Annotated in this window: 100 protein-coding genes and 5 pseudogenes (2 of these 105 cut by a window edge); 10 read left to right on the forward strand and 95 right to left on the reverse strand. The window is 46.6% G+C overall.

Features of this window, described 5'->3' with window-relative positions; translation table 11 throughout:
* The 13 genes from IEW11_RS09060 to IEW11_RS09120 all read right to left on the reverse strand — a co-directional run.
* Positions 1 to 887, reverse strand: partial view of an ABC transporter permease gene (locus IEW11_RS09060; RefSeq protein ID WP_188530743.1) — the 5' portion only. Its footprint begins 79 nt before the window's first position; only the first 887 of its 966 coding nucleotides appear in the window; it begins with the start codon at positions 885 to 887; its stop codon lies beyond the left edge, outside the window.
* A complete protein-coding gene (locus IEW11_RS09065; protein WP_188530744.1) occupies positions 884 to 2410 on the reverse strand; it encodes a sugar ABC transporter ATP-binding protein in 1527 nt (508 codons plus the stop codon). The genes IEW11_RS09060 and IEW11_RS09065 overlap by 4 nt, the downstream gene beginning before the upstream one ends.
* 136 nt (positions 2411 to 2546) lie before the next feature.
* Positions 2547 to 3785: a M24 family metallopeptidase gene (locus IEW11_RS09070; protein ID WP_188530745.1), complete on the reverse strand. Its 1239-nt coding sequence runs from the start codon at positions 3783 to 3785 to the stop codon at positions 2547 to 2549.
* Between the two features lie 306 nt (positions 3786 to 4091).
* Positions 4092 to 5747: a response regulator transcription factor gene (locus IEW11_RS09075; RefSeq protein WP_188530746.1), complete on the reverse strand. Its 1656-nt coding sequence runs from the start codon at positions 5745 to 5747 to the stop codon at positions 4092 to 4094.
* Positions 5740 to 7563 carry a cache domain-containing sensor histidine kinase gene (locus IEW11_RS09080; RefSeq protein ID WP_188530747.1) on the reverse strand — a complete coding sequence of 608 codons (1824 nt, stop codon included), beginning with the start codon at positions 7561 to 7563 and terminating at the stop codon, positions 5740 to 5742. Before IEW11_RS09080 ends, IEW11_RS09075 begins: the two co-directional genes overlap by 8 nt.
* Positions 7553 to 8638 carry an autoinducer 2 ABC transporter substrate-binding protein gene (locus tag IEW11_RS09085; protein ID WP_188530906.1) on the reverse strand — a complete coding sequence of 362 codons (1086 nt, stop codon included), beginning with the start codon at positions 8636 to 8638 and terminating at the stop codon, positions 7553 to 7555. The genes IEW11_RS09080 and IEW11_RS09085 overlap by 11 nt, the downstream gene beginning before the upstream one ends.
* 194 nt (positions 8639 to 8832) lie before the next feature.
* On the reverse strand, positions 8833 to 9783 hold the full coding sequence (locus IEW11_RS09090) for a helix-turn-helix transcriptional regulator (RefSeq protein ID WP_188530748.1): 951 nt from the start codon (positions 9781 to 9783) through the stop codon (positions 8833 to 8835).
* A 488-nt stretch (positions 9784 to 10271) separates the two neighbouring features.
* On the reverse strand, positions 10272 to 11699 hold the full coding sequence (locus IEW11_RS09095; RefSeq protein WP_229725124.1) for a GntP family permease: 1428 nt from the start codon (positions 11697 to 11699) through the stop codon (positions 10272 to 10274).
* 41 nt (positions 11700 to 11740) lie between these two features.
* Complete coding sequence (locus IEW11_RS09100; RefSeq protein ID WP_188530750.1) at positions 11741 to 12883, reverse strand: glycerate kinase; 1143 nt, start codon at positions 12881 to 12883, stop codon at positions 11741 to 11743.
* Positions 12884 to 13072: 189 nt separating this feature from the next.
* Positions 13073 to 14233: a CdaR family transcriptional regulator gene (locus tag IEW11_RS09105; RefSeq protein ID WP_188530751.1), complete on the reverse strand. Its 1161-nt coding sequence runs from the start codon at positions 14231 to 14233 to the stop codon at positions 13073 to 13075.
* A gap of 25 nt (positions 14234 to 14258) precedes the next feature.
* Complete coding sequence (locus IEW11_RS09110) at positions 14259 to 14813, reverse strand: 3-dehydroquinate synthase II domain-containing protein (RefSeq protein WP_188530752.1); 555 nt, start codon at positions 14811 to 14813, stop codon at positions 14259 to 14261.
* Positions 14814 to 14951: 138 nt separating this feature from the next.
* Positions 14952 to 15716 carry an alpha/beta fold hydrolase gene (locus tag IEW11_RS09115; RefSeq protein WP_188530753.1) on the reverse strand — a complete coding sequence of 255 codons (765 nt, stop codon included), beginning with the start codon at positions 15714 to 15716 and terminating at the stop codon, positions 14952 to 14954.
* 208 nt (positions 15717 to 15924) lie between these two features.
* Positions 15925 to 16761, reverse strand: coding sequence for a Gfo/Idh/MocA family oxidoreductase (locus tag IEW11_RS09120; RefSeq protein ID WP_188530754.1), 837 nt, complete (start codon positions 16759 to 16761; stop codon positions 15925 to 15927).
* Positions 16762 to 17028: 267 nt separating this feature from the next.
* Here IEW11_RS09120 and IEW11_RS25215 point away from each other — a divergent pair, with 267 nt between their 5' ends.
* Entirely contained in the window at positions 17029 to 17943 is a 915-nt protein-coding gene (locus IEW11_RS25215; protein WP_188530755.1) for a methyl-accepting chemotaxis protein, read from the forward strand.
* A 121-nt stretch (positions 17944 to 18064) separates the two neighbouring features.
* On the opposite strand, the gene htpG is transcribed toward IEW11_RS25215, so the two are convergent.
* The 21 genes and pseudogenes from htpG to IEW11_RS09230 form a co-directional block, all read right to left on the reverse strand.
* Complete coding sequence (gene htpG, locus IEW11_RS09130) at positions 18065 to 19945, reverse strand: molecular chaperone HtpG (RefSeq protein ID WP_188530756.1); 1881 nt, start codon at positions 19943 to 19945, stop codon at positions 18065 to 18067.
* Positions 19946 to 20315: 370 nt separating this feature from the next.
* Entirely contained in the window at positions 20316 to 21824 is a 1509-nt protein-coding gene (locus IEW11_RS09135) for a PAS domain-containing protein (RefSeq protein WP_188530757.1), read from the reverse strand.
* A gap of 266 nt (positions 21825 to 22090) precedes the next feature.
* The gene (locus tag IEW11_RS09140) at positions 22091 to 22690 is read right to left on the reverse strand and encodes a response regulator transcription factor (protein WP_188530758.1); all 600 of its coding nucleotides are present in this window, start codon (positions 22688 to 22690) and stop codon (positions 22091 to 22093) included.
* On the reverse strand, positions 22687 to 23823 hold the full coding sequence (locus IEW11_RS09145) for a sensor histidine kinase (RefSeq protein WP_188530759.1): 1137 nt from the start codon (positions 23821 to 23823) through the stop codon (positions 22687 to 22689). The genes IEW11_RS09140 and IEW11_RS09145 overlap by 4 nt, the downstream gene beginning before the upstream one ends.
* A 54-nt stretch (positions 23824 to 23877) precedes the next feature.
* Positions 23878 to 24948, reverse strand: coding sequence for a Delta(5) desaturase DesA (desA, locus tag IEW11_RS09150; protein WP_188530760.1), 1071 nt, complete (start codon positions 24946 to 24948; stop codon positions 23878 to 23880).
* Between the two features lie 178 nt (positions 24949 to 25126).
* Positions 25127 to 25306 carry a DUF3934 family protein gene (locus IEW11_RS09155; RefSeq protein ID WP_188530761.1) on the reverse strand — a complete coding sequence of 60 codons (180 nt, stop codon included), beginning with the start codon at positions 25304 to 25306 and terminating at the stop codon, positions 25127 to 25129.
* On the reverse strand, positions 25303 to 25755 hold the full coding sequence (locus IEW11_RS09160; protein WP_188530762.1) for a HEAT repeat domain-containing protein: 453 nt from the start codon (positions 25753 to 25755) through the stop codon (positions 25303 to 25305). The genes IEW11_RS09155 and IEW11_RS09160 overlap by 4 nt, the downstream gene beginning before the upstream one ends.
* A 27-nt stretch (positions 25756 to 25782) precedes the next feature.
* Positions 25783 to 27048, reverse strand: a complete 1266-nt coding sequence (locus IEW11_RS09165) for a DEAD/DEAH box helicase (protein WP_188530763.1) — start codon at positions 27046 to 27048, stop codon at positions 25783 to 25785.
* Positions 27049 to 27253: 205 nt separating this feature from the next.
* The gene (locus tag IEW11_RS09170; RefSeq protein ID WP_188530907.1) at positions 27254 to 27676 is read right to left on the reverse strand and encodes a DUF1801 domain-containing protein; all 423 of its coding nucleotides are present in this window, start codon (positions 27674 to 27676) and stop codon (positions 27254 to 27256) included.
* A 408-nt stretch (positions 27677 to 28084) separates the two neighbouring features.
* Positions 28085 to 28207: pseudogene (locus IEW11_RS09175) on the reverse strand (GntR family transcriptional regulator); the annotation flags it as partial.
* 22 nt (positions 28208 to 28229) lie between these two features.
* Entirely contained in the window at positions 28230 to 28973 is a 744-nt protein-coding gene (locus tag IEW11_RS09180; RefSeq protein WP_188530764.1) for a sulfite exporter TauE/SafE family protein, read from the reverse strand.
* 180 nt (positions 28974 to 29153) lie between these two features.
* Positions 29154 to 29882 (reverse strand): glucosamine-6-phosphate deaminase, encoded by a 729-nt coding sequence (gene nagB / locus IEW11_RS09185; protein ID WP_188530765.1) that lies wholly within the window; start codon positions 29880 to 29882, stop codon positions 29154 to 29156.
* Between the two features lie 94 nt (positions 29883 to 29976).
* On the reverse strand, positions 29977 to 30852 hold the full coding sequence (locus tag IEW11_RS09190) for a sugar phosphate isomerase/epimerase family protein (RefSeq protein ID WP_188530766.1): 876 nt from the start codon (positions 30850 to 30852) through the stop codon (positions 29977 to 29979).
* A 24-nt stretch (positions 30853 to 30876) separates the two neighbouring features.
* On the reverse strand, positions 30877 to 31935 hold the full coding sequence (locus IEW11_RS09195; RefSeq protein WP_188530767.1) for a Gfo/Idh/MocA family protein: 1059 nt from the start codon (positions 31933 to 31935) through the stop codon (positions 30877 to 30879).
* A gap of 114 nt (positions 31936 to 32049) precedes the next feature.
* Positions 32050 to 33111: a sugar ABC transporter substrate-binding protein gene (locus IEW11_RS09200; protein ID WP_188530768.1), complete on the reverse strand. Its 1062-nt coding sequence runs from the start codon at positions 33109 to 33111 to the stop codon at positions 32050 to 32052.
* A gap of 55 nt (positions 33112 to 33166) precedes the next feature.
* Positions 33167 to 34213: an ABC transporter permease gene (locus IEW11_RS09205; RefSeq protein WP_188530769.1), complete on the reverse strand. Its 1047-nt coding sequence runs from the start codon at positions 34211 to 34213 to the stop codon at positions 33167 to 33169.
* Positions 34210 to 35700, reverse strand: a complete 1491-nt coding sequence (locus IEW11_RS09210) for a sugar ABC transporter ATP-binding protein (protein WP_188530770.1) — start codon at positions 35698 to 35700, stop codon at positions 34210 to 34212. The genes IEW11_RS09205 and IEW11_RS09210 overlap by 4 nt, the downstream gene beginning before the upstream one ends.
* A gap of 588 nt (positions 35701 to 36288) precedes the next feature.
* Entirely contained in the window at positions 36289 to 36870 is a 582-nt protein-coding gene (locus IEW11_RS09215; RefSeq protein WP_188530771.1) for a glucose-6-phosphate isomerase, read from the reverse strand.
* Positions 36871 to 36891: 21 nt separating this feature from the next.
* Positions 36892 to 37845, reverse strand: a complete 954-nt coding sequence (locus IEW11_RS09220) for a shikimate dehydrogenase family protein (protein ID WP_188530772.1) — start codon at positions 37843 to 37845, stop codon at positions 36892 to 36894.
* 31 nt (positions 37846 to 37876) lie between these two features.
* Positions 37877 to 38905 (reverse strand): Gfo/Idh/MocA family oxidoreductase, encoded by a 1029-nt coding sequence (locus IEW11_RS09225; protein WP_188530773.1) that lies wholly within the window; start codon positions 38903 to 38905, stop codon positions 37877 to 37879.
* Positions 38906 to 39102: 197 nt separating this feature from the next.
* A complete protein-coding gene (locus tag IEW11_RS09230; RefSeq protein ID WP_188530774.1) occupies positions 39103 to 39765 on the reverse strand; it encodes a bifunctional 2-keto-4-hydroxyglutarate aldolase/2-keto-3-deoxy-6-phosphogluconate aldolase in 663 nt (220 codons plus the stop codon).
* 94 nt (positions 39766 to 39859) lie between these two features.
* On the opposite strand from IEW11_RS09230, the gene IEW11_RS09235 reads away from it, so the two are divergent.
* Entirely contained in the window at positions 39860 to 40660 is an 801-nt protein-coding gene (locus tag IEW11_RS09235; protein WP_229725079.1) for a DeoR/GlpR family DNA-binding transcription regulator, read from the forward strand.
* Positions 40661 to 40725: 65 nt separating this feature from the next.
* Here the strand turns inward: IEW11_RS09235 and IEW11_RS09240 are convergent, their stop codons facing one another.
* From IEW11_RS09240 to IEW11_RS09315, 16 genes are all read right to left on the reverse strand, one after another.
* Positions 40726 to 41523, reverse strand: a complete 798-nt coding sequence (locus IEW11_RS09240; RefSeq protein ID WP_229725081.1) for a DeoR/GlpR family DNA-binding transcription regulator — start codon at positions 41521 to 41523, stop codon at positions 40726 to 40728.
* Between the two features lie 77 nt (positions 41524 to 41600).
* Positions 41601 to 42554 (reverse strand): phosphoglycerate dehydrogenase, encoded by a 954-nt coding sequence (locus IEW11_RS09245; protein WP_188530775.1) that lies wholly within the window; start codon positions 42552 to 42554, stop codon positions 41601 to 41603.
* A gap of 5 nt (positions 42555 to 42559) precedes the next feature.
* On the reverse strand, positions 42560 to 43522 hold the full coding sequence (locus IEW11_RS09250; RefSeq protein WP_188530776.1) for a phosphotriesterase family protein: 963 nt from the start codon (positions 43520 to 43522) through the stop codon (positions 42560 to 42562).
* 33 nt (positions 43523 to 43555) lie between these two features.
* Positions 43556 to 45073, reverse strand: coding sequence for a xylulokinase (locus IEW11_RS09255; protein WP_188530777.1), 1518 nt, complete (start codon positions 45071 to 45073; stop codon positions 43556 to 43558).
* 106 nt (positions 45074 to 45179) lie between these two features.
* Positions 45180 to 46223, reverse strand: a complete 1044-nt coding sequence (locus IEW11_RS09260) for a zinc-dependent alcohol dehydrogenase family protein (protein ID WP_229725083.1) — start codon at positions 46221 to 46223, stop codon at positions 45180 to 45182.
* A 73-nt stretch (positions 46224 to 46296) separates the two neighbouring features.
* Positions 46297 to 47127 (reverse strand): carbohydrate ABC transporter permease, encoded by an 831-nt coding sequence (locus IEW11_RS09265; RefSeq protein WP_188530778.1) that lies wholly within the window; start codon positions 47125 to 47127, stop codon positions 46297 to 46299.
* Entirely contained in the window at positions 47124 to 48008 is an 885-nt protein-coding gene (locus IEW11_RS09270) for a carbohydrate ABC transporter permease (protein ID WP_188530779.1), read from the reverse strand. Before IEW11_RS09270 ends, IEW11_RS09265 begins: the two co-directional genes overlap by 4 nt.
* Before the next feature lie 70 nt (positions 48009 to 48078).
* A complete protein-coding gene (locus tag IEW11_RS09275; RefSeq protein WP_188530780.1) occupies positions 48079 to 49470 on the reverse strand; it encodes an ABC transporter substrate-binding protein in 1392 nt (463 codons plus the stop codon).
* A gap of 122 nt (positions 49471 to 49592) precedes the next feature.
* A complete protein-coding gene (locus IEW11_RS09280) occupies positions 49593 to 50753 on the reverse strand; it encodes a Gfo/Idh/MocA family protein (protein ID WP_188530781.1) in 1161 nt (386 codons plus the stop codon).
* 88 nt (positions 50754 to 50841) lie between these two features.
* A complete protein-coding gene (locus IEW11_RS09285; protein ID WP_188530782.1) occupies positions 50842 to 51258 on the reverse strand; it encodes a cupin domain-containing protein in 417 nt (138 codons plus the stop codon).
* A gap of 65 nt (positions 51259 to 51323) precedes the next feature.
* On the reverse strand, positions 51324 to 52370 hold the full coding sequence (locus tag IEW11_RS09290; protein WP_188530783.1) for a zinc-dependent dehydrogenase: 1047 nt from the start codon (positions 52368 to 52370) through the stop codon (positions 51324 to 51326).
* 141 nt (positions 52371 to 52511) lie between these two features.
* Positions 52512 to 53828 carry a hypothetical protein gene (locus tag IEW11_RS09295; protein ID WP_188530784.1) on the reverse strand — a complete coding sequence of 439 codons (1317 nt, stop codon included), beginning with the start codon at positions 53826 to 53828 and terminating at the stop codon, positions 52512 to 52514.
* A gap of 127 nt (positions 53829 to 53955) precedes the next feature.
* A complete protein-coding gene (locus tag IEW11_RS09300) occupies positions 53956 to 54924 on the reverse strand; it encodes a sugar ABC transporter substrate-binding protein (protein WP_188530785.1) in 969 nt (322 codons plus the stop codon).
* A 10-nt stretch (positions 54925 to 54934) separates the two neighbouring features.
* A complete protein-coding gene (locus IEW11_RS09305; RefSeq protein WP_188530786.1) occupies positions 54935 to 55933 on the reverse strand; it encodes an ABC transporter permease in 999 nt (332 codons plus the stop codon).
* 36 nt (positions 55934 to 55969) lie between these two features.
* Positions 55970 to 56815, reverse strand: coding sequence for a sugar phosphate isomerase/epimerase family protein (locus IEW11_RS09310; RefSeq protein ID WP_188530787.1), 846 nt, complete (start codon positions 56813 to 56815; stop codon positions 55970 to 55972).
* A gap of 135 nt (positions 56816 to 56950) precedes the next feature.
* Complete coding sequence (locus IEW11_RS09315; RefSeq protein ID WP_188530788.1) at positions 56951 to 58432, reverse strand: sugar ABC transporter ATP-binding protein; 1482 nt, start codon at positions 58430 to 58432, stop codon at positions 56951 to 56953.
* Between the two features lie 208 nt (positions 58433 to 58640).
* Here IEW11_RS09315 and IEW11_RS09320 point away from each other — a divergent pair, with 208 nt between their 5' ends.
* Positions 58641 to 59465, forward strand: coding sequence for a helix-turn-helix transcriptional regulator (locus IEW11_RS09320; RefSeq protein WP_188530789.1), 825 nt, complete (start codon positions 58641 to 58643; stop codon positions 59463 to 59465).
* Positions 59466 to 59706: 241 nt separating this feature from the next.
* Here IEW11_RS09320 and IEW11_RS09325 read toward each other — a convergent pair whose 3' ends face one another.
* The 35 genes from IEW11_RS09325 to IEW11_RS09495 form a co-directional block, all read right to left on the reverse strand.
* Positions 59707 to 60825 carry a sugar ABC transporter substrate-binding protein gene (locus IEW11_RS09325; RefSeq protein ID WP_188530790.1) on the reverse strand — a complete coding sequence of 373 codons (1119 nt, stop codon included), beginning with the start codon at positions 60823 to 60825 and terminating at the stop codon, positions 59707 to 59709.
* A gap of 225 nt (positions 60826 to 61050) precedes the next feature.
* Complete coding sequence (locus tag IEW11_RS09330) at positions 61051 to 62052, reverse strand: ABC transporter permease (RefSeq protein ID WP_188530791.1); 1002 nt, start codon at positions 62050 to 62052, stop codon at positions 61051 to 61053.
* Between the two features lie 48 nt (positions 62053 to 62100).
* Complete coding sequence (locus IEW11_RS09335) at positions 62101 to 63096, reverse strand: ABC transporter permease (protein ID WP_188530792.1); 996 nt, start codon at positions 63094 to 63096, stop codon at positions 62101 to 62103.
* A complete protein-coding gene (locus IEW11_RS09340; protein ID WP_188530793.1) occupies positions 63093 to 64619 on the reverse strand; it encodes a sugar ABC transporter ATP-binding protein in 1527 nt (508 codons plus the stop codon). Before IEW11_RS09340 ends, IEW11_RS09335 begins: the two co-directional genes overlap by 4 nt.
* Before the next feature lie 184 nt (positions 64620 to 64803).
* Positions 64804 to 65232 carry a GlcG/HbpS family heme-binding protein gene (locus tag IEW11_RS09345; protein WP_188530794.1) on the reverse strand — a complete coding sequence of 143 codons (429 nt, stop codon included), beginning with the start codon at positions 65230 to 65232 and terminating at the stop codon, positions 64804 to 64806.
* Between the two features lie 229 nt (positions 65233 to 65461).
* On the reverse strand, positions 65462 to 66004 hold the full coding sequence (locus IEW11_RS09350; protein ID WP_188530795.1) for a type 1 glutamine amidotransferase domain-containing protein: 543 nt from the start codon (positions 66002 to 66004) through the stop codon (positions 65462 to 65464).
* 92 nt (positions 66005 to 66096) lie between these two features.
* On the reverse strand, positions 66097 to 66840 hold the full coding sequence (locus IEW11_RS09355) for a cysteine hydrolase family protein (protein WP_188530796.1): 744 nt from the start codon (positions 66838 to 66840) through the stop codon (positions 66097 to 66099).
* 269 nt (positions 66841 to 67109) lie between these two features.
* Positions 67110 to 67865 (reverse strand): N-acyl homoserine lactonase family protein, encoded by a 756-nt coding sequence (locus tag IEW11_RS09360; RefSeq protein WP_188530797.1) that lies wholly within the window; start codon positions 67863 to 67865, stop codon positions 67110 to 67112.
* Positions 67866 to 67879: 14 nt separating this feature from the next.
* Positions 67880 to 69055 (reverse strand): mandelate racemase/muconate lactonizing enzyme family protein, encoded by a 1176-nt coding sequence (locus IEW11_RS09365; protein WP_188530798.1) that lies wholly within the window; start codon positions 69053 to 69055, stop codon positions 67880 to 67882.
* A gap of 51 nt (positions 69056 to 69106) precedes the next feature.
* Entirely contained in the window at positions 69107 to 69790 is a 684-nt protein-coding gene (locus IEW11_RS09370; protein WP_188530799.1) for a GntR family transcriptional regulator, read from the reverse strand.
* Between the two features lie 598 nt (positions 69791 to 70388).
* Entirely contained in the window at positions 70389 to 71009 is a 621-nt protein-coding gene (locus IEW11_RS09375; RefSeq protein WP_188530800.1) for a GGDEF domain-containing protein, read from the reverse strand.
* Between the two features lie 211 nt (positions 71010 to 71220).
* Positions 71221 to 71523, reverse strand: a complete 303-nt coding sequence (locus IEW11_RS09380; protein WP_188530801.1) for a hypothetical protein — start codon at positions 71521 to 71523, stop codon at positions 71221 to 71223.
* A gap of 81 nt (positions 71524 to 71604) precedes the next feature.
* Positions 71605 to 72180: a non-oxidative hydroxyarylic acid decarboxylases subunit B gene (locus IEW11_RS09385; protein ID WP_188530802.1), complete on the reverse strand. Its 576-nt coding sequence runs from the start codon at positions 72178 to 72180 to the stop codon at positions 71605 to 71607.
* Positions 72181 to 72253: 73 nt separating this feature from the next.
* Positions 72254 to 73531, reverse strand: a complete 1278-nt coding sequence (locus IEW11_RS09390; protein ID WP_229725085.1) for an MFS transporter — start codon at positions 73529 to 73531, stop codon at positions 72254 to 72256.
* A 26-nt stretch (positions 73532 to 73557) separates the two neighbouring features.
* Entirely contained in the window at positions 73558 to 75285 is a 1728-nt protein-coding gene (locus IEW11_RS09395; RefSeq protein WP_188530803.1) for an ABC transporter permease, read from the reverse strand.
* A complete protein-coding gene (locus IEW11_RS09400) occupies positions 75270 to 76439 on the reverse strand; it encodes an ABC transporter ATP-binding protein (protein ID WP_188530913.1) in 1170 nt (389 codons plus the stop codon). Before IEW11_RS09400 ends, IEW11_RS09395 begins: the two co-directional genes overlap by 16 nt.
* Before the next feature lie 76 nt (positions 76440 to 76515).
* Positions 76516 to 77973 carry a UbiD family decarboxylase gene (locus IEW11_RS09405; RefSeq protein ID WP_188530804.1) on the reverse strand — a complete coding sequence of 486 codons (1458 nt, stop codon included), beginning with the start codon at positions 77971 to 77973 and terminating at the stop codon, positions 76516 to 76518.
* A gap of 17 nt (positions 77974 to 77990) precedes the next feature.
* Positions 77991 to 79448, reverse strand: coding sequence for a UbiD family decarboxylase (locus IEW11_RS09410; RefSeq protein WP_188530805.1), 1458 nt, complete (start codon positions 79446 to 79448; stop codon positions 77991 to 77993).
* A 41-nt stretch (positions 79449 to 79489) separates the two neighbouring features.
* Positions 79490 to 80647: an ABC transporter substrate-binding protein gene (locus tag IEW11_RS09415; RefSeq protein WP_188530806.1), complete on the reverse strand. Its 1158-nt coding sequence runs from the start codon at positions 80645 to 80647 to the stop codon at positions 79490 to 79492.
* A 143-nt stretch (positions 80648 to 80790) separates the two neighbouring features.
* A complete protein-coding gene (locus IEW11_RS09420) occupies positions 80791 to 81702 on the reverse strand; it encodes a DMT family transporter (RefSeq protein WP_188530807.1) in 912 nt (303 codons plus the stop codon).
* 19 nt (positions 81703 to 81721) lie between these two features.
* Positions 81722 to 83218 (reverse strand): aldehyde dehydrogenase family protein, encoded by a 1497-nt coding sequence (locus IEW11_RS09425; RefSeq protein WP_188530808.1) that lies wholly within the window; start codon positions 83216 to 83218, stop codon positions 81722 to 81724.
* A gap of 48 nt (positions 83219 to 83266) precedes the next feature.
* Complete coding sequence (locus tag IEW11_RS09430; protein WP_188530809.1) at positions 83267 to 84340, reverse strand: ABC transporter substrate-binding protein; 1074 nt, start codon at positions 84338 to 84340, stop codon at positions 83267 to 83269.
* Between the two features lie 46 nt (positions 84341 to 84386).
* On the reverse strand, positions 84387 to 85418 hold the full coding sequence (locus tag IEW11_RS09435; protein ID WP_188530810.1) for an ABC transporter substrate-binding protein: 1032 nt from the start codon (positions 85416 to 85418) through the stop codon (positions 84387 to 84389).
* A 29-nt stretch (positions 85419 to 85447) separates the two neighbouring features.
* Positions 85448 to 86275: an ABC transporter ATP-binding protein gene (locus tag IEW11_RS09440; protein WP_188530811.1), complete on the reverse strand. Its 828-nt coding sequence runs from the start codon at positions 86273 to 86275 to the stop codon at positions 85448 to 85450.
* Positions 86276 to 86319: 44 nt separating this feature from the next.
* Positions 86320 to 87165: an ABC transporter permease gene (locus IEW11_RS09445; protein ID WP_188530812.1), complete on the reverse strand. Its 846-nt coding sequence runs from the start codon at positions 87163 to 87165 to the stop codon at positions 86320 to 86322.
* Between the two features lie 17 nt (positions 87166 to 87182).
* The gene (locus IEW11_RS09450) at positions 87183 to 89450 is read right to left on the reverse strand and encodes an AAA family ATPase (protein WP_188530813.1); all 2268 of its coding nucleotides are present in this window, start codon (positions 89448 to 89450) and stop codon (positions 87183 to 87185) included.
* A 35-nt stretch (positions 89451 to 89485) separates the two neighbouring features.
* Positions 89486 to 89989 carry a cupin domain-containing protein gene (locus IEW11_RS09455; protein WP_188530814.1) on the reverse strand — a complete coding sequence of 168 codons (504 nt, stop codon included), beginning with the start codon at positions 89987 to 89989 and terminating at the stop codon, positions 89486 to 89488.
* Between the two features lie 15 nt (positions 89990 to 90004).
* Complete coding sequence (locus tag IEW11_RS09460; protein WP_188530815.1) at positions 90005 to 90532, reverse strand: cupin domain-containing protein; 528 nt, start codon at positions 90530 to 90532, stop codon at positions 90005 to 90007.
* Positions 90533 to 90549: 17 nt separating this feature from the next.
* Positions 90550 to 91458: a dihydrodipicolinate synthase family protein gene (locus tag IEW11_RS09465; RefSeq protein WP_188530816.1), complete on the reverse strand. Its 909-nt coding sequence runs from the start codon at positions 91456 to 91458 to the stop codon at positions 90550 to 90552.
* Between the two features lie 28 nt (positions 91459 to 91486).
* Positions 91487 to 92644, reverse strand: a complete 1158-nt coding sequence (locus tag IEW11_RS09470) for an amidohydrolase family protein (RefSeq protein WP_188530817.1) — start codon at positions 92642 to 92644, stop codon at positions 91487 to 91489.
* A gap of 57 nt (positions 92645 to 92701) precedes the next feature.
* Entirely contained in the window at positions 92702 to 93013 is a 312-nt protein-coding gene (locus tag IEW11_RS09475; protein WP_188530818.1) for a Rieske (2Fe-2S) protein, read from the reverse strand.
* A 40-nt stretch (positions 93014 to 93053) separates the two neighbouring features.
* Entirely contained in the window at positions 93054 to 94112 is a 1059-nt protein-coding gene (locus IEW11_RS09480) for a cupin domain-containing protein (protein ID WP_188530819.1), read from the reverse strand.
* A 158-nt stretch (positions 94113 to 94270) separates the two neighbouring features.
* Complete coding sequence (locus IEW11_RS09485; RefSeq protein ID WP_188530820.1) at positions 94271 to 94684, reverse strand: DUF3870 domain-containing protein; 414 nt, start codon at positions 94682 to 94684, stop codon at positions 94271 to 94273.
* Positions 94685 to 94864: 180 nt separating this feature from the next.
* A complete protein-coding gene (locus IEW11_RS09490) occupies positions 94865 to 96451 on the reverse strand; it encodes a UbiD family decarboxylase (protein WP_188530821.1) in 1587 nt (528 codons plus the stop codon).
* Between the two features lie 330 nt (positions 96452 to 96781).
* A complete protein-coding gene (locus IEW11_RS09495) occupies positions 96782 to 97942 on the reverse strand; it encodes an alanine racemase (RefSeq protein WP_188530822.1) in 1161 nt (386 codons plus the stop codon).
* Positions 97943 to 98220: 278 nt separating this feature from the next.
* Between IEW11_RS09495 and IEW11_RS25440 the strand changes: the two are divergent.
* Positions 98221 to 98373 (forward strand): annotated as a pseudogene (locus IEW11_RS25440) (IS4 family transposase); the annotation flags it as partial.
* Between the two features lie 115 nt (positions 98374 to 98488).
* On the opposite strand, the gene IEW11_RS09500 reads toward IEW11_RS25440, so the two are convergent.
* The 8 genes and pseudogenes from IEW11_RS09500 to IEW11_RS09525 form a co-directional block, all read right to left on the reverse strand.
* Positions 98489 to 101641, reverse strand: a complete 3153-nt coding sequence (locus IEW11_RS09500) for a DEAD/DEAH box helicase (RefSeq protein ID WP_188530823.1) — start codon at positions 101639 to 101641, stop codon at positions 98489 to 98491.
* A gap of 62 nt (positions 101642 to 101703) precedes the next feature.
* A pseudogene (locus tag IEW11_RS09505) lies at positions 101704 to 104151 on the reverse strand (DEAD/DEAH box helicase family protein).
* Entirely contained in the window at positions 104132 to 104461 is a 330-nt protein-coding gene (locus tag IEW11_RS09510; protein ID WP_188530824.1) for a nucleoside triphosphate pyrophosphohydrolase, read from the reverse strand. Before IEW11_RS09510 ends, IEW11_RS09505 begins: the two are co-directional and overlap by 20 nt.
* Positions 104462 to 104740: 279 nt before the next feature.
* A pseudogene (locus tag IEW11_RS24855) lies at positions 104741 to 104920 on the reverse strand (hypothetical protein); the annotation flags it as partial.
* An 80-nt stretch (positions 104921 to 105000) separates the two neighbouring features.
* Entirely contained in the window at positions 105001 to 105933 is a 933-nt protein-coding gene (locus IEW11_RS09515; RefSeq protein WP_188530825.1) for an HNH endonuclease, read from the reverse strand.
* Between the two features lie 67 nt (positions 105934 to 106000).
* Positions 106001 to 106678 (reverse strand): nuclease-related domain-containing protein, encoded by a 678-nt coding sequence (locus tag IEW11_RS09520; protein WP_188530826.1) that lies wholly within the window; start codon positions 106676 to 106678, stop codon positions 106001 to 106003.
* Between the two features lie 512 nt (positions 106679 to 107190).
* Positions 107191 to 107289 (reverse strand): annotated as a pseudogene (locus tag IEW11_RS25325) (DUF6904 family protein); the annotation flags it as partial.
* A gap of 163 nt (positions 107290 to 107452) precedes the next feature.
* Positions 107453 to 108427 carry a helix-turn-helix transcriptional regulator gene (locus tag IEW11_RS09525; protein ID WP_188530827.1) on the reverse strand — a complete coding sequence of 325 codons (975 nt, stop codon included), beginning with the start codon at positions 108425 to 108427 and terminating at the stop codon, positions 107453 to 107455.
* Positions 108428 to 108536: 109 nt separating this feature from the next.
* On the opposite strand from IEW11_RS09525, the gene IEW11_RS09530 reads away from it, so the two are divergent.
* Positions 108537 to 109448 carry an SDR family oxidoreductase gene (locus tag IEW11_RS09530; RefSeq protein WP_188530828.1) on the forward strand — a complete coding sequence of 304 codons (912 nt, stop codon included), beginning with the start codon at positions 108537 to 108539 and terminating at the stop codon, positions 109446 to 109448.
* 240 nt (positions 109449 to 109688) lie between these two features.
* On the opposite strand, the gene IEW11_RS09535 is transcribed toward IEW11_RS09530, so the two are convergent.
* Both IEW11_RS09535 and IEW11_RS09540 read right to left on the reverse strand, forming a co-directional pair.
* On the reverse strand, positions 109689 to 110813 hold the full coding sequence (locus tag IEW11_RS09535; RefSeq protein ID WP_188530829.1) for a protein kinase family protein: 1125 nt from the start codon (positions 110811 to 110813) through the stop codon (positions 109689 to 109691).
* 34 nt (positions 110814 to 110847) lie between these two features.
* Positions 110848 to 111609 carry a hypothetical protein gene (locus IEW11_RS09540; protein WP_188530830.1) on the reverse strand — a complete coding sequence of 254 codons (762 nt, stop codon included), beginning with the start codon at positions 111607 to 111609 and terminating at the stop codon, positions 110848 to 110850.
* Between the two features lie 737 nt (positions 111610 to 112346).
* Here IEW11_RS09540 and IEW11_RS09545 point away from each other — a divergent pair.
* The 5 genes from IEW11_RS09545 to IEW11_RS09565 form a co-directional block, all read left to right on the forward strand.
* Complete coding sequence (locus IEW11_RS09545; protein ID WP_188530831.1) at positions 112347 to 112547, forward strand: helix-turn-helix domain-containing protein; 201 nt, start codon at positions 112347 to 112349, stop codon at positions 112545 to 112547.
* Positions 112540 to 112773, forward strand: coding sequence for a hypothetical protein (locus IEW11_RS09550; protein WP_188530832.1), 234 nt, complete (start codon positions 112540 to 112542; stop codon positions 112771 to 112773). The genes IEW11_RS09545 and IEW11_RS09550 overlap by 8 nt, the downstream gene beginning before the upstream one ends.
* A gap of 535 nt (positions 112774 to 113308) precedes the next feature.
* Positions 113309 to 113605 (forward strand): hypothetical protein, encoded by a 297-nt coding sequence (locus tag IEW11_RS09555; protein WP_188530833.1) that lies wholly within the window; start codon positions 113309 to 113311, stop codon positions 113603 to 113605.
* Positions 113606 to 113695: 90 nt separating this feature from the next.
* Positions 113696 to 113851 carry a hypothetical protein gene (locus IEW11_RS09560; RefSeq protein ID WP_188530834.1) on the forward strand — a complete coding sequence of 52 codons (156 nt, stop codon included), beginning with the start codon at positions 113696 to 113698 and terminating at the stop codon, positions 113849 to 113851.
* A protein-coding gene (locus tag IEW11_RS09565; protein ID WP_188530835.1) for a recombinase family protein crosses the window boundary here: on the forward strand, positions 113848 to 115343 show its 5' portion. Its footprint extends 46 nt past the window's final position; only the first 1496 of its 1542 coding nucleotides appear in the window; its start codon is at positions 113848 to 113850; the stop codon falls past the right edge of the window. Before IEW11_RS09560 ends, IEW11_RS09565 begins: the two co-directional genes overlap by 4 nt.

Below are 115343 nucleotides of genomic sequence, written 5' to 3' on the forward strand. Positions count from 1 at the left end.
CGATAGAACTGGTTCACCGCCAGCAGATCCAGCCCATTGGAGATAAGCGCAAGAATGATCGCGCCGATCGCTACGCCAGTCACACTTCCCTTGCCCCCGAACATGCTCGTTCCGCCGATGACAGCCGCAGCGATCGCATCAAGCTCATAGGAGGTACCCATTAACGGCTGAACGGCCGTCAGCCGCGAGGACAACAGAATACCGGCGGATGCAGCCAGCAAGCCCGACAGCGCATAGACTCTAATTTTGATGCTGTTTGTGGAAATACCCGACAGATGCGCCGCTTCCTGGTTCGAGCCGACAGCTACAACAAAACGTCCGAAGCTCGTTGAATTGAACAGAAAATAACAAATCAGAAACACGGCCAAGGCGATCCAGACCGGCATAGGGATTCCCAGCCAATAGCCTTGAGCCAGAAATGCGAATTCCGGCGTGGCAAAATTCCGGATCGGCTCATTAATGGTAAACAGAAGCAGCAGCCCGCGCGCGATATACAGCATGGCAAAAGTGGCCAAAAAAGGGGAAATGCGAAGCCGCGTGATGATCATTCCGTTAAACGCCCCGATCAGCGTACCCAGTAGTAATCCTGCCAGAATCGCCAGCCACATGTTCGTTCCGTTCATCATCAGCCAGCCGGTGACACCGCCGCACAGGCCGAGGACCGAACCGACCGACAGATCGATGCCGCCCGTCGAGAGCACGAACATCACACCAAAGGCGACCAGCATGACGAAGACGGAATGCATAAGCAGATTGGTAATGTTCTCGACCGTCAGGAAGTATTCGGACGATACCGACAGAAACACGAACAGTATGACAAGAATGATCGAAACGCCCAGCCCTTCGCGCGCATTAAGCTTTATTAGTTTTCTAGTGTGCGTATTCATTCATGCCCTCCCGAAGCGTACATCATAATGTTCTCCTCCGTCGCTTCTTCTCGTGAAAACTCACAGACAAATCTCCCTTTGTGCATCACATAGATGCGATCGGACAGCCCCATCAGCTCAGGGAGCTCTGAGGATACCATCAACACAGCGCCTCCATCCCGCACAAATTCCGCGATCAAGTTGTAAACCTCAACCTTGGCGCCTACATCGATGCCCTGCGTCGGTTCATCGAAGATCAGCACCTTGGGCTGCGTGAAGAGCCACTTGGCCAGGATGACCTTCTGCTGGTTTCCTCCGCTCAGGAACCTGACCTTCTGATTCACATGCGGTGTTTTGATCCCCAAGCGCTTTACGTAATCCTCGGCGATCAGCGTCTCTTTTCGCTTCTTTAACACAAACCTCTGTCCAAGAATTCGCTTGATGGAAGCTACCGTGATGTTCTGGCTGACCGTCAGCTCAATTAATGCGCCATGCAGCTTGCGGTTCTCCGGCAGCAGGCCGATCCCCGCCTGAATGGCATCGCGCGGCGAACGAATCCGGCGGGGACGCCCATCCACGACGACCTTGCCCGAATGAATGGGGTCCGCGCCGACGACAGCACGCACCGTCTCCGTCCGCCCCGATCCGGCCAGCCCGGCGATCCCGACGATTTCTCCCTGCTTCACATGGAAATTGATATCCTTCAGCACACCCCTGCGGTTCAGATCGGATACCTCCAAGACCACCTTGCCAAGCGGCACCTTCTCTTTTACGATGTGGTTGGATATTTCCCGGCCCACCATCATGGAGACCAGATGATCGATATTCGTATCCTCTTTATTGACTGTAGCGACATTTTTTCCATCACGCATGACCGTAATCCGGTCGGCAAGCAGAAACAATTCCCGCAGGTGATGCGATACGTAAATAATTGAAACGCCCTGTGCCTTCAAAAGCCGGATAAAATCGAACAAAACCTCGCGCTCGTGCTCGGCAAGCGCGGCAGTGGGCTCATCCATGATCACGACCGAGCAATCAACAGAAAGCGCTTTCACAATCTCGATGACGCGATTTTTGAGCGCATCCAGCTCACCCACAGGCCGATGGAGATCCTCTACCGACGGGAAAAACTTCTGATAGAGCCTGGCCGTCTCCAGATACATTTCCTTCTCGTTCATCGCCCGCACAGCTTTCCCTACGACTGACTTAACGAGTTCCCTTCCCAGGTATACATTCTGTACCGCCGACAGATGAGGGGCCAGCGAAGGCTCTTGAAAAATCGTACTGATGCCGAGTGCCTGAGCTTCCTTGGTGCCGTTGATATCGACTGCCTTTCCCCGAACCCGGATCTCTCCGCTATCTTTGCTGTATAACCCAGAGAGAATTTTAATCAGCGTGGATTTGCCCGCCCCGTTCTCCCCTACTAGCGCCAGCACCTCCCCTTTTCGTACATCCAGTGATACGTTCTCCAGCGCCAGCACACCGGGAAAGCGCTTCGTAATTCCGCTTAGCGACAAAAGGACTTGATCCTCTTCAACTGTCATCTGTTACCCTTCACTCCCATCCAACGGAAACTTGGTTGCTGCGCCTGCCTGGATTGTTATTGCATGAAGCAGGCGCAGCCGATATCCAAATCTGTCTATTATTCAACGTTTGAAGAAACGTAGATCTATTAATCTATTATTCAACGTAGAGGAAACGATTGAAGGTATGGAACGGCTCAAGTCCGTTCTTGCGCACAACGACCTGGTCTTCCGTTCTTACGCCGCCGATGCCGGGAACAATCAGAGACAGCTCGTAAGCGAAGGTCTGACCTTCCTCCAGCACGTTATCGCAAGCCGGCCCGATTTCCGGAATATCCTCCTCCGGATCCATACCGGTCGCATGTGCCCCAGTACGGCCTTCGCTCACCTCGACCAGGTATTGCTCCACCTCATACTTGCTGAAAGCTTCGCGAATGACACGGTCAGCCTCGATACCGGTCATGCCGGCCTTAATCTTCTGCAGGCACTCCTCGTAACCGAGCGAGCACGCCTCCATCAGACGCTTGGCTTCATCGGATACATTGCCGTAACAGATCGTACGGGCGTTGTCGGAAGCATAGTCATTGACGCGGATACCGTAATCCATCATGACAAGGTCGCCACGACGCATTGGACGGGTGGTCGGACGTTTGAAGAGCACATCCGTGTTCTCGCCGGACTGGATCATGATGTCGTATGCGATCGCGTGCCCGCCGTTTGCGAACATGGCCGCGTATACGAGGGACGTTGCTTCCAGCTCGGTAATGCCTTCGCTGTCGCGCAGCAGGTCCATCAGCATTTCGATCCCTGCGTCGCACACTCTGGCCGCACGTCTCATCGAAGCGATCTCCGCCTCGTTCTTCTTCGATTTCAATTGCTCGATGATCATGGAGCGTTTCACCTCGGAGCCTTGGAACGCCTCATTGATCGGGAACCAGAACTCCAGATCCATGAACGTATATCCGCAGATGCCGATTTTCTTCGGTTTGTCTTGAGCCGCTCTTTCCTTCAGGAATGGCCCCCACTCCGAACGGATCTCCCGGATATCGCCGCCCAGTACTTCCATTGCGGAGGAAGTATGCGCCGAAGGAATCTCGCTCATCGGCAGGAAGAACACCGGATCGCGGCCAGGCACCAAGTAGAGCAGCATCGGCTGCGGGTACACACCGTCAATCGTGCGGTAGTTCACCAGCCAGCGGATGTTGGACATCCGGTAACAGTCGCCGAATACGATCAATGCGTCCAGGCCCTCATCGGCGATTTTTTGTTTTGCAATTTCAACCCGTGCTTTGTAGTCCTCATTCGTAATCGTCTCGCCCGGCCCTTGGAACTCACCATAGCGCACCAAATTTTCGAACTTATCAGGAATCCATTTCAACGCTGCATTTGAAATCATATTTGTTAACTCCTCTCACCGTTTTAGTTGTAGTTGATGTCCTCTGCAAGCCGCCTGCCGTCCCGCTGTCCTCCCTTCCGGCTCATAACGTGTGTTGCTTGCTCTTGCTATTGTTAATTTACAACATCCGGGGCGGCGTTCTAAGTAAACAATCTTCTGATAGGGGGGACAATTCTCGGTTCCTGGCATGGCAACAAAAAAGATGCCTCCTGCTTGGAGACATCTTCTGGTGGTGATACAGCCAGCCATACAGCTATCCAGCTGCTTTCACCTTCGCCAATGGCGGCGTATCAGCCATAACAGGACTTAACCGTCCTGCGTTTTAATGTGTTTTTTGTATTCGGAAGGGAGCTGTCCCCATTTCTGCTTGAAAAGCCTGCTAAAGTACTTGGTGTCCTGATAGCCCAGCTGCTGCGATATTTTGCCGATGTTCAGGTCCGTATCCAGCAGCAGCTCGCGCGCTTTCTCCAGCCTGACGTCCGTTATATAATCCAACACCGTCTTACCGGTCTGCTTCTTGAAAAACTCACAAAAATAAGTCGGATTCATATACACATGGTCGGAAATATCTTTAATTGATATTTTCTGGCTGATATGTTCCTTGATCCACGCCTTCGCTTTAACAACCGGGTCATGGGCATGCTCCTGCTGGTAATGCAGCAGCTTCCCATGCAGCTGGACAACATTTTGCTTTATCGCATTTTTTATCCGGTTCAGATTGGATTCCGCCTTGACCGCTTCGAAAAGCTCATCCAGATCACTCCATAACATGCCGGATTCCGTACTCTCCAGACATACTTTATACAGCTGGATCATGAAATACTGGATGGCAAATTGAATGTCGTCCGGGGAACGCAGCTTTGTGATCTCGCCAAAAAAAGCGTTCAGCTGCGCCTCGATCTCCCCCATCTCCGCCCGACCCAGCATGAAGGCTGATTTGCCCGCCATTTCCTTCATTTCCGAAGAGAGACTAGGCTTAACATCCCTCGTTCCCAGCTCATCGGCTAAACGGGAGGAAAACACTTTATTTCCTCCAAAGGCCATTCGAAAACGAATCAGCGAATGGAGCTGTTTCTTCATGATCGGCAGAATCGAAAGATCTTCAAACGGCTGGCTTACCGCGATGGAAACGCTGAATGGAGTATATTGATTAATGCATGATTTCAAATAGTCCGGGAAGCCTTCTCCTTTTACACTGAACTCCTTCACCTCCTGTTCTGAGTTGAACAGGAGCACCCAGAAGTTAAACCCGCCGTCTCTCCACCACCAGCCCGATTGCCTCCCATCCGAAATAAAGCTGTTCACCACTTCATCGATAATGTTCTCAACCGCATAAGACATCGTGCCCCAATCCTTCGGTGAATAATCACGGGTCTTATACGGGAATTCATCCGTGCTGACGTGAAACAGCTGGTATAACCCGTCAGGGAAATCCTTGATCCAGTACATCGCTGAAATGTCTTCGGGAAAAGAGGACGAGGTTTCGCTGAGCAGCTGGGTTTGCTTGGTCTGAGCGAGCTTATCCGCATCCTTCGCCAAGTCCTTCCATTTCCGTTTCTGGCGCCGCTGAAGCTCGATTTTATCTTTTACGCGAAGCTGAATCTCCATAAACTGCGTACGGTCGATCGGCTTTAACACATAATCGGAGGCCCCTTCCCGAATGGCCGTCTGCAAATAGACGACATCATCGTACCCGCTCACGATAATGGAGCAAAAATCATGATCCTGATTCCGCTTCTTAACCTCCTTGATCAGCGTCAGGCCGTCCATCTCCGGCATTTTCACATCGGTAATCAGCAGATCGATCCGTATCGGCTGCTCCTCTAGAAAGTCGATTACTTCAATCCCGTCCGAGAATGTCCCGACAATCTCCCACTGTTCACCTCCGGAGAGAACCAACCGTTCAATCCCTCTGCGAATCCGGCTCTCGTCATCTACAATAATGGTTTTTATTTTATCCACGATAGGACTCGTCCTCAATTCTCTCATATTTTTCGACCGTTTGCAGATCGGTAATGGCAGGGATTCGAATAACAATCTCCGTCCCTTCTACGGGTTCGCTTTCGACGGCAAGCCCGTACTCCACGCCAAACAGCATCGCGATTCGGGCATGCACATTAATCAGGCCATAGCCCGAATCCCGCTTCGCAATCGGGTCTGACCGCAGTAAGCGATGAATCATTTTTAGCGTTTCATGGTCGATTCCCGCCCCGTTATCCCTAATGATAATCGTGATATCCTCGGTTTGCGGGCGGATGCCCTGAACTTTAAATACTTCGACGCTAATGTTAAGACCCTTCCGGGTTTCCAAGCCGTGCTTGATACAATTCTCAATAATCGGCTGTAAAATAAACTTCGGCGAGTAGTAATGCTGCAGTTCAATATCCGAATCGATGGTGAAATGGAGCCGCTGCTCAAACCGGTATTTTTGAATCAATAAATAATTGCGGATATGTTCAACTTCCCGGTCCATCGTGACGATCCGGTTTTTGTTGCTCAATGAAAAACGAAGCATTTTGCCCAGAAGCGTCACCATTTCCACGACCGTTTCCTTTTCGTCCTCTTCAACCGCCATACTGATCGTCTCCAGGGTATTGTACATAAAGTGGGGATTGATCTGCGATTGCAGCGCATATAACTCCGCTTGCTTCTGCCGGATCTCGATATGGTAGTTTAATTGAACAAGCTCTCTGATCCTGGAAACCATCGAATTGAAGCTGCGCGCCAATATGCCGATCTCATCCTTTGATTGAATGTTAAGATCCACTTGAAAATTACCGTTCTCCACCGTTCTCATCAGGCGGCTGAGCTTATAGATCGGCCGGCTTACGCTCCAAGCCATAAACACGGAAATTATAATTGTGGCCAGTACGATGGCAATAAAAATCCCGATGACAAAATCTTTGACCATCTCCGCCTGTTCGGTTAAATATTTAAACGGTATGCGATGAACTGTAATCCATCCCATTCGTTCGGATTCGCTTACGCTGACCAGCATTCTCTCCCCGTTCTTGTAGGATCGAAAGCTGCCATTGGCGAGCGGGAATGCAGACATGTTCTCGACTGTGCCGATCTGTTCCGGGTCGGTGTGATAGATGACTCTGCCCTGCCGGTTCATAATCCAGATCTCCGCTTCATCCTGATCCTTGATGCTCATTAGTACGCTCTCAATAAAGGTTAGCCTGACGGCAAGCATAATCGTACCGATCGTCCGCCGGTTCTCGAAGTCTTGTATGGGCTTTACGATCAAGAAAAAAGGCGGCTTTCCCTTAAATCGAAGATCGGTCTCATGCTGCAAAATCATGCCGTCCCCGCCCCCCCAATCAGGCTCCTTCTCAAAGCCGGTATAGGAAACGGTCGTACTGGAAAATAAGCGCTGCTTCGTCCATACAAACACGCCTAACAGTGAATTTTTCTCTGTGAAGTATGTGCTTGAAAGATAGCTGTTCATCGTAAAGCGGTCATTTAAAAATTCGGACCGGGTGGGATAGGAATCCTTGCGCAGGATGGACAAGACCTGGCTTGAGTTGTATAACAGCTCCGGCGCATAGGTTAATTCTTCCATCTGTTTATCGATATTCTCATTCGCTTGATCTAATATTTTCGGGATATATTCCCCAACCTGCCCTTCGATCGATTTGGTATATTGAGAGTAAGAGATATAACCCAGCAGTGATATAGGCACGACGGTTAGCAAGAGATAGGTGATGATCAGTTTAGAGCGGAGACGGTAATTTCTAAGGTTCAGCATCTGGATAAGTTTGCTGTCAGAAGTCATATTGATCGATATTTTCCTTTGTGAATACGATTGGTACGCCCATAATCACCACATTATCCTTCACCCGTATATTGCCTACTTTAGGGATCTCCTGCTGATCATACGGAAACTCGCCGTCCAATAAATTTTTCGCTAACGCAACGGTTAAATACCCCAGCCGCTGCGGGCTCCAAAGCGTAATATTCGGTGTTACCCCTTCCTTGATATAATCACGCATTGCATTAGGCAGCGATAGCCCTACAACCTTTACCGAGTTGCTTTTCCCGGCAGCCTGGATTGCCTTTGCGGCGGCAGACGGCGCAACGGCGCTCACGCCGATAATACCGGATAGATCCGGGTATTCATTCATGAGATACTTTGCGGCTTCATAGGCATTGTCGTAGCTGTCATTGCTGGATACGATTTCTGTCAGCTTCATTTCGGGGTAATATTCTTTTTGTTGGATTTTAATCCATTTAATCCAATCCGTTGTGTTAGAGGCGGTAAGCGAGCTTGTAATAATCGCGAATTTCCCCTTTTCGTTTAAACTGAGCGCCAGATTGTCCATGAGGTGACGGCCTAAGGTCTGTGGATCTACCATGTTGACAAAAAACTCTCTGCCGATCGGATCCGTATCCCCGTCCCAGGTAATGACCTTGATGTTCTGTTCACGGGCTTTCTTTAACACGGGCAGCAGCTTAAACGGGTCATTAGCCGATACGGCAATGGCATCCACCTTACGTGCGATCAACTCTTCGATCACTTTCATCTGCAGTGTAACGTCACCGACAGGCGGGCCCGTGAATATGACATTAACATTCAAGTCCTCGGCCGCTTCCATGGCCCCTTCTTCGGCGGCTTCATAATATGAAATACCCGTCAATTTAGGCACGACCGCAATGGTGTAGGGCTTGCTTTGAACATCCTGCAGCCTTTGCGCAATTCGCTCTTCCTTGTCTTCATTCACGTACACGACTTCATCTTGATTGGAATTGGCAGCCTCTGTACCGCAACCGCTTACAAAAAGGATGGCAATGAAACATAACGTCAATAGCTTGTATCCGGAGGTGGCGACCACACCCCATCTTACTGTCATCACGTCAACGTCCCCCTCCAATTTATTTGTAAAATAATACTAAAACTAAATTCATAATAGCTTTAATTTTCTGCCAATTCAAGAGTGGACAACGTTGGGCAGTCGACAATAAGAGCAGCCGGCATACCCTTCCAGTATGCCGGCTGCTCCGGGGTGACGCTTTTATAATAGAGCCATTGACTCTACGATTGTACTTACCTGTACATCTCGACCCACTGGCTGAGCTGCTGCTTTAAGCTTTCTCTGACCGACTGCGGCTCAAGTATTTCGGCATTCGGCCCATAATGCAGAATCCAATTGATAAATTCCTTCTCGTTGTTAACCGTCACTTCAAAGATCAGGCTGCCATCCTTCTGATCCTTCATGCGGGGATGCACGAACAATTCTTCTTCTTTTATGTAACGGGCCACTTCGGAGCTGAACCGGACTTTAAAGGTCGTATTTTTATCGCCCCGGTCGATGGACCATGTATTTTTCAAATACTGCTTGATGTTAAAATCGCCTTTATCGTAGGAGTGACCCGTAATATCTACGTTCTGAAAACGGCTAATCCGGAACGTGCGGATCGCTTGTTTCAAATGGCAGTACCCGATCAGATAAAAGCGCTGGTCGCGGGGCACCAAATAATACGGGTTGATTTTTCGATTCGTCGTTTCATTGCGGTACTGTGTGTGATATACCGTATCGATCGTTTTCTGCTCCAAAATGGCCTGAATGATCGGCTGCAGATAGTTCGGGCTTTCCTGGCGATAGGCCGGTGTACCCATCTGGATAATATCCGTAATATTTTCAATCAGGCTGTTTTGCTTTGATTTTTCCTTGAAGTGGGTGGCCATCACCTTATCGTAGGCCGTATCAAACCCTGGAGGGAGCTTATCCTTGTCAACCACGGACGGCAGCAGTGAAAATACGAGCGCCTCTTGCTCGGAGAAATTCAGCGGATATAAAAAGAACTTTCCCATAAAGCGGTAGCCCGTTCCCCGCCCTTCATTGGTAACGGGAGCAATTAAGCTCAATATATCCAGGTCCCTGTATATGGTTCTGATATTCACATCGCATTTAAGCGCAAGGTCGGCTGCCGAGATCCCCGGGTTCGCCTGAATTGCATTCGTAATATTGAAAATGCGGATCACCTTGTCGATCATGATTATCCCCCTTAACGAGTAGTTCTATTTTCCTATATTTACTTATTCGTCTACCACAGGGGACTTCCTTCTTTCATAGATAAAATACTCACTTAACCCTAACTGCGTCACAACCGTTACAATATCGAGTTGAATTTTATCTGATTTTTTCATCGTTATGTCACCCTCCGAAAAAGTGGAATCAAGCCGTTTCCATTAGAGGATAGCATTACCATGTGACATCAGGATGTCTCGAATGAATGTTCGCCCAAAAAAGTTCTCATTCTCATCATTCAGCTTGCATGAACTTCCTCCAGCAGGCTCTGTAATCGGGTTCGAAGCGCTCCAAGCTGCTGTTCAAATTGCGTATCGAGACTGTGTTCATTAATTTTTGAAGATTGCTCAGATCGGAAACCGTCAGAAGCTGATCGATCGCTGGACAGCTGAGGTTTATGGGATAGAAAGTAATTAAGGCACCCTCTCGGATGCCTTCTGCAAAATAAAATTACTTATAGAAAAAATACACCGATAATGGCGACTACAATAATACCGACAAGACCCTGTACCAGCGTTGCCATCGTTTGAGCGCGGTAGGCGGTCTTCAGCGACATGCCGGAAAACTGCGATACGACCCAGAAATACGAATCGTTGACATGGCTGACGACCATCGCGCCGCAGCCGATCGCCATGACCGTGAGCATTTGTCCGATCGGCACTGTGCCTGCCATCGCATCAAGTCCGAGGGACGGCAGCATCGGCATCATGATCGTCGAAGTAATAACAAGCGCTGTCGTCGAGCTTCCTTGAGCGGTTTTCAGCAGCGCTGCAATGAGGAAGGCGACGAATAATGCGCCTACGCCGACAAACGCAGCGTTATCGCTGATCAAGGACTTCACGTAATCGGCGATCGGAGTCGCCCGGATCACGCCGCCGAGCGCGCCGCCCGCTCCGGTAATCATAATAATGATCGCCGCGTCGAGCAGCCCCTGACCCATCAGCTTCGTCAAATTTTCTTCATCGCGCTTAGGCAGCAGCGTGAATAAGGCCAGTAATACCCCGATAAATAAAGCGTTCACAGGCGCGCCAAGGAAGGTGAACAGCGTATTGACGAATCCGCTGGTAAGCAGGATGCGATTGCCTTCGGCATCCGTACCGACCGGAAAATTTGCAAAGGAGCCTAGCGCCAGCAGAATAATCGGGACGAGGATCGGACCGAAGGCCGCCCAAGCGGAAGGCAGCTTGCCGAATTGCTGTTTGTATTCCTCAAACGTTTGCGTCGCTTCTTCCAGCGTAGATGTGTATTTGCTGGCCACGATTCTTGCCCATACATGTCCGGCAAGCGCTACCGGAATCGAGACGATAATTCCGATCACGATGACCCAGAACAGGCCGTCCGGCCCGATGCCCAAATTTGTTGCCGCAGCAATCGGACCCGGTGTCGGCGGAACCAGCGTATGCGTCGCATACAGGCCGGTGGATAAAGCGATGGAAAGCGTAACCACATTGACGCCCGAGCGTTTGGCCAGCGACTTTTTCAGCGAGGACAGAATAACGTATCCCGAATCGCAGAACACCGGAATCGAGACAATCCATCCGATAATCGTCATCGCAATCGCCGGATGCCGGTCGCCGAGCAGACGCAGCACAACCTCCGCCATTTTGACCGCTGCGCCTGTTTTCTCAAGCACTTTGCCGATGATGGTTCCGAAAATAATAACGAGACCGATGCTCGTAACAATTCCGCCGAATCCCCCGTTAATTGCGCCTCCGATATCTTTAATGATCGGGCCTTCCACACCGCTCAAGATGCCGATAAAATTCGTGCCGAGCGCAAGAATGTAGGTTGCGGCGATAATGGAAAGAAACGGATGCAGCTTCCATTTTGCTGTGGCGTACACAATAAAAATAATACAGAAGAGAAGCAGCGCTAGTATAATCGGTCCCAATTGTATAATATCTTGGCTGAAGCCTTCCGGACTCATAGTAATCCCCCTCTGATCGCATAAATTCTCATGATTTGCTCAGCCGCCTGCTCCAGCAGCTCCGCAGTTCGTCCCATCGCTTCATGAAGCGGCATCGGCCGGTTCACGATGCTCAGCACAGCGGATACGCCATGCTCGTAAAGGCTTTCAATTCCGTGTCCGATCGAGCCGGCCAGAACAACGACGGGCACCTCATGCTTTTGCGCGATTTGCGCCACACCGCACGGCGTTTTTCCCCTTGCTGTCTGGAAATCGACCTGGCCTTCGCCGGTGATGACAAGATCCGCATCCTTCACCGCCGCTTCGAGCTCCGTCACTTTCGCGACAATCGACAGTCCTGAATCAAGTTGCGCATCCATAAAGGCCAACAGTCCGCCTGACAGGCCGCCCGCCGCGCCGGTCCCCGGAAGATCATGAACCGCTATCCCTCTGGTTTGCGCAATTAAATCTGCAAAATGCCTTAAATTCAGATCCAGCTGCCGGACCATCTCGGGCGTTGCGCCTTTTTGCGGTCCGAATACGGCGGATGCTCCGCTTGGACCGACGAACGGGTTATCGACATCGCAGGCGATAATGAACCGGCTCTCCGCGATGCGCGGATCCAAGCCGTCCAGGCGAATCTCGGCAAGCTTGTCTAATGCTCCTCCTCCGAAGCCTATCGGATGGCCTTCCTTATCGAGCAGCTTAGCCCCCAATGCCTGCAGCATCCCCGCTCCGCCATCATTGGTAGCGCTTCCTCCCAAACCTAAAATAAAATGGCGGCAGCCCTGGTCCAGGCCCGCCCGTATAAGCTGGCCAAATCCATACGTCGTTGTATGCAGAGGATTTCGTTCCGTTTCCTCGATCAGATACAATCCTGAGGACATCGCCATCTCGATCACACATGTTGTGCCGTCGCCCAAAATACCAAAGCCCGATTTCCTATCCCTACCCAGCGGATCCTTCACGACAGCTTCGATAAACTGTCCGTTGGTTGCATCAACAAGGCATTCCACGGTACCTTCGCCGCCATCTGCCATAGGAATAACAATGGTTACGCTTTCATTAGTGGCGCGATGAATGCCTTTCTCTATAGCAAGTCCAACTTCTTTCGCAGAAAGGCTGCCTTTAAAGGAATCGGGCGCAATGACAATTTTCACTCCTAACCAGCTCCTCTCCTTCAGTATATTCTCATCACGTTCTTGATCAAGACGATTGAGCTGTACGAGGTTATAATGCGATTATACCCAACGCCGCCTCTCCCCTCAATGTGTAAACCACACTATATGAGCTGTTTATTTACAAGTTTTTTTGTGCAATATGCACAAAAAAATCAAATCTGTAATCCCTTACATCTTTAATTTATACAGCAGGATTGCTAACTGTATACGAACTCCTTGCCTGAACTGCCTGGGACTGGCCTTTAAAAAGCTCTCAATACGATCCAGCCTGTACATGAGCGTATTCCGGTGGATTCCCATCGTTCGCGCCGTTAAGCTAAAGTTCATATCACAATCATAAAAGGACTGCAGCGTATCGACCAGCTCCGGGTAATGAATAAGCTCCCCGAGTTCTTCTTCGATGATCCGCTGCCTGGATGTGTGGGAAATTTCAGATAGTACAAGCTCCAGTGTGGCGTCATCAATATGCAGGATCGGCCCTTTGTCCGAATATTTATGAAGCACCTCCAGCAACCGCAGCAGTTCATGAAAGGATATGCCCATCTCATTGATGTCTTTGCAGACTTTGCCCAGTACAATTTGCGCACCGGTCTTTAACCTGTCCGATATCCATTTCATAATGCTCGAAGAAATCGTCAGCAGCTCCTCTTTGGCATGCTGTTCATTCTTATAGGCAGACAGCTCCGTAATGACAACCCACCGGTTCAACCCCAACTGAGCAAGCAGCGTTTGCTTGGGGTTGCGGAACAATCTGGTAAGATCCATCATTCGATAATAGCTTTGGTCCGATTCCTCAAAGATCTTATCGTTCATGTGAATCTGGATAATCATAATCGATCGGGGCAAGGTCAAGTCGATACCGAGCAGTTCCCCTCTTGCATGCAAAATTTCCAATGAGCTATGCTCCGTGCCGGAAATCATCTCTTGAACGAGATAAGCCTTGGCACGTTCCTTCATTTCAATCTGCTCCGATAAATACGATTGCTGCAGCAGCAATTCCGTCATCATTCTCACTGCGCGCCCAAAAGGAATGACCTCTGCCTCCAGGCCCGTAATGCCAATGACACCAATAATCTCATGATGGAAGAAGATCGGCATGTTAATTCCCGGCTTCGTCCCGGCCCATCTGCTCGTCGTATTGGATGAAATAATCATTTCTTCTCCGGTTCGTACGACCTCGATCGCGCCCTCATGAAGGGTACCGATCCGCTCGGGAACGCTGGAGCTGACAATGATCCCTTCCTTGTCCATCACATTCATATTCATCTGTGTCAGCTCTTTTGTCTTCTTAACGATAAGATCTGCAACTTGTCTGGTAAGCCTCATCATCTGTTTCCTCCAACCATCTATGTCATCACAACTCGATGGTCTCGCCTGTGACTTTCATCCCGAGATGTCTGCCCGGTTCATCCATCAAACATAACACTCGATCACCGGACTGCAGCCGTGTAACCGGCTTCGCTTCACCTGCTTCCGTCCAGACATGCACGCTCTCAGAGTTCTGTAAGGATGCGGAGATCAGCTTGTCCTCCACTCGGATTTCAACCCGGACGAAGGAACGTTTTTCAATTTTAATTCTTCCCAAGGCAACCTGCCGCGAGCCTCTCGGACTGTAAACCTCGATCATCGCTCCAGGCACCAGCTCAGACAGATAGCTCGTACGCTCTCCTTGTTTCATGTACTGGTGAACGGCTCCGCAATTGATGCGGAAAGGCCGTGAGGGATACGTTTCCGTAGCACGGGTCTCAGCCAGCACCAGCACGTAACCGTGGCCGGTATTTCCGACTAAAACACCCTCGTCCGATTGTAAAAAATCAATCATATCCACACAAACACGCATGCCCTCGCCGAGCGGTTCAACAGAATGAATTGTACCGTAGACACTGTGTTCCGATTCCAACGTTTCCATCCAAATGCCACCTTACCTTCTCAACTATCCTTTTGACCGAAATGATGTCTGTCTTCTTTGACTTGTAATATTAATATAACATGATCTCTGCTTATCCAGTAAGTTCGTCATGCAGCGGTTCGGGAGCCATGTTATCCTTCAAAAGGGCCTTAAAGCCGGATGAATCCTTCCCTGTATCCACTGGTCGATGACATCTGCGAACAGCTTTGGTTCTTGATAACTCCATACATGCCCGACACCCGGGACCAATCGTCCGTGACTGTGCGGGACCTGCTGTATGATCTGTTTGCCAGCGGATTTGGCAGGCCGGGTCTCTTTATCTCCTACAAGGGCAAGCAGAGGCGTTTTATTCTCGGACGGCAGCTCAATCTCGGTAAGCATTTGCGTCATGGCTCGTATAGTGGAGGCTGTCATGACCTGTGCTTCCTGTGGTAATTCCGTTATGTATTGATTCGGGATCTGAAATCCCTTCGCCATCAACTTGGCTAATGTCATAGCCGGCATGATGTTATATAAAGGCGCATTCAGATTATTAATCATCGCCAGCAGTTTGTTTAACCTCGTGGAGGTGCCGCTTAGCAGTGCCGATTTCACCATGCCGGGTTTGTGCCTCAGCAGACCCAATGCTATCGCACCGCCCAGCGAGAGTCCGACAATATGGGCTGTCCCTTGATGTGTATTCCCCTTAATAAGGGATTCGATCTGTTCGATACAATGAGCAAGGGTGAGCGGTCCTGTATCTCTACTGCGACCATGTAGAGGAAGATCCGGCACAATGCAATAATAATCCGACAAATGTGAAGCCACTCCCTCCCACATCCTGCCGCTTAACCCGCCGCCATGCAGAAACAATATCGTTTCTCTATCTTTTGTTCCATACGTTTGATAGTTAATGCTGGACATGTTATAGCTCTCCTCTACTGTTAAGGCTTGTTTACTCCGAAGAAAGCAGCGTTGCTCTAAGTATTATCCCAAAAGTTATATCCGTTGTATATCATTGCCGGTACCACTTAACAGGTAATGGACATGGACGCAGCTTAGAGGGCAGGGTACAGCCTTAAGCACCGCAGACTGATGATCGGTGACAAGAGAACGGCATGAAGCTGTCCCTTTAAGGCAGTTCAATCCATTGATATGGCGTCCGCGCCGCTTTTAGGCCATATTCAATGATTGTGATAATCGCGACCGTTTCCTTCGCATCGACGGCAGGCTCTCCCGTTTCGAAAAAAGAGACCAGGTTGCGGATAAAAGCATCGAAAAAGTCCGACTTCGGCTGTGCCACCTTCGCACTGCCCGACTCATAGTTGATCGTCAGCGTGAACGGACATTCCCAGCCGAAATGATTAATGGTCGCTTGGCGTCCATCTGCAAATCCGATCAGCAAGGCGGGAGACTTCTCTGTTCCGATGAACATTACCCGCCTGGCTTCACAGCCCATCAGGGAAATAATCGGCTCGATCTGATGGATCGAGTAATGCTCGAAGCTACCCGGTCCCACGCTGCAGACCATTTCGATGCCCTGCGCATCAAGCTCCCGATACTCGCTTGCAAACCGCAGCGCGGAGCTCGAATACACCGGCGTGCCGTATGTACCCGCCGTCTCGAACAGCTGCAGTGCTGTTCTTCGATCCGGAGCGAACGTCTTGTCTATATAAGTAGGCTTTCCTGACCGCAGCGGAAGCTCGGACAATTCCGCATGGAGCTCGGGATTATCCGGCGACAGCACGATCAAATAGTCACTGCGCTCTACCACTTCTTCTATAGAAGACAACAATTTAATGCCCTTTCCGGCGCACCACTCGCTATTGCTCAGACCGCTTTCCGAGTCCTTCTTGCCATAGGCATACGTTACCTGCATCTTACCTTCTGACGCGCTGCTGATCCACTCCGGATACTTGTTGGCATGCCACTCATCAAGAAAGTAGTCAATAAATCCAATCTTTTTCATATCCTCACCCCCGCTGACTCAAACCTGATTTCCCTGCCGCTTTCCGAAAAGTCCATATTGAACGTTTCCTCTACGCCGAAAAAGTAACTCTCAAGTATATATTAAACGAATCTATTTTTTATTCAATGGTTCTGCTAACGTCTACTGCCAGTCAAAATAAGGAAATTAATTCCTTACAAATGGAATGAAGCAAACCGATAAATAAAATAGATGTGAAAGACTCACGACTAAAGACGCAGCTAATCAAACCCAAGAGGAGTGTGGTTCATGAATTACGCAGAGGTCAGCAAACAAGTATTAAATCCGGATGCGGTACTTAGTGCCCTTGAGAAGTCTTTAGCCATGATCGAATTCGATCTGGAAGGAACAGTGTTATGGGCAAACGACAACTTTGCGCAAACGATCGGATATCAGACAGAAGAGATGCCCGGTCTCAAACATAGGCAGTTCTGCCTTCCCGAGTTTGCGGCAACCCCGGAATACAAGCATTTCTGGAACAACCTGCGCCAAGGTATTCATCATCAGGGAAAAATCCAGAGGATAACCAAGGACGGGCGTTTGATATGGCTGGAAGCCACCTACATGCCGGTTGTACAGGACGGTCAGGTCAAGGCCGTGCTAAAGATCGCGACGGATATTACGATACGGCAACGGAATGCCGCAGCGAAAGTTACTGAGGATCTGAATGTGATGGCGGAAAATCTCCGCAATCGAGCGATAGAAGGCATTGATCGCAGTCGGGATCTGGTCGAAGCCATGAATAAAATCGTAACCGAGGCGGATGAGAATAAACATCAGGTACAGGCTCTGCAGCTTCAAGCGGCCGCCATCAAAGGAATCGTCGATACGATCCGGGATATTGCGGCACAGACCAACTTGCTTGCGCTCAATGCCGCTATTGAAGCGGCGCACGCCGGCGAGTTCGGGCGCGGCTTCAACATTGTAGCAGCCGAAGTTAGAAATCTGTCCAAACAAGTCCAAGAGGCAACACAGGAAGTCCAGAATAATGTAGAGAAAATTACCGTTCAAGTGGAGAAGATGGGTACAAGCGTGAAACGCTCAGAGCTTGCTATCGCCGATAGCAAGCAGCGGATCGAACAAGCGCTTAACGAGTTCTCAGGCATCGGTGATGCCGCACAGCAACTGGACCAGCAAGCGAAGACATTGGTAGAGCTTGTCTAAGTGCAGCCCGGTTGAAGGAGTCAGGAACTCGAACTTTATTTGTTCTAACTCATAAACATCAATAACCCGCCTTAGTCTGCGCCAGGGACGGGTTATTGTTTTTAATTATTCAGCTGCTTATTTAGACCATGATTTTGCACATATCGTTTGTGAATTCGACCGGATCTTGAAGCGGTAATCCTTCGATCAGCAGCGCTTGGCTGTACAGCAAGTTTGTATACAGATTGAGCTTCTCTTTATCGTTTTGATAAGCATTTTTCAAGGATTGAAATACCTCGTGATTGACGTTAATTTCGAGCACTTTGTCTGCTTTTACATCCTGAGCGTTCGGCATGGCTTTCAGTATTTTTTCCATTTCGATCGTTAATTCGCCCTCCGTAGACAGGCATACAGGATGGGTTTTCAGCCTTTTGGACGCTTTGACGCTTTTGACTTTGTCTGCCAACGCGTTTTTCATATAGTCGAAGAGTTCCTTGTTATCGCTCTCTTCTGTTTCCGTTTGATTCTCGTTTGCATCCGATTCAATACCCAGGTCGCCGCTCGATACCGATTTGAACTCTTTCTCTTTATACGCCATGATCATCTTGATCGCGAACTCATCGATGTCATCGGTGAAATAGAGGATTTCGTAACCCTTATCGGCAACCATCTCCGTCTGCGGCAGCTTCTCGATTCTTTCGATCGAATCTCCTGAAGCGTAGTAAATATACTTCTGATCCTCAGGCATTCTCGATACGTATTCTTCCAGGGTGACCAGCTTCTTCTCTTTGGAGGAGTAGAACAGCAGCAGATCCTGCAGCACATCTTTGTTCATCCCATAATCGCTGTAAACGCCAAATTTCAACTGTCTGCCGAAGGACTTGTAGAATTTCTCATACTTCTCTCTTTCCTCTTTCAGCAGGCTTTGCAATTGGCTCTTGATCTTGCTCTTAATGTTCTTTGCGATGAGCGTTAATTGTCTGTCATGCTGCAGCATCTCTCTGGAAATGTTAAGCGACAGATCTTCTGAATCCACCATGCCTTTGACAAAGCTGAAGTAGTCAGGAAGCAGGTCCGCGCATTTATTCATGATCAACACGCCGTTGGAATAAAGCTCCAGCCCCTTTTCATATTCCTTCGTGTAATAGTCAAACGGCGTATTCTCCGGGATGAACAAAATTGCATTATATACCACAGCGCCATCGGCACTAATGTGGATATGCTTGAGCGGCTTATCGAACCCGTAACGTTTTTCAACATAAAAATTGTCATAATCCTCCGGCGTTAGCTCGCTTTTGTTCTTACGCCAGATCGGGACCATGCTGTTTACGGTTTGCTCTTCCAGAACATCCTCGAATTCATTCTCGCTGCCTTCTTTTGGCCGCTGCTCCTTCATATCCATCTTGATCGGATAGCGGATGAAATCGGAATATTTTTTGATAATCGCCTTTAAACGGTACTCCTCAAGATACTCATCGTACTGATCGTCTTCGGTGTTCTCTTTAATTTTCAGGATAATCTCCGTACCTACCGAGTCCTTCTCGCATGGCTCAATCGTATATCCCTCTGCACCCTCGGATTCCCACTTGTGAGCCTGGTCGCTGCCCAGAGGTTTGCTGATTACAGTAACGACATCCGCCACCATAAACGCCGAATAAAATCCAACCCCGAATTGACCGATAATATTATGTCCGTCTTTCAATTCATTTTCTTTCTTGAATGCCAAGGAGCCGCTTTTCGCGATAACGCCAAGGTTACTTTCAAGATCCTCTTTGGTCATGCCAATCCCTGTATCGGAGATCGTCAATGTCCGGTTCGCCTTATCAACCGCTACCTTGATATAATAATCTTCTTTGTTAAACACCAATTGATCATCGGATAATGCTTTGTAGTATATCTTGTCAATGGCATCGCTGGCATTCGAAATAAGCTCTCTAAGAAAGATCTCTCTCTGCGAGTAAATGGAGTTGATCATCATTTCCAGTAATCGTTTCGATTCTGCTTCAAACTGTTTGATCGCCATGAATAGTTGATCTCCTTTCAGAATGTGGTTAGCACTCAAGCCATCTGAGTGCTAATTCTTTATTTTTATATAACACAACCCTTTTTCAGGTGTCAATATGTATGTAGTTATAATCTCGCTCCAGCTAATGTTTCACATACGTCTGTAAATTTGAAGCCGGTAATGAGCATCGACTTTCTAGCCTTATAGTATCGGTAATTTCGTACTCATTCAATGATTCACGTTTGGACAAGTTGGACAATAGCTTTCATTCGCCGAAATTTTATAATAAAAGCAGCGGTAAAAACCGAAGCGGCCGGTCCCCGGTGGAATACCGGGAAGCGGCCGCTGCACAGCGTGTTCTTTGTTGTCTGCTTCAGCAGGATCGGTTTTATATTGTTTTTGTAAAGTCCACCAATGATCGTGTCATGGTGTTTATCTCATCCATCGACGCGTTTACTTCCTCTGTCAAAGCAGCTTGCGTCTGTGTAAGAGCATTCATATTGCCGATATGATCCAGAATTTGTTCAATAAGCTCCTTCATGTTATCCAGGCTTTGTTCAATATTCACGGTGGCGTCGGCACTATGTATAGCCAGCTTGCGAACCTCGCCGGCAACAACGGCAAATCCGCGGCCTGACTCTCCCGCGCGGGCAGCCTCGATCGAAGCGTTTAACCCCAGAAGGTTCGTTTGATTCGCAATTTCTTTAATGAAATCGGATATATTTTTAGTTTCATCCGCACTGCTTTTCGCTTTATGGGCAGCCTCTGTAGACCGCTCCTGAGCGGCAGTAAGCTCTTGCGCTTGATAGGAGACGGAATTGACGCCTCTTACCATCTCGCCGATGGATTCGGAAAGCTGCTGCATTCTTTCGTTCATTGTTTGTACGATTTGTTCTTTATTCTTTTCATGGGTGATGTCCCGGATCGTTCCGGCTACTCGAAGCGGAACGCCTTTGCTATCGCGAATGGTTTCACCGCTGGCATGATACCAACGGTACTCACCGTTTTTCTTTGCAAGACGATAATCAAGGTCAAAAGGAGTTTGACCGGTGTAGTCATTCATATGGTCGGCAAAAGCCTGCAAGGTCCGCCCTGAATCCTCGGGGTGCAGTCGGCCGGCCCAGCTGCTGAGCACATTCGGAAAATCATTCTCATCCTCGAATCCAAGCTGTTTCCGAAACTGCTGCGAATACCAAATTTCATTGCCCGGATTGACAACATCGCCGGCAATTACGGTCATATCCCAAGGACCTTCCACCAGAGCCCTATTTATTAAATCGTAGCGGACGACCAACGCCTCAAGCTGCTCCGATCTAAGTTTCTCTTCGTGAATATCGAATAAAGCGCCCGCTACCATAAGGGGGATGCCTTCGCTATCCCGGACTGTTTTTCCGGTGCCATGGAACCATCGATAGTCGCCGCTTTTCACACGCAGACGATATTTTTCACTAAAAGGCGTTTTCCCGGTATAGTCAAACACGTGATTTGCAAAAGCCTGAAAAACCCGTTCAGCGTCTTCCTCATGCAGTTTTGATGACCAACTGTCGAGGACATTGGGAAACTCCGCTTCATTATGGTAGCCTAACAAACTGCGAAGGCCCTCGGTCCATACAATCGTGTTGTTAGGATCAAGGGGATCACCGGCCACGATTTTCATATCCCATAAGCCAACTTGGAACGCTTGAGTCAACAGATCAAAGTGGATATCTGATTCATGTATGAAGTTTCTCATCGATTCCAGTGCCTCGTTTACATTGTCGGCAATTTCCTTAGCTTCGGGAGAATTCGTGGATAGATGAAGCGACCCTGACCGATCATTCATTTTAAAGTGTTTTGATAAGATTCGGCTTTGCTCCAACAGTTCAGCGAGCGGGTGGTGAGCTTTTCGAGAAAACATAGTGATATCCCCTTTGTTTAGTAATCTCTTCGATACACTTTAGAAGAATTCAAAACATACATGAAAATCGCTTCTTTTCCTATCTAACTCCCAAGCTCACTCCGATCCCAATAGCAAATATTGGGGACATTATATCATTAAGTCATAGAAACTCAAATGGACATTCTCACTAATTTGTCAGAAACTGTCGAACTTCGCAAAAAATCCCCTCCATTCAACAGCGTGTTAACCTCAGGCACTGTCTATCGTAAGGGGATTTGTACTATTTACTTGAACCAGCCCTTCTCTTTAAATCGGGTAATGGCTTCCACCCGGTTGCTGACGCCGAGCTTATCGAGGATAACGGAGATATAGTTGCGGACGGTTCCATTCGTAAGGTACAGCTCGCTTGCGATATCCTTCGTATTCTTACCGTCGGCAATAAGGAGCAATACTTCCTTCTCCCGTTCGGTCAGCGGATTCTCATTCCCATAAGCGTCATCGACCAGCTCGGTTGCATAGATGCGACGGCCGGTCATGATGCTTCGAATCGAGTCCGCCAGCTCCTCGCTGGGACTGTCTTTCAACAGATAGCCGCTTGCGCCTGACTTGATCGCCCGCTCAAAATACCCGGCTCTGGCAAACGTGGTCAGGATCATCACCTTGCAGCCCGAACCTTTCAACTCCTCGGCCGCCTCGAGCCCGCTCATCCTTGGCATTTCGATGTCCATGATGCAAATATCCGGCTTGTGAAGGTGAACCAGCCGCACGGCATCCTCGCCGTTGCTTGCTTTACCGACGACCTTCATATCTTCTTCCAGGTCGAGCAGGGAAGCTAGAGCGCCAAGCAGCATACGTTGGTCCTCGGCGATCACGATGCGAATCATGTTACCACCTCCTTTTCCGGCTGCTTGAACACGATCGGCACTCTCAAAACGATCATCGTCCCGGCATCCGACACAATCTCCATCACACCGTTTACAAATTCAAGCCGTTCTTTCATTCCGCGAAGTCCGTTTCCTTTAAAATACATGGATTCGCCGGCGATGCCGACCCCATTGTCTTTCACCTTGATAACGAACTCGGTCGGCGAAGGCTCGATGGCGATCAAACATGTTGTGGCGCTGCTGTGTTTCACAATATTCGTCACAGCTTCCTTCAAGCACATGCTGAGCACGTTCTCGGTCATCAGGGAGATGTCGGCCATTCTGGGGTCGCCCTCCAGGAAGAGATCGATTTCGGCAGCCTTCAAAATCTGTGTAACCCGAAACAACTCATCCTCTAACCGGGTACCGCGCATTTCTGTAACCAAATCCCGTACTTCCTTCAATGCCGTTCTTGCCGTTTGGCGTACGTCATTGATTTCAGCCTGCGCCCTGTCTGGGTCTTTGCTTATTAACTTGCCCGCCAAATCGCTCTTCAAACCGATTAACGACAGCTTCTGACCGAGGGTATCATGGAGATCGCGGGCGATTCGTTGACGTTCCTCCAGCTTGACCAGCTCGGAAATTCTCCTGTTCGCATCTTCCAGCTGCCCCTGAAGCTTATCTCTCTTGTTCCGATTATAAGTGGTGACGGGAAGCAGGATAACGCCAATCAGACTGACCAGGACAAACGGCAGCTGGGTAATGAAAATAGGGTTTTGAGTCACGAAGCCAAAGTTGATCGTCACGATTGTGGTCAGAAGATGGACGGCGTAAAGCGTAACAAACCCGATCCAATTCTGGATATTTCCAATAAAAAAGGCCAAGAACAGAGCGAAATATACATACCCGAACAGCATGGTCATTGTGATCGAAATGAGAATTTGGACGCTGGTCCAGAAATAGACCAGCCATCCTTTTGAAATAAAAGAAAGTACGTAGCAAGCAAAGAACACCAGAATCAAAATGATGCCGATTACTACTTCGTACGTAGAGGAAGAACGGAATATGAAATAAAAAGGGAGGATGTAAAAGACGACCCATATATAAGGGCTAAGTCCAGTGTTCTTATGAAAAATATGATGCCACTTCTGCATGGTCACTCACCTTTATTCTATACCTACTGCGTTTATTATACCAAAGTTATGCTTCTAGCTGGCTTGACCCGAGGTTTTCAATTGGCCTGCCACCGTATCGGCTTTATTATTCGCACTCAAAGCTGCCTTCTTGGTCATGAGCTTCAGCTCCTTGAAGCTGATGAACGTTTTGCCGTGCTCATCCCACAGACGGAAACCGAGCGACTTCAGACTGTGACGGATAGTAATTGTCGTAGCCTTCTGGAGCGGAACTGATGAATTATGCGCCTTCTCCAAATTATAATTCGGCACTTTCGGGCTCAGGTGGTGTACATGGTGAAAGCCGATATTTCCGGTAATCCATTGCAAGAGCAGGGGCAGCTTGTAATAAGAACTTCCATCGACGGCCGCTTTCACATAACTCCACTCGTCTTCATTCTCAAAGTAGGAATCCTCGAACTGATGCTGTACATAAAACAGCCAAATTCCAAGACTGCCGGATATGAGGAAGATCGGCCCTTGGATTAACAGAAACGCCTGCCATCCGATTGCCCACACCATCAATGCGTACAAGCCAACAATCAGGGCATTGGTCACGTAATTACCCATCCGTTCCTTTCGCTTCGCGCCTTTACGGTTGAAACGGTATTGAATGAGAAAAACACCGATCGGCCCGATTCCGAACATCACAACCGGGTTCCGATAAATCCGGTAAGCTATGCGGCGCCATAATGGAGAAGCGGTATATTCCTCAACCGTCAGAATCCACATATCGCCGATGCCTCGTTTATCGAGGTTGCCGCTCGTGGAATGATGGATCGAATGCGTATTCTTCCATTGTTGATACGGAACGAGGGTAAGGACACCCAGAATGGTGCCGAGTATATCATTAGCCCTGCGGCTCTTGAAGAACGATTGGTGACAGCAGTCATGAAACAGGATAAAGGTCCTGATCATAAACCCCGAAGCAACGATCACAAACGGAAGAGTAAGCCAGTATGAAACCGAGAGGCTTAGGTATGCGGCATACCACAGCGCCAGTAATGGCACCAATGTGTTGATTAATTGTCTGATACTTGCTTTCGTATCGGTTTTCTCAAACGGGGCAACATGTTTTTTCAGATGGGAGATATTACTCTGGTCCATTGTGATGCTTCCTCCTCGATATGACGCGCGCAGCGTTTTTGCAGCCTGCGGCCCTAGTCTATCCTAAGTATAGATGACTCGGCCGCTATGCAATAGTTATAAACGTCACTTGGGGATATGACATATGTCATATAGACGAATGGGAAATGACCCTTTTATTTACAGTTCTAAGCAGTCGTTACTTTTCGGACTTGTCTGCTTTGCCAGCAGCCGACACTGTACCATCCGCTTTTTTAGTGCCTTTGCTTTTATATGGTTTTGGGGCGTTCTTTGCTCTGTTGGCGCTGGCTTGCCAGCGGTTCCAGCCTTTTTTATCCGTTCCTCTGCCTGTCCCGCCCTTGCCTTTCGCTTTACTCATGGCCTCACCTTGTCCGTTAACGCCGCCCATTTGGTTTCAAGCCACTGATCAAAGTCGGCTCCCTTTTCACCTTCGTACGTATCATACACATCGCTTCTCATCTTTTTTAACTTCTCTTTGAACTCATCATACGTATGTCCGGCTGGCAAGCTTTTCTTAATTCTTAGCAGGATTTTCGTTATACCTTTAAACAATTCGCCCTTTTCCTTTGGCGGTAAGCTCACATCTTCCCCAAATGCGCTCAGCTTACGGTAAGCGGCCTCCTGAATTTTATATACGGGATCGCTTGTCATAAGACGCGTTAGTACATCAATCGTTTGTTTGTGATTCCAATTTCCCAGCTCTTCTACTGCAGCCAGACGTTCTCTCCAATCGGATGTTCGATTGGCAGATTTTTTTAACTCCTCATAGTTTGGAGGCAACTCATTCTTTATTTCGTGATTAGTCAAATGTTCCAATCTCCTTTCTTCTTTATGTTATCTGCTTATTTTTTTCTTTTTAAACCACTCGGACCTGGGCTTGGGCTTCGGGTTTGCCTTGGGTTTAGCAGGCTTCAGGACTGCGGCTGCCGATGATGCTGCCGTATTTAAAGGCTGAGTAGTGCCTAACATCGGATAGGGATGGTCTTTCACTTCGGGAATGGTCTTTCCGATCAATTTCTCAATATCCTTGAGATACGGAATTTCTTCCACTTCGCAAAAGGAGATTGCAATCCCGCTCAATCCTGCTCTGCCTGTACGGCCAATTCGGTGAACGTAGGTTTCTGGAATATTAGGGAGGTTGAAGTTGATCACATGAGAAAGCTCATCGATATCAATTCCTCTTGCTGCGATATCCGTCGCTACCAACACTCGCGTTACACCGCTCTTAAAATTGCTCAGTGCGTTCTGGCGGGCATTTTGAGATTTATTGCCGTGAATGGCCTGAGCGGAAATCTTCACTTTAGTCAGCTCGCGCACAACGCGGTCAGCGCCATGCTTGGTCCGGGTAAACACCAGTGCCGAAGCAATGGATTTATCTTGTAAAAGGTCATTTAACTGATTTTGCTTGTTTGCCTTATCTACCAAATAAACAGACTGCTTTATCCGATCGACCGTAGAAGACACCGGCGTGATTTCCACTTTCACTGGATTGACCAACAGCGATTTGACCAATTTGGATATTTCGGGCGGCATCGTTGCCGAAAAGAAGAGCGTTTGTTTTTTGCTCGGCATTTTTGTGATGATTCTCTTCACATCGTGAATAAAGCCCATATCCAGCATCCTGTCGGCTTCATCAAGCACTAATATGTTGACATATTGTAAATCAATACATTGTTGATTGATGAGATCGATGAGTCTGCCCGGAGTAGCAATCACAATATCCGCACCTTGATTTAGCGACCGCTCCTGCACTTTTTGTGAAACGCCGCCAACGATAGCCGTACAACGCAACGTGGTGTATTGACTATACGACTTAATGTTATCCGCGATCTGAATAGCAAGCTCTCTTGTCGGCGTCAAAATCAATGAGCGAATGCGGCGCTGTGTATGGGGTTTAACTTGCTCTTCACTTAATCGTTGGATAATCGGTAAAGCAAATGCGGCCGTCTTCCCTGTTCCAGTCTGAGCGCAGCCGAATAAATCTTTGCCGGCTAACACAGCTGGAATCGCCTGTTCCTGGATCGGTGTCGGCGCAGTATAGTTTTCTTTCTGTAAAGCTTTTAAAATCGCGGGTGTAATATTCAAGTCATTAAATGTCATTTTGTCTCCTTATCTATAAGCGCATATATTCTTCAATCACGTAACTTCCAACATCTCTTGCAGCGTCTCCACAAACCTGCCTTTAAGTCATAACATATAAGGATAACACAAATGAGCACAAAAAAAGAAGCGGGATTTCACCCACTCCGTTATTGTATTCGCCAAAATGCCCACTTATCAGAGCCAGGTGCAGACTAAAATCGGCTTATTGATTCGGATAGGCTTCTTTCAAAAAGCTTACAGATTGATTAATCAACGCTTTTAAAACATCAATATTAATATCTGCCACTTTATTGATGTACACGCACGCTTTTCCTGTCGTATGTTTTCCAAAGTCCTTTAATAATTCTTCTCGTTTGGTGTCGCCCGTCGCAAAATACAAGCTGATTTTTGCTTTTCGAGGCGAGAATCCAACTAATGGAGCATCACCTTCGTGACCAGATTCATATTTGTAATGATAGGTCCCAAATCCAATAATACTCGGTCCCCACATCTTCGCCGGATAACCCGTCGCCTCCGTAAAAATATCTAATAATTTATAGGCGTCTTCACGCTTTTTAGGACTTTCAACATTTTCGATAAATTCAAAGACACTGCGATCGGTTTCTTTTGTCTTTAATTCATACATCATAGAATCCTCTCCTTATCTTACGTCTATGACACCAAGGGGGGGTTAATTAACTATATAACTTAAGTTTCTCTATTAAAAGTCTTTTTCCTTCCACAATGAAACAAGGGGCGGCAATCCAACTTCGGCTGCAGCCCCCTGAATTAATTGATGAATAGGAATGCCGATCTTCCAGCTCCATTCTACAATGAAGGCTTCACAATCATCAGAATGAACAGGAGGGCGCCTAAAGCGCTTGCTGCATACGTTTCTCCCTACAAGAAAGTACGATTTTGATGTGATTGACGAAAGAATAAACCTGACATAAACCGATACATGAAGGTCAGCAAGCCGACATAAGACGGAAACTTGATGATGCTCCGGTTTTTCTCGACTCCCTGCAGGACAAGCCGGGCAGCATCATCCGCAAAATGTACCATCGCCTTGCTTAGTCTCGAGAAGTCCGACTTGAACAAGCGCTCTTACGGCTTCACTTAACGTATTACGGCTTACCCCAAAAAGATCCATTAAATCGGATTCCTTAAGAATACGAGTTGCTCTTGAAGTTCGCCGGTCAATGGAGGATCAAAAAGATAGCCCCCACGACTGCACACATAAGAATAATCGTCTGGAAAAGCTTCTTCGGAATAAGCGGCAGCACTTTAAAGCCGATAAACGCTCCAACAGCCACGACCGGCACCATCCAGGCGTTCAGCACAAGCGACTGCGGCGTGATCAGTCCCAGGTTAACGGTGAAAGGGACCTTGATCATATTCACGATAAAGAAGAAAAATGCGTTCGTGCCGACGAAAGCCGTTTTTTGCATGCCCTTGGACAACAAGTAGAGCGACATGATGCTTCCGGCCGCGTTGCCGATCATTGTCGTGAAGCCGGCAAGCACACCGAGCGAGCCGTTCATGGTACGGGACTTGGCAAAGGAGAAATTCATCACTTTCTCCACCCGATTCTGGCTTAGAAAAAGAATGATAAGCAGCAGCACCAGCGATCCGATCAGCACGGAAAGCGTCTCATTATCGATTAAATCCAGTAAGCCAAACCCAAGCAGAATACCGAGCAGAACCCAGGGCAGCAGCACAATGATGTATCTCCAGACAACCGCTTTGCGGTAATAAATGATCGCAATAATGTCGCCTGTGATGAGAATGGGAGTCAGGATGCCGACGGATTCGCGTGCAGGAAATACGTTGGCCATTAATGCGACAACAAAAATCCCTAAGGTAGGGACGCCGGTTTTCGAAAACCCGATCAGTACCGAGCAAATGATAAGCATTGCCCATTGTAATGCCGAAATATCCATATACTTCTTATTACCTCCCTGCAGCGCCGATCGTTATTTCCGGAACATCCATACAGATTCTGTGCACATGCATTTCTCCGCGTTTAATAATGCGGCCCTGTCATCTGTCGATCGCGATCAACATCATTGTACCATATGCCGGGAACCCCAATCTTAATCATTTCGTTTATCTTTAACTACCTATCCAATCAATTTCCCGGCCCCTTCATCCAGCAGAACGATTACATCGGGATGCAGCTGCAGAAGCGAAGCCGGGCATTCGGTAGTAATTGGACCGGTTAACGCACGGTGAACGATTTCAGCCTTTTTCTCGCCACGGGCGATAAATAGGATCTTCTTTGCCTTCATGATCGCCCCCACGCCCATTGTAATCGCCTGCTCCGGCACCTCTTCCAATGAATGAAAGAAACTAGAATTTACCCGGCGGGTTTCTTCACTCAGGATGACTGCATGCGTGCCGTAAGAGAGCCTGAAATTCGGTTCATTAAAACCGATATGTCCGTTCAGTCCGATGCCGAGAATTTGCAGATCCAATTGCCTCACGTTGCCAAGCAAAGCGTCATAACGATTACATTCCAAAATCACGTCTTCCGCCTCTCCATCCGGAATGTGGATTTGCTCCTCCGGTAGATCGATGTGCTGAAACAGATGCTGATGCATGAAGGCATAGAAGCTGCGGGGATCTTTCTTACCTACCCCTCTATACTCATCCAAGTTGTATGTATTTACTTTCTTAAAGCTTATATGCCCTTTCCGGTACGCTTTGACCAGCTCTTCATATACACCAACAGGAGTTTGTCCGGTAGCCAGACCCAAGCTGGCGCCCGGCACGCTTCTGAGCAAGCTGATCACTATGCCTGCACCAGCCTCGTCCAATTCGCGGTCTGTTTTGAAGGTATAGATTTGCATTTAACAGTCCCCCTGTCATTCATTCGTTGAAAGATCAAGTCTCTTATAATAGACAACCGCTCCCTGCAGGAGGAAGCGGTTGTCGAAGAAACGATTATTTAACGGAAACATTTCTCCAGCTTGCAAGACGGCCTTGGGTGCCTTCAACGATTGGACGCAAGTATTCGATCGCTTGGCGGGTAATGCCGTCCGGGTTGCGGTCACGACGCGGGAATCCGATTTCCATGGACAGCCACCCGTCATACCCGATCAAAGCGAGTTCATCGATCGCAGGTCTGAAATCTGTATGAACACCAGGCGCATCGCGGTTAATATCGGAGATATGAACATAGATCAGGTTCTCTCCCGCTTCATTAAATTGCTCTCTGACATCGTCGCCTCTATAGAATACATGGATCGTATCCAGCATAACGCCGGCAACGTCTGAGCCTACACCTGCGTCTTTCATCAATTTGAGGGAATCGCCTGCATGCTCGATGACATCCGATACTTCGGAGGTCGGTTCCACGGCCAGCTTAACGCCAAGCGGACGGGCAACCTCCGCACATTTGTGCAGCGCTTCAACCGCATAATCCCATGCTTCCTGGCGAGGTTGCTTGTAACGCTTCCAACCCGGCAGCCAAATGACATTCTCGCATTCCAGATCATGCGCCAATTGCAGACATTCCGAAATATATTGAAAGTTCGCGTCCCGCTCTTCTTTTTCAGGCGAAGCCGGATTGTAGCCTGGACCACCACCTAATGCAGGACACAGAGCGGATACTTCCATGCCACGGCTCTTTACATGCTTCAAAATTTCTTTACGGCGGGCAGTACTCGTATGAGCCGGGAATCCGTGCGGAGCAGCAGCTCCGATTTCAATGCCGTCATAACCGATTTCAGCAAGCGTATCAACCGTGTCCTCCAGTGAGCGGGAAGGCAGCCAACCAAATGCAGAACCATACAACCAGCTGTTAAATGAAATTTTCATCGATAATTCCTCCTTATAATCGCTTTATAATTTAATATGATTGTTGTAAAATGCATTAAAATCAATCCGTTCTCCGCCTTGTTTCGTCGACTCGACTGCAGCCAATACTAATCCCAGACTGCGGAGATTGTCTTTGCCGTGGGTTTCCGGGAGCCGGTCCGCTTGAACGGCCGTCACAAACTCCTTCACTGTTCCCAGTCGCTCCTCTTCCTCCACCGTTTCAAGTGAAACTTCAAGAATATCATCCGAAATTTCTAATGTTCTAGGTCGAAATACGGTTTCTCCGATAACATTGCCATGCGGGTACAGAAGCACACGGTTCTCATCCCACAGAATTGAAGCATGCGTTCCGTGAATTTCCCACGCACCGTCCCATGTCGTGTGCGGACGGCGGGACACCCAGGAGCCTGTGTACGAAATCATCGTTCCATCATTGGTTTCAAACTCGACAAAGGCAGAGGCATTGCCGTTAAACCACGTCCAGCTTGGATTGTAGCTGCGGGCGCGAACCCAGTCAGGCTCCACTCCGAAGATACCGCGAATGTAATCAAAGTGATGGATCGCCATATCCACAATTAAAGGTTCTTCCATTTCAGCGCGGAAGCCCGAAAAAGGAGGGGCTTTTCTGAATCGTCCATAAATGGTTTCAATTTTCCCGACTGCACCTTCTTCAATTAAGCGTTTAACCGTACGTGGCCCTCTCCGGAACCGGAAGCTTTGAGTGATCATGACATATCGTCCGACTTCTTCTGCTTTCTCCACGATTTTATTCGAAGAGGAAAGCGTCGGAGCAAACGGTTTTTCAATCATACAGTGAAGACCTGCCTCCAGCGCTTCAATCGCAACCGCTTCATGAGCTTGCGGCGGTACTACGACAAGTGCGGCATCCGCCTCGACGTTTTTCAAAGCGTCGCTTAAAGAAGTGAATCTCCGATTTTGGGGCACGCCAACCGATTCACCGACTGCGTTCAATGTCTTCTCATCAAAATCAACAAGCGCGACAAGCTCGGTCCATGGAGAATTGGCGATGACACCAGCCCATCCGCCGCCCCAGAATCCAAGGCCTATTTGAATTACCCTCATGCCGTTTCTTTCTCCTTTCTTAGCGTGGTTGGAAGATTAAATATATAGAATCGATTAGGGACATTAGGGATATATGATCAGAGCAATCTCCCTAATCGATTGCTACCCGTATCCTTAATTGGATTGCTGAGCCATGATGTTGCCCCATAGTTCAGGATCATCGACATTGTTAATATCAATAATGGATGGAGGAATCATCGTATCGCGTTCGAATTCCGTTTCCCCTTGGAAATATTTAACTACCCTTTCCATTCCCATTTCACCCATCAATTTTGCGTCCTGATTCAGCGAGGCATCTTGGATTCCTTCACGTATGCGCTCCAATCCGGTAGGCGTGCCGTCCACGCCGACCATCACAATGTGCCCTTCTTCACCGACTTTTTTATCTCTGCCCAAGTTCTGCAATGCGGAGACTACACCGCGCAGCATTTCATCATTCGCGGAAAAGGTAGCTACGATATCGTTATAAGCGGTAAATGCATCAAGCGTATTGGAGAACGCTTTGTCGGCAATCCATTCGTTATTTAATGTCACGACTTTAAAATTCGGATATTTCTTCATCTGCTCATTGAAGCCCTCGCTTCTGAGGTCAGCTCCGGTTCCGCCGACCAGACCGCGTTGTTCAAGTACGGTTCCGCCCGCTTCGCCTACCTTCTCTGCGATATAGTCCGCCGCCATAGCACCGGCTGCGTAATTATCATAACCAACCCAAGTCAAGTAATCTCCGCCGAGAATTTTGGATTCTACGCCAAATACCGGGATATTCTGACTCGTAGCCGAATCGATTGAAGGAACAATCAGAGCGCCATCAACAGAGCTCAGCAATATCGCATCCGGTTTCGTGGCAATGATGCTCTGCATTTGCTCCGCTTGTTTATTTGGATCAACGTTCGCATCAAAGACCTTCACTTCCATCCCGGCGGCTTCGGCAACCGCTTTCGCCGAGTCATTCAGCATGACCATGAATTCAAATCCTAATCCCATCAAAGGAAAGGCCACTGTCTTCCCTTCAGGTGATTGCTCACCGGAAGCTCCTCCTTCGTTCGTACCTGGTGTATTTTCTTGCTGAGGGGTTTGCGGCTGATTGCTTGGTGAATTGTTGTTCGATCCACAACCTGCCAGTACAACGGCGGCCATCAACATCAGGACTGCTAAATTGCTCATTGCTTTTTTCATTTTGTTTCTTCCCCTTTCAAATTGTGTGTCTTAAAAAAATGGTTAACACCATCTATTAAGCCCCTTGCTTGTTTACCGTTTGCTTGTCGGAAAGAACGGAATTGGTTGTAGATCGTTTGGTTAATCGGGTCATGCTTCTCGTATCCTTGCGCTGACGATAAATATCAAGTCCGGCAGCAAGAGCGATAACAAGACCGGTGAATACTTTGTCATAATTAGGCGGGATGGCGAGCAATACGATTGCGTTGGAAGCCATTGTCAGTAAAATAACGCCCAGGAGCGTGCCGACCACATTCCCTTGACCGCCGAATAAGCTCGTACCGCCGATGACGGCTGCCGCGATAACGGTAAGCTCCATGCCTACGCCGATAATCGGGCTTCCCGATTGCAGGCGGACGGTCATCATTAGACCGCCAATGACGGCAGAGAGCGAAGAGATGACAAAAGCGATAATAATGATCCGGTTAGCAGGAATACCTGCGAGACGGGCGGCTGTTTTATTGCCGCCAACAGCATAGATCATTCTTCCGAAGCTGGTCTTGGCAAGTACAAAGTAACTGATTACCGCGATGATAATCGCGAACGGGATAAATACCGGAAGCTTGCCGCCAAACATCTGTGCGTTTGCGATCGCCCGGAAAAACTCCGGCACAGGGATGATATTTTTGCCTCCCGAGTACACGTAAGCCAGACCGCTTGCCAAGCTTAAACTTGCTAAGGTAACGATTAACGGCGGCATGTTTAGTTTCGTTACCGCCAGTCCATGCGCGACACCGAATGCGACGCCAACGAGTAGAGTCAGAACAATGCTCAGTCCGACCGGAAGACCGCCGATCACTACCAGTCCTACGGAAAGAACGGAGGATAATGCGATCATCGAGCCTACGGACAAATCGATTCCTCCGACAAGGATGACAAAGGTTTGGCCGATGGCCACCACAGCTAGTATGGTTGATGAGTATAAAATATTAATCAGATTGGTCGAAGTTAAGAAGGAATCAGACGCAAAACTCATAATGACTCCCAGAACGACGATGGCGACTAATAAACCTTGAACTTGAATTCGCCGGAATGCTTGCATTGTGGACCGTAAAATGTTCATTGGGTGATAACCTCCTCTGTTGTTGCATATCGGATTACTCTCTCCGGCGAAAGCTCTGACCGGTTAAGTTGCGATGTTATCCTTCCTTCCCTCATGACCAGCACGCGGTCACTGAGCAGAAGCACTTCGGGCATCTCGGAAGTCACGAGCAGAACCGCAACCCCTGATTCGGCCAGTTGGCCGATCAGCCGGTGTATTTCCGCCTTAGCGCCCACATCGACGCCTTTGGTCGGTTCGTCCAGAATAAGTAATTTCGGTTTGCGGGCCAGCCATCGGCCAATGATCACTTTTTGCTGATTCCCGCCCGACAGGCTCATGATATTAGACTCAAAAGATGCCGCTTTCACTTTCATTGCTTCGCTCTGTTCTTTGGAAATAAGGATTTCTCGGTCCTTGCGTATCAGACCGCCCGGCGCAACCAGATCGAGAAGGCTAAGTGTAAAATTCTCCCGTACGGTCAACAGCCCTACCAAGCCTTGGCCCTTTCGATCCTCTGGAATAAATCCGATTCCGGCTTTCACGGCAGTGGAAGGAGAATTACGCCGGATTGTCTTACCTTCGATGAGAACCTCGCCGGAGTCGTATTTGTCGGCTCCAAAGATACATCGCACAAGCTCCGTCCTCCCTGCGCCTACCAGACCTGCAAGCGTCAGTATCTCTCCCTCCCGCAGACTGAATGAAATGTTCTCTAGGACGCCTGTCTTGTTCAGGTTGCGAACCGCGAGTATTTCTTTGCCGGGTTTCCTTTCAACCGGCGGCACTTCAGGAACATCCGTATTAACCATCATGCGAACGAGCTGGTTTTCATCGATGTCTTTAATGAATTCTCTTCCCACATATCGACCGTCCCGAAATACGGTCACGCGATCGCATATTTCAAAAATTTCTTCAAGCCAATGCGAGACGAATATGATGCCGATCCCTTGTTTCTTAAGTTCCCGCATGACCTTAAACAACCGTTCCACTTCTCTGGGCGACAACGAAGTTGTCGGTTCATCCATAATCAGCACACGCGCATCTTCGGATAATGCTCTTGCGATTTCAATTAACTGCCCTTCCGCCGGCGTTAACTGATGTCCGAGCAAATTCAGATCCAGTCCGGGCACCACACGAGAAACGGCTTCTTTCGCCTTCCTCCTGCTTTCTTCCACCGATACGACGCCAAAACGTCCGGGCCATCTGCCTAACATCACATTATCGATCACACTCATATGCGGAACCAAATTATGCTCTTGGTGGATCGTTGCAATGCCGGCGGCATGAGATGCAGCCGGGCTGTTGGTGCGCATGCTGTTACCGTTAATCAGAATCTCGCCGCTGTCGGGAGCGTGATATCCGGATATGATCTTGATGAGCGTTGATTTGCCCGCTCCATTCGCGCCAAGCAGCGCATGAACCTCGCCGGCTTCCAACTCAAAATGGACACCTTCCAGAGCGACTGCCCCAAAGAAACGCTTATGTACGTCGATTGCCTGCAATAAAGTCATCTCGCCACCTCCATGTTGACGCTTTCAAGATGAGTTCACTTCGATTACCTAACAAGCCATTTGACATTTAAACAGCAATTATTATCAATTCATATCAATATACACACTTAATTCAAAAAAATTAAATATCATATACTAAATTTTAATATTTTTTATTATAAATTACTATTTTATTCAATCAATATTTTATTCCCTAGAGATTTTATTTGTTTATAAAAACTCTACAATCACATTAAAATCAACTAAACTACCTTAATCAGCAAGGAAATCGCCTATTTGTTTACCATACAACCACTCCCGCCCACATAACATATCAATTATTATCTTATTGTACTTTTTATTGTTGTTTTTTATTATAAATTTTCACCTGGATGCTGTCAACCTTAATTTTTACTTTTTTTATCTCTTAATAAAGCGCTTCCATTTGTCTTTATTATCATAGGCCCTCTGAACAATCGATACAATTGAGTAAAATTGAGATAGAATTATAAATTATTGCTAAATAATAAAAGTTATTATGAAAAACAGTTGATTAACAGGAGTGGGGCTACCCCTAAGCTAAGGCAGCCCCACTCCAAAATTACCTGCTTACTTCCACTTCGGATTATCGGTAATGACCGCTTCTCCGTCTTGTTCAATGATAATTTTCCTAAATCCTTTGCTCTCGATTGTTCCATAATCATGACCTGCATCCGCTCTGAAGACATAAAATGTAATCAATGGCTCGTTACCGGTGTTTATGCTGCGATGAGCATACCTTCCCGGAACGTATACGGCTTTCCCTGGCTGAAATGGCTCGGCAATCCAGTCTCCTTCCGGATTTTCCATCAGCATGAAGCCTTTTCCGCCTATACAATAATAGACTTCAGCCGTGTCCAGAATCGTATGAAAGTGCCCCTTGGTCATGAAATACTCATTACCCACTTTGCCCGGATACACGATACTCGTACCGAATGCGAGGTTTCCAGGCTGCTCAGGTACCCCCAATTCATGAAATTCGTATAAAAGAGGATCGCCTTCATTTAACAGTTGCTGATAGGACTGATCATCCGCGTACATCCCCTTCATTTTCGATAAATTTCTTTTTAAAGACGTTTTCGTATCCGATAAGCCATTATTCAAGCTAAAATACACCGAAAAAGGCGCCATAAATTGTTCCGTTGTGCTCATTGTTATTCCTCCATTCTTTATTTATGATTTGGTCATCCTTAAATCCATTGCGATTTTTTCCAAAGCCGTGAACTTATCACCCTTGATCTCCGTGTGAAATACTTCGGCAATAACTTGTGTCCATCCGTGAATGAAATAGATCCAGCCATCCTCCACGTGAAGCTGCTTTCTCTCCATTTGCCGCTGCGCCTGATGCATGAAGTCCAGAGCGCCCCGATAGTTCAGTTCCCACACCAAGCCGTGTTCCGGGAATTCACAGGCATCGGTCAAAGGTGATCCGGGCCGGTCCTTCCCTAATCCCGTTGCATTAATAACGAGAGAATATGGCGTCAATCCGCTCACCAGTCCGTCATTATCCGACGCATTCGGACAGAGGCGGTATTCGAATTGGACATCCGTATCGATCTTGCTTAACAAGCGCTCCGCCGAAGCCAGTCGCTGCTCGCTGCGATTGCTGATGATGATTTTAGCTGGCACATTACTTCCATGTTTCTTTTCCGTTAAGTAAGAACTTATGGCTAGCGCACTGCCCCCCGCTCCCATGATCAATACTTCCCCGCCGTAGTCGTTCCAATAATTGTCCGGTATAAAGGATTCCATCGCCAAACCGCTGGAAATTGGATCTTTTGCATACCCTTCCAGGTTTCCGGATTTTTTCGATATGGATGATATTTCATCGAACATCGCTGCGTAAGGATCCAGATAGTCGAATATATCTTCGGCAGCGTGATACAGATCGATTTTGTGCGTTGTGACGAGCGCCCCTAATGATAAGGGATCGTCTTTTATAAACTGCACGCAGTCACGGTATTTCTCATTGTCGGCATGAATCTCAATATCGATGCCTTTAATCACAGCGTCCTTTAATCCAAGCTCACGCGCCCATAATGGAAACAACTTCATTATTGAAGATTGCGTCGTCGTTACACCGATGAAATACATCGTCGGCTCACTCGCCTTCGGTGGCAATATCATAGTTGACCTCTCCTTTTGTCAATGAATGAAATTATGATTGCAAGGAAGACAGGAAAATTTCTTTTCTTTCCTTAATCGATAAATTGCCCGCATTCACGACCATTACCGCCTTCTTGCCGTCATGACCTGTCACTTTAGGTTCCTTATCTTCCAGAATACATTCAATGAAATGAGTATCCTCCGCCAAATATGCACTGCTGTACAGCGTTCTCCAGCTGTTCATAACCGGACGGCTCAGCCCTTGTCGATTTGCGGTTACGATCGTCTTCTCATGTACCTGTCCAATAAAAATGACGCCTTCTGTGCCAAGAATCTCCACGCGCGAGTCATAACCGTACTTCACCGATACCGCTCCATCGATCATACCCTGCTGCTGATTCGCAAATCTTGCCGTTAATACAACATTATCGTAGAAATCGGGGAAATCCTGTCTCGCTTCAGGGCATCTGAAATTACCCGCAATCGCATATACGCTCTCCATGTCTGATTCGACGAACCAATTCAATGTATCGATATCATGACTATTCACTTCCGCAAGCGGACCGTTGCTCTTCGCCAGATCGTACATCCATGGCTGCGGTACGCTCGGACCTCTGGTCAACGATCGAACCAATACAACATCACCGATCGCACCGGCTTCGATCTCTTCTTTGGCTTGGATAAAGCTGTCGTTAAACCTGCGCATAAAACCGATTTGCAGTTTGACATTATTTTTACGGGCTGCAGCAATCATCTCATCACATTCGGTGGCGTTCATAGCCATCGGCTTCTCACAAAAGATATGTTTACCGGCCTCTGCCGCTGCTACAACAATATCCCGGTGGTAAATGGTTGGCGTTACGACGATGACAGCATCAATGCTATCGTTTTTTAGCGCTTCCTTGTAATCGGTGTAGTAGGTGTCGACGCCAAGACTTTCCGCTGCCTGCTTGGCGACGGACTCAATCGGATCAACCATCGCGACCAAAGTCGCGTGTGGCACATTTCTTCTAAAATTTACGGCGTGTATCATGCCGGCCCGGCCGGAACCGATGACGCATACTCCAATTTCTTTTTTCACTTTCCTCAACTTCCTTTCGGATTTTCGTCACACATCTTAATGTTATTTAATATCTTTTGTTGTTAGTTAATATTATATTTTATCATTACTTATTATGTCAACGAGTATTTAACAATTAAATCATAAAATAAGAGAACACCAGACGACTTTATCGACCGTTGTTCTCTTCATATCGCATCTTAACCTTATTGCGGCAATTATGATGTGCTGCTCATTAGCTGTCTGGTTTCTTTGATTTTCGCTATGAATTTCCGGCCAAGCTCTGTTATCGATGCGTAATCGCCGGATTGCGCTCCACGCGTCAACGAACTGCCGACGCCTACTGCCACTGCGCCTGCTTTAATCCATTCTCCGATATTATCCAGATCCACTCCGCCGGTTGGCATGATCTGAGCATAAGGAAGCGGACCTTTGATCGTCTTGATCATACCTGGGTTGTACATTTCGCCGGGAAACAGCTTCACAATATCCGCACCTGATTCCATCGCCTCTACGATTTCCTTGATTGTCATAACTCCTGGCATACAAGGGATTGCATACCGGTTGCACAACCGCACGACGTCTTTATTGAAATAAGGCATGACGATATACTGGGCACCTGAAAGAATGGCGATTCTGGCCGTTTCCGCATCCAATACCGTACCGGCGCCCAGAATCATCTCACCAGGCAAATAGTTATGCGCTAGATCACTAATAATTTTATGAGCGCGAGGTACGGTAAATGTAATCTCAATAGAAGGAATCCCGCCTTCAATACATGCATCTGCAATCTGCAGCGCTTTATCGCTCGATTCCGCCCGTACGACACTGACAATGCCGACTTCACAAATTTTATTGATAATGGATTGTTTATTACTCATCAGATCACTCCTATTAGCAAGACACTTTTTAATTTTATTGTTTGATGTTAAAATAAAGTAATACAGTATAAATTAATAAAAAAGGGTGATCCATGTGAAAGAGATCGAAAGCGACTCCAACCCTCTTTTTTCAGAAGAACGGAAGAATGAAATTGTTAAACTTGTGAATACCAGGGGAAAGGTTCTTGTCCCTGAGTTAGTCACACACTTTAACGTATCTCCTGCCACGATTCGCAATGATTTACGTGATCTGGAAACGCTTCGCCTCATTAAAAGAGCACATGGTGGGGCCATAAGCATTGAAACGCCCAAAGTCGGATTTGAACAATTCCATCAAGAAAAAATGGTAGAAAACATTGACCAGAAACGATTAATCGCCAAAGCCGCTTCAAAGTTAATTGAAGAAGGCGACATTATTATCCTCGATACAGGAACAACAACCCTAGAATTAGCTAAAATACTGGACGATATCAATATCACGGTTCTTGTGAACGATATTGATATCGCCAGACATCTGGAAGATTACAAAAACATTCAAGTCGTCTTGATCGGTGGAAATCTAAGAAAAAAATTCCGTTCTACCATAGGTCCGTTCGCGTTAAAAATGTTATCTGATATTAATGTCGATAAAGTATTCTTGGCGGCCAACGGATTTAGCTTCAACCGGGGATGCACCACACCGGATATTAACCAAGCCGAAATCAAAAAGAAATTCGTGGAAATTTCCAATGATGCGATTCTTTTATGCGACAGCAGCAAAATAGGAAAAAATTCGTTTGTCCAATTTGCCGCTCCATCTGAAATCACAACCTTGATCACGGATCAAGGGATCAAGCAAACCGATTTAGAGCAAATATCGGATCTGGGCACCAAGGTTATCGTTACGAAGGGATAGACCATTCCTCCCCCCTGAACAACGAAAAAATAATAATCGTTTCTTCAGGGGGTGAATGATTGGGGTTATCCGCCCGCTACGACGACTTCAAGGCCGGAATCTTGAATATTCCTTAGTATTGCTTCATCAATGTCTTTATCTGTTATTAACATATCGATTTCCGTTAGCGCAGCAAATTGCACGAATGAATTGATACCAATTTTACTGCTGTCACAAAGCACAAACACTTGTGAGGCGATTTTGGCCATCGTTTGCTTAATTTCTGCATGGCTCACATCGGGGGTCGTACAACCTTTCTCAATACTGAAGCTGTTTGTGGACAAAAATGCCTTGTCGACATTCAGCTCATTTAACGTTTTTGTGGCAAATGGACCGATTGTACAATGAAATTTCTTCCTCAGAATGCCTCCGATCACTAACACCTGAATTCCTTCCATGCCTTCAAAACAATCAGCTATATCAAGATCGTTAACCACAACCGTAATATTGCTCTTCTCATGAAAGAGTTTGGCGAGTTCGATGGATGTCGTACCTGCATCCAGAACAATAACATCCCCGTCATCGATTAACTCCATTGCTTTTCGTGCAATGGATTGTTTTTGCGTAAGGAAATTATGGCCTTTGATTTCATTTTCCTTTTCAAAACCGACTGTCGGAATGCCGACAGAAAGAGCACCCCCATGCGTTCTTTTCAATAATCCTAGCTGCTCTAATTCCCTTAAATCATTTCGGATCGTGGCTGGCGATACATTAAAATAACGTACAAGCTCAGGCACTAATATTTTATCCCGCTGATTGATCAACTCAATAATCCCATTTTTTCTTTCATCCGCAAACATGTGTCCACTATTATTATTTATCATAACCCCCCTCACCTCCGTTTTGTTATATATTTTTTATTATTTTTTTATATTATTCTATATTATATATTAATAATTTGTCAATCAGCGTCGATGATTTCTGCTTTTGCAGCCATATGCTCAATTATGTTAGCCGATGCCATCATTCCCATCTCATCAATTGCCCCGTACGTGGAAGCTGCACAATGCGAGCCGATGATAATATTATCAAGTCCCAGAAGTTCTTTATTATGCGGGGGCTCTTGTTCAAAAACATCAATACCGGCCCCCCATATTTGGTTTTCTTTCAACGCGCAGAATAACGCTTCTTCGTCAATCAAGCCGCCACGAGCCGTATTGACAATCACTGCTGTTGGCTTCATGATCTTAAACTGCTGGGAACCTATAATATGGCGGGTCTGTTCGTTTAACGGAAGATGCATACTAATAAAATCGGACTCCTTAAGAAGTGTTTCAAGCGGGACATAATGAATGCCGTTTGCCTCCGCATAAGCCTTATCCTGAAACAAATCATAAGCAAGCACGTTCATATTGAAACCGCCCGCTCTTTTCGCGACACCTTTGCCGATATTGCCCAGACCGATTAAACCCAGCGTTTTCCCCCACATATCAATGGTCGTCATTTTGTTCCAATTGACATTTTTGCATTCTTTGTCGATCTGTGCTAATTTTCTTGCGGTCCCCAGCATTAATGCAAATGCATAATCCGCGACGGCTTCCTTATTGGCTCCAGCGGTCACCGTTACGGGAATACTCATTTGTTTCGCATAATCCGTATCGACATTATCGATGCCTACGCCATACTTGGAAATCACCTTCAGCTTACGCGCGTGCTGCAATACTTCTTTATCCAATGGATCGACGCCAACGATAACGCCGTCCACATCTTGAATGAGCGAGACCATCTCCTCCTTCGTCATAATTCTCCCGTATGGATTAATTACAATTTCATACCCTTTATTTTTCAGCATCTCTAACGGTGCCGGGCTCCCCTTCCCGAAGGAACGGGGAGTGATAAGAACCTTGAGCGTCATCTCATTCACTTCCTCTGTCTTTTGTTATCAAACGCTTGAGCCGGGTTATCGATCATCATTTTATGAATAGCGCTGTCAGAGATACCGAATTTCCGCAATAAAGGCAGAAACCGCACAGACAAATGATCCAATCCGATATCTCCGCCATAACTTCGCAGTCGTTGGCGCGTTGAATCAAGGCCCAGCAGGATCAAGTCTTCGTATCCGCTATCGACCATCTCCTTGATCAGTACCGCCTCTTCCTCGTCGCTGTGATACTTAAAGCGGCCGATTGTATCATATTCAAGATATATGCCCTGCTCTGCCAGCTGTTTATGAATATCCAAACGGTCCAGCTTACGGTCCAAATGACAAATAATGATTTGATTGGCTGGGATGCCTTGATTTCGATAATAGGCTGCCAGTTGTACGCCCTGTTCGCACAATTCCGTATGACACATTAACGGCGCTCCCGTTTCCAAGGCGGCTCTGGCGGCGGCGCGAAACCATCTCTTATCCCGGTCGCCTGCCCGCTCCTCGTCAATAGCCGTCTTAATCAGGCCCGCCTTTTCGTCTATGAAGCTCCCCGGTTCTTCCCGGTCCGTGCCTGTATACATACCGACTGTTAATTCGTGAACAAATATATCAGCCAGTGCCGCTTCGTCATATCGATAGATCCAATGATCCGAGGGGTAGAAGGCCAATTTATGAAATCCGGTCGAGGCCAAGATATGGATGTCTGTCCGGGCGGCCGCCTCGACAAGCTGCATCTCCATTCTTCCGCAGCCAAGAGGCTGCGCATCAACGATACTGCGGCCTCCGACTTGTTTATACATCCGGAGCTCCTGCATCGTTCGTTCAAGGTCGTCAATTCTTAATGCGGGATTCAATAAAGCGGGTATACCGTCTGCAAGGAATAAATGTTCATGACTATGACAAAAGCCCAGTTCTTCTTGCTCAATCGGACCTAATACGGTTTGAATGGCCAAAGTAACACATCCCTATTCATTAACATTCGGAATCTATGAAAGATGATTCCGATAAATCGGCGTCAATGCTTCAAGCGCCCTCTGATACGTTTCCGCCAATGGCGTGTACAGCTTATGATTGTCAGCATTTGGTTCAATCTTCCGTTTGACCTTAACAATGCTGTTCATCGTTTCCGCAATATCGGTATAAAAACCAATGCCATAGCCGGCAATGACTGCACTGGCAACGGTAGCCGTATCGCTATTATTGAGCGTCGTGTAGGGGACATTCAGCACATCGGCTTTAATGGAATTAAATAAATCGCCCTTAGCCCCGCCTCCAACAACATTAACATTGGTAAATCGCGCGTCCGGTATTAATTGCCTGATCACCGCAAGATAGCCATGGTACTCATAAGCAATGGATTCGAGAATCGATCTATACATATGAGCTTGATGATGAGACCAATTCAAGCCAAGCCAACTGCCTCTAAGGAAAGGATTGTTCGGGCATACTCTTCCGGCGAAATGGGGAATAAAGTAGAGTCCTTTGCTGCCTGCGCTTTCCCTTGCCGCCCCCGTATTCAGCTCATCAAAGGTTACCTTCCCTTCCTTCATTGCCATCATGTCTCTAAACCATGCCAAACATTGTCCGCCCCCGTTAATATAAGCTAACGGCGTCCATAAATCCGGAATGACGGAACGGGCATAGATGAAGGTTTTGGTCCTGGTATCCGGTTGATACTCATTCACGCAGCAGCTTAAGACCGATGCGGTTCCCGCTACATCGAGAATGGAACCCGCCTTCGTAATACCGGCCCCCAGAATCGTAGCCGCCGTATCGCCGCAGCCGGCAATGATCGGAGTCCCTTCGGCTAAACCGCACAGCTTTGCATTCTCCTTAGTCAAATGTCCGATAATATCCCACGGATTCACGATACGCGGCAATTTGTCCTTGCTGATGTCGAAAGCATGCAGCAGCTCATCTGACCACCGATTACGAAGCACATCGCCGAACCCGGCAAAATGAAGGTGTGTATAGTCAATAAAAGCCTGCTCCGCCTTAAGCCCCGCCAAACTCCCTGCAACATAAGTCGTTGGAAGAATGAATTTGTCAATCCGCTTATAAACATCCGGCCGTTCATGTTTCCACCATAAAATCTTAGGGCCGTGAGCGTAAGTAACCGGAGAACCCGTCAATTGAATAATCTGCTCTTCCTGCTCCTTCATCATTGGCATATATTTTTCGCAGCGCGTATCCAGCCAGGAGTCATAAGAGGTAACCGCGTTCCAATCCCGATCGATTCCCATGATGCCGGCCATTTGTCCGTCCAGGCCGATCGCGAGAATGTACCGGGGATCGATCCGGGAACGTTCCTTCACTTCTCTAATGCCATCAATGACCGCCAAGAGCATCTCGCTTGGCTGCTGTTCAACAGTTCCCGGCTCCGGACGGATTAGATTCGATGGAATGAATGAATTCGTGACCATTTCACCGGACGCATTCACTAAAGATACTTTTGTTCCTTGTGTTCCGATGTCGATGCCAATAAAATGCGGGCTTCGGTTCACTCCAACCCCTACCTTTCCGTTATAATTCTTGTCTTTTAAAAAATGCACCTTGCATAATTCGCATAGGTGCATTTCAGGAGAATAGGCCGCTACATCTGTTTTTCATTTAGTCCCAGACAAATACGGCTTTATCCGTTATTCTTTCATCAAACATCCGGAAAGCGTCTGCGGCCTGCTCAATTGAAAAGCGGTGAGTAATATAACGATCAACCGGGATTTTATGATCAAGGACAAACTGGGCGATTTCTTCATACATCCAAATTGGGTGAATCCAAATGCCGTATACCTTCAATAATTTCCGGATCATTTGTTCACTAGGATTAATGGTCGTTGAACTAGTTTCACCGATCAATGCAACGGAACCCATCTTGCGCACGCTGTCCAATGCCATGTTTTGAGCGGACGGATTACCCGAGGCATCAATCGCCTTATCGACACCTTCGCCATGGGTCAGATTACTGATCACTTCCAGCACATTTTCCTTCGCACTGTTAATCGTTACATCTGCTCCTAATTCCTTTGCCATTTCAAGCCTTGATTCAAGAACGTCAATAGCGATTACTCTCGCACCTCGTGCCTTGGCAATCAGTACGCCTGCGCTGCCCATCGGTCCGAGACCATAGATAGCTACCGTATCGTTTCCGGATACTTCTAACGTTTTTTGCGCATGATATTGCGTTCCCATATTATCAAGGAGCAGAGCTCCTGTTTCATAAGACATTTCATCCGGAAGCTTCAAGCAGTTTTGTGCAGGGACAACCATATAATCGGCATTTCCTCCGTCCACATCGAACCCGACGCATTTCCACTCCGAACAGAGAGACAAATAACCGCTCAGACAATATCTGCAATGACCGCAGCCGATTGCAAGATATACGGCAACGCGGTCGCCTGGCATAACGCCTCTAACGCCGGGACCGATTTCCACGACATCCCCTGCCGGTTCATGGCCAGGGACGATTCGTCCTGTCTTCGCCGCCTCGCCGCCTACGAGCGGTTTACCTCCGTAATATAAACTCATATCGCTTCGGCAGATGGCGGATGCCCGCATGCGGACTAATACTTGACCATCGCCCGGTACTGGTCTTGGCTTATCGATTACTTGGACCTCTTTGTTGCCGGGTAAAATAACTGCTCTCATCGTCGTCATTGTCAACATCTCCTCGAATGTTCTATTTATTTAACACACTGCATGTATTAAAAGTGTAATCAGCGTGTTCCAGTTAACCTTTAACAGCACCCATCGTGAGACCCCGCACCATCTTACGCTGAAGAATCAAAGTGATAATGGCTACAGGGATAATGATGAGCGTTCCGGCAGCCGCGATCTGTCCCCACAGCATGCTTACAGGAGTCGCATATTCATTCAGTCCTACCGGAGCCGTTCTTACATGCGGACCGGATAAGATGTTAGCAAACAGGAATTCGTTCCACGCAAAGATGAATGATAATAAACCTGCGGATACGAGTCCCGGCCCGATGATCGGGAAGATCACCCGGAAGAATGCCGTAAAGCGGTTGCACCCATCGACCAGCGCGGACTCCTCGATTTCGTGCGGTACATCTTTGAAGAAACCGTACAGCAGCCATACTGCCAAGGGCAGATTCATGAACGTGTACATGAGTACCAGTGAAGTATAGGAATCGAGCATGCCAATCTGTGAAAAAACCAGATAGATCGGCAGTACAGATACGATCGGCGGTACAATACGCAGCGTCAAAATCCACGTCATAACGTTCTTTCCGCCTTTTAAACGGTATCTGGCGAATGGATATGCGATTCCGCTCCCCAGAAAAATCGCCAGCACCGTTGAAAGAAATGATACGTACAAGCTGTTCAGAAGATATAGGGCAAAGTCCCGTTCAAAGAGAATCATTCGATAGTTATCCAGCGTTGCCAAAAAAATCCATTGTGGCGTGGATGCAAACGCATCGATCTGATTTTTCAACGAAGTAAGGAACATCCAGACGATCGGGAAGATAAAGAAGACCATTGCGATAATGACGATAATATACTGTAATACAGTAACGGTGTTGTTTTTGGATGCGCTCATGGTCTGTCCTCCACTTCAAACAAATCTAACTTCTTCAGCACAAACGTCAACAAGCTGACAACAATAATTAATAGGATGATACAGATTGCTGCGCCGTAACCGAATTCCAGAAATTTAAACCCTTTATCATAGACGATCCAGCTGAGCGTGGACGTCACATTGATCGGACCGCCTTTGGTCATCATATAAATCGTATCGTAGATTCTGAGCGAGTCGATCGTTCTGAGCAGTAATGCGATATAAATGATCTTGGATAGTTGAGGAATGGTTACATAACGAAAGGCCTGCCAAGCCGAAGCGCCGTCAATATTCGCGGCCTCATAAGGCTCGTCCGGGATCCCTTTTAAACCCGCCAACAAGATAATCATCATAAACGGCGTCCACTGCCATATATCGGTAAAGATCAAGGCTGGCAATGCCAGGCTTGTATTGGACAGCCATGCGACTCTGGACATGCCGAATAGTTCCATAAAGTAGTTCATAATCCCGTATTGATCATTCATCATAAAGCGGAACATCAATCCGACGACCGTGGGTGCCATTGCAATCGGAAGCAGCAGAATGGACTGGTAGATCCGTTGGCCGACAGTCAGGCGGTTCAATATGATCGCCAGACCTAACCCGATGGCAAACTCCAACACGACGGTGCTTGCCACGAATATCGCCGTTATTCTTAAGGCATTCCAGAAGCTTCTATCCTGGAAGAGATGAACATAATTATCCAATCCGACGAATGGTTTAACGGCACTGATCGGACTATAATCCTGAAAACTAATTTTTAATAAGAAAATTAACGGATAGATTGAAAATAACAGCAGTATAATCATTCCGGGTGCCATCACTAGATAAGGACCACTGTTTTGTAATCTGAATTTTTTCATCGCTACTCTCCTGATTTAATTGGGGTTGGGGTGGAAGGATTCCCCCCCACCAATCAAACTTGCAATGAACTCAATTTAACATTTTGTTGACCGCTTCATCCGCCCGTTTCATTGCCTCTTCTACTGTCATTTGACCGAACTGGACTGCGCTTAAGTATTCAGATACGGTACTTTCCCATTTTTCTTCTTGAGGAAAGAATGGCCGGGCTTTGGTTGTTACCATGGCTTCTGCTAAAGCTTCATAACGGCGGAATTGCTTGACATCGGTTCCTTCGATCAGTTTTTCCGTTAGAGCAGGGTCTGAATAAGATTCTTCCCGAACTGGATCACCGGCTCCCAACAAGGCTTGACGCACGTCATTTTCTTTGTTCTCCAGCCATGCAATGAACTTAAATGCTTCTTCCGCATTTTTCGATGTCTTCGGAATAACCATTGGCCATGCCGAGAAGTTCGGCACTGCTTCCTTCATAGCCGGAACTTGGGCAAAGTCCCATTTGCCAACCGTCTTGGACATGGTGGGCTCATCGACTTCAAAGGCGGACCAGGACCAGTGAATCGCCATCGCCAATTTGCCTTGTGCCGCATCCGAAGCCACTTCTACGAAAGTATAATCATTGATCCCAGGAGGGGAGAACTGCAGCAGATCCGCCCATGTTTTCGTCGCTTCAATCGCCTCCGGCGTAGACAACGAAGAAGTCATCTTATCCCAGTCAAACACATCTCCGCCATTGGAATACAGGAAAGTCAGCCATGTATGAACATTCCCGAATCCTTTGCTCGCTTGTGCGGCCCAGCCGTATATCTGTTGTCCATCCACTTCTTTCCCATTAAAGAATTCGGCCGCATCACGGAACTCTTTCATTGTTTTTGGTGGGGCCAGCTCATAACCATACTGCTCTTGGAACTGCTGTTTGAATTGATCATCATTGAACAAATCAGAGCGGTACCAGAGCAAATGAGGGTGGACGGTTTGCGGCAGACCATATATTGTGCCTCCCTCCCCGAACGATCCGTTCTGGCCATTCCATTGTGCCGAAGCCAATGCTTTAGGTAAAAATGCCGATGTATCAATATTATGTTTCGCTATCAAGTCATCCAGCGGCAGCAAGCTGTCCTGCGAGCCAAACTCCGGAACCCAGTTGTAGTCGACGCTAAAAATGTCGTAATCAGCTTGCCCGGCGATCGATATCGCCAGCTTCTGATAAATGACATCGCGGCCAACCAGCTCGATATTCACTTTAACGCCTGTTTCTTTTTCATAATCTTTCGCCAGTTCTTGTACAGACGTTCCCCAAGTTGAGCCGAGAAATACGCCGTTTAACACAATCTGATCCGATGATTCCCCACTGTCGGATAGTTCGGATGTATTCGTACTCACAGGCGTGGAATTCGAAGAACATGCGCTTAAGATGAATAAGCTGCAAATCAGAACGGTAATCGAAACTTTCAATCTCTTTTTCATTGAGTACCCCCCCTATTTTTATTACTTGATTAATTTGATGGCAACAAACATATATAAAGCGCTTACATCCGTGCTGATGAATCACTTGCATACCTAGTCAATCGCGTTATTGTGTTTATTCGTCAAACCTTTTCCCAAGTCAGAGTTTCAATGGATTTGGTTACTGCATCCAGTACCTTGTTGTTCATCACGCCATCGTAAAAGTTAGGATACACCTGCTCTTTATCCTTGATGGCTTTGAAAAAATCGGCAAATTCATTAACAAAGGTATTCTCGTAACCAATGACATGTCCAGGAGGCCACCATGCGCTAATATAGGGGTGCGTACTTTCGGTAACTAATATCCTTCTGAAGCCCTGTACCTCCACATCATCTTCCTTGGACCAAAACTCCAATTCATTCATCCGTTCGAAATCAAAGGAAATCGATCCTTTGCTGCCATTAATCTCGACCCGTTCATGGTTTTTGCGTCCGCCTGCGAATCGCGTTGCTTCAAAGGTGCCGACAGCTCCATTGCTGAATTTCGCCAGAAAAGATGTTGTATCGTCAACCGTAACCGGGTCATAATCATCCGATGCACCGCTTGCGGTGAGATTGGAGCTTAATTTCTCATCCACCTTCACCCGAGGACGTTTGCCGACAAATGTCTTCTCCATCCCGATAACTTGATCGATCTCTCCAACCAGCAGTCGGGCCAGATCAATAATATGTGCATTTAAGTCGCCATGCGGTCCGGAACCGGCAATTTTCTTATCGAGCTTCCAGCTGGCGGGGAAATTCGGGTCAAGCAGCCAATCTTGCAGATATATGCCGCGAAAGTGATGGATTTTGCCTAATCGGCCGTCCTCGATCAATTTTTTGGCCAGTACAATTGCCGGTACTCTGCGGTAATTATGACCTAGCATATGAACCACTCCGGCCTTTTCCGCCGCCTCATACATTTGTTGCGCTTCACTCGCATTCATCGCTAACGGTTTCTCGCAAAAGATATGCTTCCCTGCTTTGGCCGCTTCAAGCGCAATCTCGACATGTGAAGACGTAGGCGTTGCAATATCGATGGCATGAATGTCTTCCCGATGAATCACTTCTCTCCAATCGGTCGCATATTCTTCCCAACCAAATTTTTCTGCTGCTTCCTTAACAAGATGCTCCGTTCTTCCAACAATCACCTTTTTCACTGGCTTTACGCCATGGTCGAAGAAGAACGACACATTTTCAATGCCATAGCTGTGCGCTTTACCCATAAAGTTATAACCGATCAAAGCTACATTGATTTCCTGCACATTGTTCACCTCTTACCGGATTTAGTGGAAGGAAGCGTTATCAAAGAAAGAGCAAGGACCTCTCTCTTTGATAACGATTGCAGTCATGTTAGTGTTGTTTGCTTTTCTTATCTTTCTTGTCAAAAACAGCTTCGATAACGATAATTCTAAGGTCAGAGTCGCCGATATTTTTGAAGGTATGCTTGCTGCCGCTTTTCGTCAGACAAGCGGTGCCCGGTTCCATAACAAATGCGTTTCCGTCAACCGTCATTTCACCTTTGCCTTCCACCACATAATAAATTTCTTCATTGCCGACATGAGGGTGCAATCCGATTGTCGTTCCGACAGGTAAAGTTGTTTCATGCATAAAATTGATAAGAGAATCAAAATCTTCCGGATTGCCTGGTACAGGAAGCAGCGGTTCATAACCTAGAAGCTGTCTTACGAAGATTGTCCCCTGACCATCATGGCAATCCTCCACCGGGAAATTCTCAACATCTTTTCTACCTCTTACAACATAAGCCATCTGAATCAACTCCTTAGTATTTGTTATATATAAATGGATGGAACCTCAATTCATGGACCGCCATCTTATGAACCGACGGTAATCACGTTTTTCAATCCAATCCCTTTAGTCGCGTTATCGAAAGCAGCATCGATTTGATTCAATGGGAAGCTTGCTGAAATAAGCGATTTCACATCAATGAGTCCGTGCTTGACAAAGTCCAGCGCCTGTCTATACTGTAAAATACTCGATCTTGTGCTTCCGGTAACGATAATTTGCTTATAATGAATCAGGTTTGTATTAATAGGGACAATTTCTTTGTCTTTCGCAAGTCCGCCGAAAAAATTCACTCTGCCGTTAATGGCCACTAATTCAAGGGCATTGGCTTGAACCTGAGGTACAGGACAGGCAGTGATAACAACTTCAACGCCTTCACCGTCGGTAATGTCATGGATATAACTTTTCATGTCTTCGGTTCTTACTGTTGTAATAAAATCATCAATCTGACGGCACATCGCCATTCTCTCTTCCGAGATATCATTCATAATGACCTTGGAAGCTCCCGCCATCTTGGCCAGCTTGGCATGCATTAACCCAATCGGACCTGCGCCAATAATCAGTACATGATCGCCCGGTTTAATATCCACCTTCAGAAATCCGTTGTACACACATGCCAAGGGTTCAACGATCGCCGCCTCTTCGAAGGTTACATGGTCTGCAAGCGGGCTGATATTCCCTTGTCTAACGGCCGACTCAGGAATTTTAACGTATTCGGTGAATCCTCCGTTAATATTGATGCCAAGAGCCTGATAATCATTGCACAAGTGCGTATTTCCGCTAATGCACTGTCTGCACAAACCGCATCCCATGTTGGGAGCAACCGTCACTCTCATTCCCGTTTGATACTTGGTTACATTCTTCCCTACTTCTTTGATGACGCCGGCAAGTTCATGTCCCAAAATTCTAGGTGTCGTACTGCTGATTCCTTTGTACCCGTTGTTATACATCCTTATGTCCGTACCGCATATTGCGGCACGTTTCACTTCAAGCAATACTTCGTTCTCATTGATGACCGGATCCGCAATCTCCTCTAACCGTAAATCTTTGGGTCCATACAACATGGCTGCTAACATAACTTCTCACTTTCCTTTCCAACCATTTGTGTTAGTTATCATTATTTTTATTAAATTCTGTTTTTAATTATCTTTTTATATTTTTTATTATATTTTATTGTTCTTTATTGGTCAATATGATCTTTGAAAAATATAACAAAATTAAATCTCTTCAACGGTTAAGTCCAGAATGCGAAGCATCATATTAAGTTCGACTTTTTTGTGCCCCGGAATCAATATTCCATGATGTGAATAGAGGGTGTTCATTAATTTATGTCCATCATCGATTTTAAGCAGCGCACCATTGCGGCAATCCGAGCCCGGATATTGAACATATTGCTTCAGTGTCCCTTCTACCACGAGCATTTTCCCAAGGGTAGGGTGCAGCTCGGCGATCGTTAGATCGCCCTCGGGAAATCGGGCGTCGATAGCTGTCGCATTCTCATCCACAATCCCAAGCACCTTCGGTCTTAATGTCCATTCCGACGCAAATGCCCGAGGCATACATGCAAAATACCCGCAATGTCCAACAAGAATATGATTCTCAGGCTCTTCGATATCCGGGAATTTATCAATTCTTTCATGTTTAATAGCGGCATCTCCGGCAAGAAACGGATACAAATTACTCATCACAACCGGCGCTTTCAATGACTTGTGAATAATGAATTTGTTCAAAAGCGACAGAATATCTCCTTCGCACGCCCACATAACCCCTGTTTCCTCGTAAAGCATGCTCCAAGTCAGGCACGGTGTCGTATCCGAATAAAACGATTCATTCAGACAATTCATCCCTACGCCTCTAATAGACGGATCGTTCTCGATTTCACGCTTGACCGCAATATACATTTTAACTGCGCTTTTGAACGCTCTGGGGGCAACGCCCTCCGTTTTGTGATCCCATGCCCACAGCACTTGTTCGGCTTCCGAATCGGGGATCTCTTTTGCATTCTGGGCAAGTTTCTTAAAGCTCTTTCGTACGATCGAAATTCCAAATTTCTCTTGAATTCGCCGTATACACTCTTCTTCCCACCAGAAGAAACGTTTGAAGATGCTTGCCTGCATCCCTTCGCCGGGACTGTCCTGGAAGATCAGAAACTTCGTCTGTTTCATCTGATCTTTTAATGCCAGCGTGCGGCAGATTGTTTTCGTCAGATCAAGACTGTAAGGCGCAAACACTTCGATGCCTTCCGCTTTAAAGAACGTAATTATTTCCCAATCCCACATGGCTACCGTACCAAATTCAGATGTAACGATAAGAAATGGCTTATTGATTTGTTTCAACTGTTCAATTTCTCTATACGCTTCTCCCACCAGTTGTGGGAAAATAACAGCATCCGCTTCCGGAACAGGAGAACCCAGAGCGACTGGTTCCATAATCTCAGCTTCCTCGGCGAGCATCTCCCTCAGGCGAACCACCTGTTTATCGAATTCGCTGTTTCGTTCGGATTTGAAATAAACGGGAACAAGACGTGCCTTCATTGATCATCCTCCTTATCATTTTATATTATTTAATGTTTGTTGTTATTATATTTTATCATATATTATTTTGTCAACAGTTGTATTGTAACAATTCTAATATAGAAAGCGCTTACATTTTGTTTCCCAATTATTCCTTCATTCTGTTTCCCCACAGATTCGGTTCATCGACATTGTCTTTGGTGATCAATACCGCCGGAATAACTTTCACTTTCTCCACTTCTCGTCCTTCCAGCACAGCTGCAACGGCTTGCACGGCCGCAGCCCCCATTTCAAGCGGATTCTGCTGTACCGACGCATCCTGTTCACCCCTTCGAATCCGCTCAAGCGCCTCCGGAGTTCCGTCCGTACCCACAATCAGAATATGCCCTTCTTCTCCGGCTTTCTTCAGCTTGTTCATCTGTCTCAATCCCCCAAGAATGCCGCGAATCATGTCATCATTGTGAGAATATACGCCATTAATCCGCTTGTTGGCCGTTATGGAATCAGCCGTAATATGCTGCGCATTCTCTGCTTGCCAGTTGGCATTTTTGGAAACGACCCCGAAAGTCGAAGCTGCGCTCATTCGTTCTTTAAATCCGTAGCTCCGCAATATTGCCTGGTATGTTCCCTGTGCCCCCGACGTTTCCAATACCGCACCTTGCCCAAGCTCCTGAATCATGAATTCCGCGGCGATTCTGCCTGCGCCCTCGTTGTCGAACATGATACTGCTGGCGATCTCTACCCCTTCTGAGATAACGCCCTCGACCGTAATGACAGGTACTCCCGCTTCATTTGCTTTCCTTACACCCGGCACTAATTCGTCCGAATTGACGGGCGCCAAAATAATCGCATCCACTTTCTTAACCAGACTATCTTCGATTTGTCCTAATTGAAGTTGACTGTTTGATTGACCGTCCAGTATGGTCACTTCATATCCGAATTTTTCAACCTCATCTTTGATGCCTTGATCCAGGGCAACCATAAATTCAAAGCCGCGGCTCCACAGCAGAACAGCGATTCGTTTCTTTTCATTGTCTGGCCCAGTATCGCTGCCGCAGCCTGTTAACAGCGCAGCCAGGATGAACAAAAAGACTGACTTTTGAAGATGTTTTTGCATAATTGATCTCTCACTTTATAATAGCGTAGCCCGTTTTGTAATATTTTCTTCTATACACATCCAACAATGCCGCTACCATGATCACAATTCCTTTGACGAGTTGATCCCAAGCCGGAGGAACATCAAGCAAATTAACCGCATTGGAGATCAGAGAAATTAACAGTACTCCCAATAGCGTCCCAACAATGTTGCCTTGTCCGCCGAACAAACTGGTTCCGCCGATCACCACAGCAGCAATCACCGTCAGTTCGATGCCCATCCCTGCATTTGGACCGGCAGATTCCAGCCGTGCAGCCAGCAAAATTCCAGCTATAGCAGCCAGCACACCGGAGATCACATAAGTACCCGTTATCACTCTCTTCGTTCTGATCCCCGCTAGTCTTGCAGCCAACTCACTTCCGCCACTGGCATACACGGCTCTTCCATATACCGTCCGACAAAGGGTCAAATGTGCAATAACCGCCAGCATACCCACGATAAGGAGTAATACGGGAAAATCGAATAGTTGTCCGCTGGCTAAATATTTAATACTGTCGGGAACCGGAGATATATTGGCTCCGTTTGTATAAATTTGGATAATTCCTCTTGCAATGGCCATAGATGCCAAGCTAACAATAAGCGGGGGAATTGCGAACCTAGTGACCATGACTCCGTTAAGCAATCCGAACAGCAGTCCGATCAATAACGAGGTAAGCACCCCAACATAGACCGGTGCACCTTCATTCACGATCATTCCAAGACCGACAGCCGATGACACAGCCATTACCCCGCCTACCGAAAGATCGATTCCCTTTGTCAGGATGACAAAGGTTGTCCCGAGCGCCAGCACCGCCAAGATGGAGGATTGAATAAGCAAATTCATAATATTGGTTACCGTTAAAAATACGGGTGAAAGGATACTAAACAGCACAGAAAAAACAAGGATGACAAGAAACAGGCCAAGGCTCCCTATATTACGGGTTTTGCTTTTTTGATAGATATCACTATTGTTCCTTGGCCCAATGTTCATGCTGTCTCCCTCTTTCCTTTCAGTTCTCTTCCGCCGTTAAGCCAATGCCTTCTTCAGGAACGAGATCCCATCCGCAGCAATTGCATCTTGAGTCGGAGCCAGCTGTCTCCACATTGAAACCGCTTTTGCAATTTCCGTTATTTCAGACGTAAATGCCTCAATGACGATATAGCCGTTATAGTCGATATCCTTTAACGCTTGTGTCACTTCAGCCCATGGCACATGCCCTGTCCCCGGAACGCCCCTGTCATTCTCACAACTGTGGAAATTAAAGATATGTTTGCCTGCTGCGCGAATCGCGTCCCCAATTCCTTTCTCCTCAATGTTCATATGGAAGGTGTCCAAGAGAAAACCAACGTTATCATGTCCAATTCTCTTGAGGAGCTCCATTCCTTGCTCCACCGTATTAATGAGATCGGTTTCAAAACGGTTTAAAGGTTCGACAGCTAGCTTAATACCTCGTTCTCCCGCGTAATCGGCCGCCTTCTTCATGTTTTCCACCGTCCAATTCCACTGCTGCTGCTGCTGTGACGGGGTAAGCAATCTTGTTTTTCCCGTGGCTGAATACATCGGACCGGAGACGAGCGGAGAACCAAGTTCTACCGCAAAATCAACACAGGTTTTGATGTAAGCAAGGCCTTCTTCCCGAACTGCCCGGTCATCAGAACTGATATCGCGATTAGGACCGAACGCTCCGCATACCAGAGCCTCCACTCCGCAATCATCCATATATGCTCTGGTTTCCTTAACCGGAATAGTCTGCGGGTCTTCGATACAGATTTCCAGCACATCAAATCCGAATGCCTTGACTTTGTCGATCAAATAGAATGTCTGCCTGGAAAAAGGCGATGCCCAAATGAACGTGCTTGCACCAAATTTCATAAGCCCCTCCTTGGAATAAGCGGAATTTGTTTCGGATATCATCGTTGATCTTTGCTGTGACACAAGATATCTTGATTTCATTCTAGAGAATAATCCAAATAATTCAATTAACCAATCTTGAGACAAAATTATAAATTATTGCTCTCCGGTCATAAGACTCGTTATGGATTCCTCCGTTGTTTCCCGCTGTGACAGATCACCGGTAATTTTGCCGCGGTGCATCACAAGCGTTCGGGTGCATAAGCCAATAATCTCTTGAATATCCGTTGAAATGAGAATGATCCCTTTCCCCTGTCTCGCCAGCTCTTGAATCCGTATATATAATTCAGCCTTGGAACCGATATCGATTCCTCGCGTCGGTTCATCCAATAAATAAATTTCGCTGTCGGCGGCGAGCCATCGGGCCAATACCACTTTCTGCTGATTCCCGCCGCTTAAATACTTCACTTCCTGGTCAATATGCATCACTTTAATGCCCAAATCGATAATCTGATCCAGCACCAACACCTGTTCTTGATTTTTTTGCAGGAAATTGTAGCGGCTATTCTTCGCCATATTGGATATCGATATGTTATTTGAAACGCTCATATCTTTCATCAATCCCGACTCCAGACGGTCCTCATTGACATAAGCCCAACTGTTGCTGACCGCTTGATGGGGATGCATGATGTTGACAGGTTGATTCTTATAATAAATCGTTCCGATATGTTTTTGAATTTGTCCGAATATCGTAGCCGCAAGCGCTGTTCTACCTGCTCCGACAAGACCGGCCAACCCCAATATTTCTCCTTCCCTAAGCTGAAAGCTAATCGCCTCAAACCATGGTTTCACAGAAAGGTTCTCAACCCTAAGCAGTTCACTTCCCAGGTTCTCATTGATCGGAGGGAACATCCGGCTAATATCATGGCCGATCATCAGTTTAATTGTATCCTGCTCGGAGAGCCCTTCCGGCTTGCGTGTAATGACATGCTTGCCATCACGCAGAATTGTAATCCGATCACAGATACGCGGAATTTCCTGCAGACGGTGAGTGATATACAGAATTGCAATGCCTTGTTTCTTTAAATCCTCAATCAGCTTAAACAACTGTTCGCGTTCATGATCGGTCAGTTTCTCACTCGGCTCATCCATTATGAGTAATTTGGGTTTTCTGGCTATCGCCTGCATGATCGCCACGATGTATCTCTCTGTAGTCGAGAGATACCGGACAAGCGTATTCGGATGAAGCCTGCATCCAATCGATTCTAAGAGCGCTTTCGACTCCCTTTGCATCTTCTTGCCCTTGGGGAATACGCCCAAATAACTTACTTCATTCCCGAGAAATATATTCTCGGTAATCGTCATCTCAGGGAGCAGTTCAGGCTCCTGCTTAATGATGGAGATGCCCAGCCTTCGAGCATGAAACGGCGATTTAACATACACTTTCACCTCATCCAGATAAATCTCTCCGCCATCCATTTGATGTACGCCTGCGATCACATGAGCCAAGGTTGATTTGCCGGCTCCATTCTGTCCCACCAGTGCATGAACCTCCCCTGCTGACAATTCAAAGTGAACCTCATCCAACACCTTCACACCGAAAAATGCCTTGCTTACACTTCTTAATCGCAGAAGCAATCGATCACCCCGCTTCATCCTGTGATTTAATATGCTAAGTGTATACGAACCTTTTCTGCGATTAAAATAATTTAAATTGTTATTTCATTATAAATTATTGCGATTATTATTATATTTTGTTGAATTCAATTTCAGTTCAAATATAATTCGGATATACTTGCTACAGCAAATGAGCATATGTCTATAAACGGTTAAGGGGGTATAACCGATGCAAGGCATTCCTGACATTATCCAGAACCCCAAATTTCTTGCCGCCTATGAATTGATAGGAGGGGCTTCTTGGAAAAATCCGTTGTCAGACGGAAACGACACCTACATTTTTTTTGTGCAAAACGGACGTGGTGAGTGTTTGTACAATGACATGATCATCTCAATTACCGGAGGAGAAATTATTATTCTGCCGACCGGTGCCCGATTTGAAATTAAATCGTCGACCCAATCCCCGATATCAGGTACACTAATTTCATTTGCCGGTTTATCCATTTCCGGCCTGCCGGATGGTTTTTTGGCTGCTCCGAATAAACATCCTGTTATTCAGTTGGATCGTGATTTTAGTTCGGCAAACCGATTCTTTTCCGATATATACAATGAATTTCAATTCAAAACGTATGGATCCGAAGAAATGATTCAATCATTGCTTAATGCCCTCATTGTCCTCATACTCCGAAAACTTTATGACATCTTTCCAGATACATCTTCATCCATTACTACCGATGTGAAAAAATATATCGAAGAGAATTATGATCAGGATTTAACACTCAGTGATTTAGCAAGTGTCGTTTTTGTAAGCCCTTACCACTTGGCTCATGTCTATAAAGAGGAAATGGGCATTTCCCCTATTCAATATTTAATACGCTTCAGGATAGAAGAAGCAAAGCGTTTACTGAAACATTCCAACCTAACCATTCGCGAGATCGCTTCCAAGATTGGCTATCCGAATGGCATCTATTTCAATTTAATTTTCAAGAAAATGACAGGCATGCCGCCGGGTAAATTTCGCAAGTCGGGAGATTGTGAAGTTTCAATGCGTTGAAAAATACATAGAATTCATTTATTAATATCATATTATTGTTGTTTATGTTGATCTCAACGACCGGGCTTCCGTACCATAAATCGCTCGACAACCGATCAAATACAGAAAGTGGTTGGGCAAAATGACACTCTGCCCATCCACTTTTTTGAGTTCAGAATCATTTACTTTTGGAACAGCCCCGTAATTTAAGTCGCGTTAGCGATTTTGTTCTTTAGAAGCTGCCTGCAAATACATATCGTTTTTATTTGCGCTTTGTACCTAGTGCCCAGTCTACATAAGCCTCTCTCGTATCAACATTATCCTTATCAACAATGACAGTTGGAACATTCTGAATCTTATCAATAGAGAATCCTAGAACTTGGTGCATAAAAACAGACTTAATTAATTCCCGGCCCATATCCACCGTACCAACATCAACCGTAGCTGTCAGCTTCCCTTCACGAATGGACTCAAAACCGGACTTAAGACCGTCCGCACCGATCACCATGATGCCTTCATTGCCATCCCATAGCTTTAGACCCCGTCCTTCAACGGCTTGCACGGCACCCAGAGCCATTTCCTCATTTTCTCCATAGATTAAATCGACATCCGGATTGGCTTGCAGCAGGTTTTCCGTAGCCTGCATCCCTTTGTCACGCACGTAATCACCGCGTTGTTCTCCCACAATTCTCATCTCAGGATACTCGGAGATCGCCTCAAGGAATCCATTTTTACGTGAAGTGGCAAAGTAACCGGGCAGCCCCCATACCAATAATATATCGCCTTTGCCGCCCAGCTTCTCCGCTGCATATTGACCTACAAGGTACCCTGCTTGGTAATGGTTGTTATAACTGACTACCGAAACCGCTTTTAATTTGCTTTCATCCAGCATTTCAGCCGGCATATTGAACAAATAGATCATCGTTCCTTGTTCCATAGCCCTCTCATAGACGGCATTCATCGAATCAAAATCACCTGTTGTGCAGACAAATATGGCATCATACCCCAGCGAAGTCCAGTTTTCAATGGTCGCCACTTGCGACTCGACAGACTGAAAATTGCCCGGCGCCGTCATCTGAAACTCGAATTTCACGCCAAACCGGTCACTTAATTCATTCATCATCGTATTGGCAGCGTGTTCAAAAATGTCATAATGCTCAGAAGCAGCCGGCGGTGAAAGTCCAATTTTAAGCGTAGTCCCTTCTACCTTATTCCTCACAAGCTCCTCAAAGTTGCTATCTCCCCATTGATAGACGTTACCCGATAATGGTGTATTCGTCTCTTGAACCGCGGCCGCATCATTATTGCTGCAGCCTGACACTACCATAATCGCGATTAGGGATAATATTAAAATACTCCATTTCATTTTTTTGGAAGACATCGTTTGACCTCCTAATATTATTTTTTAGTTTTTTTGCATGTACAGCTTAACGTGTTACCGTGACCCGCCACCATCATAGAATTACTATGGAATATACTCTTCCTGTCTCCCCCCTTTAAATAAATGTAGCTTTACAGAATTCGCATCTCATTGCAGACGCCGGCTTTTGGCCAGGTCTTTTATTGTCTCCCCCCCATTAGGGGTACGAGCAAACCTTTCTTTTCTTTACGAATTTTTCACTCTGCCTTTGATGTAACCGGCTAAAATGGGTACAGCTACCGCAAGAAGAATAATGAAGCCGATCACTATAGTCTCCCAATACGGATTCACATTTTTAAGATTCATAGCGTTTTTAATCATAAATAAAATAATTGCTCCCAGTGCGGTTCCGACTAAGGTTCCTTTACCACCGGTTAAGGCTGTTCCTCCGATGATCGCTGCAGCAATAGCCTCCAACTCGTAGCCCTTACCCATTTCAGGATTTACTGTGGCAAGACGCGAAGCAAGAAGAACACCTGCTGCAGCAGCGATAAGTCCAGATAGCGCATAGACTTTAATACGCAGCATATCAACTTTGATACCTGATATACGAACCGCTTCTTCACTACTTCCCAGAGCAAGAATATGGCGGCCAAATTTCATTTTTCGATATAATATCAGGAGCACGACAAGCAGAACAATCGCTACAATCACAGGAAATTGCACTCCAAAAATACGTCCTGAACCAAGAAATTGAAAACTGGATGTCATATAAGAACGGAATGGAATTGCCCCAGTCCAAACGTATAAGATACCTCGTAGAATAATCATCATTGCTAGAGTGGCCATAAAAGGAGATAGATTTAATTTCGTAATAGTTAGCCCATTTACAGCCCCTATTATTACACCCAGGAGTAAAGCGGCTGCAATAGCTATGGCAACATTAACATCCTTATTAAGTAACCATGCAGCCATTCCACCACATATACCGCATATAGATCCAACCGATAAATCAATTCCGCCCGTTGAAAGGACAAAAGTCATACCAAAGGCCAGTATCATGACGAAAGAAGCTTGTTGTAACACGTTCAAAAGGTTGGTATGCGTTAAAAAATTAGCCGAGAGAAATGACATAACCACTATAATTGCTCCCAGGACAATGAAGAGGCCCAGGAGGTATCGGTCGATTTTTAGCGAAAACCTGAAATTATTTTCCCTATACACTGTTTCCAAACCTTTATTCTCCAATTCACACCCTCCTCTTGAGTATTTTTACTATTGATGTTATTGATCAAATCAGCTTTTGGCAGCTAAATAACGTTCAATGGCTACTGCAGTAATAATGATTAACCCCGTAATGATTAAGCGATAAAACTGGTTCACTGAAAGGAGATCCAAGCCGTTAGATACAAGTCCAAGTATCAGTGCGCCAATAGCCACCCCAACCACACTTGCCTTACCACCGAACAAACTGGTACCGCCAATGACTGCTGCAGCGATCGCCTCCAGCTCATATTCCGATCCCATGGATGGCTGCACTGACGTTAGACGTGAAGTCAGCAGGATACCAGCTACTGCAGCCAGTAATCCCGATAGCGCATATACACTTATTTTGATTCTATCTGTGGACACACCGGATAAGCGTGCCGCTTCTGTATTGGAGCCTGCAGCAATAATCAAACGTCCATAACTGGTAGATTTGAAAATAAAATACAATAACAGAAAAATGACTAATGTGATCAAAACCGGCATCGGAATTCCCAGCACTTTTCCCTGCGCAAGAAATGCAAACTCCGGCGTGACAAAATTGCGAATGGGTTCATCTTTAGTGAGCAGGTATAACACTCCCCGTGCTATATATAACATGGCAAAGGTCACTAAAAAGGCCGAAACGCCTAATTTCGTAATGATGAGTCCATTGATGGCACCAATGAGTGCACCTACAAATAAACCTGCCAAGATCGCGATCCACATGTTTAAGCCATTCATCATGAGCCACCCGGTAACTCCACCGGCGAGTCCAAGCACCGACCCCACCGATAAATCAATGCCCCCGGTTGAAAGCACGAACATGGTTCCAAAAGCAACAAGCATGACGAATAATGATTGCACTAATAAGTTCGATAAGTTGCCGACCGTTAAGAAGTTTGGTGCCGATACTGCCAGAAACAGAAACATTAAGATGAGGATAAGGGATACACCAACCCCCTCGCGCGTCAAAAGAATAAGAAAAGGATTTTTGGAATTCGCCGTTTTTTTAGAATGGATTGTAATCTTAGGATTCGTTATCATTGATGTCCTCCTGAAGCGTAGTACATAATGTTCTCCTCCGTCGCTTCATCACGTGAAAACTCATGGACAAATTCTCCTTTGTGCATGACATAAATACGGTCGGAGAGTCCCATAAGCTCAGGCAGATCGGAAGAAACCATAAGGATGCCTCCTCCACCCCTCACAAACTCTGCCATTAAATTGTAGACTTCGACCTTTGCGCCTACATCAATACCTATTGTCGGTTCATCAAAAATCAATACTTTGGGCTTCGTGAAGAGCCATTTGGCCAAAATGACTTTTTGTTGATTGCCACCGCTTAAGAACCTGACTTTTTGGTGCACAGTAGGCGTCTTAATCCCTAAACGTTGTACATAATCGGATGCGATATCTAATTCTGCTTTTTTCTTTAACACAAACTTCTTTGAAAGAACCCGTTTAATCGAAGCTAGTGTTATATTATTACTGACCGACATCTCGATTAACGCTCCATGCAATTTTCGATTTTCCGGGAGCAAGCCGATACCGGCGCGAATCGCATCGCGTGGCGATTGAATTCGAAATGGTTTGCCATCTACTTCTACGGCGCCTGAACTGATTCGATCTGCACCTACAACGGCCCGGACGGTTTCCGTTCGTCCAGAACCGGCAAGCCCGGCTATACCTACAATTTCTCCTTTTTTAATATGGAAATTAATATTCTTCAAAACGCCCGGTTGGTTTAAACCTATAACTCGCAAAGACTCTTCGCCAATCGGGACCGTTTCCTTGGCAATGAAATTCGATATCTCACGCCCTACCATCATGGAGACGAGCTGGTCAATATCTGTCTCATCGGCACTAACGGTTGCTATGTGCTTCCCGTCACGCATCACATGAAAACGGTCAGCAAGTAAGAACAGCTCTTTGAGATGATGGGATACATAAATAACCGATACGCCTTGTTCCTTTAGCGCCCGTATGAAGTCAAACAAAACTTCACGTTCGTGTTCCGCAAGAGCAGCCGTTGGTTCATCCATAATGACAACGGACGCCTTAACAGATAGTGCTTTCGCAATCTCAATGACGCGATTTTTCAAAGCACCAAGTTCGATTACCGGCCGTTTAAGATCCTCAACTGTAGAAAAGAAATTCCGGTAAAGCTTTTCCGTTTCTTGGTACATTTCTTTTTCATTTAGAATTTTCACTGTTCCGCCAAAATACGAATGATAAATTTCCCGTCCGAGATATACATTCTCAACTGCGGTTAAATGAGGAGCCAAAGTTGGCTCTTGAAATATGGTACTAATACCAAGTTCTTGAGCATGTCTGGCATCTTGTATTTCTACAGATTTCCCACGGACGCGGATTTCCCCGTTATCCTTGTGATATAAGCCCGATAAAATCTTTATCAACGTAGACTTACCTGCACCATTTTCCCCCACCAGTGCCAGCACTTCCCCTTTTCGCACATCGAGCGAAACGTTCTCAAGCGCCTTCACGCCAGGAAATTCCTTGGTGATTCCGGTTAACGAAATAAGCACGTGATCATCCTCTACTGCCATTTGTTATCCTCCATTCCTGTAAAATTCACTGACACCTTGATAGCAGCAAGCCCGTTTATTTTCATTGACAGACCCCTATGTACAACAAATTGGGTTAGATTTTCAAGTAACGCGGATCACGGATTCAGGGTGGTTTCATCACTTACCTTGTATCGCTATATAGTGGAAATTCCGGTTGCAAACTTTACACAGATACCGGCAAAGCACCCAGTGCAGCCTGCGCGCAGATTCCGTCCTGCTCCGCCGATCCTCCTGAAACACCGATGCCTCCTACTACATGCGAATCGATATAAATCGGCAACCCGCCGCCAAAGATAACCATATTGTCCATTTGCACAAGTCCGTGCAGCAGCTCCGGTTGATCCTTAATGATTCCATACCAATCGGAAGTCGGGATGCCGAAGCCAACCGCGGTGTGGGCTTTTTTTTGCGAAATCTGCAGCCCCATCAAGGGAGCGCCGTCCATGCGAATGAACCCCTTCAGGTTCCCCCCGTCATCCAGCACCGTTACATTGATCGCTATGTTTAATTCTTTAGCCTTCTGCTCACATGATTCCAGAAGCTTCTTCGTCATCTCATGCGTTAAATACGGTTTTTGTCCCTGAGATACCATTGAAATCTACCTCCCCAAGTAGAATAATCATTTCGATTATATTCAGCTGAATCCGTGATCTTCGTTACTTGAAAATAAGAGAAAATATAGACGAAGGGTATTGGGCACCGGCAGTGCGAAGGACATATCCAGTGAATCTGTTCCCGCGAAATGGATGGTTATTGCTGTTAATCCATCGACTTCGCGGGCTGTGTGATTTCCTCTTTCAATCTCCAACTTTCATAGACTCTTAGACGGCGCTGCTCACGGATGACCGTTCCAAGTACTCGACGATCTGCCGAGCGAAGGCAGGCAAATCGTCAGGCGTCCGGGACGTAATCACATTTCCGTCAGCTACAACCTCAGCATCAACCCACTCACCCCCGGCGTTCACCACGTCGTCGCGAATCGGCAGATAGCCGGTCACCTTCCGTCCGCGTACCGCACCAGCAGATACGAGCATCCATCCGCCGTGACAGATAGCCGCCGTCAACTTCCCGGATTCGTACGCTCCGCGGACGAAATCCACCATAGGCCGGGAGAGCCGCATGTGATCCGGAGCGAATCCGCCTGGAATCAGTACCGCGTCGAACTCGTCTGCCTTAACCTCGTCCGCAGACCGGTCAACCTTCATCGGGTAACCGAGCTTGCTCTCAAATGTGGATTTCCTGCCCGATCCGACAATGACGACCGTCGCGCCCTCTTCTTGGAGCCGGAGAACCGGATACCACGCCTCCAGCTCCTGGTAATCATCTTCGATAAGCAGCGCAACGCGCTTGCCCTTTAGTCTCATTTCTATCGCTCCCCTCATAAACTTCCATTAAAAATATGTTAGCGCCTGAGCCGATAATCGCCGGCCTTAGCCATTAATCGTAGGAATGAGTATTACGCCCGCTGGTATTTGTCGGATTTCTTGGCGGCGTCCAGTTTCCCGAAGAGCTCCTCGCTTGTGATAACATCGCCGTAGTTCATTTGGATATTCCGCAGCGCTTCCCAGTGCTGCCCGTACCCCAGGGGCACATCATGCGTATGGGGACTAGGGACCGCAGTCGTGCAGTCCGCAAGCACGATAACTTTGTAAATTCTGTTCCATGCGTCGATCGTGGTGGAATGGACGCAGTTAGCCGAGGTGATGCCGGCGATAACCAGGAACTCCGTCCCAAGCTCCCGTAAGTATTCTTCAAGCTGCGTGCCGAAGAAGACGCTGAAGCGGCTCCTCCGCAAGACAGGTTCCCCTTCAAGGGGTTCGAGTTCGCCCGCAAAATTGTCTGTCTGAGGGTTCCCCCAGCTTGCAGGCGAATCCGGCGTACCCGGGTTTAAGCCCGGCCATTTCAGTGCGCAGATACCCTTATCAAGACCGTCAGGACTTAGCCCCCACTGCGACCATATAACCGGACAACCTTCCTCACGGAACCGCTTGACGACACGTTCGACCGGCTCGACCGTGTCCTTTCCACTCGGTGCGCCTCCCACACTCGGGATAGCCAGCGCACCATTGGCGTCGGTGCATACGGGCTGCATATCCATTACGAGCAGCGCGGTGCGCTTCGGATCGATCTCCGGGGCAACCATTGCACTTCTGTCAATCACCTTATCAATATTTTCCAGCGTAAATTTCAAAGACGACATGCTAATTCCTCCTTTTAAATGTTAGAGTTAGTTTTAGTCTTACCTAACGTGATGGACGTGGTGATTACTAGCGGTTACATGCCTTCCACCCCCTTTAAAAGAATTCATGATTTCACACTCCACTGCACCGAGATGGTCGATAGCTGCACTTAATATGAAAACGCTTTCACAAAATACCTTCTTTTATAAGCCCTTTTAATTTTGCCCCCTGCATAAGTTGTTAGGACTATACAACCATTTTTATGGAATCCGCCATTTTACATATCTTTTTATCCTATGATTAGTGATGGATGTTTTTTGAATATCTTATAATCATGTGCGGGTAAAAGTGTTGCGTTTTGTTTACGCAGCCATTCATATCCGGCTAATACTTCGCGGTAGTCCGTACAATAGCCAATTGGAATATTGTTTTCAATATGCTCGTACAGGTAAAAGGCATCCCCTACAATAATAACAGTACCTTCATTGGTGATAACTTTGACGACCATTCCACCCGGCGAATGACCTCCAATCCAGTGCATGGATATGCCAGGACATACCTCATACTCATCATCAACTAAAGTCAGCCGTCCGAACGCTTCTCCAGCCAAATAGGCTATCGGTTTTCTTGGAAAGCTCTTCATGGGGTTGATTGGCAGATTATGCGGGTCTAAAACATGAAACCATTCTTTGCGATGGACAATAACATTGGCATTTGGAAACTGCTCGATATTCCAGTAGTGGTCAAAATGCAGATGTGTTAATAGAACGGTATCAATTTCCTCACAAGAAGTACCGGCCTCCTTTAACAATTCTTTGGTGTCTTTGCTTGGACCCAAATGATCAAATCGGTCTTTATGCTCCTCCGTATACGTTTGATCAATCCCATCCATCCCTGTATCAACCATAATTTTCCGGCCTTGTCCTTCAATCAAAAAACAAACCAAACAAATTTTTACCGGGTCGTGTACCCCATAGGCGTGATCATATATAACCGTACCAGGGGCAAACCAGTCCGCATTTTTTAAAATGCTGATTTTATACATGCGATAACCCCTTTTTAAAATTCGCTTCCATATTTCGATATCGCATCTAAATTGACTTCAATTCCTAGTCCGGGATGCTGTGGAACAAGTACTTTTCCTTTTTGTAAGGTTATTGGTGTCTTTAAAAGTTCATCTCTGAGCGGATTAGGGTTTCGATCGTACTCGACTATGGGCTCATTTTGCAGCGGAACAGTATTGGCCGTATGCGGGCTTGGCGGGATCGATGCTAATACATGAAGAGCCGCAGACAGGGCAATTCCCGACCCCCATACATGTGGAATGACAGTTACACCGAAACTTGAGGCCAGTGCCTGTATTTTCATCCATTCGGAAAACCCTCCGGAAACGCAAATATCCGGTTGGGCTATATCTACACAGCCTCCTAGAAATAAATCTCTAAAACCAAATCTGGTGAACTCGCACTCTCCTCCCGCAATTGGAATGTTGGTTGAAGATCTAACTTCCCGGTAACCCATTCGGTCTTCCGGAACAACGGGTTCTTCCAGCCACATAACATTGAATTTTTCAAGTTCCTTCGCCATTTTCACTGCCGTAAAAGCATTATAAGCATGGTTACAATCCACTAAGAGGGACGTATTAGGCCCAATGGCCTCTCGGATGGTTTTCACCCTCTCAATATCCTCTTCTATTGATAATAGACCAACTTTCATTTTTAACATCTGAAATCCCGCATCGACGTAAGAACGGGCTTCTTTAGCCAATTTAGGCAATGAAGCTTTGTAATTGAGAACATCCTCGCCTCTGTAGTAACAGCCTGTTGCATAGGCAAATATGCTTTCCCGAAATGAGCCCCCAATTAAACTATGTACCGGTTTATTTAACATCTGGCCGTAGATATCCCATAAAGCGATATCTACTGCGCTTAACGCTTCAATATAGGTCCCTTTTTGTCCGAAATCCCGTGTATCCGCATAATTTTGTTCAAACACTTTAATCGGACTTTGTAACGTTTTATTCATTAATTTTGGTGTTAAGACATGTTTCACAACAGCGGCGACGGGTTCGGGAGGACCGTATTGCCCTCCCTCCCCCCACCCGATGATCCCGTCCTCCGTTTCAATTTTAACGATTAAACTATTTCGCTCAGGGAAAGAGCATTGGGAGGAGTAAAAACGTTCATCTCCTAGTGGGGCTCGTAAAATATACGTTTGAATACTTTTTACTTTCATAACCATTACCTCCTAATAGAGTTGGGAATTAGTGAAGGATTCTCATTTCATTTATATTGTTCTAATGTTGTTTTTCACTGCAAATATGATGGATTCTTTGGTTCCCCTCACATGTTTTCTCATTCTGCGCTCCGCAAGTTCACCATCCCCGGCTTTAATCGCCTCGAATATTTCCCAATGTTCCTTATTCGATAATTCTAATCTTCCAGGAATATGGTAGGAAAAATAATGAAATCTCTGAAGCTGGTTCTTAAAATCGGAAACGATAGTCAAGATCTTATTGTTGCCTGTAACGTCAAGGACAATCTCATGTAATTGATTTCCCAACTCAAAAGAATTCTCCTTGTCTCCGTTTTCAAGCTCATAATCAGCTTTGTTCAGTGCCTCTTGCAGCAAAATGATATTTTGTTCATCAATCACACTTGCCGCAATCCTAGCGCTAATCCCTTCAAGAGCCTCTCTTACAGTAAAAATTTCCTCAATATCTTTGATCGTAATTTCTTTTACTAAAGCCCCCCTTCTTGGAAAAAATTCGACCAATCCATCCTTGACCAGATGCCGGATTGCTTCCCTGATGGGCGTTCTGCTCATCTTATATTCCTTGGCCAGTTTTTCTTCGACTAAGGGAGTATTTGAAGGCAAATCACCCTCCACAATCTTTTTCTTTAAGGTTTCATATACCACACTAAATCTCGAATTGCCCTGATCATTGTTAACCATTTCTTCTTTTTCCACTTTGCACACTCCATTTGAGTTTCAACTCAGATTGATTGTTATAATCATAACATAGTATACAATTATACTAATAATTATTCTTTATGACAATCAAATATCCAGATTGGAATGTAAATTATTTAAATTGTATACTGATTTTTATTATTTTTAGCTTATAACGTTATTTATTGTATACAATTGTGTTAACGCTTTCAATTTAACATGCCTTTCCAAAATAGTCAATAACTTTTTTCGAAAAACTAATGATGTAACCATTAAGGGAATAAAGCTTAGCTCGAATCCAGTAGTATTCTGTCGATAAAAGTTAAACTATGGCAAAATCAGATACAGCAAGGGATTTGAGGCCTTCAAGCGGAAATTACTAAAGAACGCTAAAAAGAGCCTAGCGAAAATCAGGTCAAATGCCTAAAATCCGCTTGGCTCTGCGGTAAACTTATTTTGCTGCAGACTTTTGGGGACGTAGGTTAACTCTTTTGTTTTCTACACCACCTCATAGATCAAGGATGCCACACTCTCCACATGTACTGTATACGGTTAAATCCCGGTTTCCCCCCGCTTTTTAAAATCACTCCCTATGTAAACGACGATCTACCAACCTTCACCGCTTACGTTTCTTTATTCGATACATATTGTTATCCGCAACCTGTAATAACTGGTTTAGCGTTGTTGCCTGTTCCGGATATACCGCAGTGCCAACTGAAACGGAAACCCGCATATTGTTGTCTAAATCAAAATCAATTTGTTGACTCAGAAGACAGTGCGATTCGGAAATCACCAAGAATTCATCTCCACCCACCCGCACAACGATATCTTCTTTGTTAAGAACATAACGAAGCATTGTTAAGACATCCCGCAACACCTCATCCCCTAGGTGATGACCATACGTGTCATTAATCATCTTAAAATCATTCACATCTATAATCGAGAGGCTTAGACTGGCCGGTTTAATTTCACCAAACCTATCCAGTAGATACCGGCGGTTATATGCTCCAGTCAAGTCATCTCTTTCCGTAAGATACTTGGCTTTATCGTACTGCTTTCCCAGCCACCATAAAATAGGGACAATGAGGATGGTATATCCAAAGCTATATTGGAGGAACCCATTGGTAATAGGCAGGTATATACCGGCGTCCGAAACAATTAAAAAATACAATATAGTCCAAACTGCTATAACGGAAATAAATAGGGATATAACCACGACCCTGCCTGTATATTTCAAAATTTGTCCCCCTATAAAAATGCAGCATACATTCTCTTTGTTCTTAATTATGACTGTTTCAATTGACCAGAGTACGTCAGCGAATATTTGTTCGTTTTCAGTAAGTAAAAAAGCAGGAACCCCCACAAATGAGAGGTTCCTGCTTTATTTTTATTGGACTACCTTGCGTTTCTCTGAACAACATTATCCTTCGGTTACCATTCATTGAACCCTATTCCAATGCCTTAAAGGCCCAGATATGCAGCTTGTCTGCCCCTCCTGCGATATGTTCATGATGCTTGCTCCAGAATGGAGAATCGGGATTCAAGCGTTCTGCTTTTATCATTTGATAACGTTCAATGTCCTGGAGGAGGAACTCCTCCACGATGAGATTAGGCTGATCCGTACCCTCATAGATTTTGTATTCCCGTCCGCCATGCTCGGCGGCATTTTGTTTCAGATCGGGCAGAAGCTGCATAAACATATCTCTTTTCTCTGAAATGATTTTGTATTCGATGAACACCTTGATCTCCAAGTCCAGTCCTCCTCTTCATCTCACTCCCGTGTGCAGCTGGTACGGCATTGCATGACGGCATCGGCCGCATTCTATCCTGTATTACAGGTGTTTTTGTTCTACCGGGTCCTGCCAACGGTTGGTTAGCGTATTATCGATGCCGAATTGGTCCAATGTCCGCGCCACGATATGGTTAACCATGTCATCCAGCGTCGCCGGTTTGTTGTAAAATGCGGGCATCGGCGGCAGGATCACCGCACCCATCCGTGAAAGTGCCAGCATATTTTCCAGATGGATATCGCTTAGCGGAGTTTCACGAACAAGTAACACGAGCTTTTTGCGTTCTTTTAAAATGACGTCAGCCGCTCTGCCGAGAAGCCCCTCGGCGAAACCGACACGGATCGACGCCAATGTTTTCATGCTGCAGGGGGCAATTATCATACCGTCCACGCGAAACGAGCCGCTGGATATGGAGGCAGCCTGGTTCATCGGATCGTGAACGACAGCCGCCATATTTTTGACTTGCTGCACCGTATAGCCCGTTTCCAGCCTGATCGTTGTTTCCGCCCATTTGGACATCACCAGATGCGTTTCCACTCCCAATTGCTGAAGAACGTCTAACAGGCGAATCCCGAATACTGCTCCTGTCGCTCCCGAAATACCTACAATGATCCTCATCCGCTATCCCTCGTTTCAATGTTTTTATAAGGCATATACCATTTGGATCTCCCAAATGATCTTACTGACCTACTTATGATTCGCTAGCTGACACATCGGCCGAACGGAGAGGCGGGGGCTGCACGACAAGCCTCACCCAAATCACATTCAGCACATAAATCACACAAACTGCAAGCAGCATGAAACGGATGCCAAAAGCGGCGGAGGCAAGCCCCCCGAAAAGAGGCCCGGCGAAGCTGCCCAGAAATGTCGCGCTTGAGGTGAATCCGAACACCCTCCCGCGCTGACTTTTCGGAGTCATCTGCGCGATGAGGGCGTTCGCAGCCGGAAGAATTCCTCCGATGAACAGACCCAGGCCAAAGCGTGACGCAAGAAGCACCCAAATATTAGGGGCGAGGGCCTGAGGCAGGAAAAAAAGCGCCGTCCCCGTCATGCAAATCGTCAGCATTCGCCGGTAGCCGAGCATGTCCCCGCGTTTGCCGAGGATCGGCGAGGCGACCAGTCCCGCCAGGCCGGTAACCGCGATGGCGAAGCCGGCCAGCGTGCCGAGGTAGGCTGAATCGCCCGATAGCTCCTTCACGAATAAGGGGAGCACCGGCTGGATACTTTTAACAGCGAACTGCGCCAAGAACAGAACAGGAATGATCGTCCAGAGCACTTTCAGCTCCCGAACCGATTGGAACTGCTGGCGGAGCGTAAGCTTCGGCTGGTTAGAGCCGGCGTTCGCCGCGACGGAATCTTTTTTGATAAACAGCGCCGTAATCGAGAATGCCAGCAGGGCGAAGCCGGATGTCAGAAAAAATACGACCCGGTAGTTGTGCACGGCATCGACCAATATACCACCCGCCAGCGGGCCGATCATGGAGCCGACCATGGCGGCTGATGCCAGCCAGCCCAGGGCGAAGCCCAGCCGTTCCTCCGGGATTTTGGTCGCCACGAGTGCAATGGCAGCTCCCGAAAAGCCGCTGAACACACCCTGCAGCATCCGGACGGCAAATAGCTGCCACACGGAGAAAGTAAAACCCATGAGGCAGGTGAATAAAGCAATAGCCAGCGTCGAACGCATCACCATTAATTTACGTCCCTTGCGGTCGGCTACCGATCCCCATAGCGGCGAGACGATCGCCGACATCAGAAAACCCGAGCTGAAAATAACGCCGGACCACACGGTTCTCTCGTGCAGATCATGCACACCGAGCTGTTCGATAAACAGCGGGAGAAAGGTGTCTGAGCTCGTGAAGGCCATCATCATTAAGCCTTGGGCGACCGCCATCACCCAAAGGGTGCGCTTCCAAGCATCATCCGTGTTTTCATCCGGACAAGAGGGACCCGGAGTGGTTGGTTTAATCATCTGAAAACCTCTTCTTCCATTCTACATCAAATGTGAATACCGATTCGCTTGCCGATCCATCTCGCGATAAACGCTACGCCAATGGTCATAATCACGACGAAGACACCTGAAATGGCCGCTGCTTCATAGCTGCCGTCCGCCATATAATCCAGCTGAAGCATCGCGATCGGGCGATTCTCGCCTGTAACGAGCATCGCGATATTGGCTACATTTCTGGAGGCCGCAATAAAGGTCAATGTGCCGACGGAAAGAAGCACGGGCGCGAGAATCGGCAAAATGACACGCCTGAAGGTATACAGCCAGGACCCGCCCGACACCGATGAAGCCTCTTCCAGCTCTTTGCCTAACTGCACCATGTTTGTTTTTATCAGCTGAACGCCTGTCGTCATCGAATTAATTAACACGGCGAGGATCAGAATGAAAATCGTGCCATACAGCGGACGGAAAAATGGAACGCCCAGAAACATCCACAGCATCCCGAGGCCCAGAATGATTCCCGGTATAGCCGCAGGAAGCCAGGTAAGGAAATCGATCATTCCCCGTGCCCTATACCTGGTTCGAACTGAAATATAGGCCAGCAAGGTATAGAGCAGCATGCCGATTAGGGCGGCGCCGCCCGCCATCTTGACGGTGTTCCAAATCGATTTAATCAAGATCGGATCCTGGAGTACACGTTTCCAATGATCCATTGTCCACACGCTCTCAATGTCGAAAAATCCGAACATGCTCATAAACGTCCCCAGGACCATAAACGTAATCGGCACGACGGTAACGAGCATACAGAATCCAAATACGAGAATAAACGCCGGCCACTTCATCGCGCCCAGGCGGACGATATTCCGTTTAAAGTGACTCGTCACGGTCACGAAGCTCCGTTTGGAATTAATGTACTGCTGGAGAAAAATCAAAGGCAGCATGCATACTAAAATGACCAGACTCAATACGGTCGCCATGCCGAACTGCGGGTTGACTTCCGCAATCAGCTGGTAAATTTTCGTGCTGAATACAAAAAAATCGATTGGCGGTCCCAGAACCCTCTCGATTTCAAATGATTCCAGCGTGTGAATAAGCGATATGATCAGAGTAATGAGAATGGCCGGCGTCATTACAGGCACCACAATCCGAAGCAAGGTTCCCAGTGTACTCCTCCCTGAAATCCTCGAAGCTTCTTCCAACGAAGAATCGAGATTACGGAACGCCGGAGCCAGAAAAATGTATTTCGCGGCCACACCGCGGATAACAATGTGCGCCCAAATAATCCCCCAGAAGGAATAGATATCGAACGGTCCCTTCTGCAGACCGAACCAATCTATAAACATCTGATTGACCAAGCCGAAGTCCGGGTCCATAAGCAGAATCCAACCCATTAATACAGGCAAGGTCGGCAGAAAAAACGCAATCCACATAAAAAAGTCCAAATATTCTTTGCCGGGTATATCCGTGCGGGTCAACAGCCAGGCAAATAATATGCCGACGGGAAATACAATCACTGTCGTTACGATGACCATGTTAAACGTATTGTAGATGGATTCGACAAGTCCCGGCTGGGCCCAGGCAATCGTCCAGTTGCCGAATCCGATCTGCTCCGTTCCGTCGGGAAGCGTCACGATAAAGCTGTTAATGACAAGCAGCCCCAAAGGATACACAATAACGACTAACAAGATCGCAAGTATCAACGTGTAAAAGATCGCACCGGCTTCAACCTTGAATCCGCGGCTGGTCAACCGGCTTTGTTCTGCTATGACTTTGGCCATACGGACAATCCCTCCAGAGGAAAGTGTATGCGCACATTGCTGCCTTCCTCTAAATTTTGGTTGCGGGGCACGTATCCCAGAATGGCCTCATCGCCAATCTTGATATGGCATTCATACCGGTCTCCGATAAACAGCAGAGCGTCTATTTCCCCTTCCAGAACATTAGGGTCCGCTTCGCCGTCCGAAGCATGAACCACAATATCCTCGGGACGGATAGAAACGACAACTTTCTGTCCCTTGGAGGGCTGGGTAACGTAATTATGCCTGGCGCATAACACGGTGCCCTGCCCTTTCCCTTTACCCACAATCACCTTTACCGCTCCCCGCTCCACGCTTTCGATCTCTGCCTCCAAGGTGATGTTTTTCCCAATAAAGTCGCGGGCAAATACCGTTTGCGGTCTCTCGTACAGCTGCTTTGGTGTGCCTAATTGTTCGATTTTCCCTTGGTTCATAATGGCGATCCTGTCCGAAAAGCTGAGCGCTTCCATCTGATCATGGGTAACCAGAATGACCGTAACCCCGATTCTTCGCTGCAGCAGCTTCAGCTCAACACGCATCTGCTCGCGCAATTTGACATCCAGGTTACTAAACGGCTCATCAAGCAACAGAATATCCGGTTCGTATACCAGTGCCCTGGCGACGGCTACACGCTGCTGTTGACCTCCGCTTAGCGCAGGCCCTGCGCGATCCTCCTTTCCGCTTAGACCAACCAGTTCCAATATCTCCATGACCCGCCGCTTGACCTCAGCGTTCTTCACATTCCGGGCACGAAGAGGATATGCTACCGTTTCGAATACATTAAGGTGAGGCCAAATGGCGTAAGATTGAAATACCATTCCCATCTTCCGCTTATGAGTGGGCATATTTATTTTTTCCGATGGTGAGACAAGCAGCGTATCGCGAAAATAAATTTTTCCGGAATCCGGCTGTTCAAGTCCGGCAATTTGGCGCAAAGTCGTCGTCTTGCCGCAGCCGCTGGGGCCAAGCAGCGTGAAAATTTCCCCCTCTTGGATATTCAGGCTTAAGGCGTCAACCACTTTGTTGTTTCCAAAATGTTTGGTTATTTGCTCTAATCGGAGAATGTCTTTTTTCTTGGCTTCCGCCTTTATGCGTTCATCATACGGGGTAGATGGCTTGAATATGGCTTCAGACATGTTCAATGTTCTTCCTCCTTTATCACTGGACACACCAGATTTCTCGGAGCTCAGTATAGGAACGAATCCATAACATTTACGAAGACGGAAATGAAAGAACAGACTTATACTTCTCTTTGACTTCCCGCAGCAACGCCTTTTCCGTCCGGCTGGACTTGGGGAATTTGTCCCTCCAGGCAAACGGGCGGACTGCATAAAAGATGGCACGGCTGCTTGTATGATCGCGGGACTCCCGTTTTTCAGGCGGCATAACGGGATCGATCGGTGTGCTTAAACAGCCGTCAACGATCTCGATATCGGTCGCCGGATCTACACGGGTTGTCATCGCCCAGAGCACTTCTTTCATACTCGAGGGATCGATATCTTCGTCCACGATCACAATATATCTGCCATGCCGGGCCGCTTCAGCGCAGCCAAGGGCGGCCAGACCCGCCTGCTTGGCATGGCCGGCGTAGCGCTGGCGGATCGCAATCACGATGAAATAACGGTCATGGTTATAAACCCCGGTGATATCCTGAATGCCCGCGCCCTCCAACTGATCCCACAGCACCCCTGAACCAATCGGCAGTCCATATTTAGGCGCTCCGGGCCATAATGGCGCTTCACTCAAAATAATCGGATGATTGCGGTGATAGATGGCTTTAATCCGAATGACCGGCTGCAATTCTCCCGTGCCCGCCGTCCCCCCGGAATAATAACCGGGCCATTCGCCGAAAGGCCCTTCGGGATGGGATTCGATGCCGGGAGGCGGCACTTCCCCCTCGATGGCAATTTCCGCATATGCCGGTATCGGCAGTCCGGTAATCGGTCCTTTAATCACCTCAAGAGGTCTGCCGCGAAGGCCGCCCACGAATTCCAGTTCGGATGTTCCCCAAGGCCGCCTGCTGTGTGACGCCATAAAGGTTAACGGATCGCCTCCGAACGTAGCGGCAATCGGACAGCTTTTTCCCTGATCCCAGTATTTCTGGCAGATCTGACGTCCCTGCTGGCCGGGACTCATCCATAAGCCAAGCAGATTCCGTTCATGAACCTGAATACGGTAAGTCCCCATATTCACATATCCCGATTCCGGATCGCGATTGATCACAGAATCGCCTGTGCCGATATACCGGCCGCCGTCCAATTTGTGGTAGAGAGGCACCGGAAAACGCAGGATATCCACATCTTCTCCGGTCATCACATTTTCCATGACCGGACCATGCGGCACCTCCATGGGTGGAATCGCTTTCACTTCTTTGATTTTCCTTGCTGCCAGCCGGACAAGCTCCAGCTTGCTTTTATCCAAAGGAAGGCCGAGTGAAAGAGCGGCTCTTTTGGGGGACGCGAGCAGCAGGCTGACCACCCGCATTCCTTCCGGGTAATCCTTGATTTTGTCAAACATAAGCATGGGAGGATCAGGGATAAGCTCTGCCGCCGCTTCGGTAAGAGCGCCGATCTCTTCTTTCCAGTCAGCATCCCGGATCTCTCGCCAATCATCTATCGCTTTGCAAGCGTCAATATATTCCCGCAAGTCGTTATATGAAACCTCGGACATTGCCCTGTCCTCCTCCTTTACACATTCGGAAAAGGTAAAACGGATTGGTATTTCCGCACAATTTCTTCAAGCAGCTCACGCTCAGTACGGCTGGACTTCGGAAACTTATTCCGCCATGCAAAGGGGCGGACGGCATAGAATACCGCACGGCTGTTGGTATAATCGCCTGATTCGCGTTTTTCCGGAGGCATGCGCGGATCTAGAGGTGTACTCCAGGCACCATCGAATGTATCGATGTCCGTGGCCGGATCTACGCGGGTTTTCATCGCCCACAACACTTCCTTCATATTGGTAGGATCTATGTCCTCATCCACAATAACGACATAACGTCCATTGCGCGCAGAGGCTGCACAACCGAGGACAGCCATTGCCGTTTGCTTTGCATGTCCAGCATATCGCTGCTTGATGGACACCACAACCATATAGTCCGTATGGAAGAACACACCGGAAATATCCTGGATACCCGCGCTCTCAAGCTGATCCCATAATAAACCCGCATGGAGCGGAAGCGCGCGTTTGGATGCGCCCGGCCATAATGGGGCTTCGCTTAAAATAATGGGGTTGTCGCGATAATAAACAGCTTTGACACGAATGACGGGCTGAAGCTCACCGGTACCAAGTGTTCCACCGGAATAATAGCCCGGCCATTCCCCAAACGGCCCTTCTTCGCGGGATTCCTCTGTGGGAGGCGGCACTTCGCCTTCAATGGCAATCTCGGCATGGGCGGGTATAGGCAGCCCGGTAATCGGTCCCTTAATGACTTCCAACGGCCTGCCGCGAAGGCCGCCGATAAAATCAAATTCGGAGCTGCCGAATGGCCGTTTGGTGTGTGATGCCATAAAGGATAGCGGATCGATGCCAAAAGTAGCGACAACCGGACAGCTTTTCCCCTGATCCCAGTATTGCTGACAGATCTGACGGGCCTGCTGACCCGGACTCATCCATAGACCAAGCAGGTTTCGCTCGTGCAGCTGCATCCGGTAGGTGCCCATATTCACATAACCTGTAACGGGATCCCGGTTAATCAACGAATCGCCGGTACCGATGTAACGCCCGCCATCAGAGGAATGGTAGATCGGAGCCGGAAAACGAAAAAGGTCAACTTCATTGCCTGTAAGCACATTTTCCATCACCGGCCCGTACTCCACCTCCACCGGCGGAATCGACTTTGCCTCTTTGATTTTTTTTGCTCCTAACCGGACATTCTCGAGTTTCGTCTTGTTCAATGAAAGCCCCAGCGCCAATGCTGCCCGTTTATGGGAAGCAATCGGCAGAGATAATGTCCTGAAACCGGCCGGATAACCTTTGATCTGATCAAACAAAAGCATCGGAGGGTCATTAATCAATTCAGCCGTGGCTTCTGTCAAGGCACCGACTTCCAGGTTCCAGTCCGCTCCATTGATCTCTTTTAACTCACCGTGTTGTCTGCAAAGCTCAATAAATTCGCGAAGATCGTTATATTCTACATTCGACATCTGCCATTACTCCCTTATCGTTCTTGATTAAATTTTTATTTCTACTGCATAGCATCCTTGATCACCGGCAGGAGACTCCCGGATATCTCCACATTTTCCTCCGTCGAATAAAAACGATAATTAGATAAATGGGCCGGATCGATTGCCAGGTTCTTGGAAACCGGAGGGACATCTGCACGTCTGCTGTTAAGCAGCACATTCTGGGTGACTTTGATTTGGGTCTCTTTAGACAGCAGCCAGTTAATATACAGCTTTGCCGCATTCGGATGCGGTGCATCCTTTAATAAATAGAGGCCGCCCAGTCCTGATGCCGCCGGCATAACTTTGTCTTCCAGCGCCGTTACATTTTTACCAAGACCCTGCTTGACGAATGGTACCAGCTGGGTATCATTAAAGCCGATCGCGATCGGATACTTGCCGCGCACGACCCACTCCGCCTGCTGGCGTTTGTCATCCGTAACAACCACTTCCTGCATGGACAACAGGTCATGTACAAACTGCTCTCCGTACATAAAACCGAGATTGCCAAATGAACTAAACGAAGCGCCTCCCGTAGGCGTCTGCATAACGATCTTATTTTTGAATTTTGGATCAAGCAGTTGTTCCGAAGATTGAAGCTCAGATTCTGGAATAAAGTCGCGATTCACAAATACAGTCGGTGATAGGTATACCGTATAGGAGGGCATGAATTTTTTTTCTTTGTCATGAAACAAACCGTTTAATCCGCCGATCCACTTACTGTCATCGGCAATTTCAGGCAGCAGCACCGGAAGGATCGGCTCCAAGAAACCGTCGTTTTTCGCCTGGTAACCTTGCAATTCCACCCCGCCGGCTCTTACATCCCACAGGTATTGCCCAAGCTCGCGCTCCTTCCTGACTTTAGGCCAAAAATCACGCCCGTTAGCGCCTGTATACTCGACTTTAATTTCCGGATATTCCTGCTGGAACAAATCGACCAGCGATTTCCTCCATACTTCGCTCGGATCACCGGACATCACCAGCCTGCCCTCTTTTTTTGCCGCTGCGACGATATCGTCCCAATCACCGGCTTCCTCTGTTTCCCCGCTCTCCACTTCCTCTTGAACCGCAACGGAAGCCTTGGGCTCCGGATTTGTCATCGCGCTCGAACCGCACGCCGTAATCACAAGCAATAGACTGAGAATAACGACTAGTTTGCCGAACCCATTTTTATTTGACATCAGATTGCACCCCTCTCCATCAGGAATTTTTGAACACGCTTTCAATTCGTCATTACGGCTAGGATTTCCTTTTCCAGCACATTAAGAAAACTTAATCGTTCGATAAATATCCGTGCCAACGATTCCGACAACATCGTCAGGCATTATTTAAAACCGATAATCAAACATGCTCCGCCTGTAATCAGTCCCAGACTCATCCAAAATACGGCGCCAAACTTCTCATCATCCCGCAGCATCAGATAGCTTAACACGGCCGTCCAGATTGGAGCTGTAGCAACCAGAGCGCTTACGTAAGGTACAAATAACATTTTTAGCGCGTAGAAATTGGTCAACTGGGCCGCCCCCGCATAACAGGAAGCCAGCACCAAATTTTTATCCAGTGATTTGTAGTGACTCCGGTGTCTTGCAATGAGCTCTCCCCTAAACGTTAAAAACACTAACATAGCCAGCCAGGCGCCTAAAGTGGAAAATCCCGTGGCCACGATCATATCGGTATAATGCAGGATGGAAACTGCGCGGACAATATCGGCTGTCGCAAACAAGAGCGCTGCGGCCACTCCCAGGATAATCCCTTTATACCAACGGCGGTTACGAAGTAATGTTTCCGTTTCAGGCGTAGAATTCGGGATCTCCTCCTTTCTCCATCCAGAAAGCCAGATTCCCGCGACAATGGTACAAACGCCGATAAAAGAAAATAAGGTAGGCAGCTGATAGAAAAAGAGAAATGCCAGCACAATCGTAAATAAGGGGGCGGAGTTTTTAATCAGACTTGCCCGGGAAGGCCCAATTAAAGCGATAGAGTTAAATAGACCCCATCGCCCTAAAAATGTGCCTAAAACACCCACAAGCATAAATAGCAGAATTGTTGAAAAATTAGGCCATGGCGTACCCTGTACATATTTTGTCATGATGCCAAGCGGAAAAAAGAATACGAAATTCAAGGTCACGGTAAGCACAATCGCCTGCAGGCCCGTAATTCCTCTCGATGCTTTCCGGTTGTAAATATTGCAAAGCGCGAATAACACTGCTGTGACAAAGGATAAGAATACACCCATAGATCCGCTTCTCTCTGTCCTATAAAGAGACATTGATCGTTTTGATTTGCGTATAGCTGAGCATTTCCTCGATGCTGTTTTCAACGCCGATCCCGCTCTGCTTGTAACCTCCGAAAGGTGTGCCGATAAAGCGGGAGGAGCTGTCGTTGATCCAAATGTAACCCGTCTCCAAACGGGTAGCTATACGGTATGCGCGCCGAATGTCGTTCGTCCATATGCTGGCTGTCAAGCCGTATTCGCTGTCATTGGCAAGCCGCAGAACCTCCTCTTCATCCGACCAGGGAATCACCGCGATCACAGGCCCGAATACTTCCTCGACCGCAATTTCCATCTCCGGAGTCACCTGATCCAGCACCGTAGGCAGATAAAAGTATCCTTTATCAAACGGAGCCTTCTCCTCCCTGCATCCGCCGGTCACCACACGCGCGCCTTCAGCGACAGCCCGCTTCACAAATCCGTCGACCCGCTGTAAATGGGCCTCTGAGATTAAAGCTCCCATCTGACAGCCAGGTTCGCTGGGCATGCCTATTTTTATGTTCGCCACTTCTTCTGCAAGCTTGCTTACAAAATCCGCAACCATCGATTCATGCACAAAAATCTTCGATGTCGACCCGCACGACTGTCCTTGCGAAACATCGAAATTCATGCCTTTCACCGCTGATTTCACGACTTCGCCCAGATCCGCATCCGGGAACACCAACATCGGATTTTTTCCGCCGAGCTCCAAGGACACAACCTTCATGCCCTCAGCAGCGGTCTGCAGCACTTTCCTTCCGGTTGTGAACCCCCCCGTGAAAGCGATTCGTTTTATTTCCGGATGGCGTACCAGAGCATCACCCGCATTCCGGCCGTCGCCGGTGATGATGTTCAAGACGCCCGGGGGCAATATCTGGTTAGCCAGCTTTCCGAAGATCAAAGGTGAGATCGGCGTTTGGTCTGCGGGCTTCAAAACCACCGTATTTCCGGCCGCCAAAGGAGCGGCAATCTTGCCGGCGGCAAACATGATGGGATGGTTAAATGGGATAATCCGGGCGACAACGCCATACGGTTCGCGATGTGTACTGTGCAGCATCGCACCGCTGAAGGGCAGCGTATCCCCTTTCATCTCCAGCACTAAACCGGCGAAGTAGCGGATTTGCCTGGCGGCCGCCACAATGTCCGTTTTCATCGCGGATACCGGGTTACCGCTGTCGATGGCGTCGATAGCGGCCAGATACTCGATATTTTCTTCCAGCAGATCGGCCAGCTTAAGCAGCAGCCGGCCGCGCTGCACGGGAGGTGTATGCTTCCAGGTTTTTAACGCTCTACCCGCCGCTTGAACGGCTTCATTCACATCCTCGGCGGTCGCGGCCGGAACTTTCGCCAACAGTTCACCGTCTGCAGGATGGTATACATCCATCCACTGTCCCGATCTGCTCTCGACCCACTGTCCACCGATCAGCATCGGATAAAACAACGTTTCCCGTATTTCCTTTAAAGGATCCGACAACGGCAATTCATGATGAGCGTTCCTCATATCCTGTTCACCCTCCTTGGCTGTTTCATCCCGGCCACTCGAATCCGTTTATTTACTTAAACTTTTCACAATGGTGAAATCGACGGCATCCGTAACTTCACCTTTAAATTCGGTGCCCGTCTCCGCAGTCACCTCTTGTATTTCCTCCGCAAAGACTTCTTCTTCCATCGTGCCGTCTTTTGAAATCAAAATAACGATATCCTCGTAGGCTCCCTCGGCAAGCTCCGGCTTCAACTCCCAGAACGTTTCAATGAAGGCGATCGTTTCTTCACGGTTTTCAACAATGTACTTCATGCTCTCTAAAGTGGCTTGAAGCATGCTGGTTACTTCTTCCTTGTTGTTTTCCAGATATTTGCCGTCAACGGAGACGCCCGCATTCCCGCGCTTAAGCACGTCAATCGAATTTTTCAGACGGGGATATCCTTCTTGTTCCGCCATTTGACTGTAAGGCGGAGACAGGATCGCACCTTGGGCCGCACCTTGAACTAACGATTGGTAGCTGTTCGCTGTTGTGGAGGAACTGACGATATTCACCGATTTAATCGGGTCCATGCCGGCGTTTTGGAGAATCATTTTTAAGGCGTAATGATCTGTAGCGCCGGAATTAGTAACCATGACCGTCTTGCCTGTAAGATCTTGTTCGGACTTTATATCCTTTGCGCCGAACAAGCTGAAGGCCAGGTTATCCAACGTCACCATGACCACCTTCAAATCCGACCCGCCGGTAACGACCGAACGGAGAGAAGAGCCCAAAGACCCCGTATACGGAACTTCTCCGCTGATGGAAGCGGCGACGGCAGCGCTTGGTTTTAATACTTGAATATTGAGATCGATTCCGGCTTCTTTGTATATCCCCTTTTCCACACCGATATAGTGCGGCAGAAACACCAGACTTTTCGCGGGAACGCTGATACTGATTTTTTTAAGGTCTACAGCCTTTTCCGGTGCTGCAGAAGCGGCTTTACTCGCTTCCGCCCCATTGGCAGCGCTTTCTTTAATGCCGGTGCTTTCTTTAGGGGCAGTGCTTTCACCACCGGAAACGGGTGCTGTCGATTGACCGCATGCTGTAGATAAGAAAACCATCAACAGCAGCACAACGATGATCGAGGATCGTGCTTTCATAAGGTCACCTTCCATAACCAGGTTTATTTATTGCTTTTCCGGTACACTACTGTGCAAGACTCTTCACAATACGAAAGTCGACCGCATCGGAAACCTTTATTTTACTCGTGCTGTTGGTCTCCTTCAGAATCTCATTGATTTCCTCCATGAATACCTCTTCCGCCAATGTTCCGTCATCGGAAAACAGCACAACCGTGTCCGCGTACGCGCCTTTTGCCAGCTCCGGATCGATTTCGAAAAATTCACTGATAAAAGAAATCACTTCCTGCTCATTTTCCTTAATGTACTTCATGCTTTTTAACGTTGCCCGAATCATCTTTTCTACTTCTTCCCCGTTCTGTTGCAGATATTCGGTTGTCACGGAAATCCCTGCATTTCCGCGCTGGATAACGTCAATCGCGTTTTTCAAACGGGGAAACCCTTCCTGTTCAGCCATCTGGCTGTAAGGGGGTGAAAGCACAGCGCCCTGGGATGCGCCTCCCAATAAACCTTGATAGCTATTAGCGGTTGTTGAGGAGCTGACGGCATTTAAAAAGGTGTTTGGGTCAAGGCCTTCCTTCTCCAGCATCTTCTTCAACACATAGTTGTCGGAACCCGTCGTATTCGTTACCATAACAGCCTTGCCTTTGAGATCCTGTATGGAGCCGATATCTTTAGCGGCAAACAAGCTAAAGCCCAGCTTATCCAGGGTCACCATGACTACCTTCAGGCCGGATCCGCCGGTGATGGTCGAACGAAAAGTAGAGCCCAAAGAACCCGTATAAGGAACTTCACCGCTAATCGCAGCGGCTACGGCGGCGCTTGCTTTCAAGACGCTTACCGAAAGATCGATGCCCTCTTCTGCATACATCCCTTTTTCGACCCCCATATAGAGGGGCAGAAACGCCAAGCTTTTGGCGGGAACGCTTATCGTCAGCTTTTTGAGCTCCTTGGGAGCATCCTTGCTTTGTTGATTAGAGGTATTGCCGTCTTCCGAATTCCCGTTACGGACAGTGACAGTCGCCTTCTGGCCGCAAGCTGACAGCAAAAGAGAGAGTAATACGATCATCGAAAAATAAAAGCGCTTATTTCTAATCATCCCGCTATCCCCCTCAACCTATAATGGGCCTACTCATTTGACTCCTCTTTAATCAATGCCCAGATCCGGTCTTCGTACTCCAAAAATTTCGGATCGCGTTTAATGGTTTCGTCGCGCGGCCGGGGAAAATCGATCGGAATGATTTCTTTGATGCGGCCGGGGCCCTTGGAGAGGACCACCACCCGATCGGCCAAATAAATGGCTTCATTGATTTGATGGGTAATGAACAGCGCGGTTTTCTTATTCTCCTGCCATATCCGCAAGAGCTCATGCTGCATCATCTCTCTGGTTTGGGCGTCGAGCGCAGCAAATGGCTCGTCAAGCAGAAGCAGCTGCGGGTCTGCGACAAGCGCGCGCGCCAGATTGACACGCTGCTGCATGCCCCCTGATAACTCATGGGGATAACGCTGCTCATAGCCGGACAGCCCGACCAGACTGATCATCTTTTTGGCCCGCTCCAGCGCTTCCTTTTTGGGTACGCCCCAAAGCTCAATGCCATACGTCACATTTCTTATAATCGTACGCCATGGCAGAAGCGCAGCAGATTGAAATACTACCGACAGATCTTTGCAGGGGCCCGTGATCGGCTTGCCGTCGAGACTCAGATTGCCTCCACTGTGCTTCAGAAGACCTGCTACCGCACTGAGAAACGTAGATTTTCCGCATCCGCTCGGCCCGACAATACATACGAACTCATTCTCTGCAATCGTAAGTGTGATATCCTCTACGGCAAGATGATACTCCCCTGTCCGTTTGACAAAGTACTCGATTTGCACCCGATTTGCGATCAGCTTATTCTTCGCCGCATCCAACCTTCGCTCTGTGGTTACCGCCGAAGCTAAAGAATTCTGAGCCATATGATCCCTCCCTTAAGGCAGCGTATTTGTTTACCGTTTGTGGACTACGAACGATCGGGACGCCACTTGTCAAAAATACGTTCCACCCGCACCAGCAGCTCTGATGCAGCGATCCCAATCCCGGCAATAATTAAAACACACACGAAAAGCAGATCCGTTCGAAACATAGTTCCGGCCTCCATAAGCCGGTATCCGATGCCTGCGTTGGCCGCATACATTTCTCCGACAACGATACCGATCAGCCCCAAGCCGATACCAAGGCGCAGCCCTGAAATAATAGACGGAATGGCGCCAGGCAGAATGATCGTCCGGAAAATTTGCAGATCGCTGGCATTAAAAGCGCGGGCGACCTTGACCAGGTTTTGGTCAATTGTACGGACACCGGTCATCGTATTGACGACAAACGGGATCACGGACATCATAAAGATAATTGCGATTTTCGACCCCATACCGATACCAAGCCATATAATCAATACCGGAAGGAAGGCAATACGAGGCGTGCTGTAAAAGAACGAGACAAACGGATCGAGAATGGCGCGTACTCTCCAGTACCATCCCATCAATAAACCGATAGGAACCCCAACGATCAGGGCTAAAAGGTAGCCGGAGAAAAATTCGATCCCGCTGATTCTTAAATCATTCCATATTAATCCGGATTCGACATAGGCGACTCCGGCAGCCCATACTCTGGAAGGGGAACTGATAAACATCGGATTAAATATACCGCTTGCACCGAGGATTTCCCAAACGACAAAGAAAAGAAAAATCGCCCCCCCGCCAAGAATCTCCCGCTCCCGCTTGAAGTAAAAAGCTTTAAAACCATTTGTTCGCGTTCTCTTTAACCTGTTTGTAGTGTTTGCAGTCGGCTTGACTTGAATATTCTCAGCCACTTTGTAAACCTCCTCTCTTACACATGTATGGTTTGCGACGCTTTTACGCTTACTCCGTTCTCTTGTCTTTTGAGCTCATGAATTCTCGTAATCGCGGCAGTAAAATGCGCTGCGGTTAATTTCACGCCTTCTTGGAACCTTGCATCCCGCATCGCCTGCAGCCTCGATTGGGTACATATCGCTTGCAGGTCCGCTCCGGAAAAACCATCGGTTTGCCCCGCAATCTGTTCGCTTATCGCAAGAGCGGAAAACTCCCCGCTTAACGGCATAGTTGCCAACAGCACTTGCAAAATGTCGATCCGGTCTTTGTAGTCCGGAAGCGGAACGTGAATCTGCATCCCCAAACGGCCTGGTCTTAAGATCGAGGAATCGATCAAATCCATCCGGTTGGTGGCTCCGATAACCACGATGTTGGCCATCGATTCGATGCCGTCGAGCTCGGACATAATTTGATTGACTACCCTTTCCGTGGTACGGGAACCGGAATCAAAACCGCGTTTGGGCACAATGGCATCCAGTTGGTCGAAAAAGATAATACTTGGCGCAAGCTGGCGGGCAACCCGGAAAATATGGCGGATCGCTTCCTCGGATTCACCGAGCCACTTGCTGAAAACCTCAGGGCCGTCCAAGGCCAAGAAGTTAACCCCGGCCTCATTAGCCAGCGCTTTTGCCAATAACGTTTTTCCGGTACCCGGAGCGCCATATAATAAAATGCCGCGAGGCGGAGTCAGGTTCATCTGCTGATAACGCTCCGGTTCTTTCATCGGCCGCAGCACCATATCCTGCAGCTCCCGTTTGACGCTCTCCAGACCTCCGATCTCATTCCAGCGGACGTCCGGTATGGAGACAAGCGCTTCGCGAATGGCGGAGGGACGAATCTTCGTCAGCGCCAATTGGAAGTCCTCCGGCTCCACTGTGATCTGTTCCGGCTTTAATTGGAACCCTTCAAGATGATGTTTGAGGCTGGAGGTGCTTCGCCGCAAGGAGTTCAATCCCGCTTCACGGCACAGCTCCATGAGATCGGCACCGACAAAACCGTGCGTCACATTCGAAACCTGCGGCAAGAAATCTACAGCCGATGAACTCAGAGGCATCTCCCGGGTGTGAATCTGCAAAATCTCCAGTCTGCCGACTGCGTTCGGCGGCCCGATAATCACCTCTCTGTCAAATCGCCCCGGCCGCCGCATCGCGCTATCCACGGCATCGACGCGGTTGGTCGTGCCGATCACGACAACGCTGTCGACCTTGGACAGACCATCCATGAGCGAGAGAAGCTGGGTCACCGCACGAATGTCGCTTTGTGAGCCAAGCTGATCACGGCGCGGTGCAATGGCATCAATCTCATCAATAAAAATAATCGAAGGCGCGTGATGAGCGGCCTCACTAAAGATCTTGCGAAGATTGGATTCGGTCTCGCCGTACATCGTGCCGACAACGGACGGACCGTTGATATAATAAAACTTCGCCTGCAGCTCATTGGCAATGGCCCGGGCAAAATGGGTTTTGCCGCTGCCCGGGGGACCGTAAAGCAAAATCCCCCGTGGAGCCTGGATGCCGAGCTGACGGTACATATAAGGAAATTGAAGCGGCAGCTGAATTAATTCGCGCACTAACTTAATTTCCGCTCCCAAGCCTCCCACGTCTTCGAAGGTGGTGTCGAAAGCCCCTTCCACCGTCCGCGCATCAGGGGATTCCACTTCAATGACCGTTTTCTCATTGATGATGCCCTGTATGTCAGCGTGTGTATGGGTGTGCGTGTGAGAATGGGAATGGGAGTGCGAATGGGAATGTTTGTCTCCGTCCGTATGGGTGTGCGGAGCGCCGTGGACTTCAACAACCTTATAAATGATGCCGGCATTGGAATCATGAAACGTGGCGAATAACACCGACCCGACCATGACTGGCGTTTGATGTTTGCTGAACGTCTCCGACAGATGCTCAATAAGATGATGCGCCCGCGATACATCAATGGGAGGCGATAAGATCACCCTGCTGACAGGCTCTAACTCCTTCTTTTCGATACGGACATCTTCGTTGATTCTTGCTTTGATCGATTGCCGGAGAAACCGGTCCAGACGGATAATTCCGCTCCCGGTGTCTTTTTCAAGAGGTTCTGCGACTCTGCCTAAGGTGTGACGCCCCAATCCGGTTTCGATTGCCACCACATCACCGATCTGCAGGTCTGCTTGTTCCATTAAATTTTGATCGATCGTCACTTGGCATTTGGAAGTAGTGGCAAGCTCTGAAACCGCACGGTCAACGGTTGCTTTGATTCTTTTCAGCATGCTGCAGATCCTCCTTGCATCGTAATATTATTCTGCTATCTGAAATCGGGAGAATTCTCAATCTCTTCAAATACGGAGCCTTTATCCACGCCAAGCGTCTGCGTAAAATTGGCTTCGACCGCAATAATTTTCGCCGTATCCTCATCACTGTCATTGAAATGCTGATACACTACACCGTCTCTGCGCAGCGGAAGCTGCAATATGTCACCGGCTACCCATGGGTAGCTTTCTCCATCGACGACGGTATGCCCCCTTCCCCGCCAGAAATATAACAGCTTTCCTCCCGGATGATGCTGCCGTCCGCTCTTGCTGCCCGGCGGAATGTGCTGGACATAAATGATCTCGCTGTTGATCGGCGTATCGTCCATATTCGGGTGCAGATACCACTGCATCAGGCCGTGACGATTGTTCTCCAAGGGAAGATCCTTGACCCTTACGATAATGTCGGCATCCTTCTTTTGTTCACGCTGCTTGTCACGAAGCTCCATGATCTCTTCAAAATAATTATGCGCCGCCAATTTTTCTTTTCTGCTGCTCATGCCTCCATCTCCCTCCTAAAGAACATCGCCGTACATCTTTTTAAAATCTTCGTTGACCTCACTCTGCACAAGCTCGCTGGCCGCTTCGTCAAACAGAGGATAGTTAATAAAAGCGATCCATTTGCAGCCCTTCTCCGGATCTCCGTTAAAATGCTGGTGCTCAACCCCCCCGGGCTTCAGCGGAAGCGGAACGAGGTCGCCTTCCTCCCAGTCATAACGAATGCCGTCGACAACAGACCAGCCCCTGCCCTCAAGTATAAAGAGCACAAGCCCTCCTTGATGCCGGTGTTTCCCGCTTTGCTTCTTAATGTCATGAACAAAAACCTGCCAGGTTTGCAAAGCGGTATCCTTGAAATAAAGGCCCGACAGCAAATATTGAATATAGCCTTGACGGCTCAACTGGACTTCCGCATCCTTGCCCTTTACCAGGAGTCTTCCTGAAACCTGCCGGTCATTAAAGTCCTTGCGGTATTTAAGTGCCATTTCATAGATGTTGTTAGGCATCTGCTCACGTTCACGGCTCTTTGTTCTTTCAAACTCCATGTTAACGCCCCCCTAATTCATTTCATTGATAAATCACGCACAGATACGATTTCCATAATAGTGCGAAGTTCAGCAAGAGACGCTTCGGACAAGTCCGTCGCTTCCCAGCGGGGGAAGGCTTCAACGTTGTAGCCCATCATACGCAGACCTTCTTTATACAGGGAGCGTCCCGACTGCTTGAAGATCTTGGAAATGCCAAGTGAAGCGCGATTGACCCGATCCTGCAGCTGAAATGCAAGCTCCCAGTTCTTAGCTTCAATTGCATTCCACATGGACACCGCCAGCTCAGGGAATAGAACGGCCAAGGGATTGATCGCTCCGCGAACGCCAAACGGCACCGTCGTTAACAAATACATTGTTGAGCCCGAATAGACCGCTACCCTCTCCGGCAGACGTTCCACATACTGCAGCATCATTTCGGGACTGGCGTAGGACAGTTTAACCCCGCACAGCGTAGGAATTTGCTCGTTCAGCCGGGCAAGCCAATCCACCGTGATGTTGACCCCGGAATATTTGGCGTTATTGTACATGACCATCGGCAGTGATGTGGCTTTGGCCACCCCCAAGAAATGCGCGTCGATCTCCGCTGTCGTATGGTCCGTGTAGTAATAAGGGGCAATCACCGCAATACCGTCAACTCCTGCAGCCTCCGCTTCCACTGCTAACCGGGTAGTGCTGCGCAGATCGGTTGTCCCGACATGGACGATGACCGGCACTTTGCCATTCACATGCTCCACAACTTTGGCTGTGGCCTTGGTTCTCTCCTCTAAGCTCATCGTCGGTCCCTGGCCTTGGGAACCCAATAGAAATATACCGTGAGCCCCCGCTTCAATCGCACCGTCCGCCATTTGAAGCAGTGTGTGCTCATCCACTTCACCGTTTGTTTTGAACGGTGTGATTAATGGTAGAATAATCCCGTTAAACATCGGTCATTCCTCCCTATCTTGATTTGTTTTATAAACGGTTATAAAATTCCCGGGCATTGCCGCTCAAAATCTTCTTCTGCATGTCTTCCGGAATAAAATCGGTTTCTACAACCCAGTTCAACGGATCAAACGTAGCGTGAGGCCAATCTGAGGAGTATAGAAATAATTGCTCTGCATGGCATAATTCAAGCAAATAGGCAAAATGCTTGTTGTTTTTCGGCTTGCACATCGGTTGGGTAGAGAACCGGAAATGCTCGAGAATATAGTCGCTTGGAAGTTTTTTCAGAAACTTTTCTCCGCTTTCCAGCTTTCGCTCCACAAACTGGATATCGCCGGGATGGTCCAGATACAGCTCATCCATTCTGTACATGAGATCGGGAAGCCACCAGTAGCCGCCTTCTTGTACAAGCACCTTTTGCTTCGGATATTTATCAAAGAGGCCCTGCATGATCATACTGGCCATAAAAGCCATACACGTTCCGGCGGAAGACACGCCAAGCAGTTCAACCCAAGTACGGGATCCGATGGAAAGCGGCGACCATTGCTGCCAGAAGGTTCCGACATGGATCGAAAGCGGCAGATCGAATTCGGCAAGCGCATCATAGATGGGATCATATTTAGCCGAACCGATCGGTTCATAGGTGCCCCCAAATTCCGAATAGACGCCGACAAAGCTAGGGTGGTGGGCAAGACGGCGAATCTCCGCAGCTCCCGCAGCCGGATCCCGTTGGTTGATCATAATAAGCCCTTTAATGCGATCGCTCGCAGGGAATACTTCATGAACCAGATAATCGTTATAGGCGGAAGCAACCGCAGTAATGATCGGTTCATTAAACATGCTCTGGGGACGCTGAAAACCGGGACTCAGTATGACCAGATCCGTAAAGTTATCGTCCAATATCCGCAGCACATCTGCCGCCGTCTTTGCCTGCCCCTGCACGTTTTGACCCGTACCCTGCAGGCCGATCGCTTGATCCGGCGCATACTCGGAAGCAACCTGCGGATACCGTAAAAATTTGGATTGAAACGGTTCTTTCATATATTTCCGGAGGGTGTCCCAATCCGGTTGAAAGTGGAAGTCCGAATCGATGACCTCCAATTCTTTGCCTTTTGGATGAATCGGATGAGGCTTTATAATCTCACCTATTTCACGTTCAATAACGACCGATTTTTCTTCTGAAATCATATAACTTCTCCTTTCCGAATGTTGGTTTTTAATTGACATCACGCCTGTTGGGAATAATTACTTGGTGTATAAGAGAATGTCTCCGTCTATTACCTTCACCGTATAAACCGGAAGCCGCTTTTTTGTATACGCTTCCAACTCGCCTGTTTCGACTGACCAGTCCCATAGGTGCCAGGGGCAACGCACGATCTTTCTTTCCTTGTCGATTTTCCCTTCACATAATGATGCGCCTTTATGCGGACACGTATTGTTCATCGCGTAAAATTCGTCGTTGATTTTAAATACCGTAATCACCCTTTTTCCCGCTTGAACCGTGACGACGCCTCCTTCAGACACCTCTGTTTCCTTCGCTACAAAGTATTCTTTCATGCCAACACCTCATTTAATATTGTTAGTTGTACGTTCCTCACTATTCAGCGGCTTCTTCCTTGTACCAGCCCAATCTCTCCATGGCAGGCTGGTCACTGATCGAGAACAATACCGCTTCCTGGCCGGCATAGTGAGAGTGCCAGGCCCAAGTCGGAATGGAGATGACATCCCCTTGGCGCCAGCGAATCTCCTTCCCTTCGACCGTGCTCATACCTTCACCGCGCATGACATAGTAAACTGTGCTGGAAAGATGACGGTGCGTAAGGGTTTGTTCGCCGCTGTGAAGACGCTGAATGGAGCAGCCCATCGTAGGCAGGGTGTGATGATCCCCGGTCAGCGGGTTCGCGTAGCGCAGCAAATCGCCGTCATAAGGACTCCGCTCCATTCCCTGCTCCTGGAAGATCGGCTCCACATCCGCCCAACGGTATATCAGCGGCAGAGCTCCCCCCTGGACCGGAGCCGCATTACGCAGCAATTCGGGGCGGATCATCCCGGCTTGATTCGAACGGCGCATCGTATAACCGGCCGGCTTTTCCCGCACCTGTTGATCACGCCCTGATTCAAAAAACATCGCTTTCAACCGCAGGACTAAAGGGGTATCGATAATATCCATCCAGATGATTGATTCATCGGTCGGATTATGATGAGAATGCCAATTCCAATTCGGGGTTAAGATCAAATCACCCGGTTCCATCTCGATTCGTTCGCCTTCCACTTCGGTATAAGCGCCACGGCCGGAGATAATAAAGCGGATCGCAGCCGCACTATGGCGGTGAAGCGGTGCCGATTCACCCGGCAGCAGCAATTGCAAGGTGGAAGAAATCGTATGGGTGGTGCTCGCGGGAGCTTCCAGGCTCGGATTCACCAGACGGAGTACCCGCCGTTCCCCTCCGCTGCCTAACTGGACCAATCGGCCTGCGCGAAGCAGCAAGAATTCAATCTTTTCCCACTGCCAATGATGAGGGTGGCCGGTTTTAGCAGGTTCGCGGGTCAATAATTCCCCCTCACGCCGCCAAAGAGCATCCACATTTTCAGCCTCCATATCCTTATAAAGCGCTTCTAAACTGTCCTCAAATTTAGCTGGTATGGATGACGACATCGGTATTCCTCCTTCAAAATGAATGATGTATGAAAAAAAAAAACAGCCTTTAAGAACCTTATCGATTCTTAAAGGCTGGGTTTATCTGTGAGATTGACAGGTTGACCGCCAAAGCAGATAATAAGCCATTTATTCTATTGTTTGTGGACTTTTAAGAGTCAGGAGCCGATCTTCATTTTACCTTCGGTCAGATAGTCCTGATATCTTTGATAAGCAATTTCCAGGGATTTGATAAATGATTTCTTCGAAGTTAAATGAAGATGCCGATCGAACCGCTTCGCCAGAACCTGGAATCCATCATTTAAACAAAAGCCGATCACGAGCGATCTGATATAGTTGTTAGCTGTCGGGCTTAATGTAGTAAATGACGCATCAATAATCGTTGAGGTTTTGAGATCGACGATGATGACACAACTGATGACCTTCAACATCTCATAAAGCGCATTGCCGCTTGGCAATCTGGCATTACCGGTAAACATGGCGGTGTTGCTTATGTTGGAATAATCCGCGATGTTATTTTCGAATAAATTAATGTTGTGATTCACGCTAATGTCATTAATCAATCCGCTCATATGATCACCCGATATCCTTCACTAAACCCGGCGGTTAAATCATGGTATGCTGTTCGTTGTGATTTTAGGACGCCGTGTTTGAAATTAATGTTTTGGGGAAAAGCCCCCTCACATTTAAGTAAAGACTATCACACAACCACATAACCTGCAATCGCTTTTTTATGATAAAAAACCATTAATTTACACTTGTTTTCTTTCTTCTTTCGCCCGTTCTCCCGTTCGACTATATTCGCCACGAATCGCCCATTCCGCTTCCTCCCGGTCGCGCTCCGACCACTCGCCCAGCTCATATCCGTGCCACGGAACGCGGGGTTTAAGACCCGGCAGCCCCAGCTCCTCCCATATTTTTTTCGCTTGTTCCATATGCGGCTTGGCTGGCAGGGAAACCGGCGGATAAGCAAACTTACGCATGGCATTGACAAGGCACACCGAGCCGAAGTTTTTCTGAACCGTGTTATCGGCAATATCATTCGTCGGCGGATGTCCGGATGGATCCAATCCCGCGCTTCGATACGGTAAAACCCTCATGTCATGTTCCGGCTGCACACGATAACTGAGCGCCCACACCACCGATTCCATATCGCCGGGATCGATATCTTCATCTACGGCGATCACCATTTTTCCGACGGTGGAATTCCGGCCCGCCACAGCATATAACGCTTGCCAGACGATGGCCGGATTGCATCTTCGCATTCGGATCACGCACCAGGAATCGACCGCGATCTCATCAAAGGTCACATCGAGTACATCCGGCAGATTGCATTGATTCTTCAGATAATGCAGGTAGTTGTTATCCTGTGCAATTTTCTTCATTTTGCTGCTTTCACTAGGCGGCATCTGACTGATGATCGCGCAGAAGATCGGATTTTTCCGGTGCGTGATCGCCGTAATTTCGAAGACCGCATTGTATACCCGCGGACCCATATAACCCGTATATTCGCCAAAAGGCGCCTCCGGCTCGATATATTCCGTGGAAATCCGGCCTTCGATCACAAGCTCCGCATAGGCGGGAACCAATAAATCAACGGTTTTGCAACGGACCATATCAATCGGCTCGCCGAGCAGGCTTCCAGCCACCGCATATTCCTCTACCCCGTAAGGGATACGGGAGCCTGAGGTAAACGTAATCGTTGGCGGTCCGCCGATAACGAGTGCCGCTTCCAGCGGTTTCCCTTGTTGGCGCGCGAGATCCCAATGATTCCAGCCGTGATTGCGCGGGCTGATGAACATCCCCATCCGGTCCGGCCCTTTGACCTGCCCGCGGTAATTGCCGACGTTCGTCCAGCCCGACTGCGGGTCTTTCGTCACCCAATTCGATGCTGTAGTGTAAGGGGCGATATCAAAGCCAGGCGTCGAGATCGGAATGGGAAACTCCTCGATCCCTCCGTGTTCCAGCAAGCTGTCGCCCATATGTACTTCATCATGCACGGGTCCTGTTTCCACAATATTCGGAGGAAGGGGCCGGGCCTGCGCTTCCAGCCAGCGTTCTCTTACCTTTTCCGGGGGGCATCCCATACCTAAAGAGTAAATTTCCGTTGAAGCCGCATAGATACCGACCGCCACCGAGCCGTTAAACGTACGGCCACGGCTGTCAGTTACATTTTCGAATAAAAATCCGCGTCGCTGTTCTTCCTCCAACCCCCGAAATTGCCATCTTACCAGCGGCATCAATTCCGTGTCCTTATTGATTGATCTGGTGATACGGTGCAGCTTCTCTTTGGAATCCAAGAGTTGGATGTGAGTACGCAAATCCTGTTTCACTGACATCTTTTTCACTCCTTTTTTTATAAAAAAACAGCCTTTAAGAATCTTTCGATTCTTAAAGGCTGTTTTTGTCTGCGAAGGTTTAGTAGTTGAAGCTACTAATGCAGATAAAGAGCCGATTATGAACTAACTTTTCACACTTAATGAAACCGCTTACTTTTAAGATAACATATGGCGGGGTAATTTTCAAGATAGAAATAAAAGAAAAAATCAGCAACAAATAGAGCCAGTCTATTCGACTGACTCCTGTTTTGATATTCGAAGCACTTACGCTTATGATTGCGTTCGCGACTCTCGTTCTACTAATCCCGCGCCCTAGCAGCGACCATGTTATCAGATTTTGTTCCCATTGGCGTCATAATAACCCAACACGACAGGCTTGCCTTCGCGTATGCCGTCCACTGCTGCCACCTGACCGCGCGTAACGAATATTTGCGGACGGAATCCGAATACAACCGGATCGCCTTCCCGGACATTCCCGTCGATATAACCGTAATAGTCGATGCCACCGGTTGGGATCAGTTCAACCTCCGCTTCATTCAGCTCCTTGCCGAACAGCGCGCGCGGGCGATATGTCCCCCTTACCGGATCGACATAAAGACCTCCCCCAAAAACATGGCCTCTGCCGTTATACATATGGGAAACCTCGGACAAATACAGGAGCGCCGGCTTTTCCGCCGATTCCCTGACGGTTGCCAGTGGCGTTGTCCCCGTAAGCCCGTGCCCAGGCTCCACATGAGTGCCCCCGCGAGCAGCGATCATCTCGAACAGATCGGATGAATTGGTTCCCGGAACGTTGATTTGCGTGATCTGGATGTTCAGCTCTTTGGTAAGCCGTGCAGCAGCCTCCATAACAGCGTCGAAGTTCACGGTTGGCAGCACATCCTGGGCCTGTTCGTTGAAAAGAAAGCACGGGAATGAAGTCACACCGACAATTTGCAGATGGGATAATTTCATGATTTCTCTGGCGGCGTCGACGACTTCCCCTACAAAAAAACCGCCTTCATGACCCGGATAAAACAACGGGGTCTGGCCATATACGCGAAGCAGAATATTTTGCTTGATGCCGATTTTTTTTGCCGCTTCGTTCAATCGCCGCGCTTTGTTCATCGTAAACACCGTGAATACTTCGGGCAGCATCTCCGCCAGTTCATGCTCAACACCGGCAGGCGGTTGAACCAGATGCCCGACATGCCCCAGCTTGAACCCCTGTTTTTTGATCGCTCGGGCGCCCATCCAATCGACTGCTACAAACGATTTAATACCCGATTCAACCAGTGCTTGATGTACGTCGGGATTGTAACCGATTTGCTTGGTCATGCCGTATACATTAAGAGCGCTCTTTTGGGCTCGTTCGCTAATGATCGCCGCATTTTCTCGAACGGTCTGTAGATCCAGCACATATGTATTTGCTTCTAACTTCCCCTCTTGGTGCAGCTTGACGGCTGCATTCACTAAAGCCTTATTACGGTTCATTAAAGTTTCCAAAAACATACGATTACTCCTCCATGCTTCAAGTATTGCTGCTGTCTCCAACAGTGTCTGCGATTTTCGCAACCTACGATCGTCAATGCCAATATCTCTACCGACGCAATGAGCTGCCCGATATCCATGAACTCACTCGGACGATTCGACAAATGTAGCTCTATTCCGCATTTTACCGCTTTTCGGCTCTATACGTAAGCCCTTTCACAAAAATAATATTATTATCTCATAGGAGAAGTTGTGTGAAAGTGTCGAGCAATCACTACAAGACAAAGAGGTGTCTTCCAGGGTTTCGTCTGCTGACGATAGGCTGGTCGGACAAACACACCTTCTTGCCGCTAGACTTTGCTCTGCTCAGCTCGCGTAGTTCACAGATCAATGGCATGGATAATCACGTCGACAAGCGCACTTCCAGCTACAAACTTCGTCATGAATCCCTTGCTCCGATGGGCTAGAGAGTTGAATCCTAAGGTCTTGATCAACTGGATGGGACAAGATCTGACCAAGTTCATTTCCGATTATCGCCGCAGCTACCTCAACCATCCCATTCACATCCTATCCAATTGCCTTATTTGCCACTGGCACCAATTCAGGAGGCATCTCTTCCTTCAATCTCCACACAAAACTCATCGGTTTATTTCCTTCATGCCTTACATACTCGGCTTCCCCTAAGAAAACAAAAGGCGAAGTGTAGCTATTCTCCTCTTTATATTCACGGACAAATAACGCAATTCTATTCCCCATGCGTTTATGGTGGATATATCGCTTAGCCGTATTCGTTTCTTCCGAAATCCGACTCTGAGTTTGCCAATGAAAGAGACGTTCATTAATGGCGTAATCTTCATACAGAGTCGATGGAGAAAAGTCTTTGTCAGATTTATTTAGCGTAATAAAGAAAATATCCGTTCCCTTATCCTCGAAATATTTCACTCCTTCACGAAAGGCTGGGGCCTTCTCTTCATTCCAAAAACCAAAGGCCGCCAACACTTGATCCGTTGAATAAGTGCAGTGTAAATCCAGGGGACATGCGTAGGGGAACTCATTCCTTTTATCGACAAAGTTAATATGTGCGTAATTATATTTTAGAATTTCAATGATCTCATCCTTAAACAAGTTGCAGGAAAAAATGGACTGAACAGCGTGACTAATGTCCAGGTACCCTTGTTTTTTCGGTTCTGATCGGTAGAAAGTATAATAAAACATACTCAACATCAGACGCTCTTCTTCTGTTTGAACGGGTTTTCCTTGCTCAAGATACTCGATTAAAAAACCTAAAAGTCTCCGAGAGTTCATGCTTAATAAAGCCGGAATACGTTTTGTCAGGTACTCCATATTCTCAAACTCAAACGGCTCGATTAAACCCGCTTCCGCCATCAGCCCTCGGAATGTTCGATTTCCATTACGCCCACCGTAGAAATCATAAAGACTCATTCCGTGATACCGAATGAAATTTTCTAGTGTTAGGCTTAATCCAGTATCTTCTGCAAAATATTTCAGCTTTCCTACCAGGTTCTTCCGATTAATTGTTGTTTGCTTCAGATTTCTGAGGATGTAGTCTTTGGCCTGTTTCTCAAGCTGAATGAAGCTTCCGCGTGGTAGGTTCGAAAACCCGTGCTCGACATAATGCTGAACGGAATGTTTTGTTTTGCCAAGTATAGCTCTGAATTTCTCCTGGAAATTATATTCTTTTTGCGCTTGTCCAATAAAATCAAGAACCGTTAAACATTCTTTTCCGTCTGCCAAGCGAAGCCCACGGCCAAGCTGCTGTAAGAATACGGTCAAGCTCTCTGTAGGACGCAAGAATAAAATCGTGTTGATCTCCGGTATGTCTACCCCTTCATTATACAGATCGACAACGAAGATCACCTTGACATCACCTGAAACTAATCTCCCCTTAGCAGAATTGCGCTCCTCATCGCTAGACTTTCCATGCAATGCAAGAGCGGCTATCCCCGACTCATTGAAAACCTTAGCCATATAGAGCGCATGATCCACACTCACGCAAAATCCAAGTGCTTTGACATCATCCAAATCTGTTACATATTTCTTTAAGCTATTTATAATTTGACTTGCTCTAATTTTATTATGGGTGTATAAGTTCTCGAGCTCATTCAGATCGTAACCGCGCCTTGTCCATTTGACTTGGGATAAATCAACGCTATCTGTCACACCGAAATAATGAAAGGGACAAAGCAATTTCCGATCAATCGCATCCGTTAAGCGAATTTCTGCCGCGATGGTATCATTAAAGTAGTGCAATACATCCTTTCCATCCATCCGCTCAGGAGTGGCTGTTAACCCTAATAATATCTGAGGCTGGTAATAAGACAAAAGCTTCTGATAAGAAGGCGCCGCGGCATGGTGAAATTCATCAACGATGATATAATCATAAAAATCTGGAGTTGTTTTATCAGTAAGCTTTAGTGTGTTAAAGCTTTGGATACTGATAAACAGATGATCAATTGAATCGGCTTGATTACTTCCAACTTGGAGTTCTCCGAAATTCAGATCTTTCAAGATAAACCGAAATGTATCCAGGCTTTGCTTAAGGATTTCCTCGCGATGAGCCACAAAGAGTAATCTTGCCCTTTGATTGCGACCGGAAAACCGCTTATAGTCAAATGCAGAAATAACCGTCTTCCCTACACCAGTAGCAGCGACTAGCAGATTTCTTGTTCTTCCATAAATGATTCGCTGAGCCTCTAACTTCTCAAGAATTTCTTTCTGATAATCGTAAGGAGTAATGTTAAATTGGAAAGTTAATTGTTTACTTTCCTGTTCCTTCTTTTTGCCAAGTGCTTGCTTGAGCAGTAATTGATGCTCTTGATCCGAGATGGAGAAGCTCTTAAATTCACGATCATTCCAGTAACTCTCAAAGGTCGCCTCTATTTTCTTCAGGACATCATAGGAATCCTTCTCCGTAACCTTTACATTCCATTCCAAGCCGCTCGTAAGAGCAGGATTTGATAGGTTCGATGACCCTACGTAGGCTGTAGTAAAGCCTGTGTCTCTTTTGAATAGATATGCTTTTGCGTGTAATCTTGTGCGATCCGTGTCGTAAGAGATTTTGATTTCTGTGTTCGGTAGCTTGCTTAATTCTAGGACGGCCTTATAATCCGTTGCTTCCATATAGGTCGTTGTTATGACCCGTAAACGGCCCCCATTTGATGTGAACTCCTCTAATTGCTCCATTAGGCAGCGCAGCCCGCTCCATTTGATAAAGGAAACCAATAAATCAACCTGATCTGAGGTTAATATCTCAGCTTTTAGTTCACTCATCATATTGGGCTCCGAATGAGACCCTGTAAATAATGAGCTTTGTGATAATGGGGTTGTAGGTCTATTAACCTTGGATTCCTTGACACCACGAATATGGTTTAGCTTGGAATATACGTAGGTTAAAACCTCACCCCGTTCATCAAGCTGCCATTCCCTTAATTCCTCGTGGCCCAGGGTGTTACGTAGAGTTGCAATAAGTTCATTGCAGGTACGCACTTGTAAAAGCAGTGCATCGTCATCATCACTATTTTGTTCCCGAATCATCTTCAAAGCTCTTCGGGTCACTGCAGCTAAATAATTAGACAACTGTTTGCGTGCTTCCTCCGGATCAAGTGACTCTACGCCAATGTCATATAAGGAAGAATCCAGGTCAGATAGTTGTTTCCTTGTAAGATTATTGATAATTTGTTCATACAGCCCCTGCTTCATAAAACACCTCATCTGCCTTGGAGTCTATCTTAACAAACCATTTATACACGAAAACCCCATCATTACTGAAGGGGGCCCTGCTTCTGCTCTTTGCGTTCAAAGTGATGATGTAACCTGTAAAGACAAATTTCTTTTGTCCAGCGGTACAAGATAGAAAGATGCTCGGGGGCGGGCTCAATTTTTAGACTAAACACCCCATCTTCGAAGCGGGTCATACTCCCTTTAGCCGAACCCCATTTCGACATCGGCATTCGTTCAATAAGCTGGCTAACTACTGCCTCATTATACTCCCAGAGTCGTTTCGAGTCCTTGTCGGAGAAATCAATTCTCCTCCGGTATTCCTTTTCCATAAGGTAACCGTGAAAGAACGGCGCTGCCTCCCTGGAGGTAACAGACTCCGCCCAATGTTCCGGTCCTCGTTCTAGCATATAGAGGAGAACAATCATTTTATAACTCTTGGTCATGACCGTCTTCTCGGCATCACGGATCCAAGCTTCGTTTCGATAATATACTTCCTCTTCTTCCTTCGTTAAGCATTCGGCCCACCCAAGAAAACCAACGTAAGAACCGAATTCATTCCGATACTCCCAGCTGTTGGATCTCCCATAAAGGTGAAGTTCGAGATAAGTAGGGATTCGTCCGAGCTCATTCTTTAGATCAAGGAAAGAACGCTGCAATCGTTCGCGATGTGGCAGCTTCTTACGGCTTAATTCATCAAGCAGATTAATAACTGCCGTCTCCAGATGAAGCTCACATCCGAGCGGTACGGAGGGGATGACTGCTGCCTTTGCTTTTCCTTCTACTTCCCCTTCGCTCGCAAATAATCGAAGCTTCACATCTGCATTTCGGTAATTTCCAATTAAGTCAATGATCGTACAATGCGACTTCTGCTCCGACAATCGCAGACCCCTACCAACTTGCTGTGTGAAAACCGTTAATGATTCCGTCGGCCTAACGAAAAGCAAGGTATCTACACTAGGAATATCTACACCCTCATTAAACAAATCGACGGTAAATATGACCTCCAAATCCCCTCCAGCTAGACGCGTTATCGCCTCTTCCCTTGTGATTCCTGCCGTTCCCGAGTGAAGACTGACTGCTGAAACTCCCCTGTCTTGAAAATAGCCCGCCAAAAAATCCGCCTGCCGGATGGACGAGCAAAAACCAATCGTTCTTGTTTGCCTATGCTCAGTCCAGGCATCGTAGATCTTGTCGGCCAGTGTTTGTTTTAGCTGCGCTGCAGTCAACTGTTCATCATCATAGTGCGTTCCAAGCCACCTAATGGATGAATAATCGGTATCATCATAAACACCAAAATATCGGAATGGGGACAACCAGCCACGACGGATGGCCTCGATAAAATGAATCTGGTAGGCGACGTTACCGTTACAAAGGGCATAGACATCCTTGCCGTCCATCCGATCTGGTGTTGCCGTGATGCCAAGTAAAAACTTCGGTTTAAAATGTTGGATGACCGATTGTTACGACACCGCGGCAGCATGATGGAATTCATCTACCACGATAAGATCAAACTGGTCCTGCGCGAAGGATTCACGGTGTTTCTTCATTCCGAGGGTGTAAATCGAAGCAAACACACAGTCTGCGTTTCCCTCTTTCATGACTCCGTTATAGATACCGAAGGTCTTGTCCGGCATGATGCGCTGGAACGATCGTTTCGCTTGAAAGAGAATTTCTTCACGATGCGCTACGAATAGCACACGTTTAAAGCGCTGCGCAAAAAAGCCGGCAAGATAGGTCTTCCCAAGTCCCGTGGCCATGACAACCATGGCTTTGTCATATTCCTCTTCTAACGTTCTCTCTAATGCATCCAATGCATCGATTTGAGCAAACCTAGGATGGATAAGAGTTGGTTCGCCCTCCGAAACTATTTTTTCTACAGGTTCCCCTATATTTTCGGTACGGTATTCATCCTCTTCCATCTCCATAATCATGCGGATTAACTCCGGATTTTTACGATGGCAGGTCCGATACTCCTCTTCATAGGTAGCAATGGTATGCTCATTTAACGGCAATGTAGAATCGTGATAGAAGTTCTGCATGAACTTGTCCAAAGCGACTTGGAAGGTATACGGCTCGGCTTTTGCATTCATCGCCAGGTTCCATTCCATCCCCATTCTCATGGCGGACATGGAAAAATTGGAGGAGCCGACGATCAGCAATCCTTCACCGTTTTCATAGTCAAATAAATAGGCCTTTGGGTGAAAGGACGTTCCCATACTTCGCCATAACCGTGCCTCCAGCCGTGTATCAATATCGAGTAATGCCTGCAGGCCTTCCGGCTGCGTAACAAAAAGATAATCGCCGGCCAGAACCTTCACTTCAGCTCCCCGTTCTATTGCACCTTTCAGATGGGGCGCCAATAAGCGCACCCCCGACTTCATTATAAAGGAAGTCATGATATAGATACCGGATGCATTCTGCATTCCGGTGATTAACTCGTCCGCTAGGTTTTCTGTAATGAGTTTGACATTAAGCGTTGTCATCGACATCGATTAGGTACACCCGATTCTGAAATCCACCACGCGCTTCCGCCTTCTGCTCTCTCAACGCTTCAAGTTGTTCCCACGTTGCGCCATGTACGGTGGCCAACGCCCGAATGATCTCGAGCATATCTGCAAGTTCTTCTAATGATTCTTTTGGACCTTCAGCTGAGAAGTATTCCTCTGACTCTTCTTTAAGCTTTATGACAAGCTCTTTCTTATACTCTTCCTCATCCAATATACGTGTGCGACATTCCTTACCATTCGCTTTGATCACCTGGGGAATAAGATCACGAACAAGCTTATTGTAGACCGGCATGGGTATCTCATCCTTCGCATGTTAGTTACCTATTATTGTATCACAACTAAGGGAATGGAAGAGATTAGTGTAAATTGATATTTGACTTAAATTGATGTAAGAACAAAACAAATAAAAATCGATTTCAAAAGTTTCGAATTCATTAATTACCACCGTATAAACCCCAATATTAACTATTCCAACATATTTATATATCAAAAACACCCGATTCTAAAAGAGGCCACTGAAGAACTTGCGTTTTTTCTTCGAAGATTATGTAGAATGTACAAAAGAAGACATTCACCCCTGCATTTTGGGGATGGATGTCTTCTTTTTCTGTCTAAAGTAGTTGTATTGTCTTACAGATTTCAGTCTACTAACTTCAATATTCGCTTGAGATATCGCCATCGAGCCTTGCATTTTCATGCCAAGCAGACCCGAGGATGTGGCTACATCATACCCGTGTCCATGTTTGAGTTCATCCACAAACCTAAGTACCTCTTTAGGAGAATATTTTTTGCCTTCATATAATAAATCTTAAATCAGGGAAAACTAATGATTCAAGCCAAATACACATTTTCATTGTGCCATATTAGATATTCAATCGAAGGTTTTTCGTAAATATTATCAGGAATCTCTGCTAACTTCTTACCGTGGAAAGCATAGTACTCCTTACCATTTCCATAATCCTCTTTAATCCGCTTGCTAACCTCAATCTCAAGTCCCTCATTTATAGTGATATACCCTCGATCAAATAACGTATGAACATCTTTTCTCAGCAATAATCCATTACTTGTCAGATGAGGGCCTTCTTGAGAATATGGCTTTATATGCGCTGCTTCCAGGACAGGCAACGTTTTCTCACCGGTAATGGCACATCGGCGTTTATAGGCTTCAGTGACCATAATCTTAAACGTCCCTTGACCGATTCTTGGACGAACAATTTGCTCTGATCCATATCTATTGGATTCGATTTCTTCCATGATCATTTCAGATTTTATGATAGAATTCCGTTGTAGCGCAGCCTGCACCTTTAAATATAACTCTTGACCTGTATCAGTACCGGTGTCATACGTTTTTCCTTGTACAATATTAGGTTTCCAGTCTTCAGGCACTGGCATCCAATCTTTCTTATCAAAGAAAAACGGCATAGAGAGAATAATACAGCCTATTGTTGGATCGGGTTCTGAACGAAAATCGCTCTTTCTATATTTATGAATGGCGTTCCGAAAGCTCAAGTAATCACTTGTTCCGTTTTTATTTCCGAAGGCTTCCCAAGCCAACGAGACAGGCAAAAGGGAGTGACGGACAAAGAGCCCCCCGCCTACAATAAAGTTATTTGGACTATGTAATTTGAACAAGAAGAGATCATTGGCCTGAATGGCCTTAAATGATTGTTTGCCTCCCGGTTGCCAGAAATTCAGCTCGTCCGGCTGTTCCTTAGCCAAATATTGATACCAATTATGGTCAGTTACGCCCACATAGAATTTCATGTATCTTCACTCCGGAAACCCAACTTTTACTCGAACATGATTTCATATATACACTACTTAAAACGAACTACTTTCGTTTGATTTTGTCCACATGTTCGTTCCTTATTACAGGATCAGTAATATTTGCTTCTTGAATCATATTAAATAGATTCATTACTTCAGAATCTTGTAGTATTGGTTCTTTCAATACAGCTTTCATTCTTAATATTTTTCTACTAATGAATTCTGAGAGTTCTACATCGTAAACTATAAGTTCATTTGATTCTATTTTTCTCAAGCTAGGGTCTATACTGAACCTGCACCGCATTGTAAATGAGATCATTGAAACGAATGTCAAATTAGGGTAGCCTTTAATCGTTGATTCCAGTGCTTTGATATGTCCGTAATTTTGTTTAAGTGGGTTGTACATTTTAAATCGATTATTCACTGTCCAGTATGTATCGTCTCTTGAACCTTTTATTTCACCGTTATAATTTTTAGTTTCAATGACGAATAAACCAAAAGGAGAAATAACTGCATGATCAATTTGAGAATAACCAGTACGCGATTTAGAATTTCTGATCATAATATCACTCAAATACCTACAATCTTTGGGAAGTTGGTCAAGTTGAATGTTAATTTTATGTTCACCCAATTCACCAATTCGTGAGGATTCGACCTTTTTACGTTGTTTATAAGATTTTGACGGTTTGGATACAGGGACTCCTGGGGTTCTTTTAAACATTGCAAGTATTTTTTTGAACATCATAGCCTCCAGCAAAGTATTAATTATATAGACTTATTCCACGAATCAACTGGAAATCCCTTCATGACAGTTCCTTCCCACCATCAATACAATATCTAAACGGCACATTTCTGTCAGCGTGTATATGTTCGTATGAAAAAACCTCCGCCAAGACCGGGGAGGTAATCAAGCCACTGCTTCAATTCCTGCAGATGAGGGATATCATTCACCACTCGATGACTTCGGGATACTCAACTGGCGCTTTAATATTGTCCGAGTGCGTTCCGTATTACTTTGCTGCTGCTTGAACTTCTTTCCGTGTCAGAGCGTATTCTTCTTCGCGTTCAGCTAGTCTTTTTTCCGTCATGTGTAATGGTCAAACCAAGTGTAGTCTTTATTCAATTAAATTCATCATACGACTAAATGAGGCTGATGAGACAGTATTCCTGATACATTAAGCAATGGATACTTGAAAGCTGCGAACCATTGCCAGTGAATGATCCAGATCAGCTCTTTACTTAGGAAAACATCATTTAGCTCTTCTTGGATTTTTTAGCCGTATATAACCTTATAAAATCGTTTAAAACCATCGTTACAAATAAAGTCTCCGGCCACAGAGCATTCACCTTGAAGTATACGTTCTTTTATCGTATAGGTTCTCAAAGTCCATTTGATCGCCGTAGATGTCAACCCCGTATTGTTAGGTGTGTTTTTAACGAATATCAACGTCAATCCTCTCGATAAATCCTTACCACGCACTCCACATGACTTGTATGCGTAATATTGCGATATAAACTATTTGGGTTGATCCGTATCGTACATTTCAATGACAGACTTCGCTTGCTGGATTACTCTTTCGATCAAATATTCTGGTTGCACTAACTTCATAGCCCCACCAAAACTAAGTACGTATGCGACGGCTTCCTGCTCTGTGTTAAAATTTAATGTCACAGGAACCATGCGGTCATTTAACTGCGCATCCGCAGCCACTTTTTCCACAAATTTATCCGTAAAAGTCATTCGACTTATAATTGATGGCTCTGCCAATATTTCCACTTTAAGTGATGGCAAAGATTCAGCAAAACTAAGCTTGCTTTGCTTCCAATACTCGCTCAAGTTAAAATGCTCGGGCCTCGTAAATCCTTCATGTACAAATTCAGTCTGAACGATTCTTGATAATCTAAAATTACGATATTTGTCGTTTTCATTTAAGGCTACTAAATACCAAGCACTCCCCTTCAACACCAAGCCCAAGGGGCAAACAACTCGGCTTGAGCAGTCACCATTAGCTTTTTGATACATAATATTAAGCTTTTTATCCTCCCATAGCGCTTGTTGAACGATCAGCAAGGTTTTATTTCTTTCTTTGGAGGATTTCCAAGTGTCTGTATCAATATATATCTTTTCTAGATAATATCGCCCTTCTGCTTTGGTTGCGCTAGGCAGGGAAGCCAGCAACTTCTGACGAATATCTAGCCCGCTTATCGGTACTCCCAAATCTTCAAGCATTTTTTCGGAAGGAAGGATAAATAATGCCTTCATATCCTCCAACTTCAGACCGCTCAATTGAGATTGAAAATGATCCATTAACCGCCATCCTCCAGTTTTACCACGGTCAGCTACAACAGGGATTCCGGAAAGACTTAGGGCATCCATATCACGTAAAATAGTCCGATCAGACACTTCAAGCTCGCTAGCCAGTTCCTTTGTTGTAATCTTCGCATTATTCTGGAGCAAAATCATAATACTAATAAGTCTGTCAGCCCTCATTTCTCCCACCTCGTATTTTATTTAAATGTAAAAAGTTTTATATATGACAAAAGATGTCGTCATTATAGACTACAATGATAGGAGATTCAATACAAGGAGGCTGCTAGAGATGAAATCTTTAAGTGGTAAAACAGCTTTGGTTGCGGGTGCAACACGGGGGGCTGGGCGCGGTATCGCTGTTGAGTTGGGAGCAGCTGGCGCAACGGTTTATGTTACAGGACGAACTACTAGAACAGAACGTTCCGAATATAACAGACCTGAAACGATTGAAGATACGGCGGAGCTTGTCACTAAGGCAGGTGGACGAGGCATCGCTGTACAGACAGATCATTTGATTTCCGAACAAGTGCAATCTTTGGTGCAACGCATTGAACAAGAACAGGGGCGACTTGACATTCTTGTGAATGATATTTGGGGAGCTGAACATCTGGCTGAATGGCATGTGCCCGTATGGGAGCATTCGCTGGAGAAGGGACTGCGCATGCTGAGGCTTGCTATAGATACGCATTTGATTACAAACCATTATGCATTGCCCCTCCTTATAAAAAATAAGGGTGGAATCATCATAGAAATGACGGATGGGACTTCCAAGTATAATCAAAATAACTACAGAATATCACTATTCTATGACCAAGCCAAAACATCTATCATTCGTATGGCCTGGGCTCTTGCCCAAGAAGTTCAGACGTATAAATGCACGGCTATTGCACTGACACCCGGTTGGTTGCGTTCAGAAATAATGCTGGAACATTTCGCAGTGACCGAAGAAAACTGGCAGGATGCCGCTGCGAAAGAACCTCATTTTCTTATATCAGAATCACCACGCTATGTAGGACGTGCAGTCGCCGCTCTTGCGGGTGACACGGAAGTGGAACGCTGGAATGGACAATCCCTTTCAAGCGGCGAGCTTGCACAGGTCTACGGTTACACGGATGTTGATGGTTCACAACCCGATTGCTATCGCTACCTAGTAGAAATAATTAACGCAGGAAAACCCGCTAATGTAAGCGGCTATAGATAAATGTTTGAGAATCTACTGATATAATGTCTAATTATTAGTACGAGTCAAGCAGGGAAATGCGAGTCGGGTGAATAGCGCCGGCATCTCCCTGCTGCTCATAAGCAAACAATTGAGCAGTATGTCCATCTCATTTACGAACCATCAATATTAGACACTCCACATGTGATGAGGTGACAGGGAGTACAGACTCAAACGGAATGACATTTGCTCAATATTTCAAAAATCATAGTAGATGGAATATTAAAACGGCAGACCATTGTCGACTATAACTTTTATCCTACCAAGTCGTGTATATATATTGTCTAGTACTATTTTCTGTTTATACGGCGGCAATTCCACTAAAAATCTATAAAAGTCTTTTACATAAGATACTTGTATATCACTTTTACTATTAAATGAATAATTTCCTTTAATAAAACATCTTATTAGTTGAGCATTGTCCTGTATATATGTTTCAAGTGAGCTATTCCGAATGAGAGTTGCTAATTTGTTTAAAGTTGTTTCAATATCCTGTATTGGCTCATACTTATCGTGATAGTGAATAATATGGCTTGCTAAAGCATCGGCAAACAGCCCATACACTTCCTTCTCCTTTTTCGAAAAATCAACCTCACTTATCACTCCGGCTGAGATGTCACGGGAAACTTCATTGAATGAACCATATCTATTGCTAGGCTCAAGTTTAATCATCTTGTCGATTACGTAGTTATATTTAAATTCTGATAGATTCTCCCCTAAAATATATTGAAATAATTTTCCTATAAAATACACTTCAGTTTGGTGATTATACGTCCCCTCCAACTGTACCTCATTGGGAAGCTGTGTAACTGGCCAATTAAGGAAGACGCTCTTTCCTTCGTTTTCTGTGGCCTCAAGCTTTTTTCCAAAGCCAAAGTCAATAACTTTAACATTTTCCTCTTTATCTATAAGGATGTTCGATGGTCTAATATCTCTATGTAGTATGCGGTTTATTTCCAAGTACTCAAATGCATAAATAACTTCTTTGAAAATATCATCCCAATCCTTGCCAAAGAAGGTAGGCTCAAATTTATCTATTGGCACTCCGTCAACATACTCCATTTGCAGATATCCCGATTTTGCTTGAGGATATAAATAATAGTTATATACTCTTACAATATTGGGGTGGGTTAACTTAAATAAGATTTTTATTTCATCTACAAACCGCCCATAGTTTTCCTCAATGTCATTGGAACCTTTTGGCGAATATTTTTTAAAAGCGAAAAACATATCGGTAGTTTCATCTTTAAAGAGAAATGTATCACCTGTGCCACCCGAACCGAGGGGTGAAACATGTTTAAAATGCTTCATAACATTGAACTTAACTATTGTATCAGGCTGTAACATTTTATCCCTCCTGTAACGCATGGGTTAATTCTAATTACTTATTTACAGATAAAATAAGTTCATTCATAAATAACTTTTCGGAAGTCGTTATAAAGCTAATATCAGATAAATCTCCTATTTCAGTTACTAAGGGCTCTTCAATATCTTTATTTAAGATAACAATTCTAAATTCATTTTGATATTCAATGCTTTTATCCTTCCAAAAAAACACATCTGTATTTTCCTCTTCGAAAGATTTTAATCTATTCGAATGGTTTACATTGAAGTCATCATACAGAACTGGTTGATAAACATATCCATATTCATGCTTATCAAACGCCTTTATGACCCTTTCGAGAAAACCGGATACTGGAAGTACCATTACATGATTTCCGAAATCTTCGATGAACCTTCGTTTCTGAATATCTAAGAATACGACTTTACATTTGTAGCATTTATCATCCTCTTCTATAACTTCTAACATTTTAGAATCAACCATTGCCAAACAAAATACTGGTTTTGGCGTACAATGATTCAGGGTCATAACCCCTCTAGATGATTTACCCTCAAAGATAACTTCATCTGTATCAGGGTCAATTAGCTTAAAGTTAAGAAGATTAATGACATTGGATACTTCTAGTAAATCCCCCATTCCCTTCTTACCCTCATTCTTTTCCATATCAATGAATCTCTTTAGGTTATTCATCCTTAGTTTTCCTGACTGTAATGATTCAAGATGCCACTTTTCGGTAGCGAACTTCAAAAAAAGACATAACTGTGTAGTTTCGTTACCGTCAATCTCTGATAATCTTGGCATATTATTCACCTCGTGAAGTAGTAGTTCAATAGTGGTTTTTTTTAATGGAATTGGTGGGGTGGCTTAGTCTTTAATATTTGTCTTAATATGAGGGTGCATAGATTCTATTAGTGTCAGTATCAATCACAAAATCAACTTGAATATCCTTCGAATAAGGAACAATTACAAAGTTGTGCATTTTACAAAACACTTCAGCAAGTTCCTTTATATCCGTTACTTCTGCTAACGCATTACGATACATTCTCTTCAACTCAACATAGTTACAATCCATGCCATAAACAATTGATTGAGAGTAATAACCGTCAATTTCGACTAACATATTTTTCACGATTGGGTGCTAACCAATCTGTATAGCTCCAAATGTTATAAATATAAGATAGCACACTTGGGATTTTTTTACTTACACATTTTATTAATGGTGTACCCAGTACCTCGTCAACATGAATTTTTCTTTTTCATAAAGTTTACCCTTGTATGCTCCGTGAAAAATTTTTCTGAAAGTCCTCCTTCTGTAAAATTGATGTGTCGATATTTATAACCTTATTTTTGCAATCCCGTTTATTTACATGTACTCAAAATCACTAGATACCATCATTAAGAAGGACAAAATTGTTACCTTCGCTTTATCGCACTATTTACAGATATTTGCGGTTGAAATCCTTACCCAATCTTTGTTAAGTCATGACACCTCTATTCTTATAATGTTATCGACCAAATCTAAAGAGGTGGTAGATAGCATGATTATCCGAAGCGATAGGCTGATGACGATTGATGAAGTGGCTTATTATTTGAATCTTTCGCCGCGAACAATTTACAGGAAAATATACGAGGGTGAACTCCTTGCTTATAAAGTCGGGGGAGTTTGGAGAATGGAACCTCAACTCGTTTACAAGTATTCGCGGCAAAACAAAAGAACAGGAGTGATTCAAAATGGATAACAAATACACTTTATCAGTAATTGCAAGAAAACTATCCAAACTACAATCGGGGCGGTTCGTGACTGAGGATACCGTATGGAACTGGGTAAGGAACGGAGAATTACAGGTCGAACGTGTTCCCAGTCATGTTCAAGCATGGGGCAAATATCCTTATTGGACTGATGAAGCCCACCTGAAGGTAGTATTACAGGGCAAAGGTTATAATACCGATTCTATCTTTGCTTAATATCGCAACAATTAAGGACAAAATAACGATGATTATTACAAATTCATATGACGCTTTACCCGTGGCTTTGCGGTAGCACACGTTAAATAATCGCCCCTGCGTTCACAAGTAGGTGTTGCCCCGTTAGATGGACAGGTATTTGATTTGAAGTTGTGCTTCATCCTCAGATACTACAAATGATTTGTAGCCCCGTCACGGTCGCCTAAAGGCGAGGGATTCATGACAGAGCATGTTTATCATGCGCGTGGTAAAGCCGTACCTGAGCACGCTTGATGTCATGTAGGAAACCTAAACCCACATGTGTTTCTTATTCCCCTACCCCATTAAGGGGAATAATGTTTCCTTACCCACCTGTGTTTCGATTAAATAAATAATCTAAAAATCAGGGCGAAGCCCCGAGCGAAGCGAAGCGGAGCGACCACAAGAAGACGTAACCCACCCCGAAGGGGTGGGAAGAAGAACAACACTAGTCGTAAGTCTTCATACTCTTTGATATGATGAATTTATATCCATAATTAGGGATGTGATAAATAAAATGAATTTCCCTACACAATTAGACAGTGTAGAAGTCTTAAAAGCTACAACTAATGATACATCACGCAAATTAAGTTCAATCATATTTGAAGAAGAAGATGGAACTACTAATGAAGTTCATATAACTGCGTTAGCAATAACAAAATACAAGGATGATGATAGATTCTACCTGTTCTTGTGCGACTGTGATTGGGAAGTTGTTAACGACTTCCTTCTTGATACTCTAGATGAAGCAATGGAATGCGCAAAAATGTACTTCTCTGTCGATTCAAATGATTGGATTACTCTTATTGATTAGCCATCAAATTATATTTTTTTATTATTTTCAAAATGATTCGCAACAGCCCCCCACCATAGAACGATGGTTAGCGTGGAGGGGGAATCAACAATGAAAGTTGAACGTACATTCGCAGGAATAGCATCCCTAGAGGATATTTTATCCTCCATACTAGGTCATCAGTTTGACACTATTGAAGCTGAAAAGTACGATAATGATAGAGCAAATGTCATTCCTTCACACATGGAAGGAGTGGCGAAACAATGAAGTGTGCTATTTATGCTAGAGTCAGTACGAAGAGAGAAGAACAGAAGAACAGCTTGCAGAATCAAATTGCCTTGGCGGAAAGTATCGCTAAGGAACAAGGATTTACAGTTGTTGAACGGTACATTGACAACGGAATAAGCGGTTCAGGTATGAAGAATCGAACTGAGATTTTACGATTGCTCGATGATGCTAAGAAAAAGAAATTTGATGTTGTCATCGCAAAATCGGTTTCACGGTTGGGTAGAAATACGGTTAATAGCATGAATACGGCAGATAACCTTGAGAGGAATAACATTAGGCTTATCTTGCCCGAGGATGGCTATGACACCCAAATGTGTAACAGCAGGTTGAACTTCAACTTGAGGGCAGTTCTTGCAGAAGAGGAAAACTTAAGCCTATCCAACAAGATTAAATGGGGGCTTAAAGCCAGTGCAAACCAAGGAAATCGGGTTGTATCTGTACCTCCGTTTGGTTACCGTACCAATCCCGTTACTAGGAAATTGGAATATGATGAATCAACCGCCCCCATTGTAAAGGAGATTTTCAGACTTTATTTGCATGAAGGATGGGGTATGTTCAGTATCGGTAATCTCCTTATGCGTAGAGGTATACCTACTCCAAGAGCACACTCAGGGTCGGCCAACGCAGGGCAGAAGTGGCATCAGAACACAATTAAAGGCATCCTAATCAACGAAGTCTATACAGGTAAACAAGTGTTCCATAAGGAAGAAACAACACGAATATTAGCCGCATCTGAAACTTACAAGGTAAGGCGTAAAGTTAAAGATGAAGAACATGTTGTTATTGAGAACTCACACCCTGCTCTAATCACTGAAGATGACTTTAATGCGGTTCAGGAACTGATGAAGAAAAAAGGCAAGCATAAGAGCAACGGCAAGGAAAGCTTGTTCTCGTATATCGTTAAATGTCCTGATTGTGGAAGCGGTATGCACTTCAAACCCGATAGACGTAAGGGAGCATATGTCTGTGGCGGCTACGTGAAGTACACTTCTTCCTATTGCACTTCTCACATTATCGAGGAGAAGGTTCTACTGCAAGCTGTTAAAGATGACTTGAAGTCATTGATTAAGGATACAGTGAAGATTGAGCATCTTTATGGAATGGCAGAAGAAAAAGCCGTAGCGGTTCAATCTCACATCCAAAAAGAACTAAATCGGATAGAAAAGCAGTTAATTGAACTGGATAAACGGTTTGATAATTTACTCACCTTACATGTTGAGGGGGCTATAACAACCGACCAGTTCAAGCATCAGAACGAGCGTAACGCCCACCTACAGCAAGAACTGATGAATAAGAAGGCTAACCTCATTGTAGCCATAGAAGAAGGAAAGTACCTCGTAGAACGCAAAGAAGCCTTTAGGAAGGAAGTTGAACGCTTCATCGACCTTGACATTAGCGATGAACAGGTACTGAAGCAATTCCTTCAAAGGCTTATCCAAACAATCGAAGTATTTGAGGATGGAACGATTAA

This window comes from Paenibacillus abyssi, assembly GCF_014640295.1.
GTDB classification, from domain to species: Bacteria; Bacillota; Bacilli; order Paenibacillales; family Paenibacillaceae; genus Paenibacillus_D; species Paenibacillus_D abyssi.

Bases quoted from the DNA above. Each gene is read 5' to 3' on its own strand.
- IEW11_RS09485 (WP_188530820.1), bottom strand. From the start codon at position 94,684: ATGAGCGGATTGATTAATGACATTAGCGTGAATCACAACATTAATTTA.
- IEW11_RS09210 (WP_188530770.1), bottom strand. From the start codon at position 35,700: ATGACTTTATTGCAGGCAATCGACGTACATAAGCGTTTCTTTGGGGCA.
- IEW11_RS09530 (WP_188530828.1), top strand. From the start codon at position 108,537: ATGAAATCTTTAAGTGGTAAAACAGCTTTGGTTGCGGGTGCAACACGG.
- IEW11_RS09135 (WP_188530757.1), bottom strand. From the start codon at position 21,824: ATGTTTTCTCGAAAAGCTCACCACCCGCTCGCTGAACTGTTGGAGCAA.
- IEW11_RS09120 (WP_188530754.1), bottom strand. From the start codon at position 16,761: ATGAAAAAGATTGGATTTATTGACTACTTTCTTGATGAGTGGCATGCC.
- IEW11_RS09105 (WP_188530751.1), bottom strand. From the start codon at position 14,233: ATGATGAGGCTTACCAGACAAGTTGCAGATCTTATCGTTAAGAAGACA.
- IEW11_RS09350 (WP_188530795.1), bottom strand. From the start codon at position 66,004: ATGAGACTAAAGGGCAAGCGCGTTGCGCTGCTTATCGAAGATGATTAC.
- IEW11_RS09200 (WP_188530768.1), bottom strand. From the start codon at position 33,111: ATGAAAAAAGCAATGAGCAATTTAGCAGTCCTGATGTTGATGGCCGCC.
- IEW11_RS09520 (WP_188530826.1), bottom strand. From the start codon at position 106,678: ATGTTCAAAAAAATACTTGCAATGTTTAAAAGAACCCCAGGAGTCCCT.
- IEW11_RS09165 (WP_188530763.1), bottom strand. From the start codon at position 27,048: ATGACATTTAATGACTTGAATATTACACCCGCGATTTTAAAAGCTTTA.
- IEW11_RS09430 (WP_188530809.1), bottom strand. From the start codon at position 84,340: ATGAAAGCACGATCCTCGATCATCGTTGTGCTGCTGTTGATGGTTTTC.
- IEW11_RS09300 (WP_188530785.1), bottom strand. From the start codon at position 54,924: ATGCAAAAACATCTTCAAAAGTCAGTCTTTTTGTTCATCCTGGCTGCG.
- IEW11_RS09435 (WP_188530810.1), bottom strand. From the start codon at position 85,418: ATGATTAGAAATAAGCGCTTTTATTTTTCGATGATCGTATTACTCTCT.
- IEW11_RS09545 (WP_188530831.1), top strand. From the start codon at position 112,347: ATGATTATCCGAAGCGATAGGCTGATGACGATTGATGAAGTGGCTTAT.
- IEW11_RS09180 (WP_188530764.1), bottom strand. From the start codon at position 28,973: ATGGATATTTCGGCATTACAATGGGCAATGCTTATCATTTGCTCGGTA.
- IEW11_RS09080 (WP_188530747.1), bottom strand. From the start codon at position 7,563: ATGACTTCTGACAGCAAACTTATCCAGATGCTGAACCTTAGAAATTAC.
- IEW11_RS09260 (WP_229725083.1), bottom strand. From the start codon at position 46,223: ATGACGACGATGAGAGCAGTTATTTTACCCGGCAACAAAGAGGTCCAA.
- htpG (WP_188530756.1), bottom strand. From the start codon at position 19,945: ATGGCGATCAAACAGTTTGAAGCAGAATCGAAACGATTACTGGAAATG.
- IEW11_RS09540 (WP_188530830.1), bottom strand. From the start codon at position 111,609: ATGCCAAGATTATCAGAGATTGACGGTAACGAAACTACACAGTTATGT.
- IEW11_RS09415 (WP_188530806.1), bottom strand. From the start codon at position 80,647: ATGTCAAATAAAAATGGGTTCGGCAAACTAGTCGTTATTCTCAGTCTA.
- IEW11_RS09560 (WP_188530834.1), top strand. From the start codon at position 113,696: ATGAAAGTTGAACGTACATTCGCAGGAATAGCATCCCTAGAGGATATT.
- nagB (WP_188530765.1), bottom strand. From the start codon at position 29,882: ATGCAAATCTATACCTTCAAAACAGACCGCGAATTGGACGAGGCTGGT.
- IEW11_RS09070 (WP_188530745.1), bottom strand. From the start codon at position 3,785: ATGATTTCAAATGCAGCGTTGAAATGGATTCCTGATAAGTTCGAAAAT.
- IEW11_RS09425 (WP_188530808.1), bottom strand. From the start codon at position 83,218: ATGAGGAACGCTCATCATGAATTGCCGTTGTCGGATCCTTTAAAGGAA.
- IEW11_RS09460 (WP_188530815.1), bottom strand. From the start codon at position 90,532: ATGGAGTTTGAAAGAACAAAGAGCCGTGAACGTGAGCAGATGCCTAAC.
- IEW11_RS09355 (WP_188530796.1), bottom strand. From the start codon at position 66,840: ATGTCGTCTTTGAAATTTACGCTGGAAAATATTGATAAGGTGATTGAC.
- IEW11_RS09195 (WP_188530767.1), bottom strand. From the start codon at position 31,935: ATGAGGGTAATTCAAATAGGCCTTGGATTCTGGGGCGGCGGATGGGCT.
- IEW11_RS09310 (WP_188530787.1), bottom strand. From the start codon at position 56,815: ATGAAATTTGGTGCAAGCACGTTCATTTGGGCATCGCCTTTTTCCAGG.
- IEW11_RS09480 (WP_188530819.1), bottom strand. From the start codon at position 94,112: ATGTCGTCATCCATACCAGCTAAATTTGAGGACAGTTTAGAAGCGCTT.
- IEW11_RS09090 (WP_188530748.1), bottom strand. From the start codon at position 9,783: ATGATCGACAAGGTGATCCGCATTTTCAATATTACGAATGCAATTCAG.
- IEW11_RS09405 (WP_188530804.1), bottom strand. From the start codon at position 77,973: ATGTCCGAGGTTTCATATAACGACTTGCGGGAATATATTGACGCTTGC.
- IEW11_RS09170 (WP_188530907.1), bottom strand. From the start codon at position 27,676: ATGTATGAATTAAAGACAAAAGAAACCGATCGCAGTGTCTTTGAATTT.
- IEW11_RS09390 (WP_229725085.1), bottom strand. From the start codon at position 73,531: ATGATTAAACCAACCACTCCGGGTCCCTCTTGTCCGGATGAAAACACG.
- IEW11_RS09140 (WP_188530758.1), bottom strand. From the start codon at position 22,690: ATGATTCGCATCGTGATCGCCGAGGACCAACGTATGCTGCTTGGCGCT.
- IEW11_RS09420 (WP_188530807.1), bottom strand. From the start codon at position 81,702: ATGGGTGTATTCTTATCCTTTGTCACAGCAGTGTTATTCGCGCTTTGC.
- desA (WP_188530760.1), bottom strand. From the start codon at position 24,948: ATGGACCAGAGTAATATCTCCCATCTGAAAAAACATGTTGCCCCGTTT.
- IEW11_RS09400 (WP_188530913.1), bottom strand. From the start codon at position 76,439: ATGTCTGAAGCCATATTCAAGCCATCTACCCCGTATGATGAACGCATA.
- IEW11_RS09145 (WP_188530759.1), bottom strand. From the start codon at position 23,823: ATGCAGAAGTGGCATCATATTTTTCATAAGAACACTGGACTTAGCCCT.
- IEW11_RS09510 (WP_188530824.1), bottom strand. From the start codon at position 104,461: ATGCCGGTCTACAATAAGCTTGTTCGTGATCTTATTCCCCAGGTGATC.
- IEW11_RS09515 (WP_188530825.1), bottom strand. From the start codon at position 105,933: ATGAAATTCTATGTGGGCGTAACTGACCATAATTGGTATCAATATTTG.
- IEW11_RS09450 (WP_188530813.1), bottom strand. From the start codon at position 89,450: ATGCTGAAAAGAATCAAAGCAACCGTTGACCGTGCGGTTTCAGAGCTT.
- IEW11_RS09465 (WP_188530816.1), bottom strand. From the start codon at position 91,458: ATGTTTAACGGGATTATTCTACCATTAATCACACCGTTCAAAACAAAC.
- IEW11_RS09325 (WP_188530790.1), bottom strand. From the start codon at position 60,825: ATGTCTTCCAAAAAAATGAAATGGAGTATTTTAATATTATCCCTAATC.
- IEW11_RS09085 (WP_188530906.1), bottom strand. From the start codon at position 8,638: ATGACAGTAAGATGGGGTGTGGTCGCCACCTCCGGATACAAGCTATTG.
- IEW11_RS09115 (WP_188530753.1), bottom strand. From the start codon at position 15,716: ATGTCCAGCATTAACTATCAAACGTATGGAACAAAAGATAGAGAAACG.
- IEW11_RS09320 (WP_188530789.1), top strand. From the start codon at position 58,641: ATGCAAGGCATTCCTGACATTATCCAGAACCCCAAATTTCTTGCCGCC.
- IEW11_RS09500 (WP_188530823.1), bottom strand. From the start codon at position 101,641: ATGAAGCAGGGGCTGTATGAACAAATTATCAATAATCTTACAAGGAAA.
- IEW11_RS09555 (WP_188530833.1), top strand. From the start codon at position 113,309: ATGAATTTCCCTACACAATTAGACAGTGTAGAAGTCTTAAAAGCTACA.
- IEW11_RS09295 (WP_188530784.1), bottom strand. From the start codon at position 53,828: ATGAAGGCACGTCTTGTTCCCGTTTATTTCAAATCCGAACGAAACAGC.
- IEW11_RS25215 (WP_188530755.1), top strand. From the start codon at position 17,029: ATGAATTACGCAGAGGTCAGCAAACAAGTATTAAATCCGGATGCGGTA.
- IEW11_RS09490 (WP_188530821.1), bottom strand. From the start codon at position 96,451: ATGTCAGTGAAACAGGATTTGCGTACTCACATCCAACTCTTGGATTCC.
- IEW11_RS09155 (WP_188530761.1), bottom strand. From the start codon at position 25,306: ATGAGTAAAGCGAAAGGCAAGGGCGGGACAGGCAGAGGAACGGATAAA.
- IEW11_RS09230 (WP_188530774.1), bottom strand. From the start codon at position 39,765: ATGAGTAATAAACAATCCATTATCAATAAAATTTGTGAAGTCGGCATT.
- IEW11_RS09495 (WP_188530822.1), bottom strand. From the start codon at position 97,942: ATGTTTTTGGAAACTTTAATGAACCGTAATAAGGCTTTAGTGAATGCA.
- IEW11_RS09245 (WP_188530775.1), bottom strand. From the start codon at position 42,554: ATGACGCTCAAGGTTCTTATCACTCCCCGTTCCTTCGGGAAGGGGAGC.
- IEW11_RS09455 (WP_188530814.1), bottom strand. From the start codon at position 89,989: ATGAGCAGCAGAAAAGAAAAATTGGCGGCGCATAATTATTTTGAAGAG.
- IEW11_RS09340 (WP_188530793.1), bottom strand. From the start codon at position 64,619: ATGGCAGTAGAGGATGATCACGTGCTTATTTCGTTAACCGGAATCACC.
- IEW11_RS09470 (WP_188530817.1), bottom strand. From the start codon at position 92,644: ATGATTTCAGAAGAAAAATCGGTCGTTATTGAACGTGAAATAGGTGAG.
- IEW11_RS09220 (WP_188530772.1), bottom strand. From the start codon at position 37,845: ATGATATTGCCACCGAAGGCGAGTGAGCCGACGATGTATTTCATCGGT.
- IEW11_RS09360 (WP_188530797.1), bottom strand. From the start codon at position 67,865: ATGTATAAAATCAGCATTTTAAAAAATGCGGACTGGTTTGCCCCTGGT.
- IEW11_RS09475 (WP_188530818.1), bottom strand. From the start codon at position 93,013: ATGAAAGAATACTTTGTAGCGAAGGAAACAGAGGTGTCTGAAGGAGGC.
- IEW11_RS09190 (WP_188530766.1), bottom strand. From the start codon at position 30,852: ATGAAAATTTCATTTAACAGCTGGTTGTATGGTTCTGCATTTGGTTGG.
- IEW11_RS09550 (WP_188530832.1), top strand. From the start codon at position 112,540: ATGGATAACAAATACACTTTATCAGTAATTGCAAGAAAACTATCCAAA.
- IEW11_RS09345 (WP_188530794.1), bottom strand. From the start codon at position 65,232: ATGGTATCTCAGGGACAAAAACCGTATTTAACGCATGAGATGACGAAG.
- IEW11_RS09110 (WP_188530752.1), bottom strand. From the start codon at position 14,813: ATGGAAACGTTGGAATCGGAACACAGTGTCTACGGTACAATTCATTCT.
- IEW11_RS09535 (WP_188530829.1), bottom strand. From the start codon at position 110,813: ATGTTACAGCCTGATACAATAGTTAAGTTCAATGTTATGAAGCATTTT.
- IEW11_RS09440 (WP_188530811.1), bottom strand. From the start codon at position 86,275: ATGGCTCAGAATTCTTTAGCTTCGGCGGTAACCACAGAGCGAAGGTTG.
- IEW11_RS09365 (WP_188530798.1), bottom strand. From the start codon at position 69,055: ATGAAAGTAAAAAGTATTCAAACGTATATTTTACGAGCCCCACTAGGA.
- IEW11_RS09525 (WP_188530827.1), bottom strand. From the start codon at position 108,427: ATGAGGGCTGACAGACTTATTAGTATTATGATTTTGCTCCAGAATAAT.
- IEW11_RS09335 (WP_188530792.1), bottom strand. From the start codon at position 63,096: ATGATAACGAATCCTAAGATTACAATCCATTCTAAAAAAACGGCGAAT.
- IEW11_RS09215 (WP_188530771.1), bottom strand. From the start codon at position 36,870: ATGAGCACAACGGAACAATTTATGGCGCCTTTTTCGGTGTATTTTAGC.
- IEW11_RS09240 (WP_229725081.1), bottom strand. From the start codon at position 41,523: ATGATAAATAATAATAGTGGACACATGTTTGCGGATGAAAGAAAAAAT.
- IEW11_RS09395 (WP_188530803.1), bottom strand. From the start codon at position 75,285: ATGGCCAAAGTCATAGCAGAACAAAGCCGGTTGACCAGCCGCGGATTC.
- IEW11_RS09205 (WP_188530769.1), bottom strand. From the start codon at position 34,213: ATGAACATTTTACGGTCCACAATGCAAGCATTCCGGCGAATTCAAGTT.
- IEW11_RS09275 (WP_188530780.1), bottom strand. From the start codon at position 49,470: ATGAAAAAGAGATTGAAAGTTTCGATTACCGTTCTGATTTGCAGCTTA.
- IEW11_RS09305 (WP_188530786.1), bottom strand. From the start codon at position 55,933: ATGAACATTGGGCCAAGGAACAATAGTGATATCTATCAAAAAAGCAAA.
- IEW11_RS09410 (WP_188530805.1), bottom strand. From the start codon at position 79,448: ATGTCGAATGTAGAATATAACGATCTTCGCGAATTTATTGAGCTTTGC.
- IEW11_RS09385 (WP_188530802.1), bottom strand. From the start codon at position 72,180: ATGAGGATCATTGTAGGTATTTCGGGAGCGACAGGAGCAGTATTCGGG.
- IEW11_RS09270 (WP_188530779.1), bottom strand. From the start codon at position 48,008: ATGAAAAAATTCAGATTACAAAACAGTGGTCCTTATCTAGTGATGGCA.
- IEW11_RS09285 (WP_188530782.1), bottom strand. From the start codon at position 51,258: ATGGCTTATGTTGTAAGAGGTAGAAAAGATGTTGAGAATTTCCCGGTG.
- IEW11_RS09065 (WP_188530744.1), bottom strand. From the start codon at position 2,410: ATGACAGTTGAAGAGGATCAAGTCCTTTTGTCGCTAAGCGGAATTACG.
- IEW11_RS09290 (WP_188530783.1), bottom strand. From the start codon at position 52,370: ATGTTAGCAGCCATGTTGTATGGACCCAAAGATTTACGGTTAGAGGAG.
- IEW11_RS09265 (WP_188530778.1), bottom strand. From the start codon at position 47,127: ATGAGCGCATCCAAAAACAACACCGTTACTGTATTACAGTATATTATC.